The sequence below is a fragment of the Oscillatoria sp. CS-180 genome (assembly GCF_028330965.1).
Taxonomy (GTDB): Bacteria; Cyanobacteriota; Cyanobacteriia; order Phormidesmidales; family Phormidesmidaceae; genus Halomicronema.
In genome coordinates this window covers 1-115,343 of the sequence record NZ_JAQMUB010000066.1, presented here as the reverse complement: position 1 = coordinate 115,343, position 115,343 = coordinate 1, and the positions used below count along the sequence as shown (strand labels likewise).

48 protein-coding genes and 1 pseudogene are annotated in these 115,343 nt (G+C 51.1%); 25 read left to right on the top strand and 24 right to left on the bottom strand.

What is annotated here, in order from left to right:
* Positions 1 to 16: 16 nt before the first annotated feature.
* The 22 genes from PN498_RS15625 to PN498_RS15520 all read right to left on the bottom strand — a co-directional run bounded on the left by PN498_RS15625 (position 17) and on the right by PN498_RS15520 (position 76,319).
* Positions 17 to 757: an aspartyl/asparaginyl beta-hydroxylase domain-containing protein gene (locus PN498_RS15625; RefSeq protein WP_272063777.1), complete on the bottom strand. Its 741-nt coding sequence runs from the start codon at positions 755 to 757 to the stop codon at positions 17 to 19.
* A 143-nt stretch (positions 758 to 900) separates the two neighbouring features.
* Positions 901 to 1,920, bottom strand: a complete 1,020-nt coding sequence (locus PN498_RS15620) for a hypothetical protein (RefSeq protein ID WP_272063775.1) — start codon at positions 1,918 to 1,920, stop codon at positions 901 to 903.
* A gap of 177 nt (positions 1,921 to 2,097) precedes the next feature.
* Entirely contained in the window at positions 2,098 to 7,599 is a 5,502-nt protein-coding gene (locus PN498_RS15615; protein WP_272063774.1) for a type I polyketide synthase, read from the bottom strand.
* Positions 7,600 to 7,935: 336 nt separating this feature from the next.
* Complete coding sequence (locus PN498_RS15610; protein WP_272063772.1) at positions 7,936 to 9,012, bottom strand: HAD-IIIC family phosphatase; 1,077 nt, start codon at positions 9,010 to 9,012, stop codon at positions 7,936 to 7,938.
* Positions 9,013 to 9,142: 130 nt separating this feature from the next.
* Positions 9,143 to 10,360, bottom strand: coding sequence for an acyl-CoA dehydrogenase family protein (locus tag PN498_RS15605; RefSeq protein WP_272063770.1), 1,218 nt, complete (start codon positions 10,358 to 10,360; stop codon positions 9,143 to 9,145).
* A gap of 29 nt (positions 10,361 to 10,389) precedes the next feature.
* Positions 10,390 to 10,635 carry an acyl carrier protein gene (locus tag PN498_RS15600; protein ID WP_272063768.1) on the bottom strand — a complete coding sequence of 82 codons (246 nt, stop codon included), beginning with the start codon at positions 10,633 to 10,635 and terminating at the stop codon, positions 10,390 to 10,392.
* The gene (locus PN498_RS15595; RefSeq protein ID WP_272063766.1) at positions 10,629 to 11,516 is read right to left on the bottom strand and encodes a 3-hydroxyacyl-CoA dehydrogenase family protein; all 888 of its coding nucleotides are present in this window, start codon (positions 11,514 to 11,516) and stop codon (positions 10,629 to 10,631) included. Before PN498_RS15595 ends, PN498_RS15600 begins: the two co-directional genes overlap by 7 nt.
* 46 nt (positions 11,517 to 11,562) lie before the next feature.
* Entirely contained in the window at positions 11,563 to 14,820 is a 3,258-nt protein-coding gene (locus PN498_RS15590) for an amino acid adenylation domain-containing protein (protein WP_272063764.1), read from the bottom strand.
* 11 nt (positions 14,821 to 14,831) lie between these two features.
* Entirely contained in the window at positions 14,832 to 22,835 is an 8,004-nt protein-coding gene (locus PN498_RS15585; protein ID WP_272063763.1) for a non-ribosomal peptide synthetase, read from the bottom strand.
* Positions 22,816 to 27,528: a type I polyketide synthase gene (locus PN498_RS15580; protein WP_272063762.1), complete on the bottom strand. Its 4,713-nt coding sequence runs from the start codon at positions 27,526 to 27,528 to the stop codon at positions 22,816 to 22,818. The genes PN498_RS15585 and PN498_RS15580 overlap by 20 nt, the downstream gene beginning before the upstream one ends.
* 20 nt (positions 27,529 to 27,548) lie before the next feature.
* Positions 27,549 to 31,010 (bottom strand): non-ribosomal peptide synthetase, encoded by a 3,462-nt coding sequence (locus tag PN498_RS15575; protein ID WP_272063760.1) that lies wholly within the window; start codon positions 31,008 to 31,010, stop codon positions 27,549 to 27,551.
* Positions 31,007 to 35,563 (bottom strand): non-ribosomal peptide synthetase, encoded by a 4,557-nt coding sequence (locus PN498_RS15570; protein ID WP_272063758.1) that lies wholly within the window; start codon positions 35,561 to 35,563, stop codon positions 31,007 to 31,009. The genes PN498_RS15575 and PN498_RS15570 overlap by 4 nt, the downstream gene beginning before the upstream one ends.
* 486 nt (positions 35,564 to 36,049) lie before the next feature.
* Complete coding sequence (locus PN498_RS15565; protein ID WP_272063757.1) at positions 36,050 to 37,636, bottom strand: MBL fold metallo-hydrolase; 1,587 nt, start codon at positions 37,634 to 37,636, stop codon at positions 36,050 to 36,052.
* A gap of 113 nt (positions 37,637 to 37,749) precedes the next feature.
* Positions 37,750 to 43,269, bottom strand: coding sequence for a non-ribosomal peptide synthetase (locus tag PN498_RS15560; RefSeq protein ID WP_272063756.1), 5,520 nt, complete (start codon positions 43,267 to 43,269; stop codon positions 37,750 to 37,752).
* A gap of 84 nt (positions 43,270 to 43,353) precedes the next feature.
* Positions 43,354 to 47,961 (bottom strand): non-ribosomal peptide synthetase, encoded by a 4,608-nt coding sequence (locus PN498_RS15555; RefSeq protein ID WP_272063755.1) that lies wholly within the window; start codon positions 47,959 to 47,961, stop codon positions 43,354 to 43,356.
* Positions 47,952 to 49,034, bottom strand: a complete 1,083-nt coding sequence (locus PN498_RS15550; protein ID WP_272063753.1) for a TauD/TfdA family dioxygenase — start codon at positions 49,032 to 49,034, stop codon at positions 47,952 to 47,954. The genes PN498_RS15555 and PN498_RS15550 overlap by 10 nt, the downstream gene beginning before the upstream one ends.
* Positions 49,027 to 55,134: a non-ribosomal peptide synthetase gene (locus PN498_RS15545; protein ID WP_272063752.1), complete on the bottom strand. Its 6,108-nt coding sequence runs from the start codon at positions 55,132 to 55,134 to the stop codon at positions 49,027 to 49,029. Before PN498_RS15545 ends, PN498_RS15550 begins: the two co-directional genes overlap by 8 nt.
* Positions 55,135 to 55,242: 108 nt before the next feature.
* Positions 55,243 to 56,049, bottom strand: a complete 807-nt coding sequence (locus PN498_RS15540; RefSeq protein ID WP_272063751.1) for a phytanoyl-CoA dioxygenase family protein — start codon at positions 56,047 to 56,049, stop codon at positions 55,243 to 55,245.
* A gap of 39 nt (positions 56,050 to 56,088) precedes the next feature.
* Positions 56,089 to 64,044, bottom strand: a complete 7,956-nt coding sequence (locus tag PN498_RS15535; protein ID WP_272063750.1) for a non-ribosomal peptide synthetase — start codon at positions 64,042 to 64,044, stop codon at positions 56,089 to 56,091.
* Between the two features lie 19 nt (positions 64,045 to 64,063).
* On the bottom strand, positions 64,064 to 66,697 hold the full coding sequence (locus tag PN498_RS15530) for a condensation domain-containing protein (protein ID WP_272063748.1): 2,634 nt from the start codon (positions 66,695 to 66,697) through the stop codon (positions 64,064 to 64,066).
* Positions 66,694 to 71,430, bottom strand: coding sequence for a type I polyketide synthase (locus tag PN498_RS15525; protein ID WP_272063746.1), 4,737 nt, complete (start codon positions 71,428 to 71,430; stop codon positions 66,694 to 66,696). The genes PN498_RS15530 and PN498_RS15525 overlap by 4 nt, the downstream gene beginning before the upstream one ends.
* Complete coding sequence (locus PN498_RS15520; protein ID WP_272063744.1) at positions 71,427 to 76,319, bottom strand: type I polyketide synthase; 4,893 nt, start codon at positions 76,317 to 76,319, stop codon at positions 71,427 to 71,429. The genes PN498_RS15525 and PN498_RS15520 overlap by 4 nt, the downstream gene beginning before the upstream one ends.
* Before the next feature lie 562 nt (positions 76,320 to 76,881).
* Here PN498_RS15520 and PN498_RS15515 point away from each other — a divergent pair.
* The 6 genes from PN498_RS15515 (at position 76,882) to hepA (PN498_RS15490) (ending at position 82,402) form a co-directional block, all read left to right on the top strand.
* Positions 76,882 to 77,283, top strand: a complete 402-nt coding sequence (locus tag PN498_RS15515; protein ID WP_272063743.1) for a hypothetical protein — start codon at positions 76,882 to 76,884, stop codon at positions 77,281 to 77,283.
* Positions 77,284 to 77,356: 73 nt separating this feature from the next.
* Positions 77,357 to 77,701 carry a hypothetical protein gene (locus PN498_RS15510; protein WP_272063742.1) on the top strand — a complete coding sequence of 115 codons (345 nt, stop codon included), beginning with the start codon at positions 77,357 to 77,359 and terminating at the stop codon, positions 77,699 to 77,701.
* Between the two features lie 20 nt (positions 77,702 to 77,721).
* Positions 77,722 to 77,931: an MbtH family protein gene (locus PN498_RS15505; RefSeq protein ID WP_272063740.1), complete on the top strand. Its 210-nt coding sequence runs from the start codon at positions 77,722 to 77,724 to the stop codon at positions 77,929 to 77,931.
* 16 nt (positions 77,932 to 77,947) lie between these two features.
* Positions 77,948 to 79,282: an efflux RND transporter periplasmic adaptor subunit gene (locus PN498_RS15500; RefSeq protein ID WP_272063738.1), complete on the top strand. Its 1,335-nt coding sequence runs from the start codon at positions 77,948 to 77,950 to the stop codon at positions 79,280 to 79,282.
* Positions 79,279 to 80,478: an ABC transporter permease gene (locus PN498_RS15495; protein ID WP_272063737.1), complete on the top strand. Its 1,200-nt coding sequence runs from the start codon at positions 79,279 to 79,281 to the stop codon at positions 80,476 to 80,478. The genes PN498_RS15500 and PN498_RS15495 overlap by 4 nt, the downstream gene beginning before the upstream one ends.
* Before the next feature lie 40 nt (positions 80,479 to 80,518).
* Positions 80,519 to 82,402 carry a heterocyst formation ABC transporter subunit HepA gene (hepA, locus tag PN498_RS15490; RefSeq protein ID WP_334312259.1) on the top strand — a complete coding sequence of 628 codons (1,884 nt, stop codon included), beginning with the start codon at positions 80,519 to 80,521 and terminating at the stop codon, positions 82,400 to 82,402.
* A gap of 110 nt (positions 82,403 to 82,512) precedes the next feature.
* Here the strand turns inward: hepA (PN498_RS15490) and PN498_RS15485 are convergent.
* Positions 82,513 to 82,722, bottom strand: a pseudogene (locus PN498_RS15485) (ISKra4 family transposase); the annotation flags it as partial.
* A 1,176-nt stretch (positions 82,723 to 83,898) separates the two neighbouring features.
* On the opposite strand from PN498_RS15485, the gene PN498_RS15480 reads away from it, so the two are divergent.
* The 19 genes from PN498_RS15480 (at position 83,899) to PN498_RS15390 (ending at position 112,855) form a co-directional block, all read left to right on the top strand.
* Positions 83,899 to 84,420, top strand: coding sequence for a helix-turn-helix domain-containing protein (locus PN498_RS15480; protein WP_272063736.1), 522 nt, complete (start codon positions 83,899 to 83,901; stop codon positions 84,418 to 84,420).
* 11 nt (positions 84,421 to 84,431) lie between these two features.
* Complete coding sequence (locus tag PN498_RS15475; RefSeq protein ID WP_272063735.1) at positions 84,432 to 84,857, top strand: transposase; 426 nt, start codon at positions 84,432 to 84,434, stop codon at positions 84,855 to 84,857.
* A gap of 499 nt (positions 84,858 to 85,356) precedes the next feature.
* Positions 85,357 to 91,044, top strand: coding sequence for a PQQ-dependent sugar dehydrogenase (locus PN498_RS15470; RefSeq protein ID WP_272063734.1), 5,688 nt, complete (start codon positions 85,357 to 85,359; stop codon positions 91,042 to 91,044).
* A 1,251-nt stretch (positions 91,045 to 92,295) separates the two neighbouring features.
* Positions 92,296 to 94,155 carry a heterocyst formation ABC transporter subunit HepA gene (gene hepA / locus PN498_RS15465; RefSeq protein ID WP_272063733.1) on the top strand — a complete coding sequence of 620 codons (1,860 nt, stop codon included), beginning with the start codon at positions 92,296 to 92,298 and terminating at the stop codon, positions 94,153 to 94,155.
* Positions 94,156 to 94,392: 237 nt separating this feature from the next.
* Positions 94,393 to 96,270: a CRTAC1 family protein gene (locus tag PN498_RS15460; RefSeq protein ID WP_272063732.1), complete on the top strand. Its 1,878-nt coding sequence runs from the start codon at positions 94,393 to 94,395 to the stop codon at positions 96,268 to 96,270.
* A gap of 77 nt (positions 96,271 to 96,347) precedes the next feature.
* Complete coding sequence (locus PN498_RS15455; RefSeq protein ID WP_334312258.1) at positions 96,348 to 97,271, top strand: sulfotransferase family protein; 924 nt, start codon at positions 96,348 to 96,350, stop codon at positions 97,269 to 97,271.
* Positions 97,272 to 97,308: 37 nt separating this feature from the next.
* The gene (locus PN498_RS15450; RefSeq protein WP_272063731.1) at positions 97,309 to 98,385 is read left to right on the top strand and encodes a glycosyltransferase family 4 protein; all 1,077 of its coding nucleotides are present in this window, start codon (positions 97,309 to 97,311) and stop codon (positions 98,383 to 98,385) included.
* Between the two features lie 123 nt (positions 98,386 to 98,508).
* A complete protein-coding gene (locus tag PN498_RS15445; RefSeq protein WP_272063730.1) occupies positions 98,509 to 99,369 on the top strand; it encodes a sulfotransferase family 2 domain-containing protein in 861 nt (286 codons plus the stop codon).
* A gap of 86 nt (positions 99,370 to 99,455) precedes the next feature.
* Positions 99,456 to 100,427, top strand: a complete 972-nt coding sequence (locus tag PN498_RS15440) for a hypothetical protein (RefSeq protein ID WP_272063728.1) — start codon at positions 99,456 to 99,458, stop codon at positions 100,425 to 100,427.
* An 81-nt stretch (positions 100,428 to 100,508) separates the two neighbouring features.
* The gene (locus PN498_RS15435) at positions 100,509 to 101,432 is read left to right on the top strand and encodes a glycosyltransferase (protein WP_272063727.1); all 924 of its coding nucleotides are present in this window, start codon (positions 100,509 to 100,511) and stop codon (positions 101,430 to 101,432) included.
* A 75-nt stretch (positions 101,433 to 101,507) separates the two neighbouring features.
* On the top strand, positions 101,508 to 102,671 hold the full coding sequence (locus PN498_RS15430; protein ID WP_272063726.1) for a glycosyltransferase: 1,164 nt from the start codon (positions 101,508 to 101,510) through the stop codon (positions 102,669 to 102,671).
* Positions 102,672 to 102,721: 50 nt separating this feature from the next.
* Entirely contained in the window at positions 102,722 to 103,798 is a 1,077-nt protein-coding gene (locus PN498_RS15425; protein ID WP_272063724.1) for a glycosyltransferase family 2 protein, read from the top strand.
* Between the two features lie 117 nt (positions 103,799 to 103,915).
* Positions 103,916 to 104,716, top strand: a complete 801-nt coding sequence (locus PN498_RS15420) for a hypothetical protein (protein WP_272063723.1) — start codon at positions 103,916 to 103,918, stop codon at positions 104,714 to 104,716.
* Between the two features lie 28 nt (positions 104,717 to 104,744).
* Positions 104,745 to 105,362, top strand: a complete 618-nt coding sequence (locus PN498_RS15415) for a sulfotransferase family 2 domain-containing protein (RefSeq protein WP_272063721.1) — start codon at positions 104,745 to 104,747, stop codon at positions 105,360 to 105,362.
* A gap of 176 nt (positions 105,363 to 105,538) precedes the next feature.
* Positions 105,539 to 106,549 carry a glycosyltransferase family 4 protein gene (locus PN498_RS15410; protein ID WP_272063719.1) on the top strand — a complete coding sequence of 337 codons (1,011 nt, stop codon included), beginning with the start codon at positions 105,539 to 105,541 and terminating at the stop codon, positions 106,547 to 106,549.
* Entirely contained in the window at positions 106,518 to 107,783 is a 1,266-nt protein-coding gene (locus tag PN498_RS15405; protein WP_272063717.1) for a glycosyltransferase family 4 protein, read from the top strand. The genes PN498_RS15410 and PN498_RS15405 overlap by 32 nt, the downstream gene beginning before the upstream one ends.
* A 2-nt stretch (positions 107,784 to 107,785) precedes the next feature.
* On the top strand, positions 107,786 to 108,949 hold the full coding sequence (locus PN498_RS15400; RefSeq protein WP_272063716.1) for a glycosyltransferase: 1,164 nt from the start codon (positions 107,786 to 107,788) through the stop codon (positions 108,947 to 108,949).
* A 112-nt stretch (positions 108,950 to 109,061) separates the two neighbouring features.
* On the top strand, positions 109,062 to 110,507 hold the full coding sequence (locus PN498_RS15395; RefSeq protein ID WP_272063715.1) for a hypothetical protein: 1,446 nt from the start codon (positions 109,062 to 109,064) through the stop codon (positions 110,505 to 110,507).
* A gap of 254 nt (positions 110,508 to 110,761) precedes the next feature.
* Complete coding sequence (locus tag PN498_RS15390; RefSeq protein WP_272063713.1) at positions 110,762 to 112,855, top strand: glycoside hydrolase family 55 protein; 2,094 nt, start codon at positions 110,762 to 110,764, stop codon at positions 112,853 to 112,855.
* A gap of 182 nt (positions 112,856 to 113,037) precedes the next feature.
* Here PN498_RS15390 and PN498_RS15385 read toward each other — a convergent pair.
* The coding region (locus tag PN498_RS15385; RefSeq protein ID WP_442951426.1) for a hypothetical protein at positions 113,038 to 115,343 on the bottom strand (2,306 nt) is incomplete at its 5' end.

Genomic DNA, 115,343 nt, shown 5'->3' with positions numbered 1-115,343 from the left:
TAAATTGTCGCGAATGTCAAGCCCCTACTCTCCATGACGCTTGTGTAAGAGCGTAAGTTCTAAGAGCCTTTCGTATAAAAGGAAATTCACGAATAAAACTAATAAAACCAATGTTTAAGTATTTAATCAAAAAGGGTAAAGGTCTTAAAAAATCAACAAACAACACAACACGGACTTGATCTGAATCATTCCAAGCTTCATGATTCCAAGTGTCATCAAATATGATACTTTTCCCTTCTTCCCAATGGCGATTTTGATCACCTACACGTATCCGACAGCTTTTTCTATCTGAGGGTATAATTAACCCCAAATGATATCTCAGTATTCCATTAAAGGGACCTCGATGAGGTGGGATATGCTTATGCGGATAAATAATAGAAAAAAACGCTGTCTTAATATTGGGAATTTTTTCTAACGCCTCGACGGTTCTAGGGCACTTAACACAATTTCCTTCGATCTTGTGGCCATTGGCATACATAAGGAATGCTTTCCACTTATCGTCTTGAGTTAATGCTTCTTGCCCTTTTGAAATATCTTGGAAATTAGGAATGTTGTCATGATTAATAATATTGTCTAGTTCTTCACGAATAAAGCTGAATTGATTTTCTACTTCATAAACCCAAGAGAAATGATCCAACTCAAAAAAACAATGATTTCCTACTAACGAAAACTTCTTGTTAAACCATTCCAAAAGAGAAAAAACAGAAAATGCTAATGAACCAATCAGTTGTTCCAAAAAACCATATGTTTTCAGCATAATATATACCTGATTTTCTTGATAAATATTTTAACTTAGCCTATTAATCTATAGCAATGCTAGGCAGACTCATTACTGTGCAACACTGCAACTATATTTTGCTCTTAAGTCGTATTAAAGTTTGTCTTAAATTCAAGCGAGGTTTATTTTAGGATAGCAGAATTCAATAATTCACAAGTCAAAGAATAAGCCTTTTTTTGGCTTTCAAGAAGCTTGTCTGCCCAGGTCAAGCCAGCTTCTATCTCGCTGCTGTATCTTTCGCCTATAGCGGCTAGTACTCGCTTTCTTTCTTGTTTAGAGAATGGTCTTTGAGCAGTCGATGATATTCCAATTTTACTCAGCCCGGATTGTAAGGCAGTTGGTTTTGAATAGGTAGAAAACAATTGACTATTGACAATCTGCTCAATATCTTGAGGCGAGAAATTGAGCGAAAAGAACTTTACGATCGCATCCAAGGCTTGCTCAGGCTGCTTCAAAAAAGTATCAAACGATAGTGAGCGAAGGTCTCCCTCAGTCTGCTGACAAGCATCAAGATAGGCAGACATTTGTCCAACCCAAACATAGGCAGCCGCAGTGGCATCACTCAAAGATTCAGTATCAACATCTCTCAAAATCTGATTGTTAGCCAGCTTACGGACGTTCTTCAAAGCCCCTCTCACCCAGTGACGACGGCCCGACGACTTGAGCGTAGAGCACAAAAATGATTGCAGGTCAGAGTAAAGAAACAGCCCACGAAATTCAAAAGGATCGATCGCTCTTAGATCTGCGATCGCGGTTGTGCAGAGATAACTCGGCTTTACCAAGGCACTTTCTGCCGGATCAAACGTTTTAGAGAGCAGGGATCTTGTTAATGAAAGTAAACGCTGCCAGGATATGCCCAAGGTACTTACCTCATCCGGCCAATCTAATTTGGCTAAGCATAATTGGGACAGCGCTAAAGGTTCTTTATACGATAAACAGTAGCCGGGTTGATCTAAACAGTTTGCCAATAGCGTTGATCCACAAAAGGCAGAATTGAATAGATATTTCACAGGCTTAGCCGCAGCTAGAACTTCAGGCTCAAGCTGAATTAATGGCTCAACAGTCAGAGTTTGTTTTCTATGAGAGCTAGGTTTAATACGATGATCCAGATGTAAGGAAGTACCGTAATTGCTGCGTTCCATCGGCACAAACACGGCTTTGATAGACGATTTTTTCTGAGGTCTGGAAAACAAGTTCTTTTGGGGTTCGCTCTTAAAGCAGTGCAGAAGAATTTTGGGATCGGTGGCAATTTCAGAGGAGGAAGCTGTCTTAAAGCGAGGACGCATTGTAAGTGCCATGACATTTCTAAATCATTGTTTTTACAGAGTGCTGAAATAGTTTTCTAACTGCTGAGCTAGCGTTTTGACGTGAGGATTGTGCATGAGGGTGTAGTGGTCACCAGGTGTATCATGAACAGTGACGCCTTCTGTTATTAATGCTCCCCAACCCCGAGTCGGGTCTGAACTAGCCGTTTGAGTTGAGGCGTCTCCAAAAAATAGGGCCGCTTTTCCTGAATACGGTTGGGGGCTATAACTCGCTGCTGCCAAGAAGTTCTGTTTGAACACCTCAAACAGGCGCTGCATCTGAGGAAAATCAATATTGCTGGGGATAATACCCAGACTTTGGGCCTGCTCAAACCCTTGCAACCATTGCTGCTCAGTCTGGAGCGAAATGTCTTCCAATTCAGGAGGTAGGGCTTGATTAGACAGACCTGCTAGGTCCTGCACCATGACTTTCAGTAGCAGTTCAGTATCTGCCGAAGATGGGAGTCTTTCGGGCGAGGGTGGTAGACAATCGATCAGCGCTAAGAGGGCAACCGGCTGCCCTGACGCTTGTAATTGTCGGGCCATCTCGAAAGCAACAATGCCACCCAATGACCAGCCGCCCAAATAGTACGGACCTTCGGGTTGCACCGATCGCAGTTTATCCAAGTAGTACGTGGCCATTGATGGTAAATCGTCTAGAGACGACGGTTGTTCTTCTGTTAGACCCGGCGATTGAAAAACATAAAATGGCTGATCTGGCGATAAGTGCGTGGCTAAATCGGCATAGCAGATGCTGTTACCGCCCACAGGATGAATACAAAAGAAGGGCGATCGCGCTCCTTGACGTTGAATAGGCACGAGTACTGAATCTGCCAGTTTCGCCGTCATGAGATCTTGACCCGATTGCTGAGTCAAATCCGCGAGTCGAGCGATCGTAGGATTCTGCAGTAAACCGGTTAACGGCAAGTTTTTATGAAACCGCTGCTGAATCTGAGCTAAAAGGCTAAGTGCCAGCAAGGAATGACCGCCCAGGTCAAAGAAGCTATCGTGAATGCCGACTCGTTCCACCCCTAAAAGCTGCTGCCAAATTTCTGCCAAGGCTTTATGAGTGGGCGTTTGAGGAGCTACATAAGGGGTCAATAAGGTAGGTCTATCGTGAGTGGTCGCAACCTCTGTTGATGACGACGGTGATGACGACGATACGGGAAGGTCAAGGGATTTCAGTTGAATCCATTGACTCACGCGAGTTAGCAAATCTCCGGTTGAGATAACGACCCGAGGCTCTAAAGTACGGGTCAGGAGCCGCTGGAGCGCCTGTATCCCTTCATCAGGAGACAGAGGCAGATTAGCTAGGGTTGAGTTGCTGTCGGCAGGACGACTATCTCCGCGCCAAGCCTCAAGATTTAAGCTAAGCCAGGGCAGCGAAGAGCACGACTCAGCTTCATAAACAAAGGCATCCATAAAGGCATTTGCCGCTGCATAAGCAGTAAAGCCAATTCCTCCTAAAATGGGGGATAAGGACGATAGCAACCAGCAGAAATCTGGTTGGTAAGGCTGAATGCTTTGTGCTAGTACTCTCAGTCCAGTGACCTTGGGAGCAAACTGCCGATTACATTCGTCAGGAGTCAGCTGAGAGATGGGCTTGAATGCATCGCGCTCAGTAATGCCAGCTGCGTGAATTACGCCGTGGAGTTCTCCGTAACGGGCGTCGATTTGCGTTACTAATGCTGTCATTTCGGCCATGTCAGCTACATTGACTTGAGCAGTCCAAACCTCTCCTCCCTGGGCTTCCACGGCTTGCAAAGACTGAATCTTCTGACTGATGGAATCATCTTTAGGGTGAGTATCGAGCCAGTGTGACCACTCAGCCTTGGCCGGAAACATCGATCTCCCCGTGAGAATCAGCCGGGGACGCGCCATCTGCGCTAACCCTTGGGCGATCGCCAACCCCACATTGCCTAATCCACCTGTAATCAAATAGACGCCGTTTTCGCGTAGGCGTGGCGGTTGGACGGAGTCTGCGGCGGGCAAAGAAACGGGTTCAAAGGTTTGTATCCAGCGACGGTTACTCCGATAAGCCACCACTGGATCAAGATGGGGACTTCTCAGCTCGGCAATCAGCTGATCGATCCTGGAACGCGATCGCGGATCAGCTAAATTTATAGAATCTCTATCCACATCAATACTACGGCAGCGAATATGGGGATATTCCTGTGGAATCACTTTGAGCGGGCCGACCATCAGGGCGTTATCTGCGCAGACAGTTTCTTCGCCCGTCACGGACTGCAATTGGTTCGAAATGATGGTCAGTTGCAGCGTCTCCGTAGTGGCGCATTTCTCTAACGCTTGTGCCAGCCACAGCACACTATAAAATCCTCGCTGTTGTGGATCTGGGGTTTGAGAACTGGGGTCAGTCGCATCCGTCAGACTCCAGCAGTGCACGATGGATTGGGGAAACGTATCCGTGGCCTGTAGTGCAGCAAGAAGCTGATAGTACTGATCTGGACATTGAATATCCAGACCGTAAGTCTGATTATCCAATTGAGCAAAAGCGTCTGCTGGTTGAGCCGTAATGACGGTCGTTCCCAACCTCTGAAGCTGACGAGCAATGTGCGCCCCCATTCCCTGTGAATCTAATAACACAAGATAAGAGCGGGACTCCGTTGCCGCAGGAATCCTCGTCAGGGGAACAGAAGTCCACGACGGAACGTAAAACCAGTCGCGAATGGCTGGCTTTTTCTGAACTTTTTGCAAAAGCCCTGAGGGAGAAGGGGTCGCTTCGGCGGTAGTCGCTGGAATTGCTTGACGAGGCTCAATCCAGTATCGCTGGCGCTCAAAAGGATAGGTGGGCAAGGGAATACGCTGGCGGCATTCCTGACGGTAGAACCCTGACCAGTCAACAGCCGCTCCCAATAACCAGAGCTGTCCTAACGTTTGCAAGATCATCTGCTGATCGGATTGAGTCTCATAGCTATCTCGCAGCGAGGCCAGCACTTGCATTGGCTGCTCAACATCTGTCAAACTGCCCATCGCCAAGCTGCCCAATGTTTGGCCTGGTCCCACCTCTAATAAAATGGGGCGATCGCGCTGCCAAAGGGCCTGAACGCCTGCCGCAAACTGAACGGGTTCACACAGGTGACGCGCCCAATAACTAGGATCCGTTGCTTGCTCAGCGGTGATCCAGGTGCCCGTAACGTTAGACAGATAGGGTATTTTCGGAGGGTGAAGCGGAAGGGTCTTAACGACTTCCGTGAGCGCCGCTTGCAGTGGCTGCATCATGTGGGAATGAAACGCATGCGATGTTTGCAGCCGCCGACAGGCTAGCCCCGCGTCGATCAAACGATTTTCTAAGGTTGCGATAGCTTCTAAAGAACCCGCGACTACGCCAAGGTTAGGTCCATTGATTGCAGATATAGAAAGAGACTCATCCAGGTAAGCCGCTATTTTGTCCGCCGAAACGGGCACTGCCAACATGGCGCCAGAGGGTAGCGATTGAATTAGCATTGCCCGCTTAGCTACCAAGAACAAAGCGTCTTCTAAGGAAAGAACTCCGGCCAGGGTCGCTGCGACGTATTCTCCCAGGCTGTAGCCCAGCAGAGCCGTGGGTTCAATGCCCCAAGACCGCCAAAGCTGAGCCAGCGCATATTCGACCACGAACATCGCGGGTTGTGTTAACTGGGTTTGGTTCAGCGCTTCAGTCGCCGCATCTGGAACTGTCGCATCTCGTCCCAGCAGCTTACGCAAATCAATCCCTGTATTGTTCGCTACTGTATCGCTAGGGTCATCCGTATCGCTAGGGTCATCCGTTTTGGGATATAGAATCGTTCTTAGATCTTGATTGAGCAGCGGTTGCAATTGTTTACAGCAGTCATCCACATGGTGTCGAAACACGGCCTCTTGCTGATACAGTTCTTGCCCCATGCCGACGTAGTGACTCCCCAATCCCGTAAAGAGAAAGGCAACGGGACGGCGTTCAGCCGTTTGATGAGCCTGCAAGCAGCGCTGAGGCGTTTGCAGGGAGGCGATCGCCTCAGCCCGGTCTTGACAGACAACAGCGAGTCGATGAGGGAATGCCTGACGACCCACCTGCAACGTATAGGCAACATCCGCTAACAAAACGTGGGGCTGCTCCTCCAGGTAGGTGGCTAAATTATCAGCCATTTGAGTCAGGGCAGATGGGGTTTTAGCCGACAATAAAAGCGTTTGCCAAGGTCGAGATGGTGAGGACTCAATAGGGGGAGGAGCCTCTTCCAGCACGAGATGAGCATTGGTGCCGCCAATGCCAAAGGAACTGACACCCGCCCGCCGAGGCGTTCCATTGGCGGGCCAAGGCGATAGGGTTGCGTTGACATAGAAAGGACTATTGGCTAGGTCAAGCTGGGGATTGGGCTGCTCATAATGCAGGCTGGAAGGCAGTTGCCGGTGCTTGAGCGCCAGAACAGTTTTAATTAAGCCTGCTATTCCCGCAGCGGCATCTAGATGTCCTAAGTTAGTTTTAACTGAGCCGATACCGCACGAGGCACGTTTCTGACCCGCCGACTGAAAGACTTGAGTCAGCGCTGCGAGTTCGACCGGATCGCCTAAAGGCGTCGCCGTGCCATGGGCTTCTATGTAAGTTATTGTTTCTGGCTCTACTCCAGCAATAGCTTGGGCTTCAGCGATAACGGCAGCTTGTCCCTCTACGCTGGGGGCCGTAAAGCCAACTTTCAGCGACCCATCGTTATTGATCGCCGTGCCGCGAATAACCGCATGAATCGTGTCGCGATCGGCGATCGCGTCCGTCAGGCGTTTCAACACCACAACTCCAACACCGCTGCCGCTTACTGTGCCTTGACCTTTCGCATCAAAAGCTCGGCAGTGGCCATCCGGGGATGTAATGCCATCCGGTTGATAAGCATATCCGCTGACCTGAGGAATGCCGAGAGAGGCTCCCCCGGCCATCGCCATATCGCATTCTCCATTGAGTAAACTTTGACACGCTAGGTGAGTCGCAACGAGAGAAGTCGAGCAAGCCGTTTGTACATTGACACTAGGCCCCCTGAGATTGAGCTTGTAAGACACTCGGGTCGGCAGAAAATCCTTATTGTTCCCCAGGATGATCGACAAACTCCCCATTGAATTCAGCAACTCTGAATGAGGCGCGAGGTGCTTGAGAAAGTAATCATTGCTAGTTGCTCCGCCGAATACGCCAATCAATCCTCCGAAGGTATGAGGACTGTAGCCCGCAGACTCTAGGGCTTCCCAGGCACATTCTAAAAACAGTCGATGTTGGGGATCGATAATTTCCGCCTCACGAGGACTGTAGCCAAAAAAGGAGGCGTCAAAGTAGTCGATATTATCCACGATCGCCCGCGCCTTGACATAGTTAGGCTGGTTTAACCAAGCGCTAGGAACTCCCGCCGCCTGAAGCTCTTCATCCGAAAAGAAAGAGATCGCTTCGAGGCCATCTCGTAAATTCTGCCAAAAAGACTCGACGGAAGCTGCTTGAGGAAATCGGCAAGCCATGCCGACAATCGCAATGGAAAGATTGGAATCAGCGCTGTTTAAATCAGTCATCTTATGAAGTCCCTAAACTGAGGGGGCCAATACCCTAAATTTTTATCGCGAGCAACCGACCAAAACGGATTTATGAGAAAAGGCTTTTGATCATTTAGGCATTAATAGAATGTAGTTCTACTGGATAGTTGCTGGAGGCGAAAAAGCTTTTTTGACAATGTTCTTTGGGAAAACTTATTCAAAATCCAAATGGAATCGCGTGGAATCGCGATGTCACTGATCCAATCTCCAGCTAATAGCCTAATGCAGCATGTCATGATATTCACCGAATAATTTTTCAAAGAAGTAACAGAGTCGAAAGCTTGTGACGATGAGAACAAATAACCTCAACCGGCCTTAAGGATTCAATTGGGGCAATGTAGTGCTAACTGTCATGTAGTTCGGGTAGGGTTGAGGTTGCATCGTTTCATTCAATAGAAGAGTCAAACCATCTTGTTTTTTAACTTCCCTAAAGCCGGCAAATTTATAGGTGATATACATCATCCGATTGCGATCATTCGCGGCAAATTCAGCATATAGCTTTACCTGATTGGCAACGGCTTGGGCAATAATGTGGTTAAGCACAATGCTTCCCACACCTCGCGACATCACCCGGCAAGACATTAGCAAGAGCTTAATAATCCAGGCATTTTCCTGACATTCCAAAAGCGCCAAACCAATTTTCCCGTAGCTGCCAAATCGATCTTCTAAAGTTGCCATGAGCAATTGATGACGATTAGATTGCCGAAAATACTCCAATTCTTCGTAGGAATAGGAATAGCCCGTGGTGTTGAGTTGGTGAGTACGGACGGTCAACTCCTCTGCCCGTCGTAGGTCAACCGATTGAGCTGGTGCAATCGTGAGATGCATGTTTAAGGTTGCCAAAAACGCTGCCTCAGGGCCAATGAATGTTTCTTCAGCCTGCTGACGTGCCCTATTGCTGAGATACATCTGCCGTCTAGATTGGGCATCTGGAGTGACAAACGGCGGATTGAAATCAGGTTTATCGACGAGTTTCTCCATATCTTCGGCATGAAAACACCGCACTTCAGTCAGCGAAAAATTTACCTCTTCGAGTTCGAAGGGTTGATCATCGATAAAGGCGATCGCGTCGGTTCCAATATTCAAATGGACAGCAATTTCCTGGATGCTGTGAACTTTAGAATTCCAGCTAATTTGGGGATATAAAAAATAATCTTGAAGACCTAGTCTTCGCAGTTGTTGCAGGGCGACCTCAGGATCATTTTTACTGGCCACTGACTGGAGAATCCCCCGGCTATCCAGGGTTTGAATCACCTGAAGTGCGCCATCTCGCAAGATGATTTCATCATTTTCTAATAGCACCCCTTGCCAGAGCGTATTGTCCAAATCCCAAACTAGACACTTAACGATATTGGTAGCTGTATTCGTACTTTGAAGGGGGGGCATTTGCATGAGGATCTCCTTTGCGCGGAAGTCAAAAGTCGGAAATCAGAACCCGGACAGATAAGCCTTTCAAGCTTCTTGAATAGTTGCGTTGCTGGTGCCCTCTAGCACTAGTCATGACACGCTGCGTCTCTTGAACTTATGATGGCGATCGCAATGTTGCCGTTGATAGAACAGGATCTGCGGGCTTGCCATGTGATTTTGATGAGGTATCCTGCTGCGCAACAGAGTCTTGATAGCCGTAGGCCGCCAGCGTCATTTGCTGAATTTGGGTACTGCCTTCGATAATTTCCATAATTTTGGCGTCCCTAAAATAGCGTTCCACGGGATAGTCACCACTACAGCCATTTCCTCCATGAATTTGGACGGCATCGTTCGCGATTTGACTGGCCGCAGTAGAGGCGAAATACTTCGCTATTGAGGTTTCCATAATTGATCGGGAATCCCCTGCAACCCTCAGTTTTGCAGCTTGATAGCACAGCGCGCGCGCCGCTCTAACATTCACCAGCATGTTGGTAATCATTTGCTGAATCAGCTGATGCTCCTTGAGATAGTGGCCAAACTGTTGTCGTTGGCTGGTATAGAGCAAGCAGGCATCGAGGCAGGCCTGGGCAATACCGACACACCCCCAAGCAACGCTGTAGCGTCCCCAGTCCAATGCTGTAGAGGCCACGTGAGACAAGCCCAACCCCTGCCGACAGACCAAATTTGCTTGAGGAATGACACAATCCTCAAAGCGCAGTTCAGCCAGCATCGAGGCTCTAACCCCTAGCAAACCGGACATCGGTTGGATCGAGAGATTGGGGCAGGAACGCTCCACCAAGAATGCCGACATCTGGCCTTGCCATTGGGCAAAAACAAGCAATAAGTCTGCAACCTGACCATAGGTAATCCATCGTTTATGACCATTCAAAACAATGCGATCGCCCACCGCAACCGCCGTTGTTTCTACCGCTTGGGCATCACTTCCCACATTCGGTTCGCTGAGACCAAAGGCGGCGATGGTGTCCCCCGTCGCCAATCGCGGTAGCCAATACTCTTTCTGGTCGCGACTCCCCCATCTCAGGAGTGCTTGGGACACCATGCAGTGGACGGTCAGCAGACTGCGCAACGACGAGCAGACCCGTCCGATTTCCTCATTCAAGAGGCCGAAGGTGAGTGCATCCATTGCCTGTCCGCCGTAGAGGGTAGGCAGCGTCGCCCCCAAATATCCCTGCTGAGCCAAGGCGGCGATCGCGTTGGGAGACGTGGACTCTTCGCGATCCCATTGAGATGCATAAGGGGAAACAGTTTCTGCCACAAAAGTTCGAAACTTTGCCTGAGCGGATTGTTGCTGATCGGTGAGATCTATCGTCATAACGCCACCTGTCAGATGAGGAAGGACTATTAAGCAGATTTACGAGCAAGAAAATCTGACATTGCTTGAATACTTCGAAAATTGTCAAGATCAAGATCCTCATTTTCAATAGTGATTAGAAACTCCTTTTCCAGAAACATGACAAGCTGCATGGCGAACATAGAGTTTACAAACCCTAGGGCAAAAATATCGTCAGTATCTTGCCATTCTTGATGAGTAATAAATTTAGATAAAAAGTTCCTTATTTTATCTTTGGTTTCAATTGCCGTCAGCATTTCTCCAACCCTCCTGAATGATAAGTATAAAAACCCTGGCCGCTTTTACGACCTAACAAGCCCGCATCAACCATCTTTTGTAATAAGGGACAAGGTCGATATTTGCTATCTCTAAAACTCTCATATAGAACTTCGATCGAGAGTAAAATGGTGTCCAGTCCAATAAGATCAGCCGTCTCAAGCGGCCCCATTTTATGGCCAAAACATGCTTTAAATATCTGATCAATATCCGCCGCTGCCGCCACATCATCTTGTAGACAGAATATGGCTTCATTAACAGTCAGCATCAGAATTCGATTAGAAACAAAGCCTGGCGAATCATTGACCAAAATCCACTGTTTTCCCATCTTTGTGAGCAAACTTTGAGCGATCGCTAGGGTTTGCTCTGAGGTGTGGTAGCCCCGAATCATTTCAACCGTTTTTTTCATCGGTACCGGATTCATGAAATGGATGCCCAGTACCTGAGAAGGACGTTGCGTTGCAGCTGCGATCCGAGTAATTGGAATGGCAGAGGTATTCGCTGCAAAAACAGTTTTCGGCGGACAGATGGCATCAATTTTTTGATAAATATTCTGTTTAAGGGACCATTTCTCAGGCACATTTTCAATGACAAAGTCTGTATTTTCCAACATCGTATAGTCGGTAGAAAAGGTAATCCTGTCTAATAGATCAGGTAGATCAGGCGACTTCTGATCAGCTCCGTTTTTTTGAAATAGCGTCTGAAAACGTATGCTGTTTTGAATCTGCTCTTTTGCCTTTTCGAGAATGGCGTCAGTGACATCAAGTAACAGCACCTGATGCCCAGTTTGGGCTAGTGCATGGGCGACACCAACCCCCATCACTCCGGCTCCGATAACGCTGATTTGTGAGGTATTTTGCATAGTTGTTGTCTTCTCCAAAGGAGCAATCTTCTTCCTGTGGCAATTTTTAGTCGCTAGCCGCACGATGGTGCCGCCGCTGCTGTCGCTGTTGCTGTACGGCTAATTGACGACGGCTGCGTAAGGTTTCCTTTTCTCGATTGGGCGGTAAAGCGGAATGACTCGTTTGGCCACTTAAGTATTGAGCCAGGGTATGCACCGTTGGATAGGTAAACAGATCGACGATGGAGACTGCCGCCCCAAACTGTTCTTGCAGACGACCGTGCAGTTGGATAGCTAGCAGCGAATGGCCCCCCAGGTCAAAAAAGTTGTTATGGATCCCGACTCTTTCGATCCCGAGCACCGTGCTCCAAAGCGTGCAGAGGGTTTGCTCTATGTTCGTTGAAGGGGCAACAAAGGCCGTCTCATCCGAGCATGACATCGGTTCAAGTCTTGGTAGCTGACGCCGATCAACCTTGCCATTCGGAGTTAAGGGTAATTGCTCCAAGAAAATGACGACAGTCGGAATCATGTAGTCTGGCAGCGTTGCCTTAAGAAATGTCTGCACGTCTGCGATCGCGGGTGCCGTGTCCACAGCGACGCCATAGGCTGCAAGGGCCTGATGGCCAGGAGAAGCTTCGAAGGGTTGCACAAAGGCATTTTGAATTTGAGGGTGCCGGATCAGCGCCGCCTTAATCTCACTGGGTTCGATGCGGAATCCACGAATTTTGACCTGCTGGTCAATACGTCCCAGAAACTCCAGACACCCATCGGAGCGATACCGGACGAGATCTCCTGTTCGATAAAGACGCGCTCCGGGGCATGGACTAAAAGGATGGGGAACGAAGGCCGTGGCCGTCAGTGCTGGCTGGCGATGATATCCCCGCGCTAACCCGTGGCCGCCGACATAGAGTTCTCCGGGTACGCCAATGGGAACAGGTTGAAGCTGAGCGTTGAGGACGTAGGCTTGCGTTTGATTGATAGGAGTGCCAATGGGGACTGGAGCAGACGGGTTGATCGGGTCCGTCAGCTCATAGCAACAGCTAAACGTGGTGTTTTCGGTGGGACCATATCCATTGATAATTTTGGTCCCAGAGAGCTGCTGCTGGGCCTGTTGTAGATGCGTTGTTGAGAGTACATCGCCCCCCGCGAGCAAGTATCGTAATGGCGATAAGGCCGTCAACTGCTGCTCTACCATGAGGTGAAACAGCCCCGCAGTCAGCCACAGGATCGTGATTTGTTGAGTCTGTAAGATCGATGCCAGCGTGGTCAGGGCTGGTAGACCGGGCGGCATCATCACTAACCTGGCCCCGTTCAAGAGGGATCCCCAGATCTCAAAGGTGGAGGCATCAAACGCCAAGGGAGCGGCCTGCAGAACGATATCTCTAGCGTTGAGTTCTACATAGTTGGGAGTTGTAACCAGCCGGACGATAGCCCTATGGGCAACACTCACCCCCTTGGGACGCCCTGTCGAACCCGACGTGTACATCAAATAGGCTAAGTGTTCGGGCATTAGTGCGTTAGTCGGTTCTGTTTTGGGCGCACAGGCGATCGCGGCAGCCTCTGCCTCTAGGCAAACGAAGGAAAAGCTCTCCAGCAGCTGCGACTTGACAGACGAGTGGGTTAGCACCAGAGCAACGTCGGCATCCTCAACTAAGACCCGCAGGCGCTCAGTTGGATAATTGGGATCGAGAGGGACATAGGCTCCTCCCGCTTTGAGAATCGCCAGAACCGCGATAACCATCTCCGGTGAGCGTTCAAGACACAGCCCAACGCGGACTTCGCAACCGACTGAATGGGTTTGCTGGAGCCAGTGAGCCAGTTGATTGCTGCGGCGATTGAGTTCTCGATAGGTCAACTGCTGTGAGGCAAACTCAAGGGCGATCGCGTCTGGGGTCTGAGCGACCTGAGCGACAAAGTGTTCAGGGAGTGTGCGATCGCTCAATTGAGGCGATGCCGCTCTGCTCCACTGCATCAGCTGGTCATACTCAGGGGGTGTCAGCAGCGAGATATCCGCCAGAGAACGATAGGGGTCGTCAGCAATTCCCTCTAATAACGTTTGAAGCTGCCCCAGTAAACGGGCGATCTCATCCGTTTCAAATCGCTCAGTGTCATATTGCAGTCGGATAGACAGCGACTCGCCAGGCGCGACCACTAAGGAGAGCGGCAAATTGTCCCGCTCCAAACAACGAACATCACCAATCTCCAATGCCTCCGGCTGCGGGCTATTCTCTTCTGCTAAAGCTGACGCGAGTGGATAGTTCTCAAACACCAGAATGCTTTCAAATAGGGGGAGCGTGCCTGGGACATCGCTCCATCGATGAATGTCAACTAAGGGGCTGTAAGCATACTGTTCGCGCTCAATTTGATTGGCGTGCAGTTGCTGTAGCCAGGGAATTAAGGCATCTTGTTCATCCACCCGCACTCGTACAGGTAATGTGTTGATAAACAGCCCTATCATGGATTCCACCCCTATTAATGCATGAGGACGTCCATTGACTGTCACCCCAAAAAGAACGTCTTTTTCACCGCTGTAAGTGCTCAAAAGCCAAGCCCACACCCCTTGGAGCAAAGTGCTTAAGGTCAAATGCTGTTGCTGAACTAGGCTTGTGAGCGCTTGAGTAATTTCGGCAGATAAGACAACCTGGGCTTCAGCAAATGTGGGCGTTCCTCCTTGCCGATGTCGAGACTTTGCTCCCATTGGGGTCGGTGCCACAAAATCAGCGAGTGCCTGTTTCCAAAAGGCTTCTGCCTGAGAGTGATCCTGCTGCTGCAACCAAGCAATGTAGTCTCGATAAGGTCGAGGATGCGGTAAAGCAAGGGTTTGCTGTTGCTGATGCGCCAGGTAGATCACCGTCACGTCGTTGAGCAATCTTGCTAAGCACCAGCCGTCAAACAAGAGATGATGAAAACTCCAAACAAACTGAAATAGCTGATCGTGCAGCTGAATGAGGAAAAACCGCATGAGGGGGGCCTGCTGCAGGACAAAGCCCTGACTGCGATCGCTCTGCAACAAGGCTTCTAACTGCAAAGCTTGCTCAGATGCTGAGTGCGATCGCCAGTCCAAGACTTGCCAGGGTAGAGAAATCTCCTGCCGCACGATCTGCAACGGCTCGTCCAATCCTTGCCAAAGAAAATGGGTGCGTAGTACCGAATGACGCACCGCTAGCTGCTGCCAAGCCCGTTGAAAATTCTCAACATCAAGACTGCCCCGTAGCGTACAGGTGAATTGCTCAAAATATATCCCAGCCTTAGGGGCGTACAGGGTATGAAAGAGCATGCCCTGCTGCATTGGCGATAGCGGATAGATGTCTTCGACGTTTTTCATGGGGGTGTTATTTACTCGGCATCGTTACTGAGGGAAACAGGCCATTCCGAAAAAGAGCTAGTCGCTGTGGGGTCGGGTGTGGGAGCGGGCGAGTCAGCTTCCGCCATCAGACTAGATAGCTGCTGCAAGGATTGTTCGTTGAGACCGGCTAGCGGAAAGTCAGAAGGCGTGTATCCTCCAGCTTCAGCAGACAAACAGTGGTGAATTAAATTTTCTAGCGCGTGTAGATAGCGATCGGCTAACTGTTGAATCGTCGTTTGTTCGTGAATCGCTCGACTGTAGTTCCAGTTCAACTGCAACTGATGGGCCACAATGTAGCCGCTTACTGACAGCAGATAAGGACGTTGACCTAAAGGACTCTGACTAGGTCCACTCGATTCTGTGGCTAAGCCCCAATCGTCGGGGGCCGACACTTGCTCTAGCTGTCCTAGATAGTTAAAGTTAATTTGAGGAGAAATGGAGGGCAATCGGTCAGGATGATGCTGTCTTAAAAGCCCATAACCCATTCCTCGGTGCGGAATCTGCCTCAACTGCTCTTTGATGGACCGCAGGGCCGCACCCAGGTCATCCGTGTCTTCCAGGCTCAAGCAAATCGGAAACAGACTGGTAAACCAGCCGACAGTGCGAGACAAATCGATTCCGTCAGTTAAGTCTTCGCGGCCATGACTTTCCAGCGCAATCAGTGCAGAACGGGTCTGAGTCCATGCCGCTAAACTTTGCGTCAAAGCCGTTAGCAACACGTCGTTGATTTGAGTGTGGTAAGCGGCAGGAACGTGCTGAAGCAACGCCTGAGTCAGGGGTTCGCTGAGTTGTACTGACACCTGAGCGGAAAATTGTTCCGTATTGATGTCTGGCGTTTCCGGCAGGTCAACCGGCAGTGCTTTAGACGGATGCTGCTGTTGCCAATAGGGTATTTCCTGAAGCACCGCTTCGGAATGGGCATAGGTTTGCAAATAGGTTGCCCATTGCTGTAACGAGGTTGTCTTGGGAGGTAGGTGAAGCGGTTGCGCTTGTTCGAGTTGCGTATAGGCAAAGGCTAAATCTTCTATCAAAATGCGCCAGGAAACCCCATCGATAACCAAGTGATGGCTTACGGCCAGCAATCGTGCGGGTTGTCCAGCCCTAAGGCGGATCAGCGCTAGCCGAATCAACGGCCCTTGCCCAATGTCGAGGCTTTTCTGAAAGCGATGAGCCGCCGCAGTAATTGCGCCTGACTGCTGGGACGGGGGCAGATGCCCTAAATCTAAAACCGTCAGTACCGTCTCATTTTCAGGGGGGGCAATGGCGGCTTGCCAGCCCTCAGCAGCCTGCGTAAAGCGTAGCCGCAGCGCATCGTGATGTTTCAGCAGCCGTAGCAAGGCTTCCTCTAGCCAATGGGGCTGAATATCAGGCGGGAGTTGCAGCAGCAACGCCTGATTGAAGTATTGAGGTTCAGGCAGATCTAGCTTGAAAAACCAATCTTGAATTGGAGTCAGGGGCAGCGGTCCAGTCACTGGCCCTTGTTCAGCGATGGAGGCTGAGACGATGCCCACGACTGTGGATAGCTCAGCGATCGTTTGGTACTGAAAGACGTGTTTGGGGGTCACGCTCAACCCCATTTGCCGGGCCCGGGCTACCATTTGCAAGGTCAGGATTGAATCTCCGCCAAGTTCAAAGAAATTGTCGTAAACGCTGATGCGCTCTCGCCCCAACACCTGCTGCCAAATCTCCTGAAGACTGCGCTCAATGGGAGAGGTGGGTGCGACGAAAGCGGCGGTGGATGCCTCAGGATAGTCCGGTCGGGGGAGTTGCTGCCGGTCAACTTTGCCATTGGCGGTCAGGGGAAAGGTCTCTAAAAGCGCGATCGCAGCAGGCACCATGTGCTCTGGCAATTTCGTTTTGAGAAAAGTGCGTAGCTCAGCGACGGTCGGCGGGTGTTCTAGATCCACCACGCCATAGGCCACTAAGGCTGGTGCCCCTGAGGCAGATTCAATAGGCATCACCAAGGCATTCTGCACCTGGGGATGCTGACTAAGCGCAGCCTCAATTTCCCCCAACTCGATACGGAAGCCGTTCAGTTTCACCTGTCGGTCTAGCCGTCCCAAAAACTCTAGACAGCCATCCGAGCGATAGCGGGCGACATCTCCCGTCCGATACAAACGGGCACCTGGGCGTGAGGTGAACGGGTGAGGGACAAAAGCGGCTGCGGTTAGTGCCGGTTGCTGATGATATCCCCTGGCTAAGCCCTGCCCGCCGACATAGAGTTCGCCAGGCACGCCAATGGGGACCGGCTGAAGAGAAGTATCCAACACATAGACTTGGGTTTGGCGAATGGGGGTGCCAATGGGAACCGAGGACTGTAAGGTCTGTGCGTCTGTGATGTCATAGCAGCAGGTGAAGGTGGTGTTTTCAGTCGGACCATAGCCGTTGATGAGGTGACCCGAGAGGTGTGGCTGCGATCGCTGTAAATGACGCACAGAGAGAACATCGCCACCCGCAATCAGATAGCGCAGCGACTGTAGGCTTTCTAACTGCTGGTCTACCATCAAGTGAAACAGTCCTGCCGTGAGCCAGAGGAGAGTAATCTGTTGACGCTGCAAGACCTCAGCCAGAGCTGCCAGGGAGGGCAATCCAGGCGGCATGATGACTAAGCGAGAGCCGTTGAGCAGCGCCCCCCAGATTTCAAATGTGGAGGCATCAAAAGCGATCGGGGCAAACTGTAGGACGATATCGCGAGCATTGAGGTCAACATAGTTGGGGTCAACCGCCAGCCGGACAACGCCTCGATGGGGAACACAGACCCCCTTGGGCTGTCCAGTTGAGCCTGAGGTGTACATCAAGTAGGCCAGATGCTCTGAGGTGAGGGTGCAGGGGGGAGATGTCTCAGGGGCTTGCGAAATTGCAGTCTCGACCTCTAAGCACAAGTGAACCGTATCTTTAGGTAGTTTCTCCCTAAACGCAGTGTGGGTCATCACCAAAGAGACGTTGGCATCTTGGATTAAGTACCGGAGCCGTTCAGGGGGATAGTCAGGATCAAGTGGAACGTAGACTCCGCCAGCTTTGAGAATTGCCAGCATCGCGATGATGACTTCTGGAGAGCGCTCTAGATATAGCCCGACCCTGACCTCAGATTTCACTCGATGGTGTTGCTGGAGCCAGTGAGCCAACTGATTTGACCGTCGGTTGAGTTCTTGATAGCTCAGCTGCTGGGCCTCGAACTCAAGGGCGATCGCATCCGGTGTTCGATCAGCCTGGGCAGCAAACAGTGACGTTAAGGTCTCTAGGTCCTCATGCGCTGCAAGACCAGACCACTCTTCTAAAAGCTGATGTTGCTCCTCAGCACCCAACAGTGGCAACTCGTTAACCGGTTGCTCAGGAAAAGCCACCCCATTTTGCAGCAGAGTGGCAAACTGACGAGCCATGCGATCAATAGTGTCGCCCGTGAATAAATCGCAGTTGTATTCCCAACTCGTCACTAGACCCACGTCGCTACGGTAGCAAGTCAGCGTGATGTCAAACTTGGTCGTGTTGGAAGGAGCGGCTAAATAGTTGAGCTGCAAGCCCGGTAGCTCAAGGGCCGCAGGAGGCGTGTTTTGCAACACCAGCATGACTTGAAACAGTGGACTATGACTTAAGGAACGCTCGGGCTGCAAAGCATCCACCAGTTTTTCGAAGGGTAAGTCTTGATGGGCATACGCCTCCAGGGCAACGGTTTGAACGCGCTGCAGCAATGTGGTGAAACTAGGATTACCGCTGGTGTCCACACGTAGAGCCAGGGTATTCACAAAGAAGCCAATGAGTGATTCGAGATCCTTGCGATTGCGATTGGCAATGGGGGTGCCGATGACGAGATCAGACTGCCGACTATAGCGCGACAGCAGCACAGCGTAGGCTGCTAGCAGAGCCATAAATAGGGTCGTGCCGGTTTGTTGTGCGATCGCCTCAATGGCCTCCGTCAGATCAAGCGGGAGACACATTTGATGAGTGCGGCCACTGAAGGTTTGACTGACGGGTCGGGGGGAATCCGTAGGCAACTCCAGCAAAGGAGGGGCCGCCGCCAGCTGTTGACGCCAATAGGCAAGCTGTTGCTCTAGCCGTTCACCGCTGAGCCACTTTCGTTGCCAGTGGGCAAAATCGGCGTACTGGAACGGCAGCGGGGGGAGCATCGGCGACTCGCCCTGACAACACTGATGGAACAGGGTCGAGACCTCATGCATCAAGATCCCCATTGACCATGCATCGGCAATAATGTGATGCAACGTCATCAGCAAGACGTGCTCCGTATGGGTGAGCCGCAGCAACGTGAGGCGAAACAGAGGGCCTTGGCTGAGAGCGAAGGGACGCTGGGCGTCTTCAGCTAAGAGTTTTTCGACTGCGCTCGATTGCGCTGCTGGCGGCAGAAGCTGCAAGTCCACCTGAGACAGCACTTTGGGTAGGTTCGGAACAATCACCTGAACGGGCACACCCTCTACCACCTGAAAGTGAGTCCGTAGAACCTCATGACGTTGAACTAGGGCAGTCACCGCCTGCTCAAGCGCTACTACAGACAGCGTTCCGGCCAATCGGATGCCAGTAGAAATGTTATAGGCTGGACTGGCACCTTCTAGCTGATCGATGAGCCAGAGCCGCTCTTGAGCGAAGGACAAACCCAACCTCTGCTCTCTAGAAATGGGTAAAATCGGTGCTACCTGCGCGATCGCCTGCGGCTGTAGAGTTGCCATCAGATCACTTAATTCGGCGATCGTAGGCGACTCAAACAGGTGTCGTAGGGGAACGTCTACGGCGAGCGTGGACAGTATCTGGGAAATGACCTGAGTCGCGAGGAGCGAATGGCCTCCCAGTTCAAAGAAATTGTCGTGAATACTAATCTCTGCAATGCCTAATACCTGGCTCCAGATGTTCGCCAAAGTCTGCTCGACATCACTGCGGGGAGCCTCATACTTGGCGCTACGCATTAGGGTTTCGGTCTCAGGAACCGGCAGCGCAGCGCGATCGACCTTACCGTTAGGCATTTTGGGCAGTGCCGCTAAGGTCACAAACGCTGAAGGCACCATATAGTCGGGCAAGTGCTGTTTGAGAAAACGGCGTAGAGTCGCAGGCGTTGGCGGTGGGGAAGATGCGCTGGCGACATACGCCACTAATCGCTGATGACCTGCCAGATCTTTGGAACAGACCACTACGCTCTCCTGGACTTGAGGATCGCGATGCAGCCAAGCCTCAATTTCCCCAGGTTCAATGCGGAATCCGCGAATCTTAGCTTGGTCATCCACGCGCCCGAGAAACTTGATGTTGCCTTCAGGCTGATAGCAAGCAAGATCGCCTGTTCTGTAAAGTCGATGACCTAGCTCCACACTGAAGGGGTTGGGAATGAACCTGTCGGCGGTCAGCGCTGGACGGTTGAGATACCCCCGGGCAAGCCCCTCTCCGCCAATGTAGAGTTCACCGGGAACTCCTACAGGCACGGGATTTAGATAGCTATCAAGGATGTAAATTTGAGTATTGGCGATCGCTTGCCCAATGGTTAAAGGCCGTTCGCCATCGATCACCTCCGCTACGGTGGCGCAGACGGTTGATTCAGTTGGGCCATAGGCATTAAAAAAGTGTCTATTTGAGGACCATTGGGTGGCCAGTTTAGAGGAACAGGCTTCACCGGCCACGATGAGGGTTTTTAGCGTGGGCAGGGGCTCTGTCGGCATCACCGCCAAAGCTGACGGAGGCAAGGTGACGTGGGTAATGGAGTGTTGCTGGAGTTGCCGCCGCAGTGTCGCTCCCGGCAGTAGGCTATCAGCAGTCCCGATACAGAGTTTTGCCCCCGAGCACAGGGCCATGGCAATTTCCCAAATTGATGCGTCAAAGTTCAGAGAAGCGAACTGTAGGATGCAACTTTGGGGGGTGAGGTCAAACGAGTGCTGTTGAGCGATCGCTAGATTGGACAATCCTTGATGGGTCAGTAGAACCCCCTTGGGTGTGCCAGTAGACCCCGATGTATAGATCACATAGGCGAGGTGACTGGCCCTAATTGGGAGGTTCGGATTACTGCGGCGATAACGGCTGATGGTGGCCCAATCGTCGTCAAGGCAAACGAACTGAGCTGCACTGGGGGGCAGTTTTGGGGCGGTGGATTGGTGAGTCACCACAATAGACAGTTGCGTATCCGCCAGAATAAAGGCCAGGCGATCGCTGGGATAATCGGGATCGAGCGGAACATACGCTCCACCGGCTTTTAAGATCCCCAGCAGGCCTACGACCATGGCGAGCGATCGCTCTACACAAAGACCCACCAGCACCTCTGGCCCAACGCCCCGCCTTTGCAGGCAATGGGCGAGTTGATTCGCCGCTTCGTTCAGGGCTTGATACGTCAATTGCTGGTTTTCAAACACGAGAGCGACAGCATCGGGAGTACGCTCAGCCTGCGCTTCCAATCGCTGGTGGAGGTATTGCGGTGAGGGAGTTTTCACCGTCGTATCGTTCCACGCCACCAACAGCTGCTGGCGTTCAGAGGTGCTCAAGAACGGCAGGTCTGAAATCAATTGGGTAGGCTGAGCGACGATCGCCTCTAGCAGCGATTGGAAATGATCTGCCATTCGTTGAATCGTGCTGGCTTCGAACAGATCTCGGTCGTATTCCCATACCCCGCTCAGGGCCGTCTCGGTTTCGTGCATCAAGAGCACTAGGTCAAACCGAGTATGGATGTTAGGCGTTTCTAGCGGTGCGAAGGATAGCCCTGGTGACTCTAGCTGACCCATAGGCGTATTTTGCAATGTCAGCGCCACTTGGAAGAGCGGTGCGTGATCTAGAGAGCGCTCAGGTCGCAAGGCTTCTACCACTTGCTCAAAGGGAACATCCTGATGCGCATAGGCTGCTAACGCGACCTCTCGAACACGACTTAAGAGAGTTTGAAATTCGGGATTCCCTTGTAAATCAATCCGGAGGGCCAGGGTGTTAACGAATACGCCGATCAGTGACTCAAGCTCAGGACGATTGCGATTCGCGATCGGAGCCCCAATCACCAAGTCGGTTTGCCTGCTGTAGCGAGAAAGGAGGACCGCAAATGCGGCCAACAGCGTCATAAATAGCGTGGCTTCTGAACGCTGCCCCAGCACTTTTAACCTATCTGTCAATTCTTTAGGCAGCGCAAAAGCGTGCCAGGCACCGCGCAACTTTTGTACAGCAGGTCGGGGATGATCCGTGGGCAGGGTCAATAGAGGGGGAGCACCCGCAAGTTGCTGCTGCCAGTAGTGCAGATGGGATTTAAGACGTTCCTCCTGCAGCCACTGTTGTTGCCAGTAGGCAAAATCGGCATATTGAATCTTTAATTCGGGCAATGGCGACGATCGCCCACTCAACAGGGCTCCATAGAAGTACTTCACTTCTCGCACCAGTATCCCCGTTGACCACCCATCAGAAACGATATGGTGCGTTGCTAAAACCAACACGTGCAGCTCTGCCTCTAGCTTGATGAGCAGGACTCGCAGCAGCGGATCGCACGAAAGGTCAAAGGGGCGATCAACCTCCGCAGCGACTAATCGCTGCATTTGGCTAGACTTCACAGGGTCGGCCAATCCCTGCAAATCAATCACGGATAGAGGAACGATCGCATGGGGAGCGATCACCTGCATGGGTGAACCCTTGACCGACTTGAAATTAGTTCGCAGGATTTCGTGCCGCTGTGCCACCGCCATCAAGCTCCGATGGAGCAGGGAGATTTGCAGATCGCCACCAATCGTCAGGGCAAGCGATTCGTTATAGGTTGTTCCTGTCGATAGCTGATCTAAAAACCACAGACGCTGCTGAGAGAAAGACAGCGGCAGCGCAGTCTTCTGTCGATCAACCGGCAGAATCGGTAGCGTAGCGAGGTCTATGCCTGCCTGCTGTAGCCGCTTGAGGAAGACACTCCGCTTTTGAACCGGCAGGTCGGCCAGTTTTTGAGCGATCGCTTGCTGTTTAAGATGAGCGCTATCTACCATCACTCCGGTCTCCGCATCTGATAACCCATTTCCACTCGATTCGCCGATATCACCCTTCACTGAGGGCACTGACCTCCTCTTCAGAGAGCGCTTCCACCTGCTCCAAAATGTCGCTGATCGCGTCAAGCTCAGAGAGCGTTGATTCCGATTGAGGCTGCTGCTTTTGCTGAATAATGGCCGCCAGGTGCGCAATGGTGGGGGAATCAAAAATCGCGACAATTGGCAGGTCAACGGCAAATGTCTGTCTGAGGTTGGTCACCAGTCGCATGCCAACGAGAGAATCTCCCCCCAGATCGAAAAAGCTATCGTTGATGCCTATCTGGTCAATCCCCAGCAGAGATTGGAAAATGGCGGCGATGTTGGCTTCTATTTGGTTACGAGGCGCCTGGTAATTGGGTAACCCTTCTCGGCTGGCTGCTGCCGTTGACACTGAGCGCTGGGTAGCCCGCTGACTCATTTTTATCCATTTATCGATACGGGATTTCAATGGCGTGGCCGAGATCAATACCTGGGGGGTAATCTGACTCGCCAACACGGCGTCAAAGGCTTGAATTCCTTCTTGGGGGGCGATCGCCAGTGCCGCTAGCTCATCTCCCGCACCGGACTGGGAGGGTTCGCCCCCCTGACGCTGCTGCCAGCCGTCCCAGTTGAGGCTGAGCCAATTGCTGCCGCAAAGCTGGTTATGCCGTCGCACAAACGTATCCAAAAAGCTATTGGCCGCCGTGTAGGAGACATAGCCCAATCCACCCAAAACGGACGCCAGAGAGGATGTCAAAACGCAGAAGTCTAGGGCGTAATTTTTAAGTAGATTACTCAAAACGAGAGTCCCTTGAACTTTGGGCTGAAACTGCTTTTGGCACTGCTCAGGGGTGATGTGGTTGATGGCATTGAACGTTTCACCCCAGGTCAAGACAGCAGCGGCATGGATGACCCCGTTGAGGGGACCAAAATGGGTATGAGTTTTTTCCAGCACCGCTGCCATCTGGATAGCATCAGAAACATCCGCTTGTAGACTCAGGACCTCAGCACCTAACGCCTCTAATCGCTGGACTTTCTCAATTTTCTGCCGAATGGAAGCCTGAGCTGAATCTGGTTCTGACTCTGACGAGGAGAGGTATTGAGGCCAGTCTTGCCGTGAGGGGAGCGCCTGACGACTCACTAAAACGAGCCGTGCTTGCACCTGCTGGGCCAAATGCTCCGCGAGTAAATAGCCCACATTGCCCAGTCCACCTGTGATTAGATAGACCCCTTGATGTCGTAGTCCCAGTGGAACGGGATGCTTAGGAGGGTGTTCTTGAAGCGGTAAGGGAAAGGGTTCGAAGCCCTGAACCCAACGCTGATTACCTCGATAGGCAATGGCCCGATCTGGAACGCTAGCCTGCACCTCCTTAATCAGGGTTTCCATTAAGGACGATGGGCTTGACTCAATCGCCGAGGGCAAAATATCGACACAGCGACAGGTCAGGCTGAGGTTTTCTTGAGGAATGGTCAAAACTGGCCCTAATAACAGCGCTTGGAAGGGATCTAAAGCCTCTTCGCCGGTGACGCTTTGTAGATTTTGCGCGATCGTGATGATGTCGCAGGTTTGCGTAAACACCTGCTGTCCCCAAGCTTGCGCAAAAAAGAGGAGGCTGTAAAAGCCAAGCAGTTGAGATGACTCAAAGCAAGACAGACTCAGACTGTCTGCGGACGGGGCATCTGCGGCAAGTGGCCATAGATGCAGCACTTTGTCCGGCAGCTGCTCCTGGGATTGCAAGGTTTGTATTAGGTGGTCGTAGTCCTCTCGCTGCTGGGGATTGAGCTGGTAGCAATGGTCATCAACGATGCTGAAGGCATCATCAACCCGAACCTGAATCACGGTGAAATCTAGCCGTGTGAACCGGTCAATTAGGGCATTGGCCCAGTCAGAGCCATCGGAGAAGATCAAGATAGTTTGAGCGCGATCGCGCTCCGTTGGGAGCGGCAGCGGCAACTGTCTCCAAGACGGGAGATAAAACCACTCGGATACCGGCGTCTTTTGATCAACACGTTTTGGATCAGCATATGCCGTCAGGGAAGAATCGACCCAATATCGCTGACGCTCAAAGGGATAGGTGGGTAACGGTAGCCGATGGCGGCGTTCATGGGCATAGACGGCTGACCAGTCGATGGCGACGCCATTCAGCCAAAGCTGCCCTAGAGCTGTCAGCAACGTCGCAACGTCGGATTTAGTTTCCTGCGGATGCCGTAAGCAGGTAATGGCTACACCCTCTTGACTTGCAGGATTGCGCCGTACCAAGGTACTGAGGGTCCGCCCTGGCCCAACTTCCAACCAAATGGGCGGACGATCAACCTCTCGACACAGTTGGTCAAGGCCCGCCGCAAACTGTACAGGACGGCGTAGGTGTTGCACCCAATAGTCCGGATCGGTCGGCTGCTCGGTCGTGACCCAGGTGCCCGTGAGATTGGAAATATAGGGCAGTGTCGGTGGATGCAGGCTAATCTGCTGACAGCGCTGCCGAAACGGGTCCAAAATGGGTTCCATCATCGGCGAATGAAAGGCATGGGAGGTATGCAGACGACGAAACTCGATGGCTTGGTCGGTCAACGTTTGCGCAAAGGCCGCGATCGCCTCGGGAGTTCCCGAAACCACACATCGATGAGGTTCATTGAGGGCTGCGATCGCCAATGGGTCTGTCCCATTGGCGTCTTGATGTAGGAGTGGCTCGATCTCAGCGGCTGACAGAGGAACAGCGAGCATGGCCCCTGCTGGCAACGACTGCATCATCTGGCCCCGCGTCGCGACTAGACCCAAACCGTCTTCTAGGCTGAACACCCCAGCTAGACAGGCTGCCACATATTCCCCAATGCTGTGTCCTATCATGGCCGTGGGCGTGATGCCCCAAGATAACCAAAGCTGGGCTAAGGCATACTCCACGACAAATAGAGTCGGCTGAGCGATCGCGGTTTCTTGCAAGCGTGCTTCTGCAGCAGATCGGTCAACAGATTTTGGATAGAGAAGCTGACGCAAATCCAGTTGAAGTTGAGGCCGAAGCCACTCAGCGCAGTAATCAATCTGTTCTCGAAATAGAGGCTCGTCTTCATAAAGCTGCCGCCCCATATTGACATACTGAGATCCTTGCCCCGGAAACAAAAAGACGACCGGACTGACTTCACGACTGATGGATCGGGGGTTCACCCCGGTGGTCTCAAAGGCCGTTAACGTCTGAACAGCCTGAGCAGTATCCTGACAAACCAGCATCCGCCGATAGTCAAACGCTTGACGCCCACAACTCAGCGTATAAGAGACATCAGCTAAATTCGCTGCTGGCTGTTGCTGTAGATGTCGAGCCAGATTGGCCGTTGCTGTTTCCAGAGCGGAGGCCGTTTTGGCCGATAACAGCAATAGCTGATGAGGGCGCGAGGGACCAGAAGGTTCTCTTGGTGGAGCTTCTTCTACAATGATGTGAGCGTTCGTGCCGCCAATGCCGAAGGAACTCACGCCAGCTCGTCGGGGAACAGTGCTACTCGGCCAATCGGTCAATTGATGGTTGACATAGAAAGGACTATTGGCGAAGTCGATTCTAGGATTAGGCGCTTCGAAGTTGAGGCTGGGAGGAAGTTTCTGATGCTTGAGCGAGAGTGCCGTTTTGATGAGGCCAGCCGCTCCCGCCGCCGTATCCATATGGCCTAGATTGGTTTTGAGCGAACCGATCGCGCAGAAATGTCGTTGATCCGTCCGCCGCCGAAAGACCTGATTCAGCGCCGCCACCTCGATTGGATCCCCCAGTTCTGTTCCCGTGCCGTGGGCCTCAATGTAGCTAATGCTGTCGGCCTCTACCTCAGCGACGGTCAGCGCCTCTGCAATCACGGCTGCCTGACCTTCGACCCCAGGAGCGGTGTAGCTCATTTTGAAGGAACCATCATTGTTGATGGCAGATCCTTTGATGACGGCATAGCACTCATCTCCATCGGCGATCGCATCCTGTAGCCGCTTGAGCAATACGATCGCGGTGCCGCTGCCGCCGACGGTGCCCTGCGCTTTGGCATCAAAGGCACGGCAATGACCATCGGGAGACATGATCATCCCCTCTTGATAAAAATAGCCGCCCATATGGGGAATACGAATTGTCGCTCCCCCAGCCAGAACCATATCGGTTTCTCCGTTCAGAAGACTCTGACAGGCAAGATGAATCGCGACTAAAGAGCTGGAACAGGCCGTTTGAACACCCACTGCCGCACCGGTGAGATTGAGCTTGTAGGCAACTCGACTGGGCAAAAAGTCCTTATCGCTATTCAGCAATAGTTGATAGAACCCGATCGCCTCCATCAGCTCTGGGTGCTGACTCAAGTTGTAGAGCAAGTACCGATTGATCCCGACGCCCGCATACACTCCAATGACGCCTGGATAGCGCTGTGGATCATACCCAGCCAGCTCAAGCGCTTCCCACGAACACTCCAAAAACAGTCGCTGCTGTGGATCTAAGACCTCTGCCTCACGCGGAGAGATGTCGAAAAAATTCGCATCAAACTGCTCAATGTTTTCTAAGACCGTATTGGCCTTGACGTAATTCGGATTTTGCAGAACAGCAGCATCGATGCCAGCTTCTAGCAGCTCCTCATCTGAGAAGAAGGTCACCGACTCTATCCCAGCAGCTAAGTTTTGCCAAAACTGATCAATGGTTTCGGCTCCTGGAAACCGACCCGACATTGCCACAATCGCAATATCGGCACTGATATCTTGGGTTGTCTCCTCAACGTTGCTCTGATCGTGTGTGTGCATGAGTGTTTGCGGCTCCCTCTTCAAAGATTCAGGCGACTGTGCTGACGTAGCTGATGCTGGCGCTGTCTGACTGTTCGGATTTGGGTCCGACTGGCACGCGACTTTCTCGTTCGCTCTGCAGGCTGAACATCCTGCTGAATGGCTCGTTTCGAGAGATAGTCGCTCAAAGCCCTCAGAGTGGGATAGGCAAATAAATCTGCCACAGAAAGCGAGACGCTCAACTTTTCCTGCAGGGCATAGTGCATCTGAATAAGCAGCATGGAGTTGCCGCCCAAGTCAAAGAAACTGTCGTAAACCCCGACCTGAGCTACCGGCAATAGCGACTGCCAGATATCGGCCAACTGCTTCTCCAGCGCACTTTCAGGCTTCACAAACTGAGTTGTTGTCCTAGCGATGGACTGATCTACAGCGGGAAGTGCCTGGCGATCAACCTTGCCGTTCGGCAGTAGCGGTAAAGCAGCCAGAGGCACAAACACGCTGGGCACCATATAGTCCGGCAGATGCTGTCTCAGGAATGCTTTGAGGGCACCGCTGTCTAATTCCGTATTGCTTTCCGTATCGCTTTCCGTATCGCTCACCACATACGCAGCCAGATATTTGGTCTCGCTGGAGACTGCGCAAGCGATCACGGCACAGTGCTGCACAAGTTCGTGACGGTTGAGAACCGCTTCAATCTCGCCCAGTTCGATGCGGAAGCCCCGGATTTTGATCTGATGATCGAGGCGACCCCCAAAATCAATTGTGCCGTCGGGCAGATAGCGAGCTGAATCTCCCGTTTTGTAGAGCCGTCCGCTGCCAAACGGGTTAGCCACAAATTTCTCCGCCGTGAGTGCTGGGCGGTTTAGATAGGCCCGAGCGACCCCCGCCCCACCGATATAGAGCTCTCCTATGACGCCTATCGGGACAGGCTGTAACTGTCTATTTAGGATATAAACCTGTGTGTTGGCGATCGCCCGACCAATGCTCAGTGATTGTGCTTCTGGATGAACCGGCGATATGGTGGCACACACCGTTCCCTCAGTCGGACCATAGGCGTTCCAAACCTGATAGACCTCGGACCAACGATGGGCTAGGTCAATGGGACAAGCTTCGCCGGCCACAATCACGTGCCTCAGCGCCGGTAATGCTTCGAGATTGAGCAGAGCGAGAGCAGACGGTGGCAGGGTGATGTGAGAGATGCGCTGGGTGCTTAGGGTGCGTCTCAAATCCTCGCCTGGCATCAGCGCTGCAGGACTGGCTAAGACCAGCGACGCCCCTGACCCCAATGCCATAACAATCTCCCAAACGGATGCATCGAAATTCAGTGACGCAAACTGGAGGATGCGACTGTCTGATCCCACTGCAAACAGTTCGGTCTGGGTAGCGGCCAGATTGCACAGCCCGCCATGATTGAGAAGAACCCCTTTCGGCGTTCCGGTTGAGCCAGAGGTATAAATGACATAAGCCAGCTGCTCCGGTTGAACAGGGTGTTCAGGTGAGCTGACAGGCTGCTGACTGATGATTGACCCGTCTCGATCGAGACAGACAACTGAACTCTGACCTGCGGGTAAACTCTCCAACACATGAGCTTGAGTCAAAATGACGGACGGCTGAGCATCTTCGAGAATGAAGGCTAAACGCTCTGGGGGATAGTCAGGATCTATGGGAACATAAGCCCCCCCAGCTTTGAGAATGCCCAGCAGACCAATCACCATGTCAAGAGAACGGTCTACCGAAAGTCCTACTAGGTCCTCTGGTCCAACGCCTAAGTCACGAAGATGGTGGGCAAGCTGATTAGCGCGGGCGTCGAGAGCTTGGTAGGTGAGACACTGCTGCTCAAAAACGACTGCGATCGCCTCTGGAGTCCGTTCAGCATGGGTTTCAAACTGCTGATGAATACTCTGGTAAGGCGGATAGTTGCGCTGGGTTTGATTCCACTGCACCAAAATTTGCTGCCGCTCCGCTGGACTCAAGAGCGTGAAGTCTGACAGACTCCGGTCCGGATGCGTCGCGATGGCCTCCAGTAGCGACTGAAAATGAGTGGCCATCCGTTCCAGGGTTGCACTCGCAAACAGATCGCGATCGTACTCCCACACTCCGCTGAGGCCGGCTTCCGTCTCCCGCATCGACAGCAACAGATCGAGTTTGGTGTGGACGTTGGGTTTTTCTAAGGGAGCAAACGTTAATCCGGGTGACTGTAGGCGATCGATAGGCGCATTTTGCAAGGCAAACGCCACTTGAAAAAGGGGGGCATGGCTCAGCGATCGCTCAGGCTGCATCGCCTCAACCACCTGCTCGAAGGGCAAATCCTGATGGGCGTAGGCGTCCAAGGTGACGTGTCGCACCTGCCTGAGCAGCGCCTGAAAACTCAACGTCTCTTGCAGCCGGATTCGAAGCGCCAGGGTGTTGATAAAGAAGCCAATAAGAGGCTCAATTTCAGGTCGGTTCCGATTGGCAATTGGCGTGCCGATAACGAGGTCATCCTGACCGCTATACCGTTGGAGTAAGACCCCAAAAGCCGCCAGCAGGGTCATAAATAAGGTGACGTCTGACTGTTGGCTCAAAGTTTGCAGCCGATTGGCCAATTCCTGAGGCAAGGCAAACGCAAGTCGTGCCCCCCGAAACTTTTGAACGGCTGGACGAGCATAATCGGTTGGCAGTGTCAGCCGCTGGGGCGCTCCCCTAAGCTGCTGCTGCCAGTAGGTCAAATGCTTTTGCAGAACTTCACCTTGCAGCCACTGCCGCTGCCAGTAGGCAAAATCCGCATACTGAATGGGCAGCTCTGGCAACGGGGAAGGCTGCCCCGCTAAGACGGCCTCGTAGAGTCCGCTGACTTCTCGAACCAGAACGCCAATAGACCATCCATCAGAGACGATATGGTGCATGGTTAACACCAAGACCTGTCGGTCAGCCTCTAGCTGAATCAGCAGGAACCTCAACAGCCGATCATTGGAGAGATCGAAAGGACGGTCTGCTTCTTCCGCCGCCAGACGAGGCATCAACACCGACTGGATTGACTCAGGTACGGCCTGTAAATCAACAACGGACAGCGGGACCTGAGGCATTGAAGCAATCACCTGAACGGGTGAACCATTCACCACTTTGAAGTTCGTCCGCAGCACTTCATGTCGCTGCATCACGGTCATCAAGCTTTTTTGCAGAACGGAGACCTGCAAATGGCCCACGATTTCGAGCGCTAGCGATTCGTTATACGTCGTTCTTCCTGCCGAGAGCTGGTCTAAGAACCAGAGCCGCTGCTGGGCAAAGGATAGGGGCAGATCAATATCTCTCGGAGCTGGCGCAATGGGATTCGATGCCTGCTCTAGCGTCCGTTGGGCTTGCTGCAAAAAGGTCCGGATTTCGTCCTTGCGATCGCTCAGCTCAGACTTCAAATCTGAAGACAATACGCCCTTCGGCGCTCGATAGCGCAGCTTTTCCTCTTCAACCCAAAGCTTGACGCCTAAATGGCGCGTATGGGACAACAGCTGATCGAGGCTTCTCATAATTCTCCCACCTCCTCCTCTGCGGCATTCCCATCATCCAGCGGGGTTTTCATGTCCTGAGCGGCCCAGCGCAGGGTATCAATTTTCTCGGCAAGTTCGGCCACGGTCGTCGTATCAAAGAGGCTCCGCAGCGGAATCTCCATGCCAAAGGCTGACCGTAACCGAGAGATTGCCTGGGTTGCCATCAGCGAATGGCCTCCGAGGTCAAAGAAATTATCGTGGACGCCAATCTGATCAACGCCCAACACATCGGCCCAAATGCTCACCAGAATTTTTTCGGTTTCGGTGCGGGGAGCAACAAACTGAGTCGTGAGATCACTGCGAGATAAATCAGGAGCAGGCAGGGCGCGGCGGTCAATCTTGCCGCTGGGCGTTAACGGCAGAGAAGCGAGAAATACAAACGTAGACGGCACCATATATTCGGGCAGTTTTTCTCGCAAAAACTGACGAGTTTGAGCGATCAGTTCCTGACTCCAGTTACCTTGCAGGGGATTGTTGCCATAGCTCGACCAGAGTCGGGGAGATGCCGTCGTTTCTGGAAACACGATCGCTTGAGAATGAGACTGATGTTGAAAAATCACATCGTAAGCCCCATCGGGGTGCCCTGCGGCCCAACTGATGTGAACCTGATAGGGCAGGACTTGACTCAAATCCCATAGCGCCTGAGGGTCCACGCCCGGTATCGGCGAGTCAGCGATCGCGGCTCGTAATTGTCCAACTGTTTGCAGCTCACCAGGCGTCCTCAAATAGTGCAGGACTCCTGGTTCGGTAGCCAGCCGCTGATTGGCAACATTTCGAATACCGACAAACGAGGGGTGATCTGTCATCAAGTGCTGAGTAATTTGGGGCATCTCCCAATCTGTTGACCAATCGATCCAGGGAATTTCCGGCGCATGAGCCTTCTTGTCCGTCGTTGCCGTTGCCTCACCGATCTCTAAGACCACCTGGTAACGAAACCGAGTCAATTCGTTATGACAATGACCGCCTTGGGGCTGAATGTGGACCCGCTGAATGGCCGGAAACGTCTGCTGCAGGGCCATAAAGAACGCGGGGTCGATGACAAGTTCCTTCTCCTTTTCTAAGCCTTGCTGCACTCGCTGATGGAGCTGTTTTAGCGGCAGAGAGTCGGCAGCCTGATGAAACTGCACAGAAGCATGAAACGCCGATAGTAGCGGCAAATGTCGCACGTCACCCACGAAGATGCACCCGCCCGGTTTCACAACCCGGATAGCCCCTTCTAAAACTTTGAGCAGGTATTCGATGCTGGGGAAGTACTGCACCGTTGAGTTGAGGACGATGGTGTCAAAGTAAGCTGATTCGATCCCCTCAAAGTTGTCGGCCAAACGATGCCGCAGCTCAACATGCCCCAACTCCGGCTGCGTCTGCTGTAACTGTCGAATATGGCGGAGCGCCGTTTCAGAAAAATCTGTGCCCCAGTAGCGATCGCACTCAGGCGCAATTCGAGCCAGCAGCAGTCCTGTGCCACAACCAATTTCCAACACGGCTTTGGGCTGCTGTTGACGGATTTGGGTCACAGCCTGCTCTACCCATTCCTGCATTTCCTCAACGGGAATCGGGGACTGGGTATAGCTACTATTCCATCCCGCCAAATTTAGCGTTTGTTCCCATGGGACAGCGTCTTCACCGTAGGTTTGTTCATAGAGTTCCAGCCAATGGGTGATGAATTCCTGTTGAGAAGCCTCTGTTGTAGTGCGCGGGTCTTCAGGGCTGGCCTCCAGCGGAACAACATAGGCCACTAAACAGGTATTGTCTGTAGCATCCTGCTGAGGCACAACCGCCGCACCTTTGACCTGAGGATGCTTTAAGAGAACGGCCTCTACTTCACCAGGTTCAATACGAAATCCTCGGACTTTAACCTGCAAATCGATACGGCCCTGAAACTCCAGGTTGCCGTCCGGCAAATAGCGAACCGTATCTCCTGTTTTGTACAGACGAGCACCCGGCGTTGAGCTGAAGGGATGAGGAATAAAGGTTTGGGCGGTCAAGTCAGGGCGATTGAGGTATCCCCGAGCAAGGCCATCTCCGCCTACATACAGTTCGCCAGGAACGCCAATGGGCACCATCTGGAGTGATGAATTCAATACGTAGATTTCACTATTCGTAATAGCCGCTCCAATGGGCAAAGTCGTGGCGTCAGGCGGAACGGAGTCTATAGCGTAACTAGAGGAAAAAGTGGTATTTTCAGTCGGCCCATAACAGTGGGTCAGTTGTTCAGGCGATCCGGCTTCCATCACCGCTCGAACCCATTTGGGATCAACCGCTTCCCCTCCAAACAAGACATAACGAAGGTGCTGAAAGGCTTCAGGCACCGCTCGCGCTATCTGATTGAACAATGCCGTCGTGAGAAATAGGGTCGTGATTTTGTGCTGGTTCAGATGAGCCGAACAGTCGTGCGGCGACAGGAGAACATCTCTCGGCATGATCACGAGCTGGGCACCGTTCAGCAGCGCTCCCCAAATTTCAAACGTAGCGGCATCAAACGAAATACTAGAAGCCTGAGCGATGCGATCGCGTGACGTCAGCGTTACGTAGTGGGTGTTGAGTACCAGGCGATTGATGGCCCGGTGATCTATCGCGACGCCTTTGGGTTGCTTCGTCGAGCCTGAGGTGTAGATAAGATAGGCCAGATTGGTTGAGATCGTGTCACCCTCAGGATTCTCAACACTCTCGTTTTCAAACTGCTCCCAATCAGCATCCAAACACAGCGTTTGCGCCCAGTGTGCCGGCAATTCATCCAGCCAACGTTCTTGCGTCAAGATAACCGGTGGTTGAGCGTCTTGCAGCATTGTAGACAGCCGCTCAAAAGGATACGTTGGGTCAAGCGGCAGATAGGCACCTCCCGCTTTAAGAATGCCTAGAAGCCCTACAACCATCTCCAAGGAACGCCCGACGCTCAGTCCTACACATGTTTCGGGACCGACACCCAGCGATCGCAAATAGTGGGCCAGTTGATTGGCGCGACGGTTTAGTTCGGCATAGGTGAGAGACTGATCTTCGTGCACCACCGCAATCGCATCAGGAGTTTGGGCTACCTGAGCTTCGAATACTTGATGAACACACCGAGCCGAATAGTCAGCCTTGCAACCCCTCCAGTCGCCGCGCAGTTGCACCTGTTCTGACGGCGTCAGCAGCGGCAGGTCAACGAGCCGACTCTCAGGAGCGGCAACGATTCCCTCCAGCAAAGTTCGGAAATGCCCCAACAAGCGGGCGATCGTGTCAGGGTGAAAACAATTTGCGTAATAGCCGACTCGCACTGATAGGTTGTGGCGCAATCCTGCCAAAACCTTGAGCGGATAGTTGACTAGCGTAAACCCTCGAAGACTATCGATTTCTAGATTGGGCTGATTAGCTAAAGTCAATCCTCGAAAACTATCAATTTTTAGATCATCGCTCCACTTAAAGACAGAGGTATCAAGTGGGTAGTTCTGAAATCCCAAAATGCTTTCAAACAGAGGCAAGCTTCGCGGTACGTCGCTCCACCCTTGAATATCAACCAACTGACTATACACATATTGTTCGCGTTCAACCTGCCGGGCCTGTAGCTGTTGCAGCCAGGGGATCAGCTTTGTCTTCCACGACACCGATATCCTCACCGGCAGCGTATTGACAAACAAACCAATCATGGATTCGATTCCCGGCAGCGACGGTGGACGGCCATTGACCGTTGCGCCAAAAACAACCTCTGGGTTGCCGCTGTAATGACTCAGTAGAAGTCCCCAAACGCCTTGAACAAGGGTATTGGGAGTCAGGTGATGTTGCAGCAACAGTGCTCTTAGAGCAGCTGTATTGTCCTCAGACAACTGGAAAGATTGCTCTTCGTAAGTCCGATAATCATGTTGCTGAGGCAAGGGACCTAGCCCAGCAGAGCCAACGTTAAGGGGTGTCGGAGACGACATTCCGCGCAGCTCCTGCCGCCAAAATTTCTCTGCTTGAGCGGGGTCTTGCTGTTGTAGCCAGGTGATGTAATCGCGATAGGAATGAGGCGTCTCTAAACTGATTGGTTGCCCGCGCTTATTGGCCTCATAGAGGGCCACAACTTCTCGCATGACCAAAGACAAACACCAGCCATCCATCAGTAGATGATGAAAGCTCCAAACAAAATATTGAGTCGTATCGCTCAAGTGGATGAGCGTACAGCGCATCAGGGGTGCCTGCTTTAGGTCAAATGCCTGATCTCGATCTGCCTGAAGCAGCGCTTGCAGCCGCGTTTGCTGTACCTCAGCAGGCTCTCCCGCAAGCGTGTGTTCGACCCAGGGCAATTCAACCTGATAACGCACAACCTGAAGCAACTTCGCGCGATTTTCCCAGACAAAGAAAGTGCGTAGGATGGAGTGCCGATCAACAACTTGCTGCCAAGCCTTGCGAAACATTGGAACGTTCAAATTTCCATGCAGCATACAGCCCAACTGCTCAAAATACAGGCCCGATTCTGGAGCATCTAGGGCATGAAAAAGTAGACCCTGCTGCATAGGTGACAGCGGATAAATGGATTCAATATTCTTTCGCTTATTTTGCGATTGAACGTTTGTCATAACTACACCTACCTCTACAGCTTTTCCTAAGCTCTTTTTCTAAGCCACTTACCAGTTCTAAATCCCAGCTTGCTTTGTTTAATTACTCCAGCGATCGCCCTAAATATCGCCCTAAATTTGGCAGAAACTTGACTTCAACACGGGCAAAACAGACTATAAGCTTTCCAGTCTACTGAGCGACTCATTTCGCCTAATTCATGCACTTAGCACAATAGTCATTGACCAAGAGCTTTTTACACAGACACATTCAAAACAATAACTAGAGCCAAATCCGGTCATCCTATGACAATTGACGAACGAAACAGTCAACCTGACCAACAATCAACATCAAAAGAAAATATCCAAAAAATACTACGGCGATATTTTTTAAGGCTCTTATTGCTCATGTTAGCATCCTTTTTTTGAAATTTTTCCTGCTTAACAGCGATTAACAAAGACGGCGTTATCCCTTTGAATTTCTACCTAGAAAAAGCGCATCATTGCGGCCTACTCTAAAACAATTTCTTTTTGAGCAAATAAGCGTTCCGCAAGTATTTCTCGCCGTCTACACGCTTCGATCAACCGTTTAGATTCGACAATAGGTAAAGCCTCCTCGTTGTATTGAGAAGGCTGCATATAGCTCAACCAGGGTTCATAGCCAAGGGCATAGACATAAACCAATTTAGGATTAAATTGATTCACTACATCTAAAGCTTGTTGATAATTAGCGCCGTTCAAATGTCGAGAGCGATCGATGCTTCTAGACAAAGGTTGAGTTAAGAGAGGACCATACGCCCAAGTTAGGGGAGCTTCTGCACACTGCAATCCAATAAATACAACATCGACATTGCCAATTGATCGATGGATGTGTTCATAAGTTTTGGTTTCAAAATTATTAGCATCGGCCATCACTAAAATTGTTTTTGATTTCAAGGAGATAGCGTATGTTAGCTTGCTATGGATATTGAGATCGGCGTGTTCTCCAAAGAAAGGGAGTCCTGTAATCGTCCCTGCTTCAGTCCAGATCGCTTCCATTTCGTCAATTTCGACAATCTGATTAAATCCAGTATTCTTGAGAGCCAGTTTTATGGAAGGGTCAGACAAGACACCATTACTACTTTTAGGTAAAACGATTGTTTTGATTTTGTGGCGGAGCTGCAATAGCGTCTCAAATACACAGTGATCGTGATGTTGATGCGTGATTAAGGCATAATCAATCGAATCAGGTAAGTCAGCATAAGAGTAGCGAGGAATTCCAGACTCGTGACGATAGCTAATTAAGGGATCGCATAAAATACTGATGCCTTTTGTTTCAATTAATAGACAGGCATGACCAAAGTAGCGAATTCGAACTGATTCTTCTTCATAATCCAATCGTTTAGGGGGTTCGTTCTCAGTGAAAAATGATTTAAACCGTTCAGTGTCTTTGACATTTAGAGCTGCATGAATAAATTCGAAAGAACCGGGCTCAGATCTCATCTTAAAGAGCTGATCTAATGCCAAATAATTGAAGGGGATAGGTAAATTTAGAGACTGTTGTTCTTCTAACTTAGGCGTGCTGAAAATGAAAGGACGCTCATCGTGATGAATTAGGGATAGCGAAATACTCTGCGCTGTCAAATCATAATAGTCGCTTTGATATAGGAGTCCTTCAATGAATCGAACTGAGGGTTGGTTTTTTAGATCGTATGTCAACTCTACATAGCCTTGAAGTGCCTCAGGAATCTTCTGATAAAGCTCTTTTAATGAATGTCCATCCGCCTCATTTTTTAGCAAATCATCCAGAGCCTTGATGGCCTCGGCCAACTGCACCATATGAGCTTGTCTTTGAGCAGTCTCCTGAAGTAATGTTTCAATCTCATTGACTCGGCTTTCGTCATAGTTGATAAACGGTCCCCCTAGGAGTTTTGGATTTTTGTGGGCGGCGATATGGACCTTCGGAGCAGATATGAAAGATTGCATAATCTTCAAATGAGAATTCGCAATATACATCGCTGCCGTTGTGGGAGCAATCAAATAAGTCCAGGCATACCACTGATTTACGAGAGGTTCGAGAATTACGTTGGGTTTGAGGTAGACGGATTGATTATGCATAGGTTCTGAACAACTAAATCAATTGTTGACAATAGGGAGAAAGCGAAAGTTGCTACTGATTGAAAGAGCATTGGAAATGTCAATCTGCGCCCGCAGACTGACTCCATTTGCGCTCAGTCGATAACCTCAAGTAGCTCATCTAGCTCAACCTGACTCAGCCCAGCTTCTGGAAAATCAGAAGGTGTAAAGCCCCCGGCTTCGGGTGATTGACAGTGAGCAATCAACGTTTTCAGCCGGTCCATGTAGGTCTGTAGCAAATCATCCATCGTGGTTTTGGTGTGGATTTCTGGACTGTAGACCCATCGCATTTGCAGCTGCCCCGCTGCGATATAGCTGCTAATGCCTAACAAATGACTGCGTTGGCCTTGCCGATGGTGAAGAGGGCCGACCGATTCGATCGCGAGTTTCCATGAGGCCGTTTCCACAAATCCGCGCTCCAACTGTCCTAGATAGTTAAAACTGATCTGAGGTGGCGTTAGCTCAGCCAACGTTTGACGAGTAACAGCAGCGGGACTGAGATATCGCAGGACGCCGTAGCCAATTCCCCGGTTTGGAATTTGACGCAACTGCTCTTTGACCTGCTTCAGAGCGTCTCCCGGGGCACGGTGGCTTTCTACGAACAATTGGATAGGGTACAGACTGGTGAACCATCCAACAGTGCGTGAAACATCGATGCCTTCGAACAAATCTTCGCGTCCGTGACTCTCCAAATCGATACAGACAGCAGGATGGCCTGTCCATTGAACCATCGTCTGGGCTAACGCCGTGAGCAAGACATCATTGATTTGGGTGTTGTAGGCAGCGGGAACCTCTTCTAAAAGTATGCAAGTTTGCTCGGCATCGAGAACAGCCGTTACCTGAGCGCTATTGCTTGATTGGGGCATCAGATCGCTATCCTCATCAGCGGGTAAACAGGTTCCAGAAAGCGACTGCCAGAACCTAGTTTCGGTCTTCAACGTTTCCGTTTGGGCATACGTCTGAAGCTGTTCCACCCATTGCTTCATCGGTGTCGTCTTGAGCGGTAGCTGTATCGGACTGCCCTCGCGAAGTTGGGTATACATCAGGGCTAAGTCTTCGAGCAGAATGCGCCAAGACACTCCATCAATAACCAGGTGGTGAATGATGAACAACAGGCGAGCGGGTTGATCGGCCCCCAAATACAAGAAAGCCCCTCTGAGCAATGGACCCTCCGCTAGATTCAGGCTCGGCTGCAAAGAGGCTGCGATCGCTTCTAACGCCCTGGTTTGTTGAATGCCAGACAGGAGGCTGAGGTCGTAGGTGGCAAATGGAGTCTCCCCCTTTGCGGCGATGTCTTGCTGCCAACCCGTTCCTGTCTCGGTGAAGCGACTGCGCAGGACATCATGGTAGTTCAGCAGGTGTTGGGTTGCCGCCAATAAAAACGTTACCTGAGTATCTGCGGGCACCTCTAGCATCACGGCCTGATTAAAGTGGTGCGGTCTTGGCAGTGACCGTTCAAAGAACCAATGCTGAATAGGAGAGAGGGGTACCGGCCCAGTGATGAGTCCTTGCTCAGCCTGGGGAAGCGTGGCAGTTTCTGCGATCGCGGCTAGGGTGGCCACCGTTTGATGCTGAAATAAATGCTTTGGACTTAATTGATAGCCCCTTTGATGAGCCCGGGCAATGACTTGAATAGCGAGAATTGAGTCTCCCCCTAGCTCGAAGAAATTATCGTGAATGCCCACCTGTTCTCGCTTCAGGACTCGCTTCCAGATATCGCAGAGCGCTCGCTCGACAGAGGTAGATGGGGTACTGAAGTCGCCTACGGTCGGTCGCGCGACGGATGTCGGTAACGGTAACTGTTGTCGGTCTAGTTTGCCATTAGCGGTTAGCGGAAAATCGTCCAGCAGCACAAAATCAGCCGGAATCATGTAGTCAGGGAGTTTGTGCTTGAGGGAAGACCGCAAGTCATTGATCAATCGATTAGGACTACTCCATGTGTGCTTTAAAGGAGGGTGAGTTGGTCTCTGAGTCGATTGAGAAAGTCCATTATTTTCGGCTGGCGATCGCTTTGCATACACAGTATATAAGTCAGTATTTTCTAATAGCTTTTCCTGTTCAACTGCGAGATCATAACCCTGTTTATCAAGGAGTTTCATCGTCAGATTTAACTGATTGCCAATATCATGGACCTCTATAACCAGTTGTTTGATCTTGGGCCAATCTTCATCTTTAATGCCTAGTAATATATTGAATTCACTTTTTTCGACATCTATTTTCAGCACATCGATCTGTTCAATCTTATGTTCAGATATCACCTCAGAGATGGTTTTCAATTGACAAGTGAATTGCTGGCTAGTCAGGAGTTCTGTAGTGAACTCATCAACCGCTTTATCAGATAAATCTTGATGTGTTGCGATTGAAGATGATTCAGTATGGCCCTCCTGCTGCTTATTCATCAGGAAAGCTTGCAAGGTTTCTCGATCTTCGGTTAGATCCGCAAAATAGCCCGAAGCAACGGAATTATTTGGATAATAAGTAAAGCGTTCTTGTCCTGAATGATCAGATAGCCCATAGTCAAACAATCGAATATTCAAGCCCTGTAGTGTTGCGTTGAGTTGTAATAACTCAAAAATAGGTGGACTGGGTTCGAATGCATAAATCTCAGCATTTTCACAAACACTCTCTACAAAAAGACTGAAGAGGCCAATATTTGCACCAACGTCAAAAACGACATCGCCTTCATTTAACGTAATGCCGTGTCTAAGATATTGGCGCTCCTCAAAAATCTCCCGATAAACAAAGTCTGTTTCACTTTTATTGACGTGAACCACGACGATACCGTTGGGTAATTCATAGTGCGATCGCCCAGCTAGCAAACCCTCTTTTTCTAGACGCAATAGCTGCCGAACGGCACCTGCTTGCTCTGCACGTGGAACGACATACGCAACCAGGCGCTTATCTTCCAGATCCTTTCCCCGTACGATGACGATAGAGTCTTGCACGGCAGGATGCTGGGTCAAAACCGCTTCGATTTCGCCGGGTTCAATTCGGAAACCACGGATTTTGATTTGAGTGTCAACGCGCCCCAGAAATTCCAGTTCTCCATTAGGGCAGTATCGAACGAGGTCACCTGTACGATAGAGCCGCTTTCCAACACCATCGCTAAACGGATGAGGAATCAAGCGATCGCCGGTCAATCCAGGCTGATGCCAATAGTTTCGAGCCAGTCCTGCGCCACCAATGTAGAGTTCGCCTGGGAAGCCAACTGGCAATAGTTCCCAATCCGGGCCGAGGACGAATGCCTGTAAATCTTGAAGGGGGTAACCGATGGGTGTTCCCTGGTCAAATTGGAGATCTTGAAGGCTCAGAGCATGATGAGTGGCATGCACAGTCGTTTCGGTAATGCCATACATGTTGACCAACTGAGGATGTTGGTCACCGTAGCGCTCAAACCAGCGTTTAACACTACTTTTGTCTAGAGCTTCTCCTCCAAAAATTATCCAGCGGAGAGCCGGTGGTGGCGTTTCTGTCAGCAGATTGGACCCATGCAGCCATTGACGAAAGGCAGACGGGGTTTGATTTAAGACGGTTACCTGCTGAGCAATAAGAAGCTGGTGAAATTCTTGGGGCGATCGCGAAACCCAAAAGGGCACCACCACTAATCGTCCGCCATGCAACAACGCCCCCCAAGTTTCCCAAACGGAAAAATCGAACGCGGAGGCGTGGAATTGCGTCCAGATGTCTTGGGGGGCGAACTGAAATTGATCTTGGGTAGCGGTGAATAGCCGACAAACATTACGGTGCGGAATGGCAACCCCCTTCGGCTTTCCGGTTGAGCCTGAAGTGTAGATGACATAAGCCAGACAATCTGCGGTTGCTTGGCTGACAGGGGGCGTTGACGGGCACTGAGCAATCATGTCCCAGTCTTTGTCGAAACAAAGATAGGACTGCGACTCTGACCCGTGCGGTAATTGCTCCAGCAGCGATGCTTGAGTGATCACCAGTGTGACCTTGGTGGCATCGAGGATGTAGGACAGTCGGTCTGGGGGGTTGGCCGGATCGAGGGGAATGTAGGCTCCACCAGCTTTTAGGACGCCCAGTATGCTGACGATATTTTCAATGGAACGTTCTAGGCAGATCCCGACGCCCACCTCTGGACCGACCTGGTTCGATTGCAGCCAGTGAGCCAGCTGATTAGCGTGCTGATTGAGCGCCTGATACGTGAGCTGCTTAGAGCCACAGACCACGGCGATCGCATCAGGTGTTCTAGCCGCCTGAGCTTCAAACAGCTGCGACAGCGTGGATGTGATATTGACTGGCTCAACAGCGGGCGGCTGCCATCCTGCAACCCTGTGCTGCCGCATCTCGTCACTGATGAGAGACAGCTGCGACAGACACTGCTCAGGGTCAGTTGCAATCATATTCAACACGGCTGCCAGATGGTCCACCATGACGGCGGCGGCCATGTCCTGCATTTGCTGTGTGTCAACAGTGAGGGTGATAGTTGCAGGACTTTTAAGGCTGAGAGAGACCTGCACGGCGACTGCCGGGGAGGCTGTGGAGGAGAGGGGCTGACCAAGCACTCCGGCCTCGTGCATGGATTCAAGGTCTTCGAGCGGAGCAATACCGCTCTTGAATAAGGAAATATCTGCCGGTGTATCACAGACTTGACCAATCTCGGTAAGGGACAGGTGTCCATATTGTTGGAACTGCTGAAGCTGATGGTGCAATCCCTGAAGCCAACGGACAACTGGAAGATCGGGGGGAACCTTAACCCGTAACGGCAACATAGTCCGTAATGGGCCAATAACAGGGCTACATCCACCCGTTTGGGGTCTGAAGCTGCTGCCCATGAGGACGTCTGTGGTGTCGCCGTATCGACTGAGGACGTAAGCCCAGGCTCCGTGCAGCAGCGTCGGCCAATCTAGGGCCTCTTGAACAATTAGGGTCTGTAACTGTTTCTGAGTGGCGGGTGACAGCGTTAAGGACTGTTTGACATATGAGGAGGCTCCCTGCGCCTCGGTAGACCGCTCTAGAATCAAACCTGTAGGCTCGACGCCCATTAGCTCCTGACGCCAATGGGCCTTAATTGAGGCGATATCCTGTTGCTTCAGCCAGTGCAGATAGTGGCTGTAGGGAGCCAGCGAGGGTTGCGATCGCGGTTCCTTGCCCTGGCACATGTCAGCGTAAACCTTCATTGTTTGGTTCACAATGCCCTGCACGCTGTCCGCATCGACGGCCATTACGTGATAAGTCACCAGGAGCCGCCATTGCTTTTCACTGAGCTGACACAGCGTCAATCGCACCAGTGGTGCTTGCGTTAACTCAAAGCCCTTCTGGCTATCCTGCTGTAACCGATCAGCCCACCGCTCTGCCTGTACATCAGGAGACAGCGATTGCCACATCAAGATCTCGATTTGAGCGCTCAGATGCTTTTGCACCACCTGACGAGGGGTTTCAGTTTGGGTCATGAAAAAAGTTCGCAGACTAGCGCAATGCTGAACTACTCGCTGCCAGGCCGCGTTGAACCGAGCAACATCTATGGCCTCTAGCAACTCCCAGGCCATGTGATTGCAGTATTTTCCGGGCACGGACGCATCGAGGCTTTTTACCAGAACATCCTGCTGGTGTGCCGAAAGCGGATAGATTGCTTCAACGTTTTGAATATCCATAGGACGATCTTTTTAACAACGATGGGCGTGAGTCTGGACAGTGGAGAATGCGAGCAATATCAGTTGGTTTTGGAATGAGCGACGTTATTCCGGTTCTGGTAAGCGGCTAATAGCGATCAGAAAATCTTCTAACTCGGCTGGGCTCAGGTCTGCGTCCAAAAAGCTATCTGGATTAAGACCTTGGGCTTCCTGGTCATTCAGCAGCCGTAAATCGTGAATGCATTGATCAGGCTTGGCAGCTACCTGCTCTAGCAAGGACTGAAACCGACGGATCATCTCAGCGATCGTGGTCGCGTCAAAAAGATCCGTGGCGTAGAGCACTTTGCCGCTCAGCATCGTAGGGTGATCTGTCATCGCCAGAACCAGGTCAAACGGCATCCGCAACCGGTCCACGGCAACCGGCGCTATTTGAACATGAGGGAGTTCCAAGACTTCAGCCGTCGCTTGCTGTAGGGTAAATGCCACTTGAAACAAGGGATGGTAAGTTGGGTGGCGTTCAATTTGTAGGTCTTTAACCAGTTTTTCGAACGGTAGATCTTGATGGGCGTAGGCCCCTAAAACGACCTGCCGCACGTGCTCTAGAAACGCTCGAAAAGTCGCATTGCGGTTAATCTGTAGCCGTAGACTCAACATGTTCAGGAAAAACCCAATCAAGGATTCCACTTCCGATCGATCGCGATTGGCAATAGGGGCACCAACCACCAAATCGGTCTGACCACTCCAGCGATGAAGCAGCATCGAAAAGGCCGCCAAGAGGGTCATGAATAAAGTCGTTCCAGCCTGTTGACCAATCTGACGAAGCTGCTGAGTCAGCTCAGGGGAGAGAACAAATTCTTCGTAATGGCTGGAAAAACTAGGTTCAGCAGGACGTAGGCGATCGCTAAACAATTGCAGCAGTGGTGGTGCTCCCGCCAGTTGCTGCTGCCAGTAAGCCAATTGGGTCGTCAGGACATCTCCCTGTAGATACTGTCGCTGCCAATACGCAAAGTCAGCGTATTGCACAGGCAGGTCAGGCAGTTGAGGCGAAACACCTTGTAAATAGGCTTGATAATGGGCCGTCACCTCCTGTACGAGCAGTCCCATCGACCAGGCATCGGCGACGATGTGATGAATCACGGTCACCAAGCGATAATCTGCTGCTGCAAGCTGGACTAGGATCACCCTCAATAACGGCCCCTGCTCTAAATCAAATGGACGTAGGGCCAGTGCCGAGGTCAGTTGTGGCCATAGGAAAGTCTGCTGCTCTGAGGTGAGCGATCGCCAGTCAACTGTGGTCAACGCCGCTAATGGCTTCGGGGCAATGGTTTGTCTCAGCTCATCATCAACCCACTTGAACGTCGTGCGAAGAACGTCGTGCCGCTGTTGAATAGCCTGCACTGTACGAGCCAGAACAGCTACCTGTAGCGGGCCACTCAGGTGTAAGCTGCGGGTCAGATTGTAGTTTGTGCTTTGCCCTTGCATCTGATCCAGTACCCACAGCCGCTGTTGCGCAAAAGAGGGGGGTAACGTCCCTGTACGAGCAATCGGGACGAGAGCAATCGCACCGTCTTCTAGAGAACGCCTCGTCGCGATCGCCGCTGCCAGTTTTTCTACAGTGGGATAATCAAACAGATCTCGCAGCGAAACTTGGACATTCAACGTCGTTCGCAGACGAGAGATGACCTGAATCGCTAACAGTGAGTGTCCACCCAGATCAAAGAAGGTGTCATCGACGCTAACCAGTTCATGCTTGAGAACCTGCTGCCAAATGTCAGCAATGCTGGCCTCAGTTGGGTTGCGAGGACTGACATAGGGCCGAGTCGGACATGCGGCTTGAACGGCTTTTGCCCGAAGCGCAGCCTGGTCGATTTTGCCATTGGTTGTGAGCGGCAAGGTCTCCAAACTGACAAATGCAGTCGGCACCATATAGTCAGGCAGGCGATCGCTCAAAAACTGGCGTAGTTCCGTAGAGTCGGGACGTGGGTTCGCCACGATACAGGCCACCCAGTCAAGGGCTGAGTCAGAATCCGTTGGTCTCAGCACAACCGCCTGCTCTACCTCAGGATGCTGAGTCAGCACCGACTCAATTTCGCCCAGCTCTACCCGAAAGCCTCGTAGCTTCACTTGGTTGTCCTGTCGTCCCAAAAATTCCACCGTGCCATCAGTTCGGTAGCGCACCCGATCTCCGGTTTTATAGAGCCGTGCACCTGGGTCGCTGCTGAAGGGATCTGGGACGAAATTGGTCGCTGTCAGATCGGGACGGTGCCGATAGCCCCGCGCGACGCTAGCCCCACCGATATACAGTTCTCCTGGTATCCCGATGGGAACGAGCCGCATCTGAGCGTTCAAGATATAACCCCGGACCTGGGCTAGCGGCTTGCCAATGGGAACACCAGATGTCTGTGCAGACTGTTCCGGGACTGAATGCGTGAACGCGCCGACACAGGTCTCTGTCGGGCCATAGTGGTTCAAAAGGGCAACTGGCGATCTTGCTCGCATCTGCTTGACCAGCTGCCAGGAGAGCTGTTCACCACCCAACACCAGCTGACGGCAGGGCAGCCTCCAGTCAGGGCGGGCCTGCATAAGGGCTGATAAATGAGACGGGGTCAGCTTCAGACAATCAACCTGTTGCTGCTGACAGTAGTCGGCCAACGCCTCCGGATCGGTGGCCTGATCTCGCTCGATTAGGTGCAGCGTCCCGCCTCGACTCAAAGGGACAAACAAAGCAGTATTGCCTAAGTCTGCAGCTACGGTGGTGACGCTGGCAAAACGAGCCTCCACAGGCAGATCGAGCTGAGGTGCAATGCCCGTTAGGTAAGCCATTAAGTGTCGGTGCTCCACCATTACCCCTTTGGGTGAACCGGTCGAACCTGAGGTAAAGATGGTGTATATCAGGTTCGCTGGCGTCACTTGACTGGCGGGATTATCTGACGACATCAGATCAAGAGGTGGCCCCCCCTCATCCAGACAAACAGTCACCGTAGGAACCGTCGAAAGAGCGGTCATTAAAGATGACTGGCTGATTAATCCTGCGGCTTGAGCGTTCCGTAGTAGCGTCTCAGCCCGCATGGGCGGCAACGCGGGATCTAGCGGAATGTAGGCTCCTCCTGCTTTAAGGATGGCTAGCAGCGCCACTATCAAATCGACCGATCGCTCCAGATATAGCCCCACTAAATCATCGGGACCGATGCCCTGCTGCTGCAAATAGTGAGCGAGGCGGTTGGCGCGGTGGTTCAGTTCCCCATATGTCAGCGTTTGCCCCGCGCAAGCGATCGCGATCTGCTCTGGCACGGATGCCGCCTGTCGCTCGAACTGGTGGTGAAAGCAGACAGTCGATTGAGACAGCGGTTTGGACTCGATGTGTAAAAGCTGATGACGCTCTTCATTGCTCAATAAATCGAGGTGCGTAATGGCAACAGTGGGCTGTTCACAAACGCGATCTAAAAGCTGTCTGAGCTGTCTTATCCAGCGTTCGACCCCTTCAGCCTGAAGGATCTGTCCATCGTAATCAATGTCTAGCGTCAGCCCTTCATGGTGTTGTCGGCAGGTTAGCTTGAGCTTGAAGCGATCGCCATAACTGCAATAGCGATTTATCGACAGCTGGAGCTGACCAGATATTGGCTGATAGGGCTGCGACAGCCACTCAAACTTGATTGGCAACTCTGATGAACTCGATGAACGAGGCGTGGATGCCGCTGTATTGGAAACCCCATTCTCATATCCGTTTTGCCAGGTGTAGGCCGCTTGCATCCGCTGGTGGCACTGCATCAGAGTCTCGCTGAAGGGGGCATGGGCAGGACAGTCCAGCGTAACGGGTAGACATTGACTGTAGGGGCCGATGGCTTGCTGTAATTCCTCATAATGGCGGCTGTCGACTGCCAATCCCAGCGTCAGTTCACGTTGCTGAGTTAGCAATCCCAAGAAATGGCCCAAGGCGGCTAACCATACTGCGGCGGGAGAGGTGTGATGGGTCTGAGCGATCGCGGCAACGGCCCGTTCTGTCGCTGCCGGGATGGCCACGCTGAACTGCTCTGGTCGAAACGGGTCGGTCGTATCGGGGGTGCATTCATCAGGCAGCGATTGCGACACTATCCGCTGTTGCTGCCAGTACGCTCTAGCCGCATCGGCATCGGCGGTTTGGAACAGCTCGTATTGCCATTCAGCATAGTCAGCGTACTGTAGGGGCTGATCTGCGATCGCGGTTCCTGCCAGGGTTGCCTGATAGTGCCGTGCGATCGCCTCCGTCAGCAGGGCCAGGGTTGCCCCATCGGCACATAGAGCCGACAAGCTGAGCACTAGCCGATGGCGATCGGAGGAAAGCTGAATCAGCCAGGCCCGTAGCGGTGTTTCGGGTGACTCTGTCAAGGCCTGCTGCCAGAGGGCCTCAATCTGAACGCATTGCTGCTGGGGCGATACATCCCCTAGCTGATGCAGAGGCAGGTCAATGGGTTGGGGTGGATCTATGACCTGTAAAGGTTGAGTCATCTCGGGCAATCGCTGAAAGCGAGTCCTGAGGATCTCATGCTGCTCCACAATCTGATTGAGCACCGTGGTCAGGGTGGTTGTACAGACTGGCCCCTCAAAATTCAGAACTCCCTGAACTCGATAAACCGAGCACTGTTCTGACTGTAGCCATTGCCATCGCTGTTCTTGTTGCGTCGAGAGACGAAACCCCTCAATAGCCGCCTGAGTGAGTGTATGGGTTATGACCATGATGCTTGCCTCCCCTGTGAGTGCTCAACTATGTCGGCCATGCTCACCACGACCTGTCGCGGACCTTGGAAGGGAAGACGTCCATGGGCAACCCGCATGTTGTCTAGCAGTAAGACATCGCCGGCTTGCCAGGAGAATATCTGCTGATGCTGGTCATAGGCCTGCCAAATCGCCGCCAAATCGCCTGGGTCAATGGCCGATCCGTCTCCATAAAAGGCATGGCGTGGCAGATCCTCTGGCGCAAACTGGGTGAGCAGTAACTGCTGCTCCTCCGCCCCTAACGCCGAGAAGTGAAAGAGATGGGCCTGGTTAAACCACACCAGTTCACCGGTTTGAGGATGGGTCGCGATCGCCGGACACACCTGACGAGTTCTCAAGCGATCGCCCGTTTTCCACTCGTAGGCAATCCCCGCCGCCCGGCAATACGTCTCGACTTGAGCGCGAGACTCAGTTTGAAATACCGTTTGCCAGGACAAATCAACGCCATCGCCATAATTCCGGACGTACATGACCTGCCTTTGTTGAAATCGCGCTTGCACCGCCTGCGGAATGCTTGCTAGTACGGCTCGACTGTCTGCAATAGGGGTGGCGCCGCCCTGAGCAGCGGGCTGTAGACAGCAGAAGGCAATCTTTAACGGCCAGCAGTTGGTGTAGGCCATTTCGTTGTGAAGGGGAATGGTCAGCTCAGCGGGATATTCCGTCGAGGTGTAGACCTTGCCGCTGATTTCAGTCCGAGGCGTTGAGCGATAGGAATAATCCAGCAGTGATTCGCAAATAGCCCGCATCAGCTGCTCAAATGAGTCCACCGTATGGATAGCAAACCCCCTCAGGAGAATGCCGCCGGTCTCGGTCAGGGTTTGTAAGAGCTGGGAGCGATGGTGGCTAGCCCAGGCGATCGCATCGACACCTGAAACCGTGGGTTGAATGAGTTGAGGCAGCGACTGTCCCGCTTGCAGCGATCGCTGGGTCACTAGCGTTTGCCTAGACACCCGTACGGCCCGTCGTCGAGAGCGTGAGAGCGGTGTGAACGGAGAAGATGAAAGTGGCAAAGACTGACTCTTGGAGTTATCCACGGGGAGACCTCCGTCGAATGGTTTTCAAGGTTTGCCGACTCACGGCATCAAAGGCCTCGGCCTGGCTATTTTGCTGAGCTTGCCGACGCTGGTGTAAGGCTTGCCGCCACTCAGCCAGAGTGCCTTCCGGCTGAGTGAGGAAGGCGGTAAACAAAATTTCGAAGTCAGCCTTGAGCTGATTAACCGTGGTCGCCGTCAGGCGATTTTGGTCATACAGCACGGTCAAAGACAGCCCATTGCTCGGACCAAATCGCAGGGTCAGCGGAAAGTGGTTCCAAATCATCGATTCCACATCACTCAAAGCAATGTCTTGGTCTGTCAGGGCTAGGGCTGGGCCGGTTGGGTAGTTCTCAAACACGACGACGCTTTCAAACAGCGGCATCCCTCTCGGAATGTCGCTCCACCCTTGAATCTCGACAAGGGGCGTGTAGGCGTATTGGCTTTGTTCAACCGAGTTTGCCTGGAGCTGTTGCAGCCAGGCGAGTAAAGACTGATCAGCCGATATCGCAATCCGTAGCGGCAGCGTATTGATAAACAGCCCGATCATCGTTTCAACACCTGACAGCGTGGGGGGCCGACCCGCTACCGTAACGCCAAACGTGACATCCGCACGATCGCTATAGTCTCCCAGCAGTACAGCCCAAGCTCCCTGAATCAAGGTGTTGAGGGTGAGATGATGCGATCGCGCCATCGCCATCAGTTGCTTCACCAACGACGGATCGAATGTGCTGCGATCCGTCGTAAACTGACCTGTCTGCGCTGGAGTGGGTATTTGCGAGTTGGGCAATGGAGTGGCGATCGTAAGCCCTCGCAGCATCCGCCGCCAGAAGGTTTCGGAAGGATTCATGTCCTGCTGCTGGAGCCAAACGACATAGTCTCGATAAGAACGAGGACGTGGCCAGTGAAGGGATTTTCCTTGCCGCAGAGCGGTATACGCAGCGACCACCTCTCCCAGCACTTGAGGCAAACTCCACCCATCTATCAACAAATGGTGAAAGCTCCAGATAAATCGATAGGTTTCCTCTGACAACTGAATGAGCGTACAGCGCATCAGAGGGGCCTGATTGAGAACAAATGTGGCCTGCTGATCCGCTTGGAGACACGCTGTCAGCCGTCGCTGTTGTTCTGTTGACGGTAGAGAACGCCAGTCGTGGTAGTGCCAGGGCAGACGAGCATTTCGATGAACGGCCTGTAGTGGACTTTCTAACGCTTCCCAGTGAAAGCTAGTCCGCAGGGCGGCATGTCGATCAACCACTTGCTGCCATGCTTGCTGAAAGGCACCTACGTTGAGTGCACCTCGAAGGGTGCAGTTAATCTGATTGACATAGGTGCCGGCCTCTGGCGTATAGATAGCGTGAAACAGAAGCCCCAGCTGCATCGGCGCTAGGGGATAGAGGTCTACCAGTTGCGGCAGAGCCGCAGACAACCAATCCAGCGACGCCTGCGTGAGCGGTGCGAGGGGAAAATCCGAGGGGGTAAAGCCTCCCGCCTGCGGCAATAGGCAATGCTCAATCAGCTCAGTCAGGGCGGCAATAAACGTATTTGATAGGTGCTCAATTGTCTGACGTCGATGGCGTGTCGGACTGTAGCGCCATTTCAGGTGCAGCCGTCCGCCTGAGATATAGCCACTGATCTCCAACCCATAGAGTCGGCGCTGTCTAGGATTCTGCAAGGATCCGATCTTTTCAGGCGCAAGGCTCCACGGCGCTGAGCCCGATAGCCCCCGATCCAATTGCCCCAAGTAGTTAAAGCTGATTGATGACGAGACGGCTGAAGTCTCCGTCTGCCCATCCTGGTCCGCCGCAAGATAGCGCCATACGCCATAGCCCACACCGCGCTTAGGAACCTGTCGTAACTGCTCTTTGATGGCCTTCAGAGTCGCGATCGGTGAGCTGTCAATATCGACATGCAGTCCAAGGGGATAAAGGCTGGTGAACCAACCGACCGTGCGAGACACATCCATCTCAGTTCCCACCGTTTCTCGTCCATGGCCTTCCATATCCAAACGAACGGTATCGGTTTGCAGCCAAGGAGCCAGCGATCGCGCTAGGGCCGTGAGCAAAATATCCGTAATTTGAGTGTTATAGACGGCTGGGACACGCTGTAGGAGGGCATGGGTGGTTGCCTCATCCAGTTGCCCAGTCACCTCCGCCGTATTGGCCACAGTCGGATGACTGCTGGGACTGCCTCCGGCGATATCGACAGGTAGCTCGGCGGATATCTGTTCTTGCTGTTGCCAAAAGGGAATTTCGGCCTTTAAGGAGGCCCCTTGAGCGTAGATCCATAGCTGCTCTGACCAGGTCTTAAAAGCAGTCGTCTTAGGCGGCAGTCCAATGGGATTCCCCTGACTCAGTTGCCCGTAGATCGTTGCCAAATCCTCTAGCAAGATTCGCCAGGAAACCCCGTCTACCACCAGATGATGCAAAATTATCAGCAGCCGCTGACCCCGATCGCCCCCTAGCTGAAATAGCGCTATTCGTAGGAGCGGTCCTGCTGCTAAGTTCAGGCTGGCTTGTAGCTGAGCGGCGGTGGCTTCCAATGCTGAAACCTGCTCAGCAGTTTGCAAGTTGCTGAGGTCTAGGCACGTTAGAACGTTGTCAGCGGGAGGCGTGTATGCTTGTCGCCATTTGCCAGCCGTTGTTGTGAACCGCAGTCGTAGGCTGTCGTGGTGGTGTGTCAGATAGGCGATCGCCCGTTGCAGCAAACCAGCATCTACGTCTACCGGCACTTGTAAAAGAACGGCTTGATTAAAGTGGTGAGGACACGAAAGCTGTTGCTGAAAAAACCAGCATTGAATCGGCGTGAGCGGCACCTCACCGCTCACCAGCCCCTGCTCTGCTTGACTGTGAGAGACGGTATCGACAACTGGGGCAAGTTCCGCGATCGTCTGATAAAGAAACAGATCTTGAGGAGTCAACCGATAGCCGCGCTGAGTCGCCCGAGCCACCCCCTGAATCGCCAGGATCGAATCCCCTCCTAGCTCAAAGAAATTGTCATGGATGCCAACAGACGCGATCCCGAGTAATTCCTGCCAAATCTCACACAGGGTCTGTTCGACAGGAGACGTTGGCGCAACAAACGGGGTTTCTGACGGAGTGGCCGCTGTGGGTGAGGGGAGTTGCCGCCGATCAACTTTGCCATTGGGAGTGAGCGGCAGCTGATCCAGCAACAGAATGATGCTAGGCACAAGATAGTCAGGCAAAGAGGATTTGAGGAAGGCTCGCAGTTCCGCCACGCTAGGGGCTTCTCCAGGCACCGGAACGCCATAGCCCACCAGAGCCTGGACTCCCGGTGAGGCTTCGAAGGGCATCACCAGCGCTTGACGAATCTGGGAATGACGAGCGAGTGCGGCTTCTATTTCGGCAGGCTCGATACGAAAGCCGCGAATTTTAACCTGCTGGTCTCGACGCCCCAAAAACTCAATCGTGCCGTCGTCTTGATATCGGGCCAAATCTCCGGTGCGATACAGTCGTGCGCCGGGTTGGGTGCTGAAAGGATGCGGCACAAAGGCGGCGGCGGTCAGGGCTGGCTGGCGATGATAGCCCCGCGCCAGTCCCGCCCCGCCCGTATAAAGCTCGCCCGGCACACCGACAGGGACCGGCTGCAACTGTGCATCGAGGAGATAAACCTGAGTTTGGGCAACGGGTTGACCAATCGGCACAGACGTATGCAATGCAGCCGCATTCGTCACGGTGTAGCAGCAGGTAAATGTCGTGTTTTCCGTTGGGCCATAGCCATTTACCAAGCGAGTCGTCGGGAGCTGCTGCTGAGCCTGTTGGAGATGTGGAATGGAGAGCACATCACCTCCAGCCAGCAGATATCGCAGCGATCGCACGTCTGTCAAACACTGCTCGACCATCAGGTGAAACAATCCTGCTGATAACCACAGGGTTGTGATGTGCTGACGCTCTAGAACCTCGATCAAGGCCGCCAGAGAAGGGAGACCTGGAGGCATGATCACCAAGCAGGCACCCGTCAGCAACATGCCCCAAATCTCGAAGGTAGAGGCATCAAAGGCTAAGGGCGCTAGCTGTAAACCGCGATCGCTGGGGAGCAATTCAACATAGTTGGGATTGGACACGAGGCGCACAATTCCCGCATGGGTGATACTGACGCCCTTCGGCTGCCCGGTTGAACCTGAGGTGTACATCAAATAGGCCAGGTGATCAGGCGTTAGGCTCATAGCAGGATCGGTCTTGGGCGCCTGGGCGATCGCTGTCTTTGCCTGCTCCCATATCAGCATGGGGATACCTGCCGGCAGCCGCGCTTGCCCAGCAGCTTGAGTCACCACGACGGCCACATCAGCATCCTCGACAAGCCAAGCCAGCCGTTCTGGCGGATAGCTGGGTTCCAACGGAACGTAAGTCCCACCAGCTTTGAGAATCGCGATCGCCCCAATCACCTGTTCTAGGGAACGTTCCAGGCATAAACCAACCCGGACTTCTGGGCCGACCGAGTGATGCATCTGCAGCCAGTGAGCTAGCTGATTGGCCTGTTGGTTCAAAACCCGGTAGCTGAGTTGGCTATCGTCCATCACCGCTGCCACCGCATCGGGACGCTGGGCAACCTGATAGGCAAACAGGTCTAGCACCGTGTCACGAGAAGCCGCGCTATTTTCGTCGCCTGACCACAGCGTCAGCAGCTGCTGACGGTCCTGGGGTTGCAGCAGCGGAATGCAGTCAATGCCCTGGTCAGGCTGAGCCACGATTTCTCGTAGCAGCGTCTGAAATTGCTGTGTCATCCGCGCGATCGTGGCGGATTCAAACAGGTCGGTGCTATATTCCCAACTGCCCGTTAATCCTGCCTCGCTGCGGTTACAGGTCAGCGTTAGGTCGAATTTGGTCGTGGTGTGGGCAAACTCCAGTGAACTTAGCGTGAGTGCCGGTAGCGACCATTCCGCCGAGGGCGCATTTTGCAGCACCAACATGACCTGGAACAGGGGACTATAACTCAGCGATCGCTCGGGTTGGAGTGCCTCCACTACCTGTTCGAAAGGCACGTCCTGATGGGCATATCCACCCAGCGTGACAGCCTTTACCCGCTCTAATAATTGCTGAAAGCTAGGATTGCCCGTGGTCTTGATCGGCAGGGCCAACACATTGACAAAAAAACCGATCAAAGGTTCCAGTTCTTGGCGAGTGCGGTTAGCAACGGGCGTTCCAATGACAAGGAGAGACTGACGACTGTAGCGGGCTAACAGGGTGGCCAATCCGGCCAAGAGCACCATGAATAGGGTTGTTCCGGTGGTGCGACTGAGTTGCTCCAGCGCTTCAGTCAGCGGTCGGTCCAAATGAAAGGATTGAGTTTGGCCGCGAAAGCTCTGGCGAACGGGCCGAGGATGGTCGGTCGGCAGTTCCAGCAGAGCCGGGGCCTCAGCAAGCTGCTGCTGCCAATACTTCAATTGAGTCCTGAGGCGATCGCCGGTCAGCCACTGGCGCTGCCAGCAGGCAAAGTCAGCATACTGTAGGGACAGCTCAGGTAGCGGTATGGGGCGATGCTCTGAGAGGGCGGTATAGATTGCCCCAATCTCTTTGATGAAAATGCCGATAGACCAGCCGTCGGCAATGATGTGATGGAGAACCGCCAATAAGACATGCTGCTGGGCATCTAGCTGAATCAATTGCAGCCGCAGGAGGGGGCCCTCTGCCAGATCAAAGTGTTGAGTGGTGGCGGCCTGCATCAAATGGGCGATCGCCTCAGTTTGTTGGTTTGCAGAGAGTCCTTGCACATCAATGAGGGGCAGAGCTAGGCGTAGGGTTTTGTTGATTTGCTGCTGGGGTATCCCCTCGACCGTGACAAACCGCGTCCGCAAAATGTCATGGCGCTGCACAATGACATCCACAACCTGCTGTAGAACGCTTCGATCTAGCTCGCCCTGAAGTCGAAGCGCACTGGGGATTAGATAGGGCACTTGAGTCCCCTGGAGGTGATCGAGCGTCCACAATCGCTGCTGAGCAAACGATAGGGGAATCTCCTCGTCGGCAGAACGGCGAGAAATTTGAGTCGTTTCAGGTACCTGAATTCCCTTCTGTTGCAGCCGGAGCCTCAGCAACGCCTGCTTCTCAGAAACGGTTAAGGAATGAGTGGTTACATCGATCATGAGCGTTCAAGGAGTACAGGATGCAAGGTGAGCAAGGAAACTAGGAGACTCGGACCAAACTTGGGGGTGCTTGCTAGGGCTGCGAAGGTGCCGGAAAATACTGCGGCTTCAGCAGACGAGGGTTTCTTCGACGGACGGTTGCAGGGGTGTGGTATCTCGATTGACTAAGAAACTAGGTCGGTTTTTGCCCAGGGAAATTGGTGCATTGCGAACGCTGTTGTAGGTAATGATGATGAGGCGGCGATCGTAGGGAGAAATATTGGGAACAGAGCCGTGGACAAGGTTGCAGTGAAAAAATAGGGCTGTCCCTGCCTTGCCTTTTGCTGCAACTAGCCCGTGTTGTTCCACCAAGCGGGTGACTGTTTTCTGGTCTAGGGTGTACTTGAGCTTGGCACTGACGTTAGCGATCCAAGCAGCCGATGCGTCTGCTGCACCAGCAGTGTTGTGAGCATAAGAGTGGTTGTGCGAGCCTGGAATGAAGTAGAGCGGCCCATTGAAGTCATTGCAGTCGTCCAGAAATAAGACAGCATTGACAGCTAAGGGATGGGTCATATCGTCTTCGTGCTGCCAAAAAGCAAAATCTTGGTGCCAGGGCCAGACATCCCCTGTGTAGGCAGCTTTGAGGTTGATTTTGAACTGATAGCAGTACACGTCCCCCTGGAGCAGCAGACGCGCAGGTTCGATGAGTCGCGCAAAGGTAACCAGCCGCTGCAGCATATCGCTCTCTAAATGACAGCCATGCAAAGCCCTCACTGTTTTTTGATCGGTTTCGACAACTCGACTCGGACTCTCGCTCTGCATCAGCCGAGGTAGCGTTGACCGCAGCCTTTCGATTTCTGCCATTGAGAAATAGTGAGGAATCGAGAGCATTCCTGTATCTTCGTAGTCCTGAATTTGCCGAGGGGTAAGCAACATGGGAGGCTCCTGAAGTCTAGAAATGAGCACGATCGCGCCTTACGAATTGGTCTGAGCAGCAGCGAGTGCTGCCTGAATTTCTGCGGGAGTTAGCTGGTCAATTTCAATGGCCGTTTGGGCAATCTCATTGACTAAAGCCGCATCTCCAGCCAAAGCCGCCAAAACCGTTGCCAGTTCAGCAATCGTCGGATGCTCGAAGAGCGATCTCAGGGGCAGCTCTAGCAGAAAAGCCTGACGAACTCGGCTGACGAGCTGGGTGGCTAGCAGGGAATGTCCACCCAAGTCAAAGAAGTTGTCGTAGATGCCGATAGTTTCAAGGTCTAAAACATCACTCCACAGCTGGGCCAGGAGCGTCTCCGTAGCCGTACTGGGAGCCTGATAGGGGCCATCACCTGTGGGCTGGGACTGGAGGGTCGGTAAGCGATGGCGATCGATTTTGCCATTGGGGGTCAAGGGTAGCTGCTGGAGGCAGATCAATCGCTGAGGCACCATGTAGTCCGGCAACTGCTGCTGGAGATACTGACGGATAGCAGTCTCACTTTCTGAGGACAAAGCCCCATTCAGCTCGGCCCGTTCCCCTGACAAGACGCGATTAGCAGGAGCTATTGTCTTCTCCTCCCCACCGTCTGATGCGATCGCTGCCGCCGTTATCGCTGCCGATCTAGGGACCCAGTAAGCTATTAGCCGTTTCTCCTCCGCGTGGCTGCCTTGGACAGCAACTACAGCCTGATGAACCCTGGGATGGTGATTCATGACCGCCTCAATTTCTCCCAACTCGACCCGAAATCCTCGGACCTTGACTTGGTGATCGAGACGGCCTAAAAACTCAATTTGTCCTGTGGCATCGTATCGAGCTAAGTCTCCTGTGGCGTAGAGTCTGGCGCCTGGCTCACGACTATAGGGATGGGGAATAAATTTGCTCGCGGTGAGATCAGGCCGTTGCCAGTAGCCGCGCGACAGGTTAGCCCCACCGATGTAGAGGTCACCTGAAACACCAATTGGGACGGGCTGCATCCGATGATCCAGAATGTAAATCTCAGTCTGGGCGATGGGTGTGCCGATGGCAGGATATCCCGGCCAGTCCTGAGGGGCATCCGTCAAGGTCAATGCCGTCACCACATGGGTTTCCGAGGGACCGTAATGATTGTGAAGCCGACAGTCAGGATGGGCGAGAAAGAAATCTCGAATCGTCTGGTTGATCTGCAACTGCTCTCCCGTCGTGATAATCTCCCGAGGAACCGGCCACTCAGGGCGGAGCGCCATCACCCGAGTCCACTGCTGCAACAGGACAACGGGTAAGATTACTTTTTCGATGGGATGCTGTGCTAGAAAATCAGCTAGCGCTTCGGGATCAAATCGCGAGTCTTCAGGCAGCAGGTGCAACGTGCCCCCAGTGGCCCACGCCGCAAACATTTCGTGAATGCTGGCATCAAAGCTGAGGGAGGCAAATTGCAGGACCCCGACGCCCTGGCTCAAGGTGTCTATGTGCCACTGCATTAGGTTGGCGATCGCCCGATGGGGCAACGCAATTCCTTTAGGACGTCCCGTGGAACCCGAGGTATAGATGATGTAGAACAGTGACTCTAAGGAGAGGCTTATGGAAGGCGCCGAGACCGGTTCTTGAGCGATCAGGGAAGCGGCGGTCTCTAGGCAAATGACTGGAGCCGTCGCGGGTAGCTTATCCCGTAGGGACGTCTGAGTCAGCAGGACTGACATGCCGACGTCGTCAATCATCCAAGCCAAGCGTTCCTGAGGATAGGTCGGATCAAGCGGAACGTAAGCTCCTCCGGCTTTGAGAACGCCCAGCAAAGCAACTGCCATCAAAGGCGATCGCTGAAGACAAAGGCCGACAGGGATATCAATGCCCACGCCCTGTCGTCGAAGATAGTGAGCGAGCTGATTCGACTGGCTGTCTAGTTCGGCATAGCTCAGCCTCTGATCGATCGCGGCGATCGCCACCGCATCAGGCGTACGCGCAACTTGAGCCGCAAATTGATCCAAGAACGAACGATCAGGCGACGGGGGAACCGTTGTCTCATTCCAGCCAAACAAAATGTGCTGGCGTTCCTCAACAGTCAGCAGCGAAAACTCCCCTAAACCACGGTTAGGTTGTTTAGCGATCGCGCTCAATACGGTCTGCATATGAATGAGCAAGCGATCGATGACATCGGGGGCAAACCGTGCCGCATCATAGGTCATGTGAAAACTGAGCACGGGTTCAGGCACCACCACCAGCGTCAGCGGATAGTGCGTCGGCTCAAATCCTTGAATTGCTTCCACTGCCAATCCTGAGGCTTCTGAGCCGAGGGGGGCATCGAAGGGATAATTTTCAAAGACCAAAATAGTTTCAAATAGGGGCACACCCCGGGGCACCTCACTACAGCCCTGAATATCCACGAGTGAGCTATAGGCATAGCGCTGCTGCTCAACCTGCTGTAGCTGTAGCGCCTGTAGCCAGGGCAGTAGCTGTTCAGCAGCAACCCGTACTCTTACCGGCAGCGTGTTGATAAAGACCCCAACCATCTGGTCGGCATTGGCCAAATCGGTTGGACGACCTGAGACGGTGGCCCCGAAGACCACATCTGTGCTGCCGCTGTAGCCAGCGAGCACCATCGCCCAAGCCCCCTGAATCACAGTGTTGAGTGTCAGGCGGTGCTGCTGAGCAACCTGGCGCAGGGCCTGGGTCAGATTGACTGAGAGCAGCCGTTGAGCTTGCCGAAAATCGGCGGCATCGCTGCGATCGCCGCTGCGATCGCCAGTGCGTTCGAGACCTAATTGCGTCGGCGCTGTGAACCCCTGAAGCTGCTCTTGCCAGTAGATCTGAGCGTGTTGGGTAGCCTGAGCTTGCAGCCAGGTAAGGTAGTGCCGATAGGGAGGCGCGATGGGTAATAGCGGCAGCTGATCGCCCGCTGTGTAAAAAGCCAGGACTTCCCGCAGCATGATGGACAAACACCAGCCGTCTGTCAGCAAATGGTGGAAACTCCAAACAATGCGGTAAGCCTCTTCTTCAATACGGGCTAAGAAGCATCGCATTAGCGGAGCCTGATCCAGGGCAAAGCCCCGCGATCGATCCGCCTGCATCGTGGCGTCTAGCTGTCGCTGCTGTTCGCTCGGGGAAAGGTGACGCCAGTCCACTTCAACCCAGGGTAGAACAACCCGCCGATGTACTTGTTGTAGAGGAGTCTCCAAATCTTCCCAATGAATTGTGCTGCGTAGCGCTGGGTGCCGCTCAATCATCTGTTGCCAAGCTTGCTGGAAAGCCGGTACATTCAAGCGACCTCGGAGCGTGGCACTGAGTTGGTTAAAGTACGACGATGATTCGGGGGCATACAGTGTGTGAAACAAAATGCCCTGTTGCACTGGCGACAGCGGATAGAGATCGGCAACTCCCTGCCCATTGCCAACCAGCCGATCCAACTGCGGTTGGCTAATCTTCGCTAAGGGAAAATCAGATGGAGTGCGACCACCGGCGGTGGGGCTCTGGCAATGGTGAATCAGGCTCTCTAGGGTAGTGATAAAGGTCTCAGCCCATTGCTGAATTGTCTCAGGCTGATGCAGATGAGGGCTGTAAGTCCAAGTAACCTGTAGCTGCCCTCCGGCGACCCAACTATCTAAGCGCAGCCAGTGACTCCGCAATCCTGACCCCGATCGCAGTGGGCTGATCGCCGCCGTTGCTAACCCCCAACCCGGTGCTGTCGGCAGGCCCTGATCAATCTGCCCCAAATAGTTAAAGCAAACCTGGGGTATAGCAGCCGCGTCAGCCAACGGCCTTTCGGGATGGAGATAGCGCAAAAGCCCATAACCCAAGCCGTTTTGAGGAATTTGGCGAAGCTGTTCTTTCAGAGACTTGAGCGCGATTTCAGGGGTATCGGCCCCAGATAACTCCAGCCGTACGGGGAAATGAGTTGTAAACCAGCCCACCGTACGAGACAAATCGGTATCCGCCGAAAGAGGTTCTCGCCCATGACCTTCTAGATCGACCAGCAGAGCGGATTGACCTGTCCAGGCTTGAAAGCTCTGTACCAGCACCGTCAACAGCACATCATTGATGTGGGTGTTGTAACAAGGCGGTACTGCATGTAGCAGACGCTCTGTGTGTTCCGCATCTAAGGTGACCGTGGTTTGAGCTGCCATGGCCTCTGTATTAAGGGCTGACGTCAACGCAGGATCGTTGGACACTCTGTTCTGCGATCGGGCATCGGTGGGGAGATCGCTGCCCGATTGGGTTTGAGCCTGCCAATAGTCCACTTCGACCAAAAGCGCCGCCCGCTGGCTTTGATCGTGAAGGATTTCAGCCCAGGTTTTGAACGCTGTCGTTTTGGGCGGCAGTTGAACCGGCTGGTGCTGCTGCAACTGGGTATATGCCGTTAGCAGATCCGCCAAGAGAATCCGCCAAGAGACGCCATCTATGACTAGATGATGAGCCATCAGCAAGAGCCGACCAGACTGACTGGTTCCCAACTGAAAGAGCGCTGCCCGCAGCAAAGGTCCCGACTGTAAATCGAGACTGTGTTGCAGAGTCGCCGCTGACGCGCTTACAGCCGTCATAGCGTCGGCAGTATCAGCAGCGTGGGACAAATCAACGACAATCAAAGGAGCCTGAGCCGTCGCCACAATGGACTGCTGCCAGCCGGAGGGAGTGCGTTGAAAGCGAGATCGCAGCTGATCGTGATGCATCAGAATATGATTCAACGCTTTCTGTAGCGCCTGCGGATCTATTGTCGAAGGCACCGTCAGCAAAACTGCTTGGTTGAAGTGGTGTGGTTCTGGTAAGGTCTGCTCAAAAAACCACTGCTGAATTGGAGTAAGGGGGACCTTGCCTGACACACATCCTTGGTCTGCCTGGACGGCTGAGTCAAAGCTGACAACTGTCGCTAACTCGGCGATCGTCTGGTGCTGAAACAGATGCTTCGGTAAGAGATGCAACCCTGCCTGATGGGCCTGAGCCACAATCTGAATGCTGAGAATCGAGTCTCCGCCTAGATCAAAGAAGTTGTGGTGAATGCCGACTGGGTCAAGGTGCAACACTTGACTCCAAATTTGACAAAGGATCTGCTCGACTTCACTACTCGCGGGCACAAACGCAATCGTTTCAGCGACATCCTCCGGATGGGGCAAAGCTGTGCGGTTGACTTTGCCGCTAGCAGTCAGGGGGAGCGCTTTCAGCGTGATCCAATGTCCAGGCACCATATGCTCTGGCAGATGCGCCTCGGCATATCGAATGAGGTCAGTCTCGCTGATAGCATCGCCATCCCTGCCGACAACATAGCCCGCTAGCTGCAAGCCCTGACTGGCCGGCTGCCATGGCTGAACGATCGCCTGTTGCACGCTGGGATGCTGCATCAGGACCGCTTCGATTTCTCCCAGTTCAATCCGAAAGCCTCGGAGTTTGAGCTGCTGATCGTCACGACTGCAAAACTCCAGGGTGCCATCCCGGCGATAGCGAGCGCGATCGCCGGTGCGATAAAGGCGGACGCCTGCTTGCCAGCTGAAAGGGTCAGGAATGAAACTGGCAGCGGTCTGATCAGGCTGAAGATAACCGCGACTCACACTATTACCACCGATGTAAAGATCACCGATCGCGCCGATTGGCATGGGATTGAGTTGTGCATCTAGCACGTAGGCCTGCACCCCTGGCAGGGGTCGCCCTAGGGGGAGCGGCGTAGAGGCGAGGGCATCCGTCACTGCATAGGTGAGTACGCCTACGGTGGTTTCAGTGGGGCCGTAGTGGTTGACAAGGCGACAGTTTCCCCAGTCCTGAATGCGAGCTACCAGCGCCCCAGAGGCTACCTCACCTCCCAAGACCAAGAGTTGACGAGGCAAAATCTCTGACCGATGAGTTGTTAGCAAGGCCTGTAGATGGGAGGGTGTGATTTTCAAGCAGTCAATTCTATGACGCTGGCTGTAGGCCGCAAAGGCATCCGGATCGGTTGTTCGAGCCGGAGACAGCAGATGCAGCGTGCCGCCCTGTAAAAGGGGAATAAATAGGGCCGTGTTGCCCAAGTCGGTGGTCACCGACGAAACACTGGCAAAACTCGCTCCGGCGGGAACCGCTAAACGCTCTATTGCCCCCGTGAGATAGCTCATTAGGTGACGATGCTCTACCCTGACCCCTTTGGGTTGTCCTGTCGTCCCTGAGGTAAAGAGCGTGTAAGCCAGATTTTCGGGTTTGGCCAGAGCAGGAAGACGTGTCTTAGGACAGTTGGCGATCGCACTGTCCCCCAGTGCCAACACGGGCACGTTCAGTTCGGGAAGACCTTCGCTGGAGCTGCCAGGACACAGGATGAGGGGAATGTGGGCCGCGGCCAGTAGCGTCTGCAAGCGGGCTGTTGGCCATGCCGGATCGAGCGGGACGTAAGCTGCCCCAGCCTTAAGAATGCCAAGTAGCCCCACCAGCAAGTCCAGCGATCGTGCTCCCCATAGAGCGACACACTGCTCCGGCCCAATTTCCCGAGCCTGCAAACAGTGAGCAACCTGATTGGCCCGAGCGTCCAGCTCTGCATAGGACAGAGAATCTTCTTCATAGATGACAGCTATCTGCTGCGGCGTGCGTACGGCTTGCTGCTCAAAGCACTCGTGCCAGCACTGGGTTGACGCGGGCAAAGGGGCTGCATTGAAATCATGGAGGACGTGCCGTCGTGCTCGATCCTCTAGCAGCGGCAGCTGATCTACACAGGCATCCGGCTGCCGTAAAGTCTCGGCTAAAAGACAGTGAAACTGGCTTAGCAAATCAGCGATCGCGGCTGACGAATAGCGATGGGTGTCGTAGTGCAGCTCTGTCAACCAGCCCGTTTCGGTTTCAGCACACAGCAGCTTGAGCGCGAAGGCACTGTTGTAGGCGACGGGATTGGTGAGTTGAGCCGTCCCAGTTGGCAAACGATACTGGGTCTGCCGCTGCTGATAGGCAAAACAGAGCGTTAGATTCGTCTTGATCGCGTCTCGATCAGGCAGACCTTCGCGATCCGAAAGCGGCAACGCATATTCTTGCCAGTCGTTCAGCGCTTGCAGGGCCTGCTCTAGCTGCGGCAGCTGAGCACTGAAGCAAGCTCCTGCCTGGAACTGACTGATTAACGGCAAGGTGCGCTCATAGAGCCCCAAGCCCTGACTTAACGCATCCAAAGAGCGACCGTCGATGGCAACACCAATGGTTTGGGGCGATCGCGCTGTCAGCCGCCAGAGTAGACCTTGCCAGCAGGCCAGCAGCCAGGTCGTAGGACGGCTTCCCAGTTGACGGCTTCTTTGCTCAAGCTGAGTCCCCGCCTCAGGGGCCAGTGGCCGACATTGGCAGGCTGGGGAAAAGGCGCAATCGCCTCCCCATCTTGATTCCCCTAGAGACGGCAAACTCGGCTTTTCAAAGTGTTGCCCTTGCCAGAAACGATATCCTGCCAGGGCCGCTTCGTCTGTCTCAGCCTGCAAGTCATGGAGCCACTCACAATAGTCGGCGTACTGCGGCACATCCGCAGCAGCAGGCCCTGATCCATACGCCTGACAAATCTCTCGGCACAGGCTTTGCAGCGTTTGCCCATCAGCACACAGTGCAGACAACTGTAGGAGTAGGGCATACTCCTCAGGCGCATACCGAATTAAGGTAGCCTTCAGTGGGGGGAAGAACTGCCGAATCGGTGGCACATCAGCCCACAGCGTTTGCAGCGCTGTCTCTTGATCGGCGGGCATCTGAGTTGCCCAATCCAGCACATGCCAATCAAAATGGGGCTGGGGATCAATCACCTGATAGGGTAAAGCAAGTCCAGACAGGGCCTCAAATCGAGTGCGCAAGATCTCGTGTCGGGCAACGACCTGGGCAATGGCCTGTCGCAGTTGAGCCTCATCGATTGGAGCCCTCATGTGAAGGACGCCCCGGACTTGGTAGGTCGTTGCCTCCGCGCCTAATTGCCAAAGCTGGATCTGCTGATCGGATAGGCAAAACCCTTCCACGGCGGCTGTCATCGTCTGAGCCGTCGTTTGTAAGGTTTGAATCGAGTCGGTATGGGTCATCCTTTTTGGCTTAATTGGGTTAATACGTCATCTCTGCCAGCAGCGGTTGCTCAGTTTGGGAAACCGGCTCGCCCATCGCCACCAACAGCAACCGTTCTCCCTTGAAGGGATCGCGACCATGAGCAGTCAGCATGTTGTCCAGCATCAGGATGTCTCCGGCTTGCCAGGTAAATCGGATCGCGACCTGCTGGTAAAGGTCATCGATCTGAGTCATCACGTCATCGGCAATTGGCGTCCCATCGCCGTAGTAGACGTGGCGCGGCAGGTCCGATTCGGAGAAGACGGAGCGCAGCGATCGCTGTTCGACCGTCTTCAGACAGGCAATGTGATGCAACAACAGCTGGTTAAAGAACAGCGGCTCTGCCGTTTTGGGATGGTGGATGATGGCCGGACAGCAGGTTTGGAGCCGCAGCCCTCCATCTGTACGCCACTCAAACTCGATGCCCGCCCGAACACAAGCCAACTCAACTAGGGCCGGATCGTTTGTTTGAAAAAAGTCTTGCCAGCGCACATCCAAACCTTCGACAAAGTTGCGCACGTATCGCACCTGCTTTTGTTCAAATGGCGTCCGGATCTCAGGGGGGAGTCGCCGATAGAGTTCACGACAGTCGACAAGTGGCGTCGCGCCCCCTTGCTGAGCCGGCACCTGACAGCAGAAGAACTGTTTGAGTGGCCACCGCTGTAGATGAGCGCTCTCGTTATGAAACAGAATGGCTTTATCGGCGGGATAAGGCGTGGAGTGGTAGAGGCGATCGCTTTGATCAAACTGGGGCAGATCGCCATAGCCTGTCAACAAGCCTGGGCAAAGGGCCGCCGCAACTTGCTCAAACTGCTGTGGAGCGATCGCTCCAAAACCGCGAAACAGTAAAGCCCCATGCGTCAAAAGGCGAGACTCGATCGCGGCTGACTGCTCTTGGCACCAGGCAACCAAATCGATACCTGCTGGATGGTTAGGCTCAATCATCCAGGGCAACGGCTGATCGGGCTGGAGTCGACCTTCCCTCAGCAGAGGCTTATGGGCCAAATCGATCCCTCGTCGCCGAGTTCTTTTAAGGCGCTGCTCCTTAGCCCGTTGCCGTTCTTGCCGCTGGTCAAACTGCTGCTGTTTTTCTGTCTCCGTCAGTAGTTCCAGGGTGCTAATGGGGACATTAGGCTGAGCGATCAGACTGTCAAGCAACGTTAAAAATTGCTGTGAGAACCGAGCCACCGTTTTCGGATCGAATAGGGCGCGCTTATATTTCCAAACGCCCTCCAGCCCCCACGGATGTTCGTTGATGAACAAAGCCAGATCGAACCGGGAAGCCTGATTCGTAAATTCTCCCCAGGTCAGCCGTAGACCATTTGCTTCCAAGACCAGGGGAGGCGTATTTTGAAAGACAAACAAAACTTGCACCAGCGGATTGTGAGCAGTTTGCCGTTCGGGTTGGAGAGCTTCGACTAATTTCTCAAACGGCAAGTCCTGATGCTGGTAAGCCGCGATCGCGGTTTGCCGTACCCGGTCTAACAGTTGCCGAAAAGAAGGATCGCCAGACAAATCGGTGCGTAGCACGAGCAGATTGACGAAAAACCCAATTAGCCTTTCTAGTTCGATCCGAGTCCGGTTAGCAATATCGGTTCCTATCAAAATGTCGGTTTGTCCTGTGTACCGATGCAGCAGCGTGTTGAACGCAGCAAATAGCGTCATAAACACCGTGGCTCCCGCCTGCTGGCTGAGCTGCCGCAGAGCCGTTACGACCTCAGCCGGCAACTCAAACGGATGAACACCCCCTTCAAAATTAGTCAGGGTAGGGCGAGGACGGTCTGTGGGCAGGTCGATCACCATGGGTGCGCCTGCTAGCTGCTGCTGCCAATAACGCAGTTGAGGACGGAGGCGATCGCCCTCAAACTGTTGCCGCTGCCAGAGCGCATAATCGCCATATTGGATTGGCAGAGGCGCTGAAGGCATCGGTTTACCCTCAACATAGGCAGCGTAAGCAGCTTGCAGTTCATACGACAAAACTGCCTGAGACCAACCATCAAAGATGATGTGATGAGCCGTCAACAATAAGACAAAAGACTGCGGCTGCAAGTGCAAAAGCTGAAGCCGTAGCAGGGGACCGACTGCCAGGTCAAAAGGTCGCCGCGACTCTGCGATCGCACGCTGCTGAACCACCTCAGCCTGTTGAGCAGAGGCTAACGCTTGCAGATCCACGATCGGTAGGGACAGCGGAATAGGAGCATTCACGATGGCGCTGACCACCCCATCAGCAGATTGAAAGCTATAGCGCAGGACCTCGTGACGTTGCCAAACCTGTTGGAGGCTATAGCGCAGACCGGCAATTTGTAGCGGCCCCTCCAAGCGCAGGAGAAAAGATTCATTGTAAGTAGCGGACTTATCTTCCAACTGTTCGAGGACCCAAATCCGCTGCTGTCCAAAGGAAAGAGGACGACGCCCTGAATGGGGTACAGGCGCGATCGCCGCTGTCTCGGACGCTGCTGCCGCCAGCATCTTTAGAAGAGCAGGCTTATGGGCTACAATCTCGGCCTGCAGCTCTGCTGTTAGAACCCCGGTTGGTGCATTGCAGTGCAGACGCCCGTTCTCAGCCCGTAGCTGCACATCCTGCGCCTTGAGGCGAGCCATCAAAGTAGACAAGCTGGGTGATGAGTGGGTCATAGTACGACCTCCTCACGAGTCACGGCGGTGCGGTCGTCAACGGTAGGAGCTGAGTTATCCGCCGGGCGGCTAGTGCTGGCAATTCCGGCGACTGTTGGCGTCTCGAATAAGCTATGCAACTGCACTTCGGTTTTAAGCACCTCTCGTAGTCGGGATAACACTTGGGTTGCCATCAGGGAGTGCCCGCCTAGCTCAAAGAAATTGTCGTGGATGCCGACCTGATCAATGCCAATGACCGACTGGAAGATCTCGGCCAGCTGTTCCTCCAGCTCATCCCTCGGCGGGACATAAAGATTGGCTAATTCGGGGCGGCTGTAGCGCTCAGTCACACCCACAGACTCAAAGCTGGTGGCTTCGGATAGCGCCTTTAGCTGAATCCACTGATCGATGCGGTGGGTGAAAGAAGTCGTTGAAACGAGCACTTGCGGCACAACACAGCCGGATAAAATCCGGTGAAATGCCTCTAACCCCTCTTGAGGAGTCATGCCCTGCTGAAGTTCTGCGACCCGAAAGGCCTTAATGTCTTCGGGGATTTCAGTAGTCACCCCCATCCCAATGTCTTGCCAAAAGTCCCAATTGATGGCGACTGTTCTGCGATCGGGTCGAGCTGATTCAGCAATGGCAAAGGCATCGAGAAAGGCATTGGCCGCACAGTAAGCGACTTGCCCCAGCCCTCCCAATTTGGAGGCCAGAGAAGAAAACAGCACCAGGAAGTCTAGTGGCTGCTCTTGTAAAGCTGCCAGCAAATGTAACGTACCTTGCAATTTGGGCTGTAGGACATTGTCTGCGATCGCGGGTTTCTGCCGTTGCACAATGCAGCCGCCGGCAATCCCAGCAGCATGGATGACGCCATTCAAAGTCCCCCACCGCTGATCAATCTGCTCCATAGCAGCCAGCAGCGAATCCAGGTTAGTCACATCAGCCTGGAGGATCAGGACCTCTGCGCCTAGATCTTCTAACGCCTGAAGCTGACGTATCTTTTGACTTGTCCTATTGTCTTCGCCCTGTTCCTGTAGCCAATAGTCCCATTCTGATGCGGGTGGAAAAGGCGATCGCCCGATCAGCACCAGCTTTGCCTGGACTCGCTGGGCCAAATCATGGGCAATGGCCAACCCCAATCCCCCTAATCCGCCTGTAATCATATAGAGACCTTTGGGCTTGAGGGCGATCGAGGATGCGGTATCTACCTCCAGTCGTTGTGATTCATACAGAGGAAGCCAGCGCTGACCGGTACGATAAGCGACCATACGGGCTGGTTCTGCCTGGATAACCTCCGCCAAAACGACATCAACCCAATCAGGATGAGTCATTTTTCCCCGCTTCGACAGCGCCAGATCAATAGAGCAGCAGCTCAAATTGGGGTACTCCTGGGGAATCACCGTGACGGGTCCCAACAGCGTTCCTTTTTCGGGACATAGGGTCTCGGTTCCTAAGACAGACTGAAGCTGATTAGAAACGACGGCAATTTGGCAGCGATCGGTCATCAGATACTTGCTGATGGCTTGCGCCCAGTAAATCAAACTGTAGAAGCTCTGCTGCTGTTGAGCCGTCAGTCTCGCTAGCCGCTGCTGAATTTCGACCTGAACTACAGCTGAGGCTAAGAACTGTCGCTTACAGTGCTTACATCGATAAGCCTGCTGTCCCTTGTAAAACCCGTTTTTCTTGGTTTGAGCCGAACCACAATGCACACATTCAGGTGTTTTCGAGGCTGTTTCAGACGTTAAGTTCCACAGATGCAGGACCGTTTGAGGTAAACAGTTTTTCTCAGAGAGGACTTTGCAAAACTGCTTATAGTCGTGCAGTTCACCGGGATTAAGGCAATAAGCGTCTTCAGCAACCTGCGCGAAGGTCTCCCCCACCTGCACTGTGATGACCTTTTTCTGAGCTTGGCTCAGTCGGCTGGCCAGTTGCTGTCCCCAGCCTTGCTCATCGAGGAAAATTAGGACGGGTGAGGCAACATCATGCTGTGGCTGCGGCTGAAACAGGGGGATGGCCCGTTTCCAAGTAGGGATATAGAACCAATCGGCTAGATCGGTCTGCTTCACAGTGGCGTCGGTACTGTCCAACGAATCGACCGGATCAACCCAGTAGCGTTTTCGCTGAAACGGATATGTCGGTAGGGGAACGCGATACCGCTGCTCGTGCTGATAAAACGCTCGCCAATTGAGGTCACAGCCCGCCAGCCAAAGCTGTCCCAGGGTCGTCATTAGCCCCGCCGCATCTGATTTTTGCTCCTTGGGATGACGCAAGCTGGTCAGCAGTAAGCGATCGCACTCCACCGTAAACTGCCGTCGTATTAACGAGGTCAGCGTTCTGCCTGGGCCAACCTCTAGAACAATGGCATGGGGATCAAGCAGCAGTTGCTCTACTCCGCTTGAAAACTGAACGGTCTGCCGCAGATGTTGTCCCCAATACTCAGGCTGGGTCGCTTCTGTTGCCGTAATCCAAGTGCCGGTTACGTTGGAAAGATACGGTATCTGAGGAGCCTGGAGAGAGTTTGTCGCAACGTCTGCCACAAAGGTCTCTACTATGGGCGCCATCATCTGAGAGTGAAAGGCATGGGAAGTCTGCAAACGCCGGCAGTTAATTGATTGGGCTTGGAGGCGTTGCTGTAGGTCTGCGATCGCGGCCTCAGGCCCCGACACGACAGACGAGTTGGGGCCATTGAGGACAGCGAGTTCCAGTTCAGGCCCCAACCAGGGTGCCAGGGCATCAGCGGCCAGCGAAATTGCCAGCATGGCCCCAGACGGCATCTGCTGCATTAACCGTCCCCGAATGGCAATCAGCGCTAAGGCCGTTTCGAGGGAAAACACACCGGCCAAACAGGCCGCCACATATTCGCCAACACTGTGACCCAGCATCGCTTCCGGCTGAACGCCCCAGGTGATCCATAGCTGCGCTAGAGCATATTCAATGACAAACAGGGCAGGTTGGGCGATCGCAGTCTGCTGTAGCTGATGGGTGGCCGTCGCGATCGCGGCTTCATTATCGGAATATAAAATTGGGCGCAGATCCAAACCCAGATGGGGCTGTAACTGCTCAGCACAGTCATCCACACAAGCGCGAAATAACGGTTCACTGTCATACAGATCGCGCCCCATATTGACGTACTGAGCACCTTGTCCTGGAAACAGGAAGACAACAGAATGGGGCGCTGAGACCCGACTGCGCGTCAGGACGCGATCAGAGGCAAGATTTCCCAAATGCTGTGCAGCCTCCTCCGAAGTTTGACACACCAACATGCGCCGATGTTCGAAGGCTTGCCGGCCCACTTGCAGGGTATACGCCACGTCGGCTAATTCTGACTCCGGCTGCTGCAAGTGGCTCACCATCCGTTCTGTTGACTGGTCGAGAGCTGTTGGCGTTTTAGCCGACAGCAGTAGCAATTGCCAGGGACGAGATGGAGTACTTGCCGGACAGGGTGGGGCTTCTTCAAGCACGATATGACTGTTGGTGCCGCCGATGCCAAAAGAGTTGATTCCAGCTCGTAGCGGCTGATCCTGGGATGTCCATTCCCGCAGCTGCGTGTTGACGTAGAAAGGGCTATGCTCAAAATCAATGGCTGGATTCGGAGTCTCAAAATGAAGACTGGCTGGCAGTTGATGGTGCTTGAGGGCGAGTACGGTTTTAATCAGTCCGGCAATGCCTGAAGCACTGTTCAAATGACCAATATTGGTTTTCACTGAACCGATGGCGCAAAACTGATTGCGATCAGTCCCCGCCCGAAAGGCGGTTTCTAGCGCTTTAAATTCAATGGGATCGCCGACTAAGGTACCGGTGCCGTGGGTTTCTACATAGGTGATCGACTCTGGCTCGACCCCGGCGATCGCCTGTGCCAATGCAATCACCTCCGCTTGTCCGTTGATGCTAGGGGCCGTATAGCCGACCTTCTCTGAACCATCGTTGTTGAGGGCCGTGCCCCGAATCACGGCGTGGATATGGTCACCGTCGGCGATCGCATCTTGATAGCGCTTGAGCACGACGAGACCTAAACCACTGCCAAAAATCGTGCCCTGGGCCCGAGCATCAAAACTGCGGCAGTGACCATCGGGAGCAAAAATGTCGCCCTCCCGATACACATAGCCAGCATGGGGTACCTTCACCTCGACACCGCCGGCGAGGGCCATGTCACACTGCTGGCTCAGCAAATCCTGACAAGCGAGATGTACTGCCACTAGAGAGGTTGAACACGCCGTACTGACGCTGAAGCTAGGCCCCTTTAGGTTCAACTTGTAGGAAATGCGGGTGGGAATGTAGTCCTTGTCGTTGCCCAGAAGAATGGGTAAACCGACGGCTTTAACTAGATCGCGGTTGCGGGCTAGGTTGTACAGCAAATACGTACTAAGGCTGCCTCCAACATAGACTCCTGTCCAGCCATTGCCGTCATTAGGAACATAGCCAGCATTTTCGAGCGCTTCCCAGGCACACTCCAGGACTAGACGATGCTGGGGATCCATAATGGCCGCTTCGCTCGGAGAAAAGCCAAAAAAGCTAGCATCGAAGTGATCAATCTCCTCCAACAAGGCCCCCATCTTGATGTAGCTGGGGTCAGCTAACAGCGATCGCTCCACTCCTGCTGCTGTTAATGCTTCATCGGACAACGCTTGGATTGACTCCGTTCCCGCATGCAAGTTTTGCCAGAACTGATCAATGTTTCTAGCACCGGGAAAGGTGCCAGCCATGCCGATGATGGCAATGCTTCTATCGAGGTGAGACTGACTTGCGTGACTCATAAAGACTTCCTTCTGGGCTGGTTCAATGCACGGTCTGTCGCCATTGCCTGCTGTTGCTTTTGCACCCGCTGCTGCACGCGCTGCATCATGGACCTGTGTGGATTAACCGATGCGGCTGCATCAGGACCATCTCTCACCCGTTGCTGCGTCAGCGTCCCCTGGCCAATACTGTCAGGTTCCTCTTCTGGCTCTAGCGTTGACACTAGATAAGCGGCTAGAGACGCGACTGTTGGATATTGGAAAAACGTCGTCAGCTGAAGGGAACAGGCCAAAGCCGTTTCCAGCCGAGTTTTTAGATCTATTGCCATGAGCGAATCAAGCCCTAGCTCAAAAAACCCAGTTTGGGTAGTCGCCAACGCTTCGCCATTGCCCCCCAACACCCAACTCAGTTCAGTCTGGAGAAACTGAATTAAGCGCTTAACGCGGTCATCCGGTTGCAGAGACAGCAATTCTTGGCGTAATTCGCCCATAAGTTGGGCTGACGACATCTCTGCGGCCCTCGTCGCTCGCAGTTCCGCCAACAGCGGCAGGGTCTGCACGGCTCCTTGCTGTTGGAAAAATTGAGACCACTCGACCGATAGCACCGCCATTTGCGGGTCGGTTGGGCCGCGACCCAGGGCCCGCTCAAAGGCGTGCAGGGCTTGACTAGGAGACAGGGTCCGAATCCCCCGCTGAGTCAGTCGCTGCTGGTAGGGCTGCTGCAACCGATTCGCCATTCCGGCTTGCGCCCAAGGTCCCCAGTTAATACTTAACGCGACTAACCCTTGCTGCTGGCGGTAATGGGCTAGGGCATCGAGAAACCCATTAGCAGCGGCATAGTTAGCCTGACCGGGAGATCCCATCAGCGCGGCGACTGAGGAGAAGCAAACAAAATAATCCAGCGGTAATGTCTGCGTTAAACGATGCAAAAGCCATGCCCCTGTGACCTTAGGCTGTAAAACTCGCTCAAATTGAGGCCAACTTTGCTGCAACAAAATACCGTCTTCCAACACTCCAGCGGCGTGAAAAATTCCCCGCAGTGGCGGCATGGTTGCCTGAATATGGTCCAGCACCGCCTCTATGTCTGAAGCTTGAGTGACATCTGCCGATAAAACCTGGATGATTGCATCCGTTTCTGCCTGGAGTTGTGCGATCGCGCCTTGAGCTGTTTCTGACGGCGGGTGACGACTCGTCAGCACGAGCTTTCGTGCCCCCTGAGTCACGAGCCAGTCTGCCAGCTTCAGCCCTAAGGCACCCACACCCCCCGTAATCCAATAAGTCCCCTCGGCCTGTATTGGATAAGGTAGGGAAGTTTTAGGAATCGAGACGGAAACCAATCGCGGCACGTAGCGTTGCTGCTGCCGATAGGCAATCTGGTTTTCGGCAGTGGGGTGCAGCAAATCGGGAAGTAGCGTTTCAACGATAGCGGCCTGTGGCAGCTCTAAATCGACATCGAGTAGTCCACCCCACAGCTCTGGATGCTCCCATGCAATCGCTCGACCCATGCCCCAAACGAGAGACTGAGCAACGGTCAGAGCAGACCGGGCGACAGGCACCGCTCCTTGCGTCACCATCCAGAGCCGACAGGGCACTGGGCTGGCTTGCCGAACAATCCATTGGATGAGGTGCAAGGTGCTGCCACAGCCCCACTGCTGGGCTTGAGACAAGGTCTCTTCACTCTCCACTGTTGAAATATCAAGATTCCACAGGTGCACGATGCGTTGAAAGGTTTGCCCCGCCAGTGGCCCAGTCGGGCCTAACAGGTCGCTCCAAGCAGTGGTCGCTTCCGGCTGCACTTGATAACTGTCTAGGCCAACCGCATTTTGAGGGGCTTTATTTTGAGGAGTTTTGGTTGCCGTCGCTGCGTAGACGAGGACACAGCGGTGACCCTGTTGCTCTAACGCCTGGGCCAAAGCAGACCCAAGGCCCTTACTATCTGCTAGAATCAGCCACGCCTCTGCCGTCCTGCTCGAATCAGGGGAGATTTGCGATCGCTCCCAAGGCTGCCATTTCACCTGATAGAATGCATCGCCTAGCTCTGGATCAGCGGGTTCTGACAGAGTCGCTAACGGCGCGTCTCCAGCCAGGTACGACAGCAGTTTAGGCAAACAGGCGGCTTCGGCTGGAGTCAGTCCCGGCTGCAACTGACGCAGCACTGAGTCAACCTGTCCTGCCTGCAACTCCTGCAAAAGAGAGGAAGGGGGGAGAATCGACGAACTTAATTGATGCTTCTCCGGCAAATCAACCCAGTACCGCTGCCGTTGAAAAGGGTACGTTGGCAGAACAACCTGCTGGCGATCGCAAAAGTCTTGCTCAAACCCTTGCCAATCTACATCAGCTCCTTGGGTATAGAGCACGGCCAAACTCATGAGCAGGGTTTGCCAATCAGACTGATGCAATTGCAAGCTTGATAGCCACGTCGCCGCTGGCCGAGTATCCTGGCTCGAATCGGGCATCGCTAACGCTGGATCGAGTCCTATTTCTAACCAATGACTCCCCCCTATCGCTTCTAGTCCCTTCAGCCTCTCCGTTGTCTGAGCAGCAATCGCTAGAGGACGACTCCAATACGCGGCATCAGTCCCCATCTCTAGTGGTAAACGTCCAGCTCTGCTAGACACCAGTGGGACTTTAGCTGGGGTATAGGCAATACCTTGAGCCAGGGAATCCAGGGTAGTAGTGTGGGACGCGGCGACCAACGATGCGCGATCTCCCGTTTTCCGACAGGCTCTCTGACGGGTTGAAACGGTAGGCATCGATAGGGCTGCGATCTCAGTTCCATGAGCGATCGCTAGCCGTAGCCCATCCGACAGGCTGAATACCCCCGCGATACAAGCAGCCACCAGTTCACCAACCCCATCGCCCCAAACGGCAACGGGTTGAATCCCCCAGCGTTGCCACAACTGCGCCAGAGCGTACTCCACCGCAAAGAGGACTGGATAACCATAGGCGGGATGACACAACTTAGAAGCAGTTTGCTCTATCGCATTCTCAGCTGGATACAGCATCGCCGTCAGTAAATTGGGCAGGTCGGGCTCCAGCATGGCCTCGCACTGCTGAATGATCTGACGAAAGTAGGGTTGGCTTTCGTAGAGCTGTCGACCCAGATTGACAACCTGATGACTCTCTCCGCTAAATCCGAAAACCACCTGTGGAGCGCCAAGACGCTGCCCCCGAATGAGGCTTTGAGTCGGTGTATCGTGGGCTGCCGCCTCTAAAGTTGCTTGAACCCCTGCGCGAGTATCTGCCACCACTGCCAGCCGACAAGGGAAATGACTGCGGTAGCGATTCGTTGTGAAACAGACATCCGCCAACGAGACCTCTGGATAGTCGGTGAGATAGGTCTGAATCTGGACCGCCATTGCCATCAACGCGGCTTCTGATTTAGCCGATAGGGTCAACAGGTGCCAGGACCGCTCGGGCTGATTAGAGTCGTGATTGGGGCGATGAGAGGCCGAGGTTCTTTCAGACGCGACCGCAGTCTCAGCTGCTTCCAAAACCACATGAGCATTCGTACCGCTAAACCCAAAAGAACTGACCCCAGCAATCCGCCGCCCAGCTTCAGACGGCCAAGGGAGGACGCTCGTAGGGATGTGAATAGGCAGTTTTGTCCAGTCCACATGAGGTGTTGGCGTTTCAAAGTGTAGATGGGGTGGAATTGCTTGATGCTGTAAACAGAGGACTGCCTTAATCAATCCTGCGACTCCAGCAGCCCCTTCTAAATGGCCTAAATTCGTTTTGACGGAACCGACCTGAAGAGGATGCGATCGCCGCTCGGCCGGCCCCAGTGCAATGCCCAAAGCACCCAACTCAATCGGGTCTCCCAATGCCGTACCGGTTCCATGTGCTTCTACATAGCTCACGTCTTCTGGAGCAACCTGAGCCTGACGTAGTGCTTGCTGAATCACCGCCTGCTGTGCAGGACCGTTTGGGACGGTCAAGCCTGCGCTAGGCCCATCTTGATTGACCGCCGACCCCCGGATAACAGCTAAGACGCGATCGCCTTCCGCCAATGCTGTCGATAATCGCTTGAGCACCACTACGCCGCAGCCCTCTCCCCGACCATAACCGTCAGCAGACTGAGCAAAGGCTTTACATTGACCATCTGGAGCCAACATACGAGCCTTGGAAAAGTTGATGCTGGTTACGGGCGATAGCAAAACATTCACGCCTCCTACCAGGGCCAGTTCACACTCTCGCTGCCGCAAACTCTGGCAAGCAAGATGTACTGCTACTAGGGAGGATGAGCAGGCCGTATCGATCGCCAAACTCGGTCCAGTGAGACCCAACCAGTAAGACAGTCGCCCTGCCGCCACGCTAGGAGCATTGCCCGTGCAGAAGTAAGCATCAATATGATCGAGGTCGCTAGAATCTCGCAGCAGCTGACCGTAGTCGTTATTGCAGATCCCCACGAAAACCCCAACGGGCCGCTTAAAGAGTTGCTCAGGCTGCTGATTGGCGGCTTCGAGCGCTTCCCAGCTGACCTCTAGTAAGAGACGCTGCTGGGGGTCTAAGCTGCGAGCTTCACGAGGCGAAATACCAAAGAACTGAGGATCAAACTGGTCAACATGCTGCAAAAAGCTGCCCCGGCGGGTACTGATTTTCCCCAATTCAGACAGATCATCACTGTAATAAGCGTCAACCTGCCATCGACTATTAGGCACGTCCGAAACGGCATTGTACCCTGACACAAGCGCCTGCCAAAAAGAATCAGGGTCAGCAATATTCTGAGGAAAACGACACCCCATGCCAACCAAGGCGATCGCCTCTCGTTCCTGAGTTTCTTTAGCTTTCAGCCGGCTTTGTAAGCTCTCTAGCTTGACTAAAGCCTGCTGCATCAACATCTTATAGTCCACCCGATCTGCACCTGTTCCCATGCTCTTGCTGAACCCTGTCCCTAACGGTGCCGTCATTTGCTGTACTGCTTTAGCTATGCGATCGTGCTTCAAGTACGATATTCAAGCAGTTAACTGCTGAGATAAACACGCTCTAAAAAGCCAACTCAATAGGCTGCCCAGCACATCAGTTCTATTCAACCCTTGTCGGCTTTTTGCCGCTATTCTTTTTATTCCGATTCATTTATCGCCATGCAAAATGATGGTTCCAAAGAAACGCAAAAAGCACAGAAGTAGACTGCCTTAAATAATCTTGAGCATAAGTATTTTGAGCCATCACCGTAGTCCAAATTTAATGCTTGAGCTTCGATCATTCAGATTTATTCAAAAGCTGTCTATTGAAAAAATCTACAATTAACAATTCTCAATCTTGACAACGACCTGCTGGCAATTATTGAAGACCTAAGATAGCAAAATACTTTGTAGCTTTTATGACCTTATCTGGCAATATTTCCGAAATAAAGAAATATTTGTGTTGAGTTACACCTCAACCGTCAGGTAGATTTTTTCTACAGACAAATCCGTTCGCAGGCGCTATAGTCTCTGTCAACTACTGTCTCAAGATTTGTTCACTAGGGTTATGGCAAACTTAGGAAGATACTGCAAAGCTTATCCTGTGAAAATGCTGCGGAAGTATGCGAGTTGGATTGAGAAAAGTGAAAATCTCAACCCGAATAGAGTAGCAGTGGAGAACGTAGAGAAGTCTTCATCGCTTGCAGATTTGAAGTTGAAAGACGACGATTTCTTATATCTTCAGCAAGATCACACGGTTACCGACGGTATCTATTTAAACGAGTATGTTATCTTCCAGGATGTTACCAATGACTGGCTGACATTCTGCAAGCAAATACTTGAATTTGAAGTTCCAGATTATGCGACTTCGGATGTTGATGCCACAGCTACGGATGTTCCTGAAAAGTTAGAAACAATTTCTGAAGAGTCATCATCAGAGACAACTATGACTGCTGCTGGCGTTGAATAATTAGAGGCTTTTCAGAGATTTTAGTGCTTTGTTTTAACTCAAACTCTCGATTGTTTAGAAAGGACTAAACGCCGTGAATGAGCTTGTTGAAAGATTATCCAAAGGGAGTCACCCTGTTGTTGTGAGTCTTCGTCCTGATAACTCATTAGAAAACTTACAGGCAGCGATCAAGCGCCGATATGTTCACATCAAATTTACGGATACTCAAGGCGGAACAGAGTTGGGCGTCCGTTTAGATGAGTCCGCTTCGAACTGGCAAGAGGCTGATTTCACCGATGGTAAAGGCACCATTCAGCTTGTAGGAGATTTGACGCTTAACTACGAAAAGGTGAAGTGCCTAGCTGATATTGATTTGGAGACGCTGGCAGGTCAAGGCCATCTCAACGTCTTGCAAACGTCAGCCGACCCTAGCATCTAATCAACACAGGAGTTAATTCGATGACTCACGCTGATACTGAAGACACCACGCTTTACGAGGTTGTCATCAATCATGAAGAACAATATTCCATCTGGCCTAAAGGACGCGAACTACCGTTGGGATGGAACACGGTTGGCGTCAGTGGCCCTAAAGATGAATGCCTCAGGCATATCAACGAAGTTTGGGTTGATATGCGGCCTTTAAGCCTTAGAAAAGCCATGTCCTCTTAGAGATGGTTGGAGTACCTTGTCTAGTTTTAACAGTGATGTAGTGCTCCGAAATTTCTTACTGGCGATTGCGTGTCTTGCAGGCATCGTTCCTCTGGGATGTCAGATGGCACAAGGACTGTCAGATTCGTCAGGCATTTCTGAGAATGCCGTGCCCGTGACAACTGCGGATATCAGTAATGACTTGCAAAGCAACGGTGTTGTTAAGGCAAGAAAGGTGACTAATCTAAGCCCTCGACAGGCTGGACACATTACTCAAGTGTATGTGGAAGAAGGTGATTTTGTGGCGCAGGGTGAGCTGATTGCCCGGATGGAAAATGGGGAATTGCAAGCCCAAGTTGATCGCCACAATGCCCTGCTCCAGAAAGCCCAAGCGGCCCTGACACAAGCGATCGCTGGAAATCGCTCCGAAGAAATCGTGCAGGCACAGGCAGCGGTTGCGGTAGCACAGGCCAACGTCGTTGCCGCAGAAGCAACCGTCGACAAAGCCCTGCAAGAACTTTGGCGGTTCCAGCAATTGTTTGAAGCAGGAGCAATCTCACACAACTCGTTTGAAGACACGCTGCAGCAGTCCAAAGAAGCTGAGGCCAACCTACAGGCCCAAATCGCTCAACTGGAAGAAGCTCAAGCCAGTCTAGAAAGACTTGAAAATGGGACTCGACCAGAAGAAATTATTCAGGCACAAGCTGAAGCTGAGCAAATTCAGGCTCAACTCCGGTTTTATCAAGTGCAGTTGGATAGTTCCTTTGTGCGTGCTCCCTTCGCAGGCATCATCACCCGTCAATTTGCTCAAGCGGGTGATTTTGTCACCCCGACTACGACGGCTTCTTCAACAGCTGGCGCAACCCAAACATCGATTGCAGAGTTATCGAGTGGGCTGGAGATTGAAGCTCAGATTTCAGAAAACAACATTGCCGCAATCCAAGTCGGACAGACGGTCGATATCTCAACAACGGCTTATTCTGACACTGTGTTTATCGGGAAGGTGAAATCAATTTCTCCGGTGGCAGTCAAAGACGCTGGCAATTTTACGTTCTTCAACGTGATGATTGACTTTCAAGACCCCGAGGCTCTGCTGAAAGCAGGCATGAATGTTCAACTCAGCCTTCAGGGTAAAGCTGTGAAGGATACGTTAGTAATTCCTCAAGCGGCAGTGATGACTCAAGCAGACGGCGCTTCCAGCGTTTATGTAGTGACTGGAGAAAACCAACTCGCGCTTCAGGTCATTGAGTTGGGGCTTGACAACGGCAAACAGGTACAGGTCTTAGCAGGACTTGATGAAGGGGATTATGTCTCACTCACCCCCCCTGAAGATCAGGTCATCCCAGGCATTGATTCGATTCAGGAGCCATGATCCCAGCACAGGACATCTTGAAAATGGCGGCTGCAACGCTGACACTCAACAAGCTTCGGAGTTGCCTCACAATACTCGGCATTGCGATCGGTAATGCCGCCGTCATCCTGACCTATGGCATTGGACAAGGCTCTCAGGACTATATCCTCAGCAGACTCGAAGAATTTGGCCCTAATCTGATCGGAGTTTTTGAGGATCGAGATGCCTTTACTTGGTCGGAGTCTCGCTTAGTACTCTCTGATGCAGAGGCGATTCAGCAAACCATTTCAGCGGTTCAAGCGGTTGCGCCGGTCATTTGGGTAGAGAGCATGATGGTCCGTCATGAGCAGCGCACCTTGACCACCTTAAAGGGAACAACACCTGATTATCTCTTCGTACGCAGCTTCACCTTGCAGCAAGGTCGGTTTTTTGAGCAGTCAGAAGTGGATGATTGGCAGCGGGTCATTGTTTTGGGACCGGAGTTAGCCAAGAAGCTGTTTGATACCGAAAACCCCATTGGTCAAGGAGTCCAAATTGAGCGATCGCGCTTTGAGGTAATTGGCGTCATGGCGCCTAAAGGATCTTTGGGCGATGAAAACGAGGACGATGACGCCTATGTCCCGATTACTACACTAGCGTCTCAAAACGCCAGCTTTTTTTCTCCCTATGGTCTTCGCATCAGCTATGTTCAAGTTTCTGCCAAAGATTCGAATAGCATTCGAACAGCTGCGTTTCAAATTCAGAATTTATTGACGCAGCGCCACGGCAAGCAGGATTTCATCATGGTCTCTAGCATTGCCTATCGACAACTGGTTCGTCAGATAACTGGAACGCTGACCCTAGTCTTAGCGCTACTAGCAGGCGTTTCACTCTTTGTCGGCGGGGTCGGCATCATGAACATTATGCTGTTTTCAGTCCATGAACGGGCTGCTGAAATCGGCATCCGCAGAGCTTTAGGCGCAACAAAAAGCGATATCCTCATTCAGTTCCTGATTGAGGCCGTTTTTGTTGCATCCATCGGTGGATTGGTTGGTTCCCTAACGGGCGTCGCTGTGGCCGGCGGCATCAATACATTTGCCACATTTCAACTCAGCATTTCAGCTCCTGCCATTCTATTGAGTGTCTCAATATCAGGGGGAATCGGCATTTGTTTTGGGGTCCTTCCAGCTTACCAAGCGGCGAATTTAGACCCCATTGCTGCACTGAATCGAACTTGATGAAATGACATGGTTCCAGCGTTTCTAAGTCTCAAAACCTTTGATATCTCTCAGGATACTCGCAATTAGAGATGAGGTATTTACTTTGTATGATGTAAGCTTCCCATTTCCAAATCTTTTCAAGCCAGTTGATAGCTTTCGACAGCAAAATCGTCTCATCTTACGAGAGCTGAAGCATTTTTATCCACTCATTTTGCTAGCTTTTGCATGTGCTTTTCTAGTCTCTATATTTGAAGGACTAGGTATTGGTCTATTGCTCTCTTTCCTGCAAACTTTGACAACTCCAATAGACCAGCCTAGTCTAAACACAGGGATCAATTGGCTCGACACTGTTGTTCTAGGCATTAATACTTCAAAAAACAATCAGCTTTTTCGGATATCAATTTTAATTTTTTTATCTACCTGGCTACGCTCAGGAATTTTTTATCTGGGCTCTCTATCAACTGGAATTATTGAGACCAAGCTTTTAGATCGCCTCCGCTGCCGTTCTTTTGAACAAATTAGCAGTTTCAGTCTCATTTACTTTTCAGACGTTAAATCCGGAGAAATTGTTAACGTCATTACCAGTGATATTGTTCGGCTTAAGCATCTATTTGGTTCAATTAATCTCTTAATCGCCAATGGCATTAGGGTCTTAATCTATGGACTCATTATTTCCTGGATTTCTTGGGAATTGTCATTCGTTGCTATTTTCTTTCTCACCTTACTATTGTTAGGATTATCTAATTTAAGAAAAGAGATTGTGCAATTTAGCGCAGAGATTTCTAATGCCAATAGCGAGCTAACATCCCTTTGTGTAGAATTCATTTCAGGCATTCTTAACGTTCATGCCTTCACGACTCAAGAATTTGAGAAGACCCGCTTCAATCAAGCCAGTGCCAACGTAGTAGCGGCTGAGATCGGTGCGCTACGCCGATTCAGCTCATTTATGCCAGTAACTTCTGCAGTAGGAACAACGGTCATTATCTTGGCGATCGCTCTAGGCCACGTATTTCTAAATATCCCGGTTGCCCAGCTGCTTGTTTTCGTTTACGTCTTACAAAACCTAGTTGGAACCCTGCAGCGGGTACATCACTTAGCTGGACAAGTGAGCTATCTACAGGGACCTCTACGAAATGTAATAGAGCTTTTGAAAACAGATCACAAGCCTTACTTTAAGAATGGCGTCATCCCTTTTCCTGGATTAAAAAAAGCAATTCAATTTACCTCAGTAGATTTTTCCTATCAGAACAAAAATCAGGTGCTTTCGGATATTAATCTAGCGATTGAAAGAGGCAAGATGACAGCTTTAGTCGGGGCATCTGGGGCTGGAAAATCTACGTTAGCCGCTCTCATTCCCCGCTTCTATGAGCCATTAGCAGGGCATATTCTTTTTGACGAAGTTGACGTCCAAAGGTTCAACATCACATCGCTACGATCTCAAATTGCTGTTGTTAGTCAAGACACATTCATTTTTAACACCACGGTCAAAAACAACATTACCTATGGGTTGGAAACTTTAGATGAGGCAGCAATTCTGACAGCGGCTGAACAAGCCAATGCACTTGAATTTATTCGAGAACTGCCAGAAGGATTTGACACTCAACTCGGAGATCGTGGCGTCAAGCTGTCAGGGGGACAACGTCAACGCATTGCGATTGCCCGAGCTTTGCTGCGGAACCCTGAAATTCTGATTCTCGATGAGGCCACTAGCGCTCTAGACTCAATTTCTGAACAGGCAATTCAAGCTTCCTTAGAGCAACTAACGCGCGATCGTACCGTTATTGCCATTGCTCATCGCCTTTCAACCATTGTCCGAGCCGATAAAGTAGTTGTTCTCGAAGAAGGGCGTATTGTCGAAGAGGGCAGTTATCCAGAGCTACTATTTCAGAAGGGTAAGCTTTGGCATTATCACCAGCTTCAGTTTCCTCGGGACTTTTCCTAGATTAGGATGACAATGCTCAATTGGCTACTTCCCATGCCCTTAAACCGGCTCTATCGCACAACAAAATTAGGGCATGAAGCAGGGCAATCGCACTGAAGGCAGATCACCCTCTACACAGAAAAACATAACTGGGGCGATAGCATTCCGTTCAAATGGGCGCGGCGATAGGCTAGGACCCGAGGAATGTGATCAGCTTTCCAGCAAGCACCCGCAATTTTAGTGCATTAGTTAAACTGCTTAACCCCAGCTTCGATATTCCCCCAGCCAATTAGCCAGCCCTCGGCTTGGTAGTAACCATAGTTTAGAATCGGCTCGCGATGCCGTTTGAAATCTAAGTGTCAGAATTGAATACTCTATCTACGAAAGAAGCGATCGCTGACATCCCAATTCACTTTATGCCTATCCTCATGCAGCCTTCATCATCTCTCTGAGTTCACTCATGCAGCCTGAATTTGGCGTCGATATTCCAGTAGAGACACGACTTCTACCACTGTATAACGCATGCATAAAAATTGATTCAGTTCCTCGACTGCTTTATAGAAAGCTCCTGCTGTCTCGACATGGCTTCAGTTCTGGCACTTAATTCTCTTGTTAATCGGTAAATTCACAGACAAACAAAATTTCCGTAAAGTTATGACCGAAAGCTTTGTAGGTGTGATCAACTACGGTCAAGATGGCAATGTCATATACGCTAATTTTGATTGGAAACTAAGATTATTCTGAACTGGCTTACTTAGTAGAGAGGTAGAGGTGTGCAGAAACTATGTCTTTGATTTTTCGGAATAAGGGTTTTTGATGCAGGGCGTCTGATATTGATGCTTTGTCCATCACTAAGCTAACCGATAGTATCAGGGAACTGGCTCCGTCCAACTGTGTGCTGTTTTTTGTGCGACTCCTCAAAGCAGTTTTGCTTTTTACGTGCAGAGAGGTTATGTTGCTTGCTTACGTGTTTAGCACATCCTTAGGCAACGTTTTTGTCATTGTTCGTCTGGAATTAATCGTTAGGGCGATCAAAGGTGCAGTTGATTTTTTCGTCTTATTTAGGAGCGCACCACTACGGCACAGAAAATCTTTAAGCTTCCTGGAGATGAAGATTTTTCGAACGCAGAAATAGTGTGTTCAAGCTCTGTTGTGAATTCTTCAGGGAATGCGATTGATTTCGCGACTTCTGTTCGAGATAAGGGCGCATTCATGACAAGACCAAAGAGGTCTTTAAACATCAGTATGTGTGTATCTTGGCAAGCCTGGAGTGGATTTTTCTTTTTAGTAACGAGCATGCTCTAGGCACAAGTTAGGCTTCTACAGCGTTTGCGATCTGAAGAGTACGTTTCCCACAAAAACAAATGAAGAGCAGAGCTCAGGTTGCTCTCTATTAAATAGATGACTTTACAAGGTGATTGCTCTAAACCCTCATATAGCAACCCGGAATGACTCGTAAAGACGTATCAGTATAATTACGGAAGACGCTCAAATACTGATATCAAGGCATGAAATCCATGCTGGCCTCTCGGGCTGCACCGACCCAAATACAAGCAGTCGAGGAACTCAAGTCCTTTATCGGGATCGAACGAGATGCTCGCCAAGTGAAAAAAATGCTAGCCGTCAAGTTGATTTATCAAGGCTATGGTTACGAGGTTATTACCGGGATCTTGGAGGTGTTCTTGGGAGCCCTGAGTAAGTGGAAACAAGCCTACGAACGAGACGGCTTAGTGGGCTTTCGGCCCCAGCACAAAGGTCGTCAAAGTTATCTGAGGCCGTCCGAGCGTAAGGCGGTGCTGCAGTGGTCGCAGACTAAAGCCATCTGGGAGTTGAACGAATTGGAGTCACATCTGGCTGAGACCTACGACGTGGTGTACGAGTCGAAGCAAAGCTACTACGACTGGTTGGCAACCGCCGACCTGAGTTGGAAAAAGACGAGCCAAGTAAACCCGAAGGCCAACGCTCAGGCGGTGGCCGAAAAAAGCCGAAATCCAACGGCTATTGGCACGCTATCGGAACGAGAGAAGCCGGACGCTTGAGAGGGCTCTTTGTGGATGAAATGTCATCTTCTGAGCGGCGACCTTCAGGGCTATGTGTGGGGGCGAACGGGGGCACGAGGGAAGTGCTTATCGGCAACGAACGGGAGCGCCAAACCTATTATGGAGCCCTAGATTTGCTGAGCCAGCGCCTGCTCGTTCAGCCCCATGAGAAAGGCAACACTACAGGGACGATTGAGTATTTGAAGTTTCTGCAAAGGCAATGGCCCGAATATCGGTTATTGATTCTTTGGGATGGGGCTAGTTACCACCGCTCTAAGGAACTGAAAGCCTTTCTTGCACCAGTGAATGATGGCTTCGAGGCTGACGCTTGGAATATTCATTGTGTGCGCTTTACCCCCAATGACCTGAGGCAAAATTCGATTGAAGATTCTTGGTTACAAGCGAAAACATGGCTGCGACGAATGTCGGGGCTTTAAAGCACTCAAAGCCCTCTTCGAATAGTTTTTTCGGCTAGAAGTGTTCGATTTTCCCAAACTGCACCAATATGGCTCCTTTTCATGAATCAAATAGGATTGCTATAGATTTCTTTTTAATAGCCTTGGATATCCTTTTCAACTGAATTAGCACTTCAGATTTCAGACTCCTCCAAAATCTTTGCATGATCTAAATCTTAAAAGGGTTTTAATTAAATTTTAAAGGACGGCTTGTTATTTAAGTTTCCGAGATTAGTTCTGAAGTTTATCATTCTGTTAGCAGAGCATTTTATGATATCAAGTCTTCTAGATAAGATGGAAATAAGAATTTCTTTTATATCCAACTCAGTATCTGCTGGAAAAAGAGTTCGCTGCTCCTTTTTGGGCGCCCTTTCAAATTTTTGATTCGTTTTTTCGCTAACAGAGTCCAAGATTTTTCTGTCTTTGTGTGTTTTTTCTAGATTGTCGACAAGAATTATTAACCCCGTAGCTGGAGGTCATTATGGCTGATTTTGATCTGGATGGATTTTCTAACGAAGCGTTGATTACACAGGGGCTAAGTGCACCAATTGCCTTAGGTTTTCTGCCTGATAACAGAATGTTGGTGGTCGAAAAAGGTGGCGAAATCTTTATTGCCGATCCAAATTCTGGAGACAAATCTCTTTATCTAGATATTTCAAATATCGTAAACAGCGGTAACGAACGTGGCCTTCTCGAAATCGCGATTCCGCCCGATTTTGATCCAGATACACCCGGCAAGAACGAAATTTACCTGTACTACACACGCTCAGCCGATACCAATCGAGCTGTAATAGGCAGCTTTGAACACGTAGAAGGAGCTGGCGGACTCACCAGTTACGCAGAACCGAATAGTGAAACTATTCTGTGGACAGATAGAGATCCTTATGTCTCCTGCTGTCATTACGGAGGCGGATTGGATTTTGGTCCCGATGGCAAGCTTTGGCTTACAACTTCAGACAAGTTCAACACAACCAACCCAGGAGAAGGTCCAACCGATTCAGATGACTGGTCGGCGGATCTTGAAAGTACCAGTGGTAAGGTCATTCGTATCAATCGTGACGGCTCTATTCCCGATGGGACTGACGGCTGGCCGGCCAATCCTTACGTTGATGGTGTGATTGATGGACCCTATCCAACGCTCAATCTAGATGGACAGCCATTTGTCCCTGACCCTTCGATTTGGGCCTATGGCTTGCGCAATCCATTCCGCGCTGATTGGGATGAAGAATACGGCAAGTTCTACATTGGAGAAGTCGGTGGTAATCAGAGCGTGTCAACAGATGATATTCATGTCGCTACGCTCGATCAGCCCGGGGCTTTCTTCGGCTGGAACTTTTATGAAGGTGTCAACGATACGCTTGTCTCCGACAGTAATGCCGCTTTCGATCTGAACGACTTTCCGTTACCTGATGGTGACCTTGCGGATCCAAGCAATGGTGACTACTACTCAACCGCAATTTACGATATTCCCCACTCCTCGTTAACGGCTGGGTTTGTGTATCGAGGCTCAATGTTTCCAGCAGAATTTGACGGGGTCTATTTCTTCGGCAACTACGAAGAAAACTACATCAGATTCCTAGACCTGAACGAGACTGGTGACGTTGTCGACGGTGTCTATGACTTCAAACCCTCCGATGACATCGGTGGCGGCGTCACAAACGTTGTCTTTCTTGAAGAGGGAATCGATGGGGCACTGTACTACATCAACTATTCAAACACTGGGGGACGAGTTCAGCGCATTATCTACGAAGGAGGGCAGGGTAATCAAGCACCTACCATTGACAGCTTCGTCCTGACAGATAGTCAGGGTGACCCCAATGACGGAAATGGCCCTAATGCTCCCCTGGAAGTGACCTTTAATGCGGTTGTTAGCGACGCGGACAATCTAGCAACAGATCTGACTTACACATTATCCTTTGGCGATGGGACACCAGATATAACCGGAACACCGGATGCTACTGGAGCTATTACGGTTCAACATACCTACAGTGCGGAGGCTTTTTACAATGCCTCACTCACTGTTAATGATGGTGTTCTCTCAACATTCTCCCAGCCTATCACTATTACGGTTGGTGACCCCAACGACCCACCAGAAATTGTTTCGGCGGTTTCAGATGTAAGGTTTGCTGATCCAGGAGATACCGTTACTTTCACAGTCTTTGTCACAGATGCAGACGCCGATGATCCGGTCAGCTCCCTGACGTATACTTTTGACTTCGGTGACGGAACGCCTGTTCAAACGGGTTCTCCTGATGCACAGGGCAAAATTGAGGTAACACATACCTATCCTGATGCGGGAAATTACAATGCATTCCTAACTGTTTCGGATGGCGAGGCCGATCCTGTCCGTTCTGACAATATTCCGATCCAAGTCGGTGCAACAAGTCAACTGCCAGTTACTGATGGTCTTGTCTTCCAAGTGGAAGCGTTTACCAAGGTTGGAAACGTCGGTACGACGGTTACTGAATGGCTAGATCAGTCTGGATTCGGCAACAATCTACAAGCGACAGGCGATCCACAACTTGTTGCTAACGCCACTCCTTCCGGTCAGCCAGCGATCGCATTCGATGGTAATGGGGATTCTCTGTTTCGAGAGAACACCACAAGTACACCACTAGAGGGTCTTCCCACCGGAAATACTCCCCGCTCAATGTATTTTGTGGTTGATTACAAAGACACCAACGGTGGAACCGCTACAGGGGTCGCATATGGCGAGGGGACGTCGAATAGTGCCTTCGGCCTAGTCGCTAGCAGTAAGCAGGAAGAACTCGGCATTCAGGGTTGGGGACGCGGGAATGACTTCCGTTCCGGCGAAGACGCCATTGGTAACAATGACGGTAGCCCGGGTGATGACTGGTTCATTCATTCCGTTCGCTATGACGGAACAACTATCCGCCACTACCGTGACAATCAGTTGATTGATACAGCGAATCACCAATTTGCGACCGGAATTGAAAAGATCGTCATCGGTGAGGAAATCGCAAATCTTGGGTTTGGCGCCTTAGACGTAGCTGCGGCATTTGTATACAACAAAGAACTTACCAACGCTGAGCACACCCAAACGGTAGAATATCTGACCCAGAAGTATCTGACGCTAGTAACCACAAATCAACTCCCAACCGTAGCACTCGCGAACACCCTGACTTCATTACCGGAAAACGCTGACCTCACCAGTGCCATCAAGGTTGCTGATATCGTCATTACCGACGATGGTCTGGGAACCAACACCTTGTCTTTGACTGGTGACGATGCGGGTCTGTTCGAGATTGTTGGCACAGAGGTATTCTTGGCAGGGGGTACTACTCTCGATGCCGCTACCAATGCCTCGCTCGACATCACCATCGAGGTTGACGACACTGCCGTTGGTCTAACACCTGATGACTCGGCTGCGCTTGCAATTACGGTGGTCCCTCCGGCTACTAACCAGCCTCCGACCATAGCACTCGCGAACACTCTGACTTCACTATCAGAAAACGCTGACCTCACCAGTGCTCTCAAGGTTGCTGATATCGTCATTACCGACGATGGTCTGGGGACCAACACCTTGTCTTTGACTGGCGACGATGCGGGTCTGTTCGAGATTGTCGGCACAGAAGTACTTTTGGCAGCAGGCACTACGCTAGATGCTGCTACCAATGCCTCGTTGGATATTGGAGTACAGGTAGACGATACCACGGTCGGCACTACGCCTGACGATACGGCAACTCTCGTGATCGCGGTTACGCCCGCAGGTGTAAATCAGGCACCTGATGCGGTCGATGATACCTACACTGCTACCGCCGGCCAGACTCTAACGGTTCCAGTCTCGACTGGTCTGCTTGATAATGATGTCGATGATGGCCCCTTAACCATTACTGAAATCAATGGTCAGGCCGTTGTTGGTAACCAGGTCACTCTTGGCAATAGTACCCTCACCGTGAACATGGATGGCGCGTTTTCCTACACCGCTGATATTGGTTTCACGGGGTCCGAGAGCTTTACCTACACTGTTTCTGATGGCAGTCAAACAGATACGGCAACCGTTGATATTACTGTGAATGAGCCGTCCACCAATAATGTGCCGGTCATTGACGGTTTAGTCGCTCAACTGGAATCTGATATCAACGTCCTGCAACAGAATGGGGTGGTCACCGAGTGGCTCTCTGTTGCCGGCACCAATATGGATCTGGTTGCTTCTGGTGACCCGATTCTCGTGCAGGGAGCAACACCTAGCGGTCAAGCAGCAGTCTCTCTCGACGGCGGCCTTGCGGCTTTTGGTGAAACAGGCGCTGCAGAGGGGGATAAGCTAGAGCGAACTTCTCCTCAAAGCTTGCCGGAACTCCCGACTGGAAATGAAGCGCGCTCGATGTACTTTGTTGTCGATTACAAGGCAACAGGAGGCACCTATGCCGGAGTTGCTTATGGGGCAGGGGCATCGAATGAGACTTTCGGCCTCGTCGCTGGTGGGAAGAATGACGAACTCGGTGTTCAGGGCTGGGGACGTGGGAACGACTTCCGCTCCGGTGAAGATGCTGTCGGCAACAATGACGGCAGCATCGGTGATGACTGGTTCATCCACTCTGTGCGTTATGACGGAACGACCCTACGCCACTACCGCGACGACCAGCTGATTGATACAGCGAATCATCAGTTCGCAACGGGAGTCGACAAGTTTGTTATCGGTGAAGAGATTGCCGGTATTGGCTTTGGTGCTCTCGATGTGGCCGCGGTGCTGGTCTACGATAAGGAACTGAATGACACCGAGCATGCTCAAACCCTGCAATACTTGACACAGAAATATCTGACGCCGTCCCAGCAGGCCAATCAAGCGCCAAGCGTTGTGCTGAATAACAGCTTGGCAACTCTGACGGAGGACACCGACCTAACGACTGCTCTAAAGGTCGCAGATATTGTGGTTACCGACGATGGACAAGGAACCAACGCTCTGTCTCTCACTGGTGCCGATGCGGGTCTCTTCGAGATTACAGGAACAGAGCTGTTCTTGAGGGCCGGGACAATCTTGGATGCCGATGCGAACGCCTCTCTAGATGTCGAGGTGCAGGTAGACGACGCTAGTGTCGGCACAACGCCGGATGGCACAGCAGCATTGGCGATTTCGGTGACAGCTGCTAGCGGAAATCAAGTACCGAGCGTCGTGCTCAACAATAGCTTGACCTCACTAGCTGAGGACACCGACCTGACGACTGCTCTGAAGGTGGCGGACATCGTGGTCACCGATGATGGGCAAGGGACCAACGTTCTGTCTCTCACTGGTGCTGATGAAAGCCTGTTTGAAATTATGGGAACAGAGCTGTTCTTGAAGGCCGGGACAACCCTGGATGCCACGACAAACAGCTCCCTAGACATCCTGATCGAGGTCGACGATGCCACCGTCGGTGCAACACCGGATGATACGGCTGCTTTGACAATTTCGGTGACATCAGTGCCTCCCCAGCAAGGAGGAAACCCCTTCACCAGCGGGCTAATTGCTGCCTTTGAAGTCGATGCCAATGTTGATGTCAATAGCTCTAACGTGCTGACTCGCTGGGGCGACAGTTCTGGTTCGGTTAACAACTACGATTTGGACAGTGTCAACGGAGATCCGACTCTGTTAGCATCAGGTACTCCATCTGGTCAGTCTGCGATTGCCTTTGATGGGAATGATGACTTCTTGCGCATTGTTGGTCCGGCCGAAATTGCTGGTCTACCGGAGGGAGATGAGGCTCGTACGATGTACTTCGTCGTCGACTATGAAACAGCAGGGGAATATACCGGCTTCAGCTATGGTGATAACCAGAAGGATGAAGTGTTCGGTCTGGTTACCGATACCGATGACCTACTAGCCATTGAAGGATGGGGGGGCAGAGCCAACCGCCCCTCAACTGAGGAGGGCATCACGAAGGGATGGATGGTGCACTCAGTCGTGCTCGATGGCTCAAGTTACAGCCACTTCATTCACACCGAAGTCGGTCTAGAACTGATTGATAGTGGTACTGATGGCGTTTTTGACACAGACATATCGGCTGCTGATGCTAGCCTCAGCCTTGGCGGCAAGGTGACAGGTTCTGATGCAGGTGAGATGACGGTAGCGGCGGCACTCATCTATGACAGTGCACTATCAGCGCAGAATCATGCGGATGTATCCAACTATCTGTTCGATAAGTATCTTGCGGTACCTGTCGTCAGCTAGCACGCTGAACAACAGTGACGATTTGGAGATCGCGACAACTATAAGCAAAGCCGCAGATTGAGTATTTGCTTCAGTTATCGTGATAGGCAAAGCAAATGTTGTCTTGGTAAGTGGCATCTTGTTGAATTGCTGCGCTATTAAAGCCAGCGTGATTAATGAGCAAATGCTCGTGCTCGACATCTCTTTGCAAGTGGCATGGTGATGTCGAGCACTTTCTATTGCCTTGAGGACTCCTATTATGATCATCTCCGCTGTTAGCAGCAGCAAACTCATGGGGTTTTCAGAGTGAATACTTTAGCGACCACTCACTGCCTACATTGGAGAGAAAGCATCTGGATTAGTGCTGCGCTGGATCCTGGTAAAGAGAAAATCTTTTTACTCAAAGTATTCTTTGACAAGACTGCTCCAATTATTAACCACGGCGTAGATACTCAGTTCGCTTATTTAAAGAATTGGTGAACTTTGGTTCAAGTACGATAAATCGTTATTTTTGACTATAGGGATAGTCGTATACTCAGCGTATATGACAAGAGCAGACTTAAATACTCTTTAGAAAGCAAGGAATCTCCATGCTTTGTAGAACTATGTGGTTTAGCTCATTGCCTACTGGAAAGGTTCCTCCAGAGCAATTGAAAACAAAACTGCGTTATTTATATTATTCTTTGGGTCAAGTCCTTTTATTTTTATTTCCTGAAGTTTTTAGCATAGTCTAGTTTATTTGTTCCTCGGTTGGCTAGGTAAGGTTCCTAAAACACAAAGTCTTTCCCTGAGTATTGAAGATAATTAATATATTGAAGCTCTTGAAGTTAGGTCTTTGTATCATCAATAAATGGCCTTTAGATATGGTTGGAGAAGGGTTTTGAGCAAACTTTGTAGTAATAAAGAGGTGCTTGGAGAGCTTTTACTAAAGAACTAGTAAAGAACTAGCCTTGAGATGCAAACTGAGGCCAGACACATTGACTTAACGATAATGTGTCATGAAGTGGGTACACTTCTTTCCAGATGGCATCATAAGTTATCCACAGGTTGCCACTTAACGGAACAAAACTTAGCAAGAGCATTTTCTCAGACAAAGGAAAAGGTGAATTGACGCGATGCTTATGCATAACCCTGCTTCGGAGACGCTCACTAAGCATCTAGAAAGAAACTCAAGAAGTTTCCACAATAGACTGGACAGAGCTTTGTGAATGGTTGTTCCTTGTTGATACAGTATCGTTTGCCTGCCCTGCACTTTTATATTGATTCTTATTTATGAAACTAAGTTTGCCGGACACGGCTAGCAATCCAGTTAAGACACTCATCAGAACAACTGGTTTTTGGCGAGAAAATCGCTTGATTCTACGAGAATTGAGGCATTTTCGCTGGGTTGTCATTTTGGCGATCTCGTTCACTGTAATAGCAGCCTTCTGTGAAGGAATTTCTGTTGGTTTCATCGCAACCTTTCTGCAAGGCTTAACCAATCCTGAGGAGCCGCCTATTCGGACCGGAATACAGTGGTTTGACACGATGTTTCTAGCCGTTGAGGCATCGCCAGGGCAGAGGATTTATCGTCTCTCAGGGCTGCTTCTAGTATTTATTTGGATGCGAGTAGGGTTTGACTACTTAGGTACGGTTTATGCGAGAGATGCTGCTTTAAGACTCATTGACCGGCTTCGTTGTTTAATCTTCGAACAACTAGCAAGCTTTCGACTAAGTTTCTACTCTACCGTTAGCCCTGGGGCTCTCATTAGCATTGTCAGAGGTGAAATCAACCAAGTTCAGCAGGCGTTTACCAATCTTGCCAACATCACGGTTCACAGCTCTAAGATTTTGGCTTATTTAGTTTCAATGCTGCTCTTATCTTGGCAGCTTTTTCTGGTGTCGGTCATGATGTTTGGGCTGATATCTGTTGGGCTAACGTCTTTGACCTCGAGAGTGAAAAAGGCTAGCTTCGAGGTCCCCAAAGCAAATAAGGCATTCACCTCAAATGCTCTCTCGTTTATAAGTGGGATGCGAACAGTACATGCCTCAGCAACCCAGGCAGTCGAACGTCGACGCTATTACGGTGCGACACGACATGTCTATGACGCGCAATTTGCTGTTATCCAGCTTTCAGCGGCAGTGCGCCCTCTCATCGAAGGCGCGGGGGCAACGTTGCTAGTAGGAATGGTAACGGTTTCATTCGGCCTGTTGATATCAACAGGGGTCCTAAAAGCTGCTGAGGTACTCACATTCTTATTTGTATTGCTCCGTACAACCCCTTTGGTGTCAGCGCTTAATGGGGGTTGGGTCAACTTCATTGCATCTCAGGGATCGTTAAGTGCGGTTTCGGACCTATTGAAGCGGGACGGCAAGCCCTATTTTCAAGATGGGCACAAGCTATTTACAGGCTTGCAGCGTTCGATTGAATTTGTATCCGTCGATTTTGCCTACAATTCAGACGAACCTGTACTCCACGACATTACGCTCTCCATCAAGCGAGGAGAAACGACGGCTCTTGTCGGCGCGTCTGGAGCAGGAAAGACCACTTTGGCGGATTTAATTCCGCGGTTTTATGACCCTACTCGAGGGCAAATATTGATTGATGATGTCGATTTGCGTGATTTGGAAATTAATTCGCTGCGGGACAAAATGGCGATTGTCAGTCAGGACGCGTTCATCTTTAGCACGACAGTGCGAGAGAACATTGCGTATGGTCTTGATGAGGTTAGTGATACTGCGATCGCTGAGGTTGCTAGGTTAGCCAATGCGTTGGAGTTCATCCAAGATTTACCAGAGGGATTTGAGACAGTTTTGGGGGATAGAGGAGTCGGACTATCTGGGGGACAGCGACAACGGATTGCGATCGCTAGAGCTTTGTTGCGAAATCCCGAGATTTTGATTTTAGACGAGGCAACAAGCGCTTTAGATTCAGTCACTGAAAGATTAATCCAAGAATCTATAGAGAAGCTTTCTAAAGGGCGAACTGTGATTGCGATCGCTCACCGTCTATCCACCATTAGCAATGCCGATAAAGTGGTCGTTCTGGAGCGAGGGCGAATTGTAGAACAGGGTCGGTACGAGGATTTGTTGAAGCAACGTGGGAAGTTGTGGAAATATCACGAGATGCAGTATGGGTTGAAGCAAAGATAATCTCGTTATCTTTGCAATCAGTCGATGAGAGTTGGCTCAGATTTGCGTTAATTGTGCAGACAATTTGAACATACTGAGGAGAATAAAGAGGTGTTTAAGATCTCAATAAAGCGTCTTAGTAAATATTTTGCACTGGGTATACTATTTGTTTTATTAATAACGTTCAGTAGCTATATTTATAACATATTGAATCCTTCGGTGAATTTGGGCAGACAGTTCACTCAAATCCCCCTGCGTATGGTGATCGATGGCAGGGCCTCTGAGTCAAGATTTTGGTTCAACTTGTTTGATCTCGGTGTCGCCGACGTGAATGATGATGACCTTCTGGATATCTTTACTGCACACCACAGTGAGTCACAGGCATTACTCATCAATGACGGCGCTGGTGGCTTTACAAATACACTTTCAGATTTGCGACTTGCCCAAAATCCTAACTTTCCTGGCTTTGAAGTGATGGATCGAAACATGGCGGCAGCAGGTGACTTATCTGGATTACACATTTCTCGAACGAACGATGCCTTCCCAGAGCTGAATGAGGGCGGGATCAAACTAGCCGTCCATCGTCTTGAAGAAGGGGAGGAAATTTCTGGAGTTATTGAGTTCCCTTATCAAATTACGATCGGTCGCCAAGAACGCTTTGACTTAGAGACAACAGAGGACGCGTTACCGTCTGGTGCGATTCACAGCAGCCTAGCGTTCTCTGCCAATGAGGGAGGGATTCTTGAGGTCTACCCCTCTGAGCCGTTCCTCATCAACACCCCGGTTTCCTTTGAGCTTTCCAGTCAACTTTCTCTAGACAATGTGCATGTAGGAGGCAATTACGTACAGCCTGAAGCGCACAACTTTGATCTAATTCTGAGAGATCGTCATGGGATGGTGTGGGCTGATTATGACGGTGATGCTCAGGTCGACTTATTTGTGACTCGCGGGGGACTCAAAGGTCGCTTGCCAGAAATTCCGGGCGTTGTGAACGATGAACTGTTCCTCAACCGAGGGAGTGACTTTGATAACAGAGCTGCGCAACTGGGCATTAGCAAAGGGGGTTGTCCGGGCAGACAAGCGGCCTCAGTGGACTACAACAATGACGGACTCCTCGACATTTACATTGCCTGTGGGAGAGGGGGACGGGGTCTTCCGATCAGTGATCCCGGCGTCATCTATCCGAATCAGCTTTACCAGCAGCAACCTAGTGGCGAGTTTGCGAATGTTGCACAAGCAGCAGGCCTTGACATTCCTGAAAATGGCCCGTTTATATGGCTGGATGCGGATAATGACGGAGACATGGATTTGTTCTGGCAAGATGAGACGAAGTTTCAGCTCTATGTCAATCAGGCAGGAACCTTTGAGTCGCGTCCTGTAGAGCTGAATTCTGCCAATAAGATTGGCAAGCTTGCAGTCTCCGATTATGACTCTGATGGCGATATTGATATCTTTGCCGCGTCATCGGCGGGCAACGTGTTGCTGGTCAATGATGGGGGTTCTTATAAATCGGTAGCACCCGCTCAATCAGGCTTACCCGCTGAGAGCTTAACCGCAAACTGGGTTGACTACGACAACGACGGTTTAACTGATTTGTATGCCGCACCATATGGTCTGTATCACCAAGGCGCTAATCATCGCTTTGAGAAAACAGATCTGCTGAAAGATACTCCGGACAGACTGTTGGCGGAAGTCCGCCCTACTTGGTTTGATGTCAATAACGATGGCGCTTTAGATTTAGTTTCAGCGACTCGTTATCATGTTCATCGCTTGGCCAAGGTGTTGCGACTACCCGGATCTTCTAGTCGTAGAAACTGGACTGTAGCGGTCTATCAAGGTTCCCGTGTATTAAACCATTGGCTTGAGATCAAGCTTGTGGGTGAGCAGGGGAACCATCAAGCGATTGGGGCCAGGGTTGTGGTGGAAACACCCGACGGTCTCAAACAGACGAAACAGGTTGGCCACGCTGAAGGTTCTCTTTACTCCCAGGGGCACTATCGGCTTTATTTTGGTCTTGGCAAGAACAAGCAGATAGATTCACTGAAAGTGTTTTGGCCGGATGGTTCTGTACAGGAAATAACCGCCCCTGAGGAAGACCAACTGCTAGTCATTTCTCAAAATGAAGGGTTAGCCTAGACATTTGCAAAGTCTATCTCTGCTAGGGATTTGCTCAAGCCTCCCAGTTTGCTTTTATAGTTGGAATTTAGAAAAAAATGCCTCTAAACCTATTACCCAATCAAAATCTTGAAATGCTAAAGCTCGTTAGGCAAACGGCGAAAATAGATCGAGGCAGATATCATAAGAAGGATCGTTCTTTTTCGCTAACTCGATTAGCTCATCTCACAACGCCTAATCTGAAGCAGCCGATCTTCATTATTGGGGCACCTCGTTCAGGCACAACGTTTCTGGGTGAGAGTCTAGCGGTCATTCCAGAAGTTTCATATCACCATGAACCCGTCGCTACTAAATTTGCGGCACGCTATCTCTATGAGAAACAGTGGGATTTTGACCAGGCGAAATCCTTTTACAGCAGAATTTATTCTTTGCTGATGATGCAGCATCTTGATGGCGATCTGTTTTTTGCTGAGAAAACTCCAAGAAACTGCTTTCTAGTTGATTTTCTGGCCCGGGCCTTTCCGGATTCTCGATTTATTCACATTATTAGAGATGGGCGAGATGCCGCTGTTTCCCATAGCAAAAAGCCGTGGCTACAAGCAGCACAGGCAACCTCAGGTAAGATAGAGCCCGGAGGATATCCCTATGGACCGTCTCCTCGCTTTTGGGTAGAAGAGGGGAGAGAGAAAGAGTTTGAGTCAACCAGTGATATTCATCGCTGTATCTGGTCATGGCGTCGATTTACGGAGAGTGCACTGAAAAGTACTCCGGAGCTGCCTTCTGATAGATATCACGAGTTAAGGTATGAATCACTTGTAAAATCGCCCGATGAAGAAGCCGCAAGCTTACTGGATTTCTTATCCATTAATAGCAATCAATCACGCAGCATATTTCATCAGGCAATTTCAAAAGCCAGTCCAAGTTCGGTTGGCCAATGGCAAAAAGAACTGTCTGATGAGCAGTTAAAGCAGATTGAGGATGAAGCTGGAATACTGCTTCGCGAGTTGAATTATCTGAATTAAGAGTCAGCCCGCCGATCTGTTCATCAAGGAGGATAATATGAGCAACCTGAAACTGGTATTCGCTCCTCAATTTAAGCTTAATCCCTATCAAGCTCAGTTGGCTGAGAATCTTAAAAAACTGGGGTTATCGACTCAGGGAACTAATCGTTTAGATTTATCGGTACTGAACTTATTTCCAGATAAAGAGCACGGTATTCTTCATCTCCATTGGCTTTCTACATTCTTTATCAGAAAGGAACTATGGACTTCCTTATTTGTGTTGATAAGGCTATTCATTAGGGTCCTTGTATTAAAGGTCTCTGGTGTAAAGATTGTCTGGACTGTTCATAATATTAAGGACCACGAAAATCCTTATCCAAAGCTGGACAATTTATGCAATTTTCTAGCTGCCAAGCTAGCCGATGCAATCATCGTTCATTGTAAGATTGCGAAGCAGGAAGTCATCGAAACGTTTGGCTTAAATCGTCATGTCCACAAGGTTTTTGTCGTTCCCCATGGTAATTATGTCGGTTGCTATGAGAATAAAGTAGATAGGTTGGAGGCTAGAAGGTATTTAAATATTGATGACTCAAAAGTCGTTTTCTTATTTCTAGGAAAAATTCGGCCTTACAAAGGAGTCCTAGAACTCATTGAGGCGTTCAAACAAATAGATGGCGAGACTGGACAATTGGTAATTGCGGGTAAGCCCTTCAACGATGAAATGAAGAGCCTCATTCAAGAGAAAATGGCGGAAAGCGATCGCATCCAGCTTGTGCCAACCTTCATCCCTGAGGAGGAAATTCAGGTTTACATGAACGCCTGCGATGTTGTGGTTTTTCCATATCGCAATATCTTGACCTCAGGGGCAATCGTCTTGGCGATGTCCTTTGCCAAGGCTTGTATCGCCCCCCGCATGGGTTGCATTGGCGAACTGCTAGATGATAAGGGCTCGTTTGTCTACAACCTAGAGAGTCAGGATGGCCTAGTGAACGCGATCGAAAATGCGATCGCCCAGAAAGATGACCTGCCACAGATGGGCATGCATAATCTGAAGCTAGCTCAGGAACTTGGATGGCCCGAAATCGCCAAGCAGACCTTAGGCGTTTACGAGTGGTGTTTAGAGAGAGAAACTTAAGCACCCTTTTATAACCAGGACTGGCTTCTGAATAAAGCCTTTCCAAGAAGCGGTTTTTCACAGATTAAATATTTGAGTAAGCCGTATCGTTTAAATCCATCTGTAATATGCCTAAGAAAGACCATGTTAAGCAAACTTCTAACACGAATTGATGCTAAGACCGTTAAAGATATCTCTACCAAGACGGCAAATTTAATCAACGGCGGTCTAGATAAAAGAATTTATTTCCACCACATCCCAAAGTGTGGCGGCACTTCGATTAATAAGGCGCTTCAAGCCTGCTATGTCAAGTGGAGCCTGTGGGAATCGAGTACCGTGTTGAACCTGAATTCTGCAGCCTCTTGGAAATCAGCACAAATCTTATTTGACGAAGAGTTGCTGCCAGATACTGCTGATGATTCGGCAGTAATGAAGTTACGAGAACAGCTACTTGTCTACTTTATGAACCTCGACAGTGTTCACTATATTTCAGGGCATTTTCCTTTCAGCCCAGTCGCCTATGAACATTGCTCAAATCGATATGAGTTCATCACGATCCTTCGTGACCCCATTGATCGCTGGCTATCCAGTTATTTCTATAACAACTGTAGGCAAAAGTCCTCGTACAGAAAGATTGCCACCAGTCTTGAAGACTACATTAGTTCCGACTTCGGGAAATCACAGGGTTACGAATACGCTAAGTTCTTGGGTGGTCTTGGTCAGGATGGCAGCTTTATGACACTACAAGCAGTTCAACAAGCAAAGGATAATCTACACAAATTTCACCTAATTGGTTTCCTAGATGACATGGCGACCTTTAAGAGCAGCTTCAAGGAGAGATATGGTAAAGCCCTTCAGGTTAGGACTCTAAATAAGAGGCCTGAGACTGAGAAATCGCTCAATGAGTCAATAACTGAAGATATGATGAAGTCTATTCAGGAAATCTGCAAACCGGATATTGAGGTTTATAATTATGCGGTCGAACACTTTAAAAAATCTGCCTAGATCACACTCTAGGATACACTGATTCAATTTTTATGGTCCGAAATATTAGGCATTTGGCGGGTATAAAAACAGTTGAAAGGTGAACGATGAAATCCGCTCCTTATTTTATATCTGGTATCAAAAGATTACAGTCAAAAATTCGTCTCAGCGTTGATGCGCTTCAACACGAGATCGAGGACGAGCTCAAGTTATATAAAGTGATTAACGAAGAGGCTCTGATTACTAACCAGAAGGAAATCAGAGTCGTTGGGTTAAGGCGATCTGGGAACCATGCCATCATGAACTGGCTTAGAAAGCAGCATGCTGGTGAGGTATTTTATATCAATAATGCCTGCATCAAAGTCAACCCGTTTAGGCAAGTTTATAAGGAACAAGTTCGGAAACGACAAGACCCGAGCATCGGGGGGTGGAGAACAGATAATATTGAACGGTGGCGACGCGAAGCAAAGGGCGATTTCGTACCGAAGGATTGCTTGATTTACAGCTATGAAGATCAGCCGATAACAGCATTTAGCGATCGCACATTTGAGCGTAGGCATGATCTTTACTTTGGGAGAAGTAAGGTTCGCTACGATTTGATCATCATGAGGGACCCGTTCAATCTCTTTGCTAGCCGGTTACGGGCCAATGAACGAGGTCAGACCGTCGATGATCAGATGGACTTCATGAAGGTGAAGTCTCGCAGCCTCTCGTTACCGCAATTGTGGCAAGACTACGCTCAAGAATACCTAAACGAAACTAACTATTTGCAAAATATCAAAGTTCCAGTTAATTACAATCGATGGGTACTAGATCGGGACTATCGTTCTCAGATTGCTGAGAAATTAGCAATGGATTTTACAGATGCGGGCTTCAATGATGTTATGACAAATGGTGGAGGCAGTTCATTCGATGGCGTGAATCTAAATGGAAAAGCCTCAGAAATGTTAGTGCTTGAGCGCTGGAGAAAATTTTCTACAGACGAACGATTTAAGGCAATGATAAGTTACCCCAAAATCAGAGAGTCTTCTACCAAGATATTTGGGCATATTCCTGGGATTGAGACTCTATATGAATAGTCAATCTTGACTATTCATACGAGGATTTTTGCTTTTGAATTCGGTACTAATTTTTATACTGAAAGATTATAAAGGCTCGTTATGTCAGTAGCTGATAAACCTGAACCCGTTGTCTCAGTCATTATTCCAGTTTACAACGATCTAGTACGATTGCAGAAGTGTTTACAGGCTCTGGATAATCAGACCTATCCGCAGGAACTGTACGAAATTATTGTCGTTGATAATGGATCGTCTGAGAGCCCAGAACCTGTTACAAGCCGGTATGAATCTGTCAAGTTATTGAGTGAATCTGAGCCCGGTTCTTACGCGGCTAGAAATACAGGGGTATTGAATTCGAGGGGGCCTATTCTTGCCTTTACTGACGCCGATTGTATTCCTGATAAAAACTGGTTGCAGGCAGGGGTAGAGTGCTTGAAAGCTTCTTCTGACTATGGGTTGGTTGCGGGGCGTATTGAGCTTTTCTTTCACGATGCTGAGAATCCGACAGCCGTCGAGATTTACGAAAGCGTTGAGATGGGGTTTCACCAAGCAGAACTGCTACAGGAGCAGCACTATGGGCTCACTGCCAACCTATTTACCTATCGAAGTGTCATCGATGAGGTTGGACTATTCAGCACTCAGTTGAAATCGGGTGGCGATAAAGAGTGGGGACAACGCGTATTCGCATCGAACTATCAGCAAGTCTACTCCCATGAGGCCTATGTTTGTCACCCAACTCGCCATACCTTTAAGGAGCTGTATAAGCGAGTTACGCGAATTGTAGGCGGACGGTATGATGCTACTAAAGGAGAGCTTTCAGAGATACAGGATGTTAAAGCTCTATTAAAGGACTTTGTATTAGCTTTTACCCCTCCAGGCAGGAGTATTTTGCGGGCGTGGAATAAAAAGGAGCTCGTCAACAGTAAGCAAAAATCTCAATTTATTCTGACACTCTTTTTCGTGCGATATGTGGGTACTTGGGAGCGAATTCGCCTTAGATTGGGCGGGCGATCAAGACGGTGGTAAGGATATCATTTGTGAATAGTGTATTTCTTTAATTAAAACTTGATTGTATATGTTCCCTCGGGAGACTAGATTGATATGAAAATCGCCTATATCACCATTAAAAATGCTCAGCGCTTAGGTAAAGGCATGGAATGGTCGGGAACGGGTTTTTACATTGCTCAAGCTCTGAAGAATCAGTCGCTCCCCGTTGACTATTTTGGGCCGCTCCAAGACAGACTCCCGATGCGTTTGGTCCGGAAAGCCAAGCGTCATTACTACCATCAGTTTTTTCGTAAGCTTTATCTTAAGGATACTGAACCGGTCATCCTTAAAGGCTATGCTGACCAGGTCAACCAAAAGCTCTCTACAGGACGATACGATGTCGTCATGAGTGCGACGGTCAATCCGATTGCCTATCTCGAAACAGACATCCCCATGCTTTTCTGGGCGGATGCAACATTTCAGAACACAGCTAACTTTTATCCTAAGTATAGCAACCTGTGTGAAGAGACCATCGCGAACGGTCATAAGATGGAGCGGCTTGGGATTCAAAAAGCCAGGTTTGCCATTTATTCCTCTCATTGGGCAGCGAGAACAGCGATTGATTTTTATGGGGCTGATCCTCAGAAAGTCAAAGTCGTTCCTTTTGGTGCAAACCTTGAGTCAAACCTCACGCTACCGGAAGTCAAGAACCTCATTGACGCTCGCCCGTCCACATTGTGCAAGATGGTTTTTATCGGCGTTGAGTGGTTGCGGAAGGGGGGAGATAAAGCCCTCGCCATTGCCAAAGCCCTTAATGATGCGGGGTTACCGACCGAGTTGACGCTTGTGGGATGTCAGCCTGAATCAGAGTCCCCTTTGCCCAATTTTGTTAAACCTTTGGGTTACATTAGCAAGCTGAGTGATTCGGGTCGTGAGCGCATATCTCGTTTGATTGCCGAGTCTCACTTTTTGATCTTGCCGACGTTAGCGGATTGCTCTCCCATCGTCTTTTGTGAAGCGAATGCTTTTGGGGTGCCTTGCCTTTCGACCAACGTAGGCGGTATTCCAACGATTATTAACGAGGCGTCCAACAACGGCAAATTGTTTGACGTAGACGCTGATGAGGCTAAATACTGTGACTATGTAGTTAATCTATTTGCAAACTATTCGGCCTACAAGGACACGGCTTTATCGTCTTTTAATACCTATAAAAGTCGCCTCAACTGGCAGGCAGCTGGAAATTCAATTAAAAATCTTCTGGTTGAGGCTACGGCCTAGCGCCCAACTCTAATTAGCTGCTATCTATTTTTTGAAGTGCTTTTAACATCATGAATTCTCAACCACTTGTCAGTATTATTATCAATAATTATAACTACGAGGCTTTTATCAAAGAGGCGATTGATAGTGCCCTCGCTCAAACCTATGAAAATGTCGAAGTGATCGTAGTTGATGATGGTTCGACGGATGGTTCGCAAGAAATTATCTCTAGTTACGGAGATCGCATCATTCCTATTTTTCAAGAGAATGGCAAGCAGGGGGCTGCCTTCAATAACGGTTTCTCTCACAGCCGTGGTGAGATCATTTTGTTCCTGGATTCCGATGACTATTTGCTGGAGCAGGCCCTGGAGAAAGTTGTGTCCGTCTGGGAACCCAGCTTGTCCAAGGTTCACTATCGGCTGCAAGTTGTCGATAGTGAGAGTCAACCCACGGGCGCGTATTACCCGCCCCGCCATCAGCAATTGGCCACAGGGGATGTCTGGCAGGAACTGCTGGAAAATGGTGCTTACACCGGTGTTTCCACCAGCGGCAACGCGATTAGTCGCCACGCCCTAGCTGAAGTGACACCAATTCCCTACAAATATCGACTCACCTCAGACGACTATCTCTCAACGCTGATTCCTTCTTACGGAGCCGTTGGCGCGGTGGATGAACCCCTGGGAGCCTATCGCATCCATACCAGCAACCAGTGGGCCCTTGTTAATGTCAGCGGCGATCGCTTCCATCGCTTTGTGAACCATCACATTGAAAGCCATCGTCTGATCAAAGCAAAGGCAGACGAACTGGGACATCAGCTTCCCCGGGATTTAGAAGAGCGAAATCCCGGGTATGTGTGGTGCCGCTTGTCGTCGCTACGGCTGTCACCCAAAACTCATCCCATCGAGTCCGATACATCTTTGAAGCTGATGTATTGGGGCATACGGTCTCTGTGGAAATATTCCGATTTCAATTTGAAAAAACGCTTGGTGTATACGCTGTGGTTTGTCTGGGTTGGTTTAATGCCACTGCCTGCCGCCAAGGTCGCCATTACTTGGCTTTATATTCCCCAGCGTCGTCCTCAGCTATTCGCCTGGCTCAAGCAGTTGGTCATCTCCCAGAATAACACCTCAGCAGAAGCTACAGGCTAGAAAGCTAAAAATGGGTCGGCTGGAAAGGCCGTTTCAGTATTGGTAGATACGCTCAATGATAAATTTTCAGAAATTTGAGTCATCTGAATATCTATAAAAGACACGCTGAGATTTGACATGAACGATTTAAGTAAAGAGTTTTCGAGTGAATATGATGCGTCACTGCTCGCTGATTTATACGGAGAGGACATGCACTCTCCGCTGCGAAGGGCAGTTTCCCAGGTTCGTCATGAAGCGCGTCGAATGCTGGTCAAGCTGCCAGCCATTTACCTCCCTTTAGCCCGTCGCAAATATCCGCCCGGAGTCCGCCATCGTCCAGAAGCCCTGAGAGACGACACGGCCATCGTCATAGAAGGCTATCCGCGATCGGGGAATTCATTTGCGTTTACAGCCTTTGACTTAGCCCAAGGCAACGCCTCAACACGGGTAGCTCATCATTTACATACCGCTTCTGTAGTGATCGCAGCGCTGCGTCAAGGCATCCCCTGCCTGATCCTCGTTCGTAATCCTGAAGATGCCATTATTTCGCATATTATTTATTCTCAAAATCTCACTATTAGACAGTGCTTGAAAAGCTATCTAGACTTCTATCAACCCTTGTTGAAATATCGAGATCAGTTCATAACGGCTAAGTTCGAGGAGGTTATTTCTGATTTCGGCAACGTTATTCACGAGGTCAATCAAAAGTTCCATACTGCTTTTACCGAATTTGATCATACCCAGGAGAATGTTGACAAGTGTTTCTATGTGCTTGAGAATTCCTGGAAAGATTTGGGCATGGAAAAGCAGAAAAGCGTAACAAATGCGCCCTCGGAAAGGAGAAAGCGATACAAAGAGATGTTAAGGCGTCACTACAGGGCTGATGATTTAAAGAGCCTTCGAGATCGCGCCTTCGAGGTGTACAAAGAGTATGTGTAACCAATATCAATAACATAAGGCATAGCAAATGAAAACTTTATCAAACCGTTTTCCTAGACCTATTAGAAATAAGATCCAACTCATCAGGCACAAGTGGACTGATAAGTTTCTTTTTATTCATATTAATAAGACTGGCGGCACCAGTATCGCTAAAGCTCTAAACATCCCCCCTAAACACGACACTGCCCTTGAGAAAATTGAGGAAGTCGGTCGTATAGAGTGGGACAAAAGGTTCACCTTTGCCGTCGTCAGAAATCCCTGGGATAAAGTCGTGTCCCACTACTATTACCGGGTACAGACAAATCAGACCGATTTGGGGTCAAATCAAATTAACTTTAAGGACTGGGTCAAGCGAGTGTATCAGGAGAAAAGTCGGCCATACTACGATAAGCCCAAGATGTTTATGCCCCAGGTTGACTGGGTCTCCGATGCCGCAGGAACGATCATCGTTGATCACATCTGTCGGTTTGAATCCCTAGAAGCAGACTTTCGAGAAGTGTGCGATCGCCTAGAGATTGACTACAACTTGCCCCACTTAAAAAGTAGCAAGCGCGGCAACTATCGCGATTACTATGATTCCGAAACAACGGCGATTGTTGCGGATTGGTACAGCCAAGATATCGAAAAGTTCAACTATACTTTCTAGTTTTTTAGGCTGTTTGATAAGTACGCCTAATGATAGAAAAGGGCCACCCCTCTATGCGTATTGCAATTTTACAGAGCACGTCCCCATCTTCATTCAGCATGAAGGTGTACGCCAGAAATATTATAGAAGGTCTGCGAACGATTCATCCTGACTGGGAGATCATTTCACTCTCTCCGATGATCTCCGCCTCTCCAGGCGGTGGAAGCGTGCGCGGAGCTATTGACAAGTACTATAAGCGTTACTGGCATTACCCGTCGTCTTTCCAACAACAAACGGCGGACATATTCCATATCGTTGATCATAGTGATGGGCACCTGATTCCCTGGCTCAAGCAGTCGGGGAAAACCGTTGTGATTACCTGTCATGACCTCATTAATTTAGTCCAGCCTCAGATGTATCGCGGCCTGTCTTTAGCGCCTGCTATTAGTATGAATACTTGGCGTTGGTCGGTCCATAGAATGCAGAATGCAGACCACGTTATTACCGTTTCTTCTAATACTGCTAGGGATGTGGTGCAGCACCTGAAGGTTGCGCCCACTTCGATTACGACTGTCCCAAATGCGGTGAGTTCTGACTTTCGTCCCCTTCCCAGGGCAGAAATTGCAGCCTTTCGCCAACAGCATAATCTGCCGCCTGAGATGTTTTGCCTGTTAAACGTCGGCTCGAATAATCCCCGTAAGAATGTTTCGGCTGTTTTGCAGGTGATGAAAATTCTGAAGGAGCGCCAAAAACCCGTTCATTTTTGGAAGGCTGGCAGCAACTTCGATGCTGAACAATACGAATTTATTGACACCCATCAGCTGAGGGATTGTATTTCATATCTTGGCAAACCCGACGATTCTATGTTGGTCAAGCTTTACAACTCCGCCGATGTTCTGCTGGCCCCCTCTCTGTACGAGGGGTTTGGACTGACGGTTTTGGAGGCGATGGCCTGCGGCACGCCGGTAATTACTTCCAATGTGAGTTCCTTGCCAGAAGTTGCTGGCGATGCCGCCGTGACAGTTGGGCCAACGGATTACCCGTCGATGGCCACGGCTGTCGAGCACCTCAGACAGGATGCCGAATTTCGTCAACATCTCATCGATGCTGGTCTTGAACGCGTCAAGGCCTTCACGTGGTTAAACACAGCAGAGCAGGTCGCCCAGGTCTATCAACATGTCGAGCAATCCATCTCAAAAGCGTCTTAGCGTATTGGTCTCTGCCTATGCTTGTGGCCCTGGTAGAGGGTCTGAGCCGGGGGTGGGGTGGAACGTGGCCCGAGAACTCTCCCGGTACCACCACGTGCATGTGTTTACCCGGAGCAATAATCGAGCCGCAATTGAACAGGAATTGAGCGATCGCCCCAATCCCAACCTCCATTTCACCTATTTTGATCCGCCGGGCTGGGCAGCTTGGCTGCCTCCAGCACAGTTACCGCACTACTACTCTTGGCAAATCGCTGCCTATTTCATGGCCCGCAAGCTGCTGGCAGTCCAAACGTTTGATATTGTGCACCATGTGACCTACGTCCGATATTCGTCACCTAGCTTCTTGTCCCTATTATCGATTCCCTTCGTTTGGGGGCCGGTCGGAGGGGGCGAACAGGCCCCCAAGGCGTTTTCCCGAAGTTTTGGGCTGAGAGGCAAAGGGTATGAGTTCCTCCGGAACCTTTCCCACGGTGCCGGCGAGGTGGATCCTTTTACTCGAATCACGGCTCAGCGGAGCGTTGTTGCCCGAGCAACAACGGCAGATACCGCCCATCGATTGGAGCGAATTGGGGCCAAGTACGTTGAAGTTTCCTCCGCCATTGGCCTGCCTGAGGAAGAGATTGAGCGCCTGTCTGAGTATACCTATCCTCAACCATCGCCAATCCGGTTCATCACGATCGCCCGTTTGCTGCACTGGAAAGGGATCCATCTCGGGATTCAGGCCTTCGCCCAAGTGGCTGAAAAGTATCCTTGTGAATATCGAATTTTGGGCAAGGGACCGGAACGCAAGGCTCTAGATGCATTAGTTGACAAGCTCGGCATGGCAGACCGGATTGAATTTTTAGGGGAGCGATCGCGAGACGAAACGTTGCAACAGTTATCTGACTGCCATGCGCTACTTCACCCGAGCCTGCACGATTCAGGGGGGTTTGTTTGTTTAGAAGCAATGGCGGCTGGGCGCCCCGTCGTTTGCCTCGATTTAGGCGGATCTGCGGTCCAGGTTTCTCCCGAAACAGGCATTTTAGTTCCGGCCAAAGAGCCTAAGCAGGCCGTTGATGACTTAGCTCAGGCGATGGAGCAACTCATCACCGATAGCGAACTCCGGCAGCGCCTCGGGCAAGCCGGTAAAACCCGCGTCCAAACCCATTTCTCCTGGAAAGCAAAGGGCGCTGAACTATCAGGCAAATATTATCAATACATCGATATCCATAACCTAAACAGAGCCAACCGTTAATCATGCGAATTTTAAGTGTTCATAACCGCTATCAGATTCGGGGCGGCGAGGACGAATCACGCCAATCCGAAGAAAACCTCCTCCGTCACCATGGGCACGAGGTCAGGTCCTATGAGGCCAATAATGACATCATCAAAACAATGTCATCTGCCAATGTCGCTACGCGCACCGTATGGTCTCAAGAAACTTACCAAGAAGTGGGTCAGATTCTGGAGGCTGATACCTACGACATTGTGCATGTTCAAAACTTTTTCCCACTCATTTCACCATCGGTTTTTTATGCGGCCAAAGCGGCAAACGTGCCGGTTGTTCAAACTTTGAGAAACTATCGTCTGCTTTGCCCTAATGCCCTTTTCTTTCGGGATGGTGGCGTTTGTGAAGACTGCCTAGGTAAACCGATTCCGTATCCTGGTATCGTTCATAGCTGCTACCGAGACAATATGGCCGCCAGCGCGGTAACCGCCGCCATGATAGTCATACATCGCTTTCTGAAGACCTGGCAAAACAAAATCGATGCCTACATCGCACTCACCCAATTTGCTCAGAGCAAGTTTGTTGAGAACGGATTTTCTGCAGCTAAGATTCACGTTAAACCTAATTTTGTCAGCGTTGATCCGGGCGTGGGGGATGGTTCAGGCCGCTATGCCCTTTATGTCGGTCGTCTTTCCATCGAAAAAGGGTTAGATACGCTGCTCGCAGCCTGGGAACGCCTGAATTACAAAGTCCCGCTCAAAATTGTAGGGGATGGCCCTCTCTCTCCACAGGTTGAAGCCGCAGCCCAAAAATCCGACCAGGTTGAATGGCTGGGACGTCGTCCGATTCAAGAGGTCTATGACTTGATGGGCCAGGCTCAGTTTCTAGTCTTTCCATCTAAGTGGTACGAAACGTTTGGCAGAGTCGCGGTTGAAGCCTTTGCCAAAGGAACGCCCGTCATTGCCTCTAAAATTGGGGCGATCGCAGAAATCGTAGACGCCGGTAGGACTGGATTACTTTTCGAAGCGGGCAATCATTCCGATTTAGCCGCTAAGGTAGACGAACTCATTAATGATGAACATCGTCTAGCCCAAATGCGCTCTCAAGCGCGAGATGAATTTGTGAGTAAGTACACGGCTGAAAAAAATTACGAGGCCCTAGTTGACATTTATAGTAAGCAGTTAGCTAGCTAAATCTTGCGCTCATCTAAGCCATAGTAAAGATGCGACATTGCTTTACGCTGAATCAGTTGTATCCGCTCACAATAGAACCGTGCCACCAAGATTTTAATTGTAAAAAGACAGTATGAAATCTTCTTATGCCTTAGAGCTAGCCTCGCAATCTTCTGGCGTGAGCCAAAAGCACTTCGTGCGCAGTTCTATTTTACTGTTACTGGCGTTTGCGTCTGCTTTTTTTTCACGACTTTTGGATAGTGCCGGAGCCCCCTCGCCGATAAACTTTTTGCATTTTGCAACGGTGCCTGTGGCAGCTTACTATGCCATTACGAAATCTCGCACCAAGCTTTTTCGACAAATTAGCATCTCTCAGCAACTACTCTTTAGCTTACTCACGTTTCTCTGTATTTTAATTATCAGCGCCATTTTCAACGATGCAGGGATTATTAACGTCGTTTTGTCTTATCTTTTGTGGGTAGAAGCCTATTTTTTCCTATGTGCTATTATCTGCCTTCCTCTGAGTGAAGAGAGCTTTGCTTTCTTAAGAAAATGGTTGATCAGATTCTCTGTATTTCACATTGGTCTGGCCCTGCTCCAAAAAGTTTTGCTGGATCTTGGCATCATGCGCACAGGCGCAATGAATATCCTCCAGGACAACATTCAAGGCGTTTTCTATCTATCTGGCGGTGGCCACGTTGTGGGAGCGTCCGTCTCTATATCCTTTGCGATCTACTGCTTTACCCAAACTGATATGCCTCGGTTCAGGTATGCAGCGCTCATCGCTGCGATCACTCAAATTGTAGTCGCCGATGCAAAGCAAGTGATTTTTGTGGCTCTCGTCTCTTGGGTAATTCTGATCCTGACCAAAATCACCGATGTCAAAAAAATCTTCATGTACGGCGCTTCTGCGACTGTCGGCAGCTTGGTGCTGTGGTGGTGCGCCTACAACGTCGAAGCTTTCAGGGGATTTAGAACGTGGATTAGGCCCGAAATCTATGGTCCCGAAGGAGAGGCAACATTACTCAAGTCGGCCTCAATTCGTATCATCAACTCGTATGTTCAAGAAGAGGGGATTTGGGGGTGGCTGTTTGGGTTAGGTCCCGGCCACACAGTTGATCGCCTCGGGGGGTGGATGATTCCTAAGTATCAGAGCCTACTGGCTCCACTCGGCGTGACTGAGCATCCTGCCAGTTCAGAAATCTGGGATGCGGTTTATGCCAGTTGGCTAGGCGGCAAGTCTAGTATGTTCAATCCTCTTTTTGGCTGGGCCGGTCTTTGGGGAGATGCGGGCTATGTGGGCCTACTGGCTTATTTCGTCATCCTTTGGGTCATTTGGACCAAATGCTGCACAGATGATGTGACTAAGTTTTTACTGTTGACGATCTGCGTTAATGGTTTGATTTTTGCCCAAATGCAAGAGCCTGGTTTCATGCTGTATACGGTCTTGCTGATGGGTATTAGATGGCAAGAGGAAAACCTTGATTCTCAAAGGGCTTCAACGTCGCGATCGCTGCTTCAGAAAGCGAGGAGTCTGGCGCCCGTTAATTTAAACCAGCCGAACATCAATGAACAATGAAAATTTCAATTCTTTGACTTTCAAAATCATCCGTGATGCCTGACGTTGAGCACACAGTGAGCTGGCATAAAAAATACCGATCAAATTGAATTCTAGAATTTGTGATTCTAAAGACGTATTCTGTGGTTTTTTAGTCAGAGATCAGTCCATAATGTTAGCTTTTAATAAGCTACAGCGAGTATCAAAACTCGTTTTAACTCCCGTAGCTATTCGTGATTTTATCAAGTATCTCTAAGCCAAATTCTTTGACGAAAATGGTTAATCGTCCTCCCACCTCTAACAAAAAACAATCTCGTCCTCGCAATCAAACCCACAAAACGATGAGGATAGTCACCTTGACGGCTGTTCCCTTATTGGTAGGTGCTTTTCTAGCTTGGCGGTTTATCGACAACTCTAGGAGGATACAGGGGCCAAATATTTCGAGATCTACCACTAGTTCTTCCCCAGAGGGTAATGCCAAAGATGTCGAGCCCGACAATGACCTTGCCGCGCTCCCGCTTGCTGCAACGGAGTTTGATTCCACCCAGGCTACGGATACTTTTCAAACAACAAGTGTTACGCGGGCATTTCCGGCAGATGCAGGCGTTATCGATGTGACCGCCTATGGTGCAATCCCAAATGATGGGATTGACGATACAGCAGCCATCCAACGAGCCTTGGATGAAGCCCCCAGTGGGAATCGCATTATCTACTTGCCAATGGGGACATATCTGATTTCCGATCAACTCGATTGGCCCGCAGGCGAAACCTCTGCCGGCAATCATAAGCGCACTATTCTTCAGGGAGAGAATCGCGATCTGACTGTAATTCGGCTTCACAATAACGCGTCAAAATACCAAGATCCTGACAATCCACTCGCCGTAATTTGGACAGGTACCGCACCAGCTAATCGCTTCCGCAATGCTGTCCGAGACCTCACTATCAACACGGGGACAGGTAATCCAGGGGCCATTGGGCTACAGTTTATTGCGAATAATCAAGGGGGGATCCGCAATGTGGCCATTATCTCAGATGACGGTCAGGGACAAATCGGTCTTGATATGAAATATACGCGAGAAATCGGTCCAGCCTATGTTGAGGGTCTCTACATCCAAGGATTTGACTATGGCATTCAAACCTACTCGCAAGTCAACAGCATCACATTTGAAAATATCAGGTTGGAAGATCAGAACATCTTGGGATGGGAGAATTTTGCCCAGAGCATTTTTATTCGCGGATTGCACAGCATTAATGCAGTCACAGTCCTGAAAAATACGATAGACGCACCCGGTTCAGTCACGCTTATCGATGCTCACTTGGTCGGTAAGGGCAATGCCATCAACGCTCCAGCCATCCTGAACCAAACACGGGAAATGTTCCTCCGGAATATTGAAACCTCAGGCTACGCGATGTCTGTGAGCCACGACCATAAAGGGCGTGGCAACGAACCCGGTGTTACAGATGCTTACATCGAAGAATGGTTAGCACGGGGAGAGGAGCCAGATTCTCTTTTTCCCGGTTCTAGCACCTCGCTAAATCTGCCAATTCAAGCTACTCCCATAGTTCCTTGGGATACGGTTTCCGAGTGGGTAAGCCCATTGGCCTTTGGCGGACAACCAGATGATAGTGAGGATGATACGGCTGCCATTCAAGCCGCCATTGATTCTGGCGCTACGACGGTCTATTTACCCAATGGCAGATGGCACATCTCAGGAGTGTTGGAGATTAGAGGTAATGTCAGGCGGTTTTTAGGAACTGAAGCATGGCTGATAGGAGACAATGCTGAGATTAGGATTCTCGAGACGAGTCAACCGGTTGTTCAGATAGAACGATTGGATATGCTGAGGGGCAATATCGATATTGTTCACGCTTCTGAACAGACGCTAGTTTTGTCAAGCCTAACCATGAACGGTAAGTACCGCAGCCGCTCTGATCTTCCCCGCGTGGGCGATTTGTACATTGAAGATGTTGTAGGCGGCCCCTTTTACTTTGCAAATCAGTCTGTATGGGCCCGTCAGATCAATCCAGAAACAGATACCCAGAAAACCGAGGATCCAGCCAAGATCATCAATGAGGGGGCTGACCTATGGATTCTTGGACTTAAGACTGAACGAGCCGGCACCAACATTCAAACGTTGAATGGGGGTCGCACAGAAGTCATTGGAGGGCTCGTGTATTCAACCGGCGACCCTAAAATTGACCCAGCCTTTGTAAACATCGAATCATCCTTGAGTCTTGCCGGTGTAGTAGAGCGCAATTTCAATGGCAATTGGTTTGGTATCTGGGTTCAAGAGGTCCACAACGATGAAACCCGCAACATGCCTCGCAGTCAGATTTCAGCACCACTGTATGTTGGTTTTGAGAAGTAGCTGCAGAAGTGTGATTTCGGCCAGAGCATCAGTGCAAAAACGACTTAACTCCCCGGTCAAAATTTAATGGCCAAATCCCAGTAGTTGACTTCCTAAGATTTGGCCATTTTCTATGTCCTATTTCAGCCTCAGACCGAATGGTATACCGTCAGGTCTGAGAAATCAGGCAACAACCTCTGCGACTAAAATGTCTGGGTTTCTGTAAAGGAAGTTGTCTCGAAGGTCCGACTGTCCACATTGAGACCATCTCCAAAAGGATTGGTCTCTTCAGAAGTGTCACTGAAGTCACCACTACCAAGCTCTGTCGTGTCAGTCATATCAACAGCAGCCAGCGTGTTCATTTCAAGGGGTTGAGTGTCATCACCCGAGCCAGAGACTGCACTATCGTCTGTCGTGATAGTACTAGACTTGCTAGAGAAGTTAGTAATCGGATCATCCGTGAAGTCTCCAACTAGCGAACTGCTTTCTGCCATTCCAGTTAAAGTATCGTCTTCCTCCACTCGGGTATAGGTGATTGAACGCAACGTATATTCAGAGCTATTGGTTCCTTTTTGAGCAACATCTGTCAGATCTAAGTCTTCCTCTCCATACCCGAAGTCAGTTGCTTCTAGGACAAGCTGGTGGATTGGTTCGTCTGCGGTAACCTCAAATTCATAGCGCCCGTAGGAACCGGAGATGAGTCCATCGATACTTTCTTCAGGTCCAATTAGCCCAGTGCTTACAACCTGACCTTCGTCGCCCAGTGCCTTCCATGTACCGGTTTCTGGTAAACCATCAGGTCCCTCAGTGCCGCCTAGATGCCCAACTTCAAAGGTGACGTCAGTTACGCCCCCGTCAAAGTCAACAACCATCTTCTCACTCGCATCCTCATCGCGAACATAATCGATTTGATAATCGTTGCGACCGCCATCACCATTCACGCCAATGCCATCTTCTTTCTGGGGATTGCCTGCAGGGTTGGTAGAACGATACTCGATGAATGAGACGTTACCCTCAATGTCGTATGCAGTAACTGTGACGCCATCTTCCCATTCCTGTGTAGCTGCCAGGTCGTCGTCGAACGTCCTTTTATTGACTGTAATCGTATTGGGATCTCCTGTTGGCTCGAACACAGGGTCTTCGGCTACAGGCTCTTCAACTACAGGTTCCTCGACTACAGGTTCCTCATCCACCGGCTCTTCAGCCACGGGCTCTTCAACTACAGGTTCCTCATCCACAGGCTCTTCATCCACAGGTTCCTCGTCCGCACGGTCTGAATCTGTAGAATCAAGATCACCCGGTATGTAGATAACATCCTTCAGACTGAAGTCAGAATTGTTGTCTGTCTGGTCGGTTCCTTCACCATTGCCGTAAGCTGTCGCCTCGATCGCCAGCCTCGAAAACGTCTCAGAAGTGCTGATATCAAAGGAATAGGTGTCCTTACTAATGGCAGTGGTTTGTGTCGGATCTAGCGCGCCAGAAGAGATTTCGTCACCCTCTTCATCGTAGGCGATCCAACGACCGGTCTCCGGCAGGCCGTCCGTCTCATTCGCATTCATCTTGCCAAGGGTAACGGTGGCTTGCTCGGCACCATTTTCAAAGTCGATTAGCAAACGCTCGCTCTTACCGGAGATTGGGTCATAGTCGATCTGACTGTCATAACGACCGCCTTTGACGGAGAAACCACCGTTTCTATGCTCAACAGCTGCGGCAGTTCCATCAGCCGAGACCCCAGAAATGGTGACATCATCACTCCATTGCTGTGATGCAGGGTCTTCAGCCACGGGCTCTTCAGCCACAGGCTCTTCGGTCGCGGGGTCTTCAGTTACAGGCTCTTCAACTACGGGATCTTCAACTACGGGATCCTCAGTCACAGGGTCTGAATCGATAGAATCAAGGTCACCTGATACGTAAGTAACAGCCTTAAGGTTGAAGTCGGAATTGTTGTCGGTTTGGTCGGTCCCTTCACCGTTGCCGTAGGCTGTCGCCTCGATCGCCAGCCTCGAAAACGTCTCAGAAGTGCTGATATCAAAGGAATAGGTGTCCTTACTAATGGCAGTGGTTTGTGTCGGATCTAGCGCGCCAGAAGAGATTTCCTCACCCTCTTCATCGTAGGCGATCCAACGACCGGTCTCCGGCAGGCCGTCCGTCTCATTCGCATTCATCTTGCCAAGGGTAACGGTGGCTTGCTCGGCACCATTTTCAAAGTCGATTACCAAACGCTCGCCTTTATCAGAGCTTGGGTCATAGTCGATCTGACTGTCATAACGACCTCCTTTGACGGAGAAACCACCGTTTCTGTGCTTAACAGCTGCGGCAGTTCCATCAGCCGAGACCCCAGAAATGGTGACATCATCACTCCATTGCTGTGCTGTCGTGTCACCATCCAAATACTTGCCTTTTGCAGCTAGAGTTATTGACTCATCACCTGTGGAATCAGAGACTGGGTCAGGATCTGGGGTTGGGTCAGGATCTGGATCTGGGGTTGGGTCAGGATCTGGATCTGGGG

What these genes read in the sequence shown, in the direction of transcription:
- PN498_RS15415 (WP_272063721.1), top strand. Translation starts at nt 104,745, where the DNA reads ATGAAAACTTTATCAAACCGTTTTCCTAGACCTATTAGAAATAAGATC.
- PN498_RS15545 (WP_272063752.1), bottom strand. Translation starts at nt 55,134, where the DNA reads ATGATCGATGTAACCACTCATTCCTTAACCGTTTCTGAGAAGCAGGCG.
- PN498_RS15535 (WP_272063750.1), bottom strand. Translation starts at nt 64,044, where the DNA reads ATGACCCATACCGACTCGATTCAAACCTTACAAACGACGGCTCAGACG.
- PN498_RS15570 (WP_272063758.1), bottom strand. Translation starts at nt 35,563, where the DNA reads ATGACAAACGTTCAATCGCAAAATAAGCGAAAGAATATTGAATCCATT.
- PN498_RS15605 (WP_272063770.1), bottom strand. Translation starts at nt 10,360, where the DNA reads ATGACGATAGATCTCACCGATCAGCAACAATCCGCTCAGGCAAAGTTT.
- PN498_RS15430 (WP_272063726.1), top strand. Translation starts at nt 101,508, where the DNA reads ATGAAAATCGCCTATATCACCATTAAAAATGCTCAGCGCTTAGGTAAA.
- PN498_RS15405 (WP_272063717.1), top strand. Translation starts at nt 106,518, where the DNA reads ATGTCGAGCAATCCATCTCAAAAGCGTCTTAGCGTATTGGTCTCTGCC.
- PN498_RS15390 (WP_272063713.1), top strand. Translation starts at nt 110,762, where the DNA reads ATGGTTAATCGTCCTCCCACCTCTAACAAAAAACAATCTCGTCCTCGC.
- PN498_RS15555 (WP_272063755.1), bottom strand. Translation starts at nt 47,961, where the DNA reads ATGGTCATAACCCATACACTCACTCAGGCGGCTATTGAGGGGTTTCGT.
- hepA (WP_272063733.1), top strand. Translation starts at nt 92,296, where the DNA reads ATGAAACTAAGTTTGCCGGACACGGCTAGCAATCCAGTTAAGACACTC.
- PN498_RS15450 (WP_272063731.1), top strand. Translation starts at nt 97,309, where the DNA reads ATGAGCAACCTGAAACTGGTATTCGCTCCTCAATTTAAGCTTAATCCC.
- PN498_RS15600 (WP_272063768.1), bottom strand. Translation starts at nt 10,635, where the DNA reads ATGCTGACGGCAATTGAAACCAAAGATAAAATAAGGAACTTTTTATCT.
- PN498_RS15445 (WP_272063730.1), top strand. Translation starts at nt 98,509, where the DNA reads ATGTTAAGCAAACTTCTAACACGAATTGATGCTAAGACCGTTAAAGAT.
- PN498_RS15530 (WP_272063748.1), bottom strand. Translation starts at nt 66,697, where the DNA reads ATGACCCACTCATCACCCAGCTTGTCTACTTTGATGGCTCGCCTCAAG.
- PN498_RS15580 (WP_272063762.1), bottom strand. Translation starts at nt 27,528, where the DNA reads ATGCACACACACGATCAGAGCAACGTTGAGGAGACAACCCAAGATATC.
- PN498_RS15590 (WP_272063764.1), bottom strand. Translation starts at nt 14,820, where the DNA reads ATGAAAAACGTCGAAGACATCTATCCGCTATCGCCAATGCAGCAGGGC.
- PN498_RS15495 (WP_272063737.1), top strand. Translation starts at nt 79,279, where the DNA reads ATGATCCCAGCACAGGACATCTTGAAAATGGCGGCTGCAACGCTGACA.
- PN498_RS15440 (WP_272063728.1), top strand. Translation starts at nt 99,456, where the DNA reads ATGAAATCCGCTCCTTATTTTATATCTGGTATCAAAAGATTACAGTCA.
- PN498_RS15540 (WP_272063751.1), bottom strand. Translation starts at nt 56,049, where the DNA reads ATGTTGCTTACCCCTCGGCAAATTCAGGACTACGAAGATACAGGAATG.
- PN498_RS15410 (WP_272063719.1), top strand. Translation starts at nt 105,539, where the DNA reads ATGATCTCCGCCTCTCCAGGCGGTGGAAGCGTGCGCGGAGCTATTGAC.
- PN498_RS15505 (WP_272063740.1), top strand. Translation starts at nt 77,722, where the DNA reads ATGACTCACGCTGATACTGAAGACACCACGCTTTACGAGGTTGTCATC.
- PN498_RS15515 (WP_272063743.1), top strand. Translation starts at nt 76,882, where the DNA reads ATGGCAAACTTAGGAAGATACTGCAAAGCTTATCCTGTGAAAATGCTG.
- PN498_RS15525 (WP_272063746.1), bottom strand. Translation starts at nt 71,430, where the DNA reads ATGAGTCACGCAAGTCAGTCTCACCTCGATAGAAGCATTGCCATCATC.
- PN498_RS15560 (WP_272063756.1), bottom strand. Translation starts at nt 43,269, where the DNA reads ATGGATATTCAAAACGTTGAAGCAATCTATCCGCTTTCGGCACACCAG.
- PN498_RS15480 (WP_272063736.1), top strand. Translation starts at nt 83,899, where the DNA reads ATGCTGGCCTCTCGGGCTGCACCGACCCAAATACAAGCAGTCGAGGAA.
- PN498_RS15455 (WP_334312258.1), top strand. Translation starts at nt 96,348, where the DNA reads ATGCCTCTAAACCTATTACCCAATCAAAATCTTGAAATGCTAAAGCTC.
- PN498_RS15425 (WP_272063724.1), top strand. Translation starts at nt 102,722, where the DNA reads ATGAATTCTCAACCACTTGTCAGTATTATTATCAATAATTATAACTAC.
- PN498_RS15575 (WP_272063760.1), bottom strand. Translation starts at nt 31,010, where the DNA reads ATGAGAAGCCTCGATCAGCTGTTGTCCCATACGCGCCATTTAGGCGTC.
- PN498_RS15420 (WP_272063723.1), top strand. Translation starts at nt 103,916, where the DNA reads ATGAACGATTTAAGTAAAGAGTTTTCGAGTGAATATGATGCGTCACTG.
- PN498_RS15615 (WP_272063774.1), bottom strand. Translation starts at nt 7,599, where the DNA reads ATGACTGATTTAAACAGCGCTGATTCCAATCTTTCCATTGCGATTGTC.
- PN498_RS15595 (WP_272063766.1), bottom strand. Translation starts at nt 11,516, where the DNA reads ATGCAAAATACCTCACAAATCAGCGTTATCGGAGCCGGAGTGATGGGG.
- PN498_RS15400 (WP_272063716.1), top strand. Translation starts at nt 107,786, where the DNA reads ATGCGAATTTTAAGTGTTCATAACCGCTATCAGATTCGGGGCGGCGAG.
- PN498_RS15460 (WP_272063732.1), top strand. Translation starts at nt 94,393, where the DNA reads ATGGTGATCGATGGCAGGGCCTCTGAGTCAAGATTTTGGTTCAACTTG.
- PN498_RS15520 (WP_272063744.1), bottom strand. Translation starts at nt 76,319, where the DNA reads ATGACGGCACCGTTAGGGACAGGGTTCAGCAAGAGCATGGGAACAGGT.
- PN498_RS15620 (WP_272063775.1), bottom strand. Translation starts at nt 1,920, where the DNA reads ATGGAACGCAGCAATTACGGTACTTCCTTACATCTGGATCATCGTATT.
- PN498_RS15435 (WP_272063727.1), top strand. Translation starts at nt 100,509, where the DNA reads ATGTCAGTAGCTGATAAACCTGAACCCGTTGTCTCAGTCATTATTCCA.
- PN498_RS15610 (WP_272063772.1), bottom strand. Translation starts at nt 9,012, where the DNA reads ATGCAAATGCCCCCCCTTCAAAGTACGAATACAGCTACCAATATCGTT.
- PN498_RS15565 (WP_272063757.1), bottom strand. Translation starts at nt 37,636, where the DNA reads ATGCATAATCAATCCGTCTACCTCAAACCCAACGTAATTCTCGAACCT.
- PN498_RS15625 (WP_272063777.1), bottom strand. Translation starts at nt 757, where the DNA reads ATGCTGAAAACATATGGTTTTTTGGAACAACTGATTGGTTCATTAGCA.
- PN498_RS15470 (WP_272063734.1), top strand. Translation starts at nt 85,357, where the DNA reads ATGGCTGATTTTGATCTGGATGGATTTTCTAACGAAGCGTTGATTACA.
- PN498_RS15395 (WP_272063715.1), top strand. Translation starts at nt 109,062, where the DNA reads ATGAAATCTTCTTATGCCTTAGAGCTAGCCTCGCAATCTTCTGGCGTG.